Genomic DNA, 115,343 nt, shown 5'->3' with positions numbered 1-115,343 from the left:
CTGTGAAGTAATTACGGTAGATGTTTTTCTGGCAAAAAAGCCGTTCCCGACAAGTTCCGTGTGGGCACCGGTTACATAACTGTCACCGTCCTTTCCTGATCAGCATATATTGTTGATAAGAGAAGGAGGTGAGTCTCATGGTTGCCCAATTGCTGTGGATACTCGCGGTGTACGGGATCGCTGTTGCTCTGGTTCATATCGTGCATGCCCGTCATCTCCGAAGAGCTAGTGAAGGCACGGGGCGGCGCAGGCATTATGTGCTGATCACGTCCAACCATGAGCGGCAGGTGGAATGGTATTTGAGAGCCCTTTCCTGGTATGCCCTGCTGAGCGGGACGCGCGTGCGCGTCACCGTCCTTGATGACCAGTCGTATGATGATACGTTAAAGATTGTCAAGAGATTGACTCATTTGTCCGGAATTGAACTGGTATACGGGACTTGGAGATCCGGTGATCCGGCATCACAAGAAACGGATGTCGATCCGAATGAAGACGAAGTTATACGAGTCGATCTGAGAAACCCGATGGAGGCTGTTCAGATTCCATATGTACAGGGATAAACATCGGCAAGTTGTTTTGGTTCCCGGGATGATACTCATATTGTTGAAGGCGTGAAGCACACTCCGAGCGTATAGAGAGGGGTGTGCTTTTTGCGTTTATTGGCGTATTGGGGTGGAAGATGTAGAGATCAGATGCTAATAAATCGTAGCTGTGACAGTATTCGACAAAAGGCGTTGTGAAAGGGAGATGTTTTGGTTTGGGTGATCTGAGCATTGAGGTGAGAAACAAATAGGAAATGGAAGTCACTGCAGTTAGATCAGGACGATTGTGCATCTATATTGATTTGAAACTAACTCAAACTCTGGCTTGAGATTCTATCTTCTATTAGCAGGATCGGCTAAAGGGTTTGAGTTGTTGAAGATGAGGAAGATAGGTATTCGAGAAAGGAGCATAATTAATAGTTATTCACGGAGTTCTATTGAATCTTTCATTCAATGCTTCCCCGACTGGTATTAGATCCACCAAATTTTTTGAACAAGGATTTGAAAAGCAACTGAAGCATGTTGTGAACTACCAAGTTCCAGTACCCATACATGATCTTTTGAGCTGTTTATACGTCTCAATATTGGAGTTGATGTCATGCAGATTGCCATATATGCCATTCGAGAAGCAGAGAAATGGAATTGCTATCTCTCGCTGGATATGAGGGCGGATCTTCAATGGTGGTATGGAAGAATGAGAAAGGCAGATGAAAGGGCTGGTACACCGTTTTTGGTGCTGCTGTCCTCTCGAGCACCACTGGGATGGGCTGTTGAAATCCAAGCGAAATTTCAGCCGGTTCCAGACATGGATCGATGGGAGAGGCCGGATTGGCTGAGATATATGTATCGGGCATTAAGCCCGTTTTTACTGCAAGAGCCGGAGAGCAGCAGATCTAAATGGAGCGTTCTGCTGCAGGAAATCCAACTGTTGGATGGGACATATCTAAGTTCCCTGATCGAGAAGGGAGCCATACTAGTGGGCTGGGATGCACTAGTGCAGCAGGCGGAGCTGCTGATCGAGTGCATGGCCGGACGAGCCTTGCTTGCCGGCGAGGTCGAGGCATTGCTAGGGGAGGTCGCCGTGGGCACCGGCGACTGGCGCGCCGCGGCCCAGCTCGGCGTCCTGCTGGGCCGCCTGCGCTTGGAAGCGGGGCTGGCACAGCCCGCCCCGCGCAGAGGGCCCGGCTGGCTCCGCCGCCGGGCCATGGCCCTACGCTGCCGGCGTTGCGGCAGCGAGGCCAAGAGCCGCACGGCATGCGCCGCGTGCGGCTCGGCGGCTTGCGCCTATTGCGAGGCCTGCCTCGCGATGGGGCGCAGCCGCGCTTGTGCCCTGCTGCTGCATGGCACAGCAGGGTCGGCCGTGCGGGGCACGGCCGGGGGTTCCCCCACCGCGGCCTTGGGCCGGTGGGGGCTTAGCGCAGCGCAGAGCGCCGCCGCTGGCGCTGCGCTGCGGTTTTTGGCGGAGCCGCCCGCAGGGGGCTCCGCGAGGTCCGCCGCACGGTTTCTCATCTGGGCGGTGACCGGTGCCGGAAAGACCGAAATGATCTTTCCGCTGCTGCAGTCCATTCTGGATGCAGGCGGGCGCGTCTTGGTCGCCGCGCCAAGACGGGATGTGGTGCTGGAGTTGGCACCTCGGTTATCCAAGGCATTTCCCCAAGAGACGGTGGTCACGTTATATGGCGGAAGTCCGGAGCGTTGGAAGCGGGGGAGCATCACGCTGGCAACGACGCATCAGCTGCTGCGATTCAGGGGAGCTTTTGATCTGGTCGTGATCGACGAGATTGATGCCTTTCCCTATCATAACGATCCGGTGCTGGATTACGCGGCCAAGGGTGCTTGCAAACCAGGGGGGAAATATATCTATCTGTCAGCTACCCCGCCAACGCCTCTACAGCGCGAAGCAGCTGCTGGTCGGTTGCCACATGCGAAAGTTCCCGCACGCTTCCATGGCCATCCGTTACCCGTTCCTCAGAAACTGAAAATGTTTGCAGTGAGCCGCTGTCTTCAAGAAAAAAAGCTTTCCCCACTCCTGGTTCGCAGCCTGAGTGCCTCTCTGAGACGCGGAGCTCAAGTGTTCCTGTTCGTTTCCCGGATCAAGCATATTGATCCTATTCTGGAACTGCTCCGCAAGGCGATTGCCAATATGCCGATTGAAGGGACTTCATCCATCGACCCGGAGCGGGCGGGCAAAGTGATGGCCTTCCGAAACCGCGAGATTCGCTTGCTGGTGACAACGACCATTCTTGAACGTGGGGTAACGGTTGCCAAGAGTGATGTTTTCATTTTGGATGCAGATAGCGAGCTTTTTGATGAAGCAGCCTTGATTCAGATGGCCGGTCGTGCGGGCCGATCCAAGGATGATCCGGCAGGTAGGGTAGTGTTTGCTGCGCCGCAATGGACCAGGTGCCAAAGCTCGGCAGTTCGGCAAATCAAGGCGATGAACCGAATCGCTGGTAAAGGCGGGTATTTACGTACAGTTCAAGAGTTGACGGGTAAATAGGAGGGGTGACTGGGAGTAAGCGTGTGGGCGTTAATTATAGTTCTCGTCCTCCTGATGTTAATCTCATGGTACCTTATGGAATCTAATAGATTCACATAGATACTTTTAGATCCCATACACTCTCATCTCTCACAGATACTCGCAGTCTTCCATAGATTCTTATAGTCTATTGGATTTCTTAGATTCTCTTAGATCCCCAGTGTCTCTCATAGTTCTCAGATTCTTATAATTCCAGACCATCCTTACATAACGGGATAATATATGACCGAGATGACTGTTGTTGACATGGTAATGGATCGAGAGCTTCAACAGCTCCTGTGCATGGGGGATTTAGTAACTGCGGTTTCATCCGAATCGAGAGTTCGGTGGCCAAAGCGCAAGTGAATATTAATCCTGAAATTATTTAACACAACCAATATAAGCGAAGGAAAAATAACTGGCTACGTCAGTGGTTCGCAATGGCGATATGAACGCACTGTTCACTCTGTAGTCTTTTATCCGCAGAGCGGCATTCTTTTTTCAATCTAACCAAGAAAGGAAGGTTTGTATTTGATATCCAACGTCTTAAGCCAACTCTTCGGGCACATGCATCGTTTGCTAAAACCGATGGACGAGATCTGCCTCACTTGCGGAAAAATAGGCTCATGTAACCAGGAACTTCCGGGGATATGCCATGCCTGTTATCGGCAGATTCCATGGATTTTCAAACCCCGATGCTTGCGATGCGGGCGGGGAATCGGTTGTCCCGACTGTACTCGATTAGGCGTGAACAATCGGAGCTTTGTTTTGAATCGGAGTGCGGTAACCTATGACGCGCAGATGAGGGAGTGGTTGGCCCAGTATAAATATAGGGGGAATGAGCGGTACGCGCCTCTTTTGGTCGAGATGCTGCTGCGAGCCTATACGATGTTCCATCGAGAGACGAACGTGCGTATGTTTGATCCTCGTTTGCGGAACGCGCATAGTGTACCTTGGAGCATACATGCCGTCACTTCGGTCCCGGTTAGCCAGGAAAGGCTGCGGGAGAGGGGGTTCAATCAAGCGGAAGTGCTGGCTAAAGGGCTTGCGGCTAGCATTAAAACTCCTTACGTTCCGCTGCTGGAACGTAACCGTCACACGGATAAACAGAGTTTTAAGGGCCGGATGGACCGGCTAAAGGATATGGAGGGTGTTTTTGGCGCGTTACAGCAAGCACCCGAAGTGTTGTGGTCTATAAGTAAGCGGGGCGCAGCGAATACGGGTTCTTCAGAGGAGATCTTACCGAACACGGGGCCTCTTCGTATATTACTCGTCGATGATATCTATACCACCGGGAGTACGATTAACGCTTGCGCGCGGGTTTTGCGAGGATATGAATCCTTCTTTGAAATGCCCATCGAGATTTATAGTTTAACCTGGGCCCGTTCATAAACACCCGAAATAGGAAAAATATGTGGATTCTCCTTTCGAATGATAGACGTAAGCCCTCAGATAATGTAATCTAGGGGTATCAAAGGTTCTATGTGGCATGGAGGTTGTTGAGCATGAATTTGGGGAATTGCCCTCGGTGCGGCAAGTTATATACGGTGAATATTCGGGAAATGTGTCCTGAATGCATGAAAGTCATTGAGAAGGAATACGAGAAATGCGCAACCTTCCTGCGTGAGCAAAAAGGCGCAACCATCCATGAGGTATCTGAGGCTACGGAAGTATCCGTGCGGCAGATTACGAAGTTTATCAAGGAAGGCCGGATCTCGATTGCGAACGCGCCGAACCTGGCGTATCCTTGCGAAGTGTGCGGAACGTTGATTCGCGAGAGCAATATGTGCGAGTCCTGCCGGACCCGATTAACGAGGGAGCTAAGGCAGGCGGCTGCTGGCGACCAGGAACATCAGCCTGGGTCCCGCAAAGACAGAGAGACTTATAGTGCAGTCGATAAACTGCGCAAATACTAACTTTTGAACTATTAACAATGTTTCATATCCGGCCGATAAACTTAGTAAAGCTTATCGGTCTTTTATTTTAAGTGAGGTGAATAGGGCGTGAAGATTAACGAATCGGGACGTGTGAACGGCATCAATTCGTATCAACGGAATATTGAATCTCGGGAGATGCAGCATATCGATAAGAAGAAACGCCGCAAGGATGAAGTATCAATCTCCCCGGAGGCGATGGAACTGAGTGCACAGAGTAAAGTACAGGATCCGGAACGCGCGGAGAAAATTCAGCGTTTGAAGGAAGCTGTAACCAACGGCACATATGAAGTGCCGGTTGATCGTTTGGCAGACAAATTACTCCCGTATTTTCAATCCTACAATAAATCAGGTGAGTCCAAGTGAGTGTACAGAATGTCATTCTAGCAATGACGAAGTTAAATGATGTCCATCTTGAAATGATAGACGTCGGTAAAGAGAAACAACAGGCAATCATTGATAATGATTCGTCGAACTTGACTCGGCTGATGACGCTTGAAAATCGGTTGTTAAGACAGATGAACGAACTGGAACAGCAGCGCGTGGAGCAAGTGAATTTTTTCTTGCAGGAAAAGGGAATACGTTCCCAATTGAGTCTAAGCGTAACCGAGCTATCCCGGCTTGTATTTGATCCGAACGAAAAGCAAGAGCTTATGCAAATCCGTGATAGCTTGCTGAGTAACGCCATGATATTAAAAAGGCAGAATGAATTAACGACCCAGTTGCTTGAGCAGTCTCTGCATTTTATTGACTTCTCTTTAAATATAATCGTTGGTGTGGATGAGGAAATGATCTATAAGAAGCCTACGGACACTCCACCGGCTCTTTCGAATAAAAACAATTTTTTTGATGCCAAAGCGTAGCGTGGCACTTATTAAGGAGAGAATACATGGTATCTACATTTCACGGGATTGAAACCGCGAAGCGCAGCCTCTTTGCTCAGATGGCAGGTATGAACACGACCGGTCATAACATAGCAAATGCCAGCACTCCGGGGTACTCACGGCAAGTTGTAGGCTTGATCGCTTCACGTCCGCTGGCTATGCCAGGGATGTATAATCAGATATCTCCTGGCCAGCTGGGCACAGGTGTCGAAGTTAATTATATCAAACGTGTAAGAGATCAGTTTTTGGATCAACAATACTGGAACGCCAATCGCTCTCTTGGTGATTGGGAAGTACAAGCAGGAACGCTCTCTAAACTGGAAACGATTTTTAACGAACCTTCTGAGTCTGGGTTAACAACGGTTATTGATAACTTTTGGAAGGCTTGGTCTGAATTCAGTAAAGACCCTGAGAACGTAACTTCAAGAAAGATCGTCAGGGAAAATGCTTTGGCGATGGCAGAAGCTTTTAACGAAACAAGCAAGAAAATTACGGATATGCAGGCTGATCTAACCCAAGGGATTGCTGTAAATGCAGATCATATTAATACCCTGACCACTCAAGTGGCGCAGCTGAATTATGAGATTAACCGCATTGAAGGTTTTCGTGATAATGCCAATGATCTTAGGGATCAACGCGATCTCATCATTGATGAATTATCCCGTATGGCTAATGTAACTGTGGTGGAAGAAGAAACAGGATACCGAGTTACTGTGGGCGGGCTTGAGTTAGTCGCCGGAGACGTTGCTGTCCCTGTTACTCCTGCTCAACTAGAAACGGCCTATGCAAGCAACGGGCTAAATAGCGGGGAACTTTTCGGCATCATTAAATCCAGGGATGGTATCGTAAAAGATTACTTGGACCAATTGAACGAGTTGGCCAATACGATAGCTAACGGGGATGTAAGCATTACGATTCCAGCAGGTTCGGTACTTCCTGAAGGAACGGTATTAAATGGTGTAACCTATAGCGGGACTACAAGAACATTAACCGCGGATACGACAGTAACTGTCAAAGGCTTGAATGGACTTCATAAACTTGGGTATCTATTTACTTCACCCGCTCAGGCTGCCGGAGACTTCTTTAGCTCGAAGGATGGTGGGCCTATCACGGCTGCCTCGTTTAGCGTTATTAATGCCATTGTCCAGGATCCTAATAAAATTGCTTCCTCACTGCGAGTTGTAGCAGGCACTAATGGGGATGAAGTGGTGAAAGGAAATAATACGCTTGCTTTATTGATGTCTCAGCTTAGAGAACGGCCGTTTACTTTTAACGCCATAGCAAGTAACAATGGCATAACGACAGGTACCGTAGACGATTATTACCGGGCTGTTATGGGGCAGCTAGGCGTACAGAGCCGTGAAGCCTTAAGACAACAAGATAATAACCAGCTACTAGTAGATCAGGTTGATTCCAGAAGACAATCGGTAAGCGGAGTTTCTTTAGATGAAGAGATGTCGAATTTGATCAAGTTGCAGCACTCTTATGGAGCTGCTTCCCGTTTTATGACCACTGTGGATCAAAACCTGGATAAAATCATTAACAGCATGGGCGTTGTAGGTAGATAGAGGAGGCGATAGTTCATGGCTTTACGCGTTACACCAGGCATGATGAACCTGCAAATGATCCGGAATATTAATACGAATTTAGTGAGAATGGACGGCAATATGAATGTGCTTTCTACAGGCATGAAGCTAAATAAGCCGTCTGACGATCCTGTTGGAATTACATATTCATTAAGATATCGGAGCGAGCTATCGTTTAATGATCAATATCAGAAAAATGCGGACACGGCACTTTCATGGCTGGAATATACGGATACGGTGATAGGTCAAGTCAATGAAATTTCTCAGCGCGCCAATGAATTGATTGTTCAAGCAGTCAATGGTACTAATCCGCAAGAGGCATTAAATGCAGTAAATACGGAATTGAATCAGATTTACGAACAACTCGTATCTTTAGGTAACAGCAAATTTAATGATAAACATATTTTTAACGGACAGTTAACCGATCAGGCGCCTTATGATGCAGCTCTTGCTCCTACACAAGTGACGGATACACACGGGATCACTTATAAATTTACCGAGGGGGCTTCGCTTACCATTAACGTTACAGGCCAAGACGTTTTTGGCGAGCCTACGGATCCAGATAATCTATTTGCTGTTTTGAAGAGGGTCCAGACAGCGCTGGGGGCAAATGATAAAGCTGCAGCCCAAGCGGAACTTGGTAATTTTTCCAGTAGACTGGCTAAGCTGAATGAAGCAAGGTCGGAGATTGGAGCCAAAACCAATCGGGTGGAACTTATAAGCCAGCGTCTGGGTGATCTTGAAATGAACCTTACTTCCATGCAAGCAAAAGTCGAGGATGCGGACTACGCTGAGACTATTATGAAGTTAAAACAAGATGAAAGCGTGTATCAAGCCTCGTTGGCCACAAGCGCTAAAATTATGCAGATAAGTCTTTTGGATTACCTCAGATAGTTAGGAGGAACAATGAATCTACTGCGACTGTCTATCAGGCAAACCTACGCTAATATAGGGATGGAATCTCGGCAGGGACAGTTCCAAATGAAGTCCCCGCTAGGAGAGTTAAATGTTAAGACAACCCCTGCCGCGATGGAGGTACAAAGAGTACCTGCTGAATTGACTATTGATAGCTCAAAGGCATGGATGGCATTAGGCAAAGGGAATCATTTGGAGTGGTTGCAGATGGTTTACTCCCAAATGGATCAACAATTTCTGATGAATGTCTCTAGAATCGTGGACGAAGGTAACCGATTGGCTCAGTTTACTAAATCGGGAAATTCGATCGCAGATATTATGGCACAGAGAGTTCAGGAGAAACCGAGCATTGAATACAATGGTACGGCTTCCAATGATAATGTTAGAGTTCAATATACACCTGTTGATCTACAAATGAGTTGGTCTTTGCATCAAACCAATGTGAATTATTCACCACAACGTCCTGAGGTTGCCTATACTCCTGGTGGAGTAGACGTTTATATAAGAAATCAGAATAGCCTGAAAATTTGGGTTAGCGATTATGATCTATTTGGTTGATAATGAGACTATAGCTTCTGAAGCTGTAGTCTTTTTAGGAGGTTTTTAGAATGTTGGAGAAATTCCATAACATGCAAATTTCATTTCAAGGAAATATTCTTGGGTTTAATCATTTAAATAATTTTCGACTAGAGTCGATTGAGGGTACTCCTTTTGCTTACTTAAAGAGTGAGGAGGACGAGGATATTTCCTTTTTGACGGTAACTCCATTTCATTGGTATCCGAATTATTCCATACAGTTAAATGAATCCATGAAAATCACATTGCATTTGGTACAGGCAGAAGACGCTCTAATTCTGTGCATTGTAACAATGAAGGGGACATTAGAGGAGTCTACATTAAATCTTGTGGCACCACTAATAGTAAATGTTTTAAACGGTAAGGGAACTCAGTATGTTGTTCAGGAGAACACGGGTTATCGAACGAATGCCCCTTTGATTACGGATAAGTCAGATAGAATGGAGTTGAAATGATGCTTGTACTCACAAGAAAGCGGGGTCAATCCATTCTCATCCAGAATGACATTGAGATTTATATCTCTTCTATAGAAGGAGATAGTGTGAAGATCGGTATTCGAGCGCCAGAAGATGTTGTTATCTTAAGAAAGGAATTAGTGGAAGAAGTAAAAGCGAATAATATGGAAGCTACCAATGCCAAACTCGATCCTAATCTAATAAAAAAAATAAAAAAATAAAAAATACGAAATATAATATAAACTATTCTGACTTGATTCCGATATAAATAATGTAGGACAAAGAGCCTACTTCACAAGGATGTGAATTACAAACTCAAGGAGGAATAATCAATGATTATCAACCACAATCTTAACGCGATGAACTCTCACCGCAACCTGACTTTCAACAACGTTCAACAGGGTAAATCTTCCGAGAAGCTTTCTTCCGGTTACCGTGTAAACCGTGCTGCTGACGATGCTGCAGGTCTCTCGATTTCCGAGAAAATGCGCGCACAAATTAAGTCTATGAATCAAGGTATGCGTAATGCTCAAGATGGCGTATCCCTCGTGCAAACAGCTGAAGGTGCAATGAATGAAGTTTCCGACATGCTGACTCGTATGAAAGAATTGGCTACGCAAGCTTCTTCCAGTACCTACAATGGAAGCGACTTGGTTGCTATGAATGACGAGTACGGCGAGTTGATCAAAGCGATTGATGACATCGCTAAGAACGCTGATTTCAACGGAATCAAATTGCTTAATGGATCTGCTGGCGCGACATTTAACATTCAACTTGGCGGAACAGCAAATGAAAAAGTTGAAATTGATATGACAGCAGCGAAAATTGATAATCTTACGACTACCCTGGGTGGACTGGATACTCAAGCCAATGCTGTAACTGAGCTTGCAGCGCTTGACACAGCAATTGGTACTGTAAATGCTGCTCGTTCTACATTGGGGGCATTCCAAAACCGTCTTGAGCACATGTACAACAACGTAGGTACAACGGCAGAGAACCTGCAAGCTGCAGAATCCCGGATTCGTGATACTGACATGGCTAAAGAAATGATGAACTACACGAAATTCAATATCTTGCAACAAGCTTCTACTGCTATGTTGGCTCAAGCTAACCAAGCGCCTCAGGGCGTATTGCAATTGTTGCGTTAATTGGATTAGCTTCAAGTCCGGTAGGAGTCCACTGATTCAGTGGGCTCCTTTCTTATAGGAGTGAACCGAAACCATGAGAATATCTGTATGCATGATCGTCAAAAACGAAGAAGAAAACATCAGAGCTTGCTTGGAAAGTATTCCCGGCGAAGTGGAAGTTATCATTGTTGATACCGGTTCTACAGATCGAACTACTTATATTGCCGAGTCCTATGCAAACGTTCGTTTATTCCATTGTACTTGGGAGGGAGACTTCGCAAAGGCTAGAAATTACTCTCTTTCCATGGCAAGAGGCACACACATTTTTGTAATCGATGCGGATGAGCGCTTCCAGTCAGCTACTTACAGGAAAATTGTGGACTATGTTAAAAAAAAACCACAGATACCAGCAGCAATAATGATTCGGAATATTTCTAATGCGAATGAGCAGTGTCAGGTCCATCGTATGGTTCGTTTATTTCCTAATCAACAGAAATTCAGGTTCCATGGCTCGGTCCATGAAGTTTTATACTATGATCGTTCAATTGCTTCTTTTATTATGAGTGATATTATGATAAATCATTTTGGCTACAACCAATTGAGCTATCGTGAAAGAAAATACGGTCTTTACTACGATTTATATCATAAGCATCTTCGAAACAACCCGTATGATGGATATATGTGGTATCAGCTGGGGAAGCTTCATGCTTCGGTCGATGAGCTGGAAGAAGCTTGCGACGCGTTCATACATGCGTCAAATTGTATGAAGATTCCTTCTCTTTCTCATGCTGCCATGGTCATCGAATTTGCTAAGCTATTACGTAAAGCACAATTGGTTGATGACGCGATCGATTTACTTGAAAATAATCAAAAATATTATGAGGATTATCCTGATCTGTGGTTTCAGCTTGGTTTATTATATATTGATGATGGCAGGATCAAACAAATCCCAGTAGCCTTTAATCAAGCCCTTCAAATTGGGGAATCCAGAAAATATGCAACAACGGAAGGAGTAGGTTCATATCTTGCAGCTTATAACCTGGGTGTGTTCTACGAGGTAACCGGGGAGCTAAAGGAAGCGCTTGCTGCCTATAACCTAGCTAAACCATACGAACTTGCGATGGTTCGCACTGATACTCTTAATAGAGGGGTGATTGAATGACTATTCGAATTTCCGGTATGTCATCTGGAATGGATATCGATGCATTAGTTTCAGATTTGATGAAGGCGGAACGGATTCCGCTGACAAAGAAGACCCAAAAGAAGACAACGGTTCAATATCGAATGGATCTGTATAGGGATGTAAATTCCAAATTGATGACACTTCGAGACAATATCAATAAGATGCGCTTTAGTGCAGACTTTTCGGGGATTAAAGCTAGCTCATCTAATGAGAATGCGGTAAAGGTAAGTGGAAGTAACCCCGGCAAAGTGACTACAACGATCGAAGTCAGCAACTTGGCTGAACAAGCCAAGAAACAAAGCAACGGAAAAGTTACCAATGGCAGTGTGCTTGATTTGAGCAAAACTTTAGCAGGAAATGCAGGAGATTTTCAGACTTCTCCAACCTTAGATCCTGATCCATCTTCAGGTGCAACTAGTTTATCGATGACGATCAATGGAGTTGAAGTTTCATACAGCAAAGATGATACGCTTCAAAGCATCATCAACAAAATTAATCAATCGAACGCTGGGGTAGCATTGAGTTACGATTCTGCAGGGGACCAGTTTGTTTTCGTTTCCCGGGATACTGGTAAAGCTGCAAAAATCGATGCTCAGGACACAGAAGGCAATTTTCTCGCGGCAATCAAGATGGACACCGGAGTTGTAGAAACTGGAAAAGATGCCAAGGTCACTATAAATGGAATTGTATCTGAACGCTCAAGTAATTCGTTCACCCAGGATGGGGTTACGTATACACTGTTGCAGCCTACCGCATCAGCAGTAACTATTACGAATAATAGCGACACGGAAGCAATAGTTAGCAAAATTAAAGAATTTGTTGGTATTTATAATGAAACTATATCGTTAGTACACAAATTGACAGATGAGAAGCTAGCCCGTGGATACGATCCATTAACAAGTGAACAGAAAAAGGAAATGAGCGAAGAGGATGTTAAAAACTGGGACATTATGGCGAAAAGGGGATTGCTGAGAAATGATTCCTTGCTTGAACCGTTCGCACGGACAATGCGCTCTTTTCTCTCTCAGGCTATTCCTGTCAATGAAACTACGAAAATATCTCCAATGGATATAGGGCTCGGGACGACGGCGTATAATGGGAATGCTATCGACTTTTCCTCAGCAGGTGGCAAAATTGTTTTGAATGAAGATAAGTTGCGAAAAGCAATTGAAGCAAACCCTAATCAAGTAGAGGCTGTATTTACACGCGCATCGTCTATAGGTGCAGAAGAAGGTTTATTTCAAAAAATGTATAAGCAACTCAATACAACAATTGGGGATATTAACAAAAAATCAGGGAGAGTCGGGGGCTCTTACACCGACATCTCTACAGATTTGGGGAGACAGTCCAGTAAAATTGAATCAGATATTAAAGCACTAGAAGATAAGTTGAAAAGGAAAGAAAATTTCTATTATAAGCAATTTGCGGCTATGGAGAAAGCCATGGCGAATAGTAATAGTCAGCTTAATTTCTTGATGCAAAATATGGGTTGAGTTGAATCTAGTCGAGGAGGGTTTAAGGTGCAGGTTCCTAACTTACCTACTACTTCCTTGTCAAACACCAACGTAAAGGTTACAGAGTCAGTGGTCTCCCCTAGTTATGTGGGAACAAGTTATCACACTTTGCAAGACAAAAGTAGGACGGAGCCATTATCTGTCAGCGAGAAGGCAGTATTGGATGCAATTAATAAAGTGAACAGAACTCTGGAAGGTACTCCACAACGGTATGAATTTAAATTACATGAGTCTACCGGAAATTTAATCATCAAGATTTATAACAAAGAAACTAATGAGATAATACGTGAACTTCCACCGGAAAAAATGATTGAGTTGGTTGAAAAACTACAACAAATCGTAGTAGGAGCAATAATTGACGAAAAGAGGTAATCAGCCGTGCAGCAAGCAGTAAACCGATACTATGAGACTCAAATTAAAACTGCGACACCTGAAGAATTGACGTTGATGCTTTATAACGGTTGTATAAGGTTTTTAAAGCAAGCACTTATTGGTGTGGAGAATAAAGATTTCATGAGTAAAAATACAAACATTACAAAGGCCGTAGACATTATCGACGAGTTGCAAGCTACTCTTGATATGAATTATGACATTTCTACAAATCTGGCTTCTCTATACGAATACTTTAAACAGCGTTTAATCTTTGCAAGCATAAAGTTAGACTTGGATGCGTTACAGGAAGTCATAGGAATGGTAACAGACCTTCGTGATGCCTGGAATGAAGCCATGAAGACGGTGAAGCATAAATGATGGAGTCTCATAATTTGGTTGATACTGCTCAGGCACTCGTTGAACTTACTAAAAATTATTTGATGGAGATCCAGTCCAATGAAGATTGGTCAATGAAGTCAGGGGAATATATTTCAATGCAATCAAAACTGGTAGAAGAATTCCAAAGTGTCAATATAAATAGTCTTCATAAAGAGGATAAAGAACAGGTACAGGGGTTGTTACGGACTTGTTATCAGTTGGAGATGCAAATAAACAATGAAGTTTCCCGGCAGTATGATATCGTCTCAGATCAGATTAGCCAGTTTCGTAAGGGAAATAACTTCAGAAATAAATATGAAATGTCATCTTTAGGGTCAGGCCTTATGCTTGATACTTACAAATAATAAGGAGGGGCTGTATGCGCATTAAACAAAGCATTACTTTATTGCTGGTATTTATTTTAAGTATTACCGGCCTGGGGAACCTTACAGAACCAGTGTCGGCCGCGTCAGATTATATTCAGGTTTCACGACAGGTATCACCGGCTGAGATAACAACAGAAGGGGAGGCAACTGTTGAACTTACGATCCAAGGAACTCCGCCAGTATCGATTGTTAGACCAAATGACGTTATTCTGGTTATCGATAAATCTGGCAGTATGGCCGGGGATAAAATTGTAGCCGCTAGAGACTCGGCTAAAGGATTTATTGACCTGATGGATATGAGTGTCCATCGTGTAGGCGTTGTGGATTATAGTTCGCAAAATAATGTGAAGACCTTTCCGCTGACAACAGATGCAAACGCAGCCAAAACGTACGTTAATACGATTCAGGCGAATGGCGGAACTGGAACAGGGTATGCCATTGATGCTGCTATTAATGAGTTGACAAAGGCACCGCGCGAAGGAGCACAGCCAGTTATTGTATTAATGACGGATGGAGATGCTACCGAACCAAGCGGTAATGCCTACCAATATGCTCTGGATAGAGCGACAGCTGCCAAAGACCAGGGGATTGTATTCTATACCATTGCATTATTAAATACAAATGATAATCCTGATACGAGCGGTCCCAATCAGCTTCTGACCAAAATGGCAACCACTTCATCTCATCATCACTTCGTGTTAGGCTCTGTCGGTCTGAGTGATATTTATGCAGCTATTGTAAAAGAAATCGGAATAGCAAGTGCTTATAATGTAAAAGTAACCGACTATGTGAGCGACCAATTTGAAATTGTCCCTGACTCTTATCTACATAATATTCCGCAACCTACAGTATCAGGGAATGAAATCAGCTGGAGTTTCCTGGAACTTAAGAATAACACCTTGAAATTCTCTTACAAGGTTAGACCTAAGAATCAACAAGCAGGAAACTTCTATGTATCTACTTCATCTGCAAATGTAACATATAAAGATTATGCTGGCGCAAATCGTAACAAGCTTATACCCAATCAGTTGATCAAGGTAAAACTTCCGCCGCCAATCATTACTTCTATTATTGAACCGAGTGGACATCCAACAGGTGGAAATGAAGTTGTAATTAACGGAGATAAATTTGTAAATGGCGCACGAGTATTTTTTAATACAATTGAATCGAAGGGGGTTACGTTTGTTGACGCTAAAACACTCAAGGTGATTGTGCCTGCTGGAACTCAAGGGACTGCTAGTGTAAAAGTTCAAAATCCTGATAACCAATCTGTCACCAGTAGTTATCAGTATATAGCTAACCCTGAAGTGACATCCTATAGCCCTCAAGAAGGTCCTATTGAAGGGAATACTGTAGTAACAATGTACGGGAATTACTTTATGCCAGGAGTAAATGTTAAATTTGGCGATCAATCAGCAGTAATTACAACTCAACGTACCGGTTATCTATCTTTAAAAACTCCTGCAGCTGCACAAAGTGGATTGGTGGATATTACAATTTCAAATCCAGATGGATCGTCGTTAACAATTCCTTCAGGATTTAATTATAAAGAGCCTGAAAAGCCAAAACTTGAGATTGTGAACATAACCCCAAGTATTGGATTACCAACAGGCGGAGAAGTAGTATATATCAATGGAAAAAATATTGATCCTTTGGTTAAAGTATACTTTGGTGAAAATGAAGCTCAAATACGATCTATCTCTTCCATTGAAAGAATCCAAGTTACTGCTCCTGCTGGTCAAGAAGGCGCAGTGGATATAAAATTGGTTAACCCAGATGGTCAGGAAGCTGAATTACCACAAGGTTATACTTATGCTAAACCAGATTACCCTGCACCAGTAATAAACGTTATTAACCCGAAAGAAGGGGGAATGCAAGGAGGGAATACGGTTTATATCACGGGTTCCGGATTTATAGCAGATGTGACTGTACAAGTGAACGGTGTACCTGCAAAGGTTTCTTCGACTTCAGCTACACGTTTGGCTGTCGTGATACCTGCCTCGAATGTTGAAGGGACATTCGATGTAAAAGTGATTAATCCTGATGGCAAGGAAGCGATATTACCAGCGAGTTACACGTATAATGTACCTGCACCTTCCCCTGCACCAGTCTTAAGCGGAATAACACCTGATACAGGTCTGATGACGGGAAATACTACTGTGTTAGTGAACGGTCAGAATTTTATCCAAGGAGCAATTGTATTATTAGATGACGTTGAGATTCCAACCACCTTTGTAAAAAGCGGACAGTTAAGAATAGTTACCCCTGCAGCGAACGAAGCAAAGGTTGTTCAAGTTACCGTCAAAAACCCCGATGGTCAAATGACCAATGAAAATATCAATTATACGTACACGGAACCACAACCAGAGCCGGTTACTATTACCGTATTAAATCCTAATAGCGGGATTACTACTGGTGGAAACATTGTTTATATTACCGGAACAAACTTTCAAAGGGGGATCCGTGTATTTTTTGGAGATACTGAGGCCGAAGTAAAATCATATTCAAGCTCGACACGTATTAGTGTTGCTGCTCCATCTTCTTTGTCCTCTGGCCAAGTTGATGTTACTGTGTTAAATCCCGATTCAGGCAGGTTTACATTACATGATGGATACATTTACAGGTTGACACAACCTACTATCACAGGCTTGTCGGTAACAAGCGGCTTAAAGACAGGGGGGACGAATGTTTATATTAACGGTACTAATTTTGAGCCGACTATGGTTGTAACGATTAATGGGGTAAATGTTCCGATTGACAGTTTTGTGAGTAATACAAGAATTAAAATAACGACTCCTCCAAGTTCAATTACAGGGGAAGTTCCAATTGTAGTGACCTTGAATAATGGGGAGAGTGCAACATCCACCTTTATTTATGAGGAGCCGCCGGTAACTCCTGCACCGATTATTAGTACAACTAATGTAAAAACTGGACCAACGGCAGGTGGAAACACTATTTATCTAACTGGGCAAAATTATGTGAAAGGAGCCAAAGTGTTCTTTGGTGGGGTTGAGTCGCCAAGTGTCACATTTTCATCAATTACACGTTTAGGTGTTAAAGTACCACCGGGTTCAGGTGTTGTTCAAGTCAAGGTTGTAAATCCGGACGGTCAGGAAAGTAACACTATTGAGTACACATATCAATAAGTACTACTAAATCGCACGAAGACTGTCCCAAAAGTCTATAGACTTTTGGGACAGTCTTTATTTATCAGGACCAAAAATTTCGTTTGATCTTGATAGATGTTAAACATTTTCCGATAAAAGGTATATCAAAAAGTAAATACACTCCAAGTTACTGGTGAGGAGAAATTGAATGAAGAAGAATTTTGTGATATTGAAACCACAATATATGAATGAGTTTCAATGTATTGGCAGCGCTTGTTCAGACACCTGTTGTTCTGGCTGGAAAATAAACATAGATAAGAGCACCTACAAAAAATATAAAAAAATCAAAGAAAAGGATGTCGCAATAAAGATAACGGAAAACATCAAGAAAAATAAGGATTCATCGGCTGGTAATGCTGCTTACATTCAGACTAATGGAGGAGCATGTGCCTTTCTTCAAGATGGCTTATGCAGTATACAACTTAAATTTGGGGAAGGTTTTTTATCTGAAACATGTTTAACATATCCGCGAGTTTTTAATATTGTGGATCAGCAAGTGGAACTTTCTGCCAATATGTCTTGTCCCGAAACGGCTAGGTTAGCATTGTTGAACAAAAATTTAATGGAGTTTGATGTAGTAGAGGAAGTATTAGATACCAGATTTGTGACAAAAAAAAGTATTACCACAAAGCAAAGTGTATGGAATACTTGCTTATGGGAAATTAGAAGCCTTGTAATTGATATGCTTCAAAAACGAAGTTTCACTGTTCCGGATCGTATGATACTCCTCGGACTTTTTTGCGAAAAATTAGTTTCAGTGGCTCCTAGCGATGACCGGCTTCAAATTATTAATATTGTTGAAGAATTCAGAAGGAGATTAGATTCTCCTTCAACAGTAAATGAAATAAGTAAACTGCCAAGGGTTACGTCTATACAGTTGAAATTTTTAATAGAAGTCATGCAGATTAATACCACTATAACTCATGATAGGTTTCGAAACTATATAAGTGAATCAATACAGGCATTCGGGCTAGATTCGTCTGATGAAAGTGCCATTCAATCTAAATATATTCATGGTTGTACCGAGTATTATGAGCCATTTATAAATGAACACTCCTACATTCTTGAAAATTATCTGGTTAATCAGGTGTTCCAAAGACTGTTTTTATTCAGAGAGAATTCAAACATTCTCGAAGAGTATCTATTACTTTCCATATTATATAGTTTGATGAGATTCTGTCTTCAAGGAGTGGCTGTTTATAATAAGGGAATGACACCGGAGAAGGCAGTTGATGTTATTCAAGCATTCAGTAAATCCATCGAACATAGTTCGAAATATATGAACCTTCTTTCGAGTAAAGTCATGAATGGGAAATTAGATAACTGGGCATTTTTAATTACTCTGTTAAAGGAATAGAAGTTAGATCGGATCAATTACTGAAAGTCTAATGGATAATTCTGAATAGTAAATCAAAAGAAAATTAGTTTGCAGCCTGTTTCACCCCCTCCCTCCCTGGTTAAATAACCATAAACCTATTTTGTCCGCAAACTATTTTCCGCCTGCCAACTCAGCCGTGAAGCCAAGTCGACATTTTTCCCGGTTTTCTGCAAAAGAAAACCTTTTCCTTGGTAATTGACACTGGATAAGTCGGGTGCTATAGTCGGAAATGTGGACAATTAGTGTCACACTTTATTTGACAATGAAGGGAATGTTAGTGCATGCAAGGTAAAGTGAAATGGTTCAACGCAGAGAAAGGTTATGGCTTCATCGAGACTGAGGACGGCGGCGACGTATTCGTACATTTCTCCGCGATCCAATCCGAGGGCTTCAAGACTCTGGAAGAAGGACAATCCGTAGAATTCGAGATCGTTGAAGGCGCTCGTGGCCCGCAAGCAGCTAACGTAATCAAATTATAATCATCCCGGCATAGCCGACCTACATAAACGGTACGATGGTTAACAATTGGAGATTCGCTAGCCCAAGACTCCGGAACTTCCGGGGTCTTTTTTTGTATCCGACCTCCGAAAAATATTGTGCTAAAATTCACAATTCTGTCTTTTTACATAGGCTTAACAAAATGCTATAATGAAGGTGCAAAGGAGGAGTGCCCAATGCAATTCACTATCCGAGGTCAACAAATTGAAGTGACCGATGCTTTGAAGGACTATGTTGACAAGAAACTCAGCAGGCTAGATAAGTATTTTGATGCACCCCCCACCTCCGAAGGATACGTCACCCTGAGTGTCATTCGAGGATTGCACACGGTGGAAGTGACCATTCCGCTTACCGGTGTGGTACTTCGTGCGGAAGACCGAAGCGATGATATGTACGCTTCCATTGACGCCGTTGTGGACAAGTTGGAACGTCAGATTCGCAAGCACAAAACCAAGCTGAACCGCAAGATCAAGCAAGAGGGCGGACTGAAGACGCTCATTGCGGAGAACGGGGCAGCGGCCACCAGTCAGGTGGATGCAGAGCAAGTGGAGTATGACGAGGACGAATACGAAGTCGTCCGTACGAAACGTTTTACCATGAAACCGATGGACGTGGAAGAAGCGATCCTGCAGATGAACATGGTAGGCCATAATTTCTTTGTATTTTCCAACATTGACACACAAGAAGTAAATGTCGTCTACAAACGTGATGACGGCAAGTACGGATTGATCGAGCGGGACTGAGTTTTAAGCGGCAGCATTCCTAAGGGAGTGCGGAGGCAGCTGGCCCGGTTCGATTTTAAAATGAAATCGAAATGTAAGATGAGCCTTCATCCGTGCAAGCGGGTGGGGCTCTTTATTTGGATATACGGCTTCGAGACGCGTAAGGATCGCAAAAAGAATGGAATTTGATGGTAGGCCCATCGGAGTATGCCGAATAGTGCAACCTTTTTATCGATGGAATGGGTTCATAAGGAACTTCATGGGTCCTTCTTACAACAGCCTCAGATGACACAAAGCTAGGGCTTCCTATATAGCCGGATTGAAGCCCATTTAGCCGATAATTCAGCGATTGCTCCAGACGATGGCTTCAGGCCTCATCCTCAGCTTATTCCGTACAATGGACATCGATGTTCCTGTCCTCATTAGATGTAGAATTTGACTTCGGGGATGAAGATAATTCCATTGCTGCGCGCTAGGGAAATGCTCCACGCAACTTTTTTGGGCCTCTCCGCGTCTCATACAGTAAGGCTTCGCGTAACAGACAGCACTTGTTATAGCACATATTGTTGCGGCATCCCTTACAAACTGTTACAATTTATGCAAACCCTCATTTTATGGGACGGGCTTTTTAGCTTGCATGAAATGGGACCATCATAAGGAATCAATGAATCGATTTCATCATTTAACCCTTTGGCATTTAATGAAGTTGATTCTATCACTTGTTTTGCACGAAAGGGGTTAACCATGCTAGGACTTGTCAAAAAGATTTTCGGCGACACCAACGAGCGTGATGTCAAACGTCTCATGAAGACGGTCGATGTAATCAACAAAATGGAACCGGATTTTGAGAAGCTCTCCGATGAGCAGCTGCAAGCCAAAACCGAGGAGTTCCGTGCGCGGATCGAGAAAGGTGAGACGCTGGAGGAATTGCTTCCCGAAGCGTTTGCGACAGTCCGCGAGGCTTCCAGACGGACGCTTGGCAAACGTCACTATGACGTGCAGTTGGTCGGGGGGATGGCCCTCCACGAAGGCAAAATTGCAGAGATGAAGACCGGTGAAGGTAAGACCCTTGTAGGTACGCTGCCGGTTTACTTAAATGCCCTGCTTGGCAAAGGCGTTCACGTGGTTACCGTCAATGATTATTTGGCACAGCGTGACAGCCAAGAGATGGCGCAAATATATAACTTCCTGGGTCTATCCGTTGGGGTTAACCTAAGCGGCATGGAGCACCCGGATAAACAGCAGGCTTATGCTTGCGATATTACGTACGGGACGAACAATGAGTTCGGTTTTGACTATCTGCGTGACAACATGGTCCTCTACAAAGAGCAGATGGTACAGCGTCCGCTGTATTTCTGTATCATTGACGAAGTGGACTCCATCCTGGTTGACGAAGCGCGTACGCCGCTCATCATTTCGGGACAAGCTCAGAAATCGACCGAGCTGTATTTTGCAGCCGACCGGTTCGTGAAGCGTCTGACGGCCGAAGAGGATTATACGGTAGACATTAAAGTCAAATCCGTAGCCTTGACGGAAAAAGGCGTGGCGCTGGCTGAACGTTCCTTCGGAATCGAGAACCTGTATGACCACAACCACGTAACCTTGAATCACCACATTGTACAAGCGCTGAAAGCGAACGTGATCATGCGCCGCGATGTGGATTACGTGGTTACCGACGACGAAGTGGTCATCGTTGACGAATTTACGGGCCGTCTGATGGCTGGACGCCGCTACAGCGACGGTCTCCACCAGGCGATCGAAGCGAAGGAAGGCATTGAGGTTCAGAACGAGAGCATGACTCTTGCGACGATTACCTTCCAGAACTACTTCCGGATGTATCGCAAGCTGGCGGGTATGACGGGTACGGCGAAGACGGAGGAAGAAGAATTCAAGAAAATTTACGGTCTTGAAGTGCTTCAAATTCCGACGAACCGACCGAATCAGCGTGTCGACATGCCGGATGTGGTTTACAAGAGCGAAGATGGCAAGTTCAAGGCGGTAGTAGCCGAGATCGTGGAACGCCATAAGAAGAACCAGCCGATTCTGGTGGGTACGGTTTCCATCGAGAACTCCGAGCGTTTGTCTGAAATGCTGAAACGCAAAGGCGTCCAGCATAAAGTGCTGAATGCGAAATACCATGCGGAGGAAGCGGAAATCATCTCGCGCGCCGGACAGCCGGGATCGGTCACGATCGCGACGAACATGGCGGGGCGCGGTACGGATATTTTGCTTGGCGAAGGCGTACAGGATATTGGCGGACTTCACATTATCGGTACGGAGCGTCACGAATCGCGCCGGATCGATAACCAGCTGCGCGGCCGTGCCGGTCGTCAGGGTGACCCGGGGTCTACCCAGTTCTACCTGTCCCTCGGCGATGAGCTGATGAAGCGTTTTGGTACGGACAACGTGCTGAACATGATGGAACGCCTTGGCTTCGAAGAAGATCAGCCGATCGAGAGCAAAATGATTACCCGTGCGGTTGAATCCGCGCAGAAGCGGGTAGAAGGCAACAACTTCGACATGCGTAAAGTCGTTCTCCAATACGATGACGTCATGAACCAGCAGCGCGAGATTATCTACAAGCAGCGCCGCGAGATCTTGGAATCCCAAGACATCAAGCAAATCGTTGTCGAGATGATCAAGCCGGTCATTGACCGCGTCGTGCAGGCTCACTGCAGCGATGACATTCCGGAGAACTGGGAACTGCAGGAAGTGGCAGACTACGTGAACAGCAAGCTGCTGGACGAGGGTGCCGTTACCCGCGAGGATCTGTGGGGCAAAGAAGCCGAAGAGCTTACCGAGTATATCTTCGATCGCGTGATGAAGAAATACGAAGAGCGCGAGCAAGCCATCGGCGAGGAAATGGTACGCGAGTTCGAGAAGGTTATCGTGCTGCGCGCGGTAGACAGCAAGTGGATGGATCACATCGATGCGATGGACCAGCTGCGTCAAGGCATCCACCTCCGTGCATACGGCGGTACCGATCCGCTTCGCGAATACCAATTCGAAGGCTTCGAAATGTTTAATGCGATGATCGCTACGATCCAGGAAGAAGTGGCGACCTACATCATGAAGGCTCAAATCGCAACGAACCAGGAGCGTCAAGCGGTCGTGGACGAGAACAAAGTCTCCACGAACAGCAGCAGCGAACCTGCCGAGAAGCGACCGGTCCAGGTAGCTGAACAGATCGGCCGGAACGACCCGTGCCCATGCGGCAGCGGCAAGAAGTACAAGCATTGCCATGGACAGAACGCGTAAGCGATCCGTCTTAAAGGCAATGAATCGTATATAGAATAGCCCGTCCAGGTGATGGGCGCGGATTTTTCTGGCTCCCTTAAGAGCGGCAGATGAACCGGGTGATGGTGGTCTTTTCCACGGTGATCCGAATACCCCTGCCGCGCTTAAGGGAGTTTATCTGAATAAACGGCCAAATTCCTGGTACAGCAACGTAAATTTCTCTTGAAATGGAACGTTTTCCATGGAGGAGAGGGTATACTGAAATTATTACGTGTAGATAAGAAAGGACGAGGACTCATGATCGATCCAAGTGTGAAGCAGGACCTGCGTGAAATCAGCAAAAAACTAACCAATCTTAGGGGGTCTCTTTGACTTAGATCTCAAACAGGAAATGATTGAGAATTTTGAGGAGAAGATGGCGGCTCCGGATTTCTGGGACGATAATGAGAAGGCTCAGGCGCTAATCGCCGAGATGAATGCCGTGAAGTCATCCGTGGATCAATACCAGAAGCTGCAGGCGGATTACGATGATGCCGTCGTGATGATCGAGCTGGCGGATGAAGAGGGCGATGACTCCCTTGCGGGAGAGATCGGTGAGACGATCAAGGACCTGGTTGGGCGCGTGGAGGAATTTGAGCTTCAGCTGCTGCTGAACCAGCCTTACGATAAAATGAATGCGATTCTTGAGCTGCATCCCGGCGCCGGTGGTACCGAGTCTCAAGACTGGGGCCAAATGCTGCACCGCATGTACACGCGATGGGCCGAGAAGCGCGGCTTCAAGGTGGAGACGCTGGATTATCTCCCTGGCGATGAAGCGGGAATCAAAAGCGTAACCCTATTGATCAAAGGCTTTAATGCCTACGGATATTTGAAGGCTGAAAAAGGGGTCCATCGACTGGTTCGGATCTCTCCATTCGACTCTTCGGGCAGACGGCATACGTCCTTCGTGTCCTGTGACGTCGTACCGGAAATTACGGATGACGTGGAGATCGACATCCGTACCGAGGATCTGAAGATCGACACGTACCGGGCGAGCGGCGCCGGCGGACAGCATATCAATACGACGGACTCAGCCGTCCGGATTACGCACTTGCCAACCGGCGTGGTGGTGACGTGCCAGAATGAGCGCTCCCAGATCAAGAACCGCGAGCGGGCGATGACGATGCTTCGTTCCAAGCTCTACGAACGCAAAATCGAGGAGCAGCAGAAGGAATTGGCGGAGATCCGCGGCGAGCAGTCCGATATTGCTTGGGGCAGCCAGATCCGTTCGTATGTATTCCATCCGTACAGCATGGTTAAGGATCATCGGACACAAGTGGAGACCGGTAATGTCGGCGCCGTCATGGACGGAGATTTGGACGGATTTATCGACGGATATTTGCGCAGCCAGATCAAGCAGGAAGTCGAGTAGGACGTTGAGGAGAGATTTATAGAACTATGGCGCAATCCGCTGGCAATCCATCGATCAACAAACGAAAAAGAGAACCCTTGATTCCGATCAACGGTCCGCTCCGGCAGACGGTGGACGCAATCTTTATTATCGTCGGCTCCTTTATTATGGCGCTGTCGTTTAATCTGTTTTTCCTGCCCAATCATATCGCCTCGGGCGGCGTGTCGGGTTTGTCCGTTCTTGCGCAAGCGTGGCTCGGCATTGAACCGGCCTTTACGCAGTGGGCGCTGAACATTCCTTTGTTCGTGCTTGGCTTTTGGCTACTTGGGCGCGACTACGGCATCCGCTCCCTGCTGGGAAGCGTGATTTTGCCGCTGTTCGTCTTTTTGACCAAGGACTGGCCGATTCCAACCTCTAACCCGCTTCTGGCATCGATTTATGGCGGTATCGGCGTCGGTATCGGCATGGGGCTGGTCTATCGCGGCAGGGGGTCAACCGGCGGGTTGACCATCGTGGCGCAGCTCCTGCAAAAATACAGCGGCCTGAGCTTTTCCGTCTGCGTCGTACTGCTGGATGCGATCGTAATCTCGTCGGCAGCCCTCGTATTGTCGCTGGAGCAGGCGTTATACGCGCTGATTGGTCTGTACGTGACAGGCAAAGTGATTGATGCCATTGAGCTGGGCTTTAGCTTCACCAAGGTGGCCTACATTATATCCGATCATACGGAGCCGATTACCAAGGCCATTCTCGAGGACCTTGACCGCGGTTTAACCAAGCTTACCGCAGAGGGAGGCTATACGGGCGAACACCGGACGGTCCTGATGGTCGTCGTCGGACAGAGCGAAATTCCCCGTCTCAAAACGGTGGTCCAATCGGTGGATCCGAATGCCTTCGTCATCATTAGCGATGCCCATGAGGTATTGGGCGAAGGATTCCGCAATATTAAGGCGTAGCCTCTCGGCTCGTCAGCATACTCTCTATAAAAAAGAAGTAACCATTCGTCAGACAGCGTAGTCTGAGCAGGGGTTACTTCTTTTTTTATGTAATGGGATCGTTAACGACGGATCTGAACCAGCGTAATCTTTGACTTCGAGGTGTCCGCCATGAAGGAGATGCGGGTCTTGCCGAAAGTGTAGACCATCTCGTATGCCTCTTCCATGTCGTTATAATACATTTCGTAGGCGCTGCCTAAATGCTTTTTGACGTCCGCAAAGGTTTGGTTCGGCAAGCCTTCTTTACCTATCAACAAACACCACATGCCGTTTGAGCCTGTATAAGGGTTTTCGAAATTAAATCCGGCATACGAAATATTTTTGAATTTCCAAAACTCGCCGCCGTAGTGGTAGAATGAACTCACAGGTTTTCCCAATTTGGAGGCGATCTGATTCTGGGTCATGCCGAATTGGACGCCGCCAAAGCCCGGGATGACTCCTTTTTTCAAATAAGCCGCCGTGTTTTTGTTGAGGATTAACATTGGCGCAGGTTTGGTTTTTGCTTGGGTGGTTGAAGCGGCAGCGAAACTGGGATGAGGAGCTTGCGACGTTAGGCAGATCAGTAAGAGAAGACATAATAGGCCCGTCGTTCTTTTGAATATCATGGTTTTACCTCCAGGAATCTAAGTTGTAGGAACATATTTCCTAAAGAGGATTATATCAAAGCACTGTTTAGGTCGATAGACATATTTATTAGGCTAAAAGTAATAGGGAGCGTGAAGTCTTAGTTTATAGAACAAGTAAGGGGGACTTACGAATGGAAATCGAACAGATCTACGGCAGTTTGCCGGTGCTGGAAACCGACCGCCTGCGCCTTCGCAGAGTATCGATGCAGGATGCCGATCAGATGTATGCCTATGCCTCAGACGATGAGGTGGCGAAATACGTCACTTGGGAGACCCATCGCTCGATCGATGACAGCAAGCGGTTTATTCAATTCATACTGGCTCAGTATGCCAAGCATGATATTGCCCCGTGGGGGATCGAGCTGAAGGAGAGCGGGCGACTGGTCGGGACGGTTGATTTTGTATGGTGGAAACCCGAGCAGCAGGCCGCGGAGATCGGTTATGTACTGGCACGGGATTGTTGGGGGCAAGGCATCATGACCGAGGCGGCCTCCGCGCTGCTCAAGCTTGGTTTCGGCCGTATGGAGCTTGTACGCGTGCAGGCTCGATGTTTGGTGGAGAATATCGGCTCTCAGCGCGTAATGGAGAAGATCGGCATGTCCTATGAGGGGACGGTGAGGAAGGGGATCAAGGTTAAGGGCCAGCATTGGGACCTCAAGCTCTATTCCATTCTAAAGGAAGAGTTCGATCCATCTCGATAGACATTGCCTCGGAGCCCGTTAGCAGTTTGGACCAAATTTGAATAATCCATTGTATTTATATGAATACGGTCGTATAATAATACATATTTATGAGACGGATAAAGTCAATGAATACCTTGGAAGCACATATCGCTTTTGACGCAGGAAACGGAACGCTTCCGAAGAAGTTCATGACCAGCCTGACTGCTTCTTGAAGCAAAATGATACCAAGAATCATCAGCGGACACGCGTGGTTTTTGATACCCAACATAGGATTAAGAGGAATTTAGGCGGCGGCATGGATCGATCGGAAGAAGGAAACGGAAGAGCATGGGGTAGAGATGAAGGATGGATGAATGGGACCTTGCATAAGGTCCTTCAGCTGTTCCTTGGGGAGAGGGATGAGGATATGACGGACACAAATACAGTAAGAGTTGCTATTGTTGGATCTACCGGCTACGGTGGCGTGGAACTGATCCGCTTGCTGCAAGCGCACCCGCGCGTTGAGATTACATCGGTAATCTCTTCATCGACGGCAGGCGTACCGATATCGGACGGATTTCCGCATTTGACCAATATCATCACACGCAACCTGGATGGCGTTAACCCGGCGGAAATCGCCGAGGTGGCCGACTTGGTGTTTGCGGCTACGCCTTCGGGCGTCAGTGCCAAGCTGGTACCGGAGCTGCTGGATGCAGGCTTGAAGGTCATTGATCTCTCGGGCGATTTTCGCTTGAAAGATGGAGTCGTATATGAACAGTGGTATAAACACACGGCTCCGAGCGCGGAGCTGTTGGAAAAGGCCGTATACGGCCTGTGCGAAGTGTTTGGCGAAGAGGTCCGCGATGTGGATTTCATCTCCAATCCGGGCTGTTATCCGACCGCGACGCTGCTGGGCCTGATTCCGGCCATCAGCGCGGGCTGGATCGATGCTTCATCCCTTATTATCGACGCCAAATCCGGCGTGTCCGGTGCAGGACGGGGAACGAGCCTGATGACGCATTATGCTGAAATCAACGAGAATTTCAAAGCCTACAAGGTGAATAAGCATCAGCATATTCCCGAGGTCGAGCAGGTATTGACGCAGGTAGCGGGCGAACCGATCACGGTCACCTTTACGACGCATCTGGTACCGATGACGCGGGGGATCATGAGCACCATGTATGCCACGCTGAACGGTCCTTACACGGAAGAGGATTTCATTGAACTGTACCGCCAGTATTTCAAGGATCGTAAATTTGTGAGAATCCGCGACCTGGGCGTATGGCCTGCAACAAAAGAAGTCAGCGGGTCGAACTTCTGCGATATCGGCTTTGCGGTGGATGCGCGCACGAACAGGGTGACCATTATATCGGTCATTGATAATGTGGTGAAGGGTGCGGCCGGGCAGGCGATCCAGAACCTGAATTTGATGATGGGATGGGAGGAGAGCCTCGGACTTACGTTTACGCCGATTTATCCGTAAGCGGCTGGGGATACAGACATGGGAGAGAATACGTTTGCGATTATCGATGGGGGCAGCATCGTAACGCCGCAAGGCTTCAAGGCTGCCGGGCTCCACTGTGGACTTAAGAAGACCGACCGTAACGACCTGGGCGTCATTGTATGCGATGTGCCTGCCGTGGCGGCTGCCGTCTATACGACGAACCTGTTCCAAGCGGCACCGCTGAAGGTAACGCGTGAAAGCTTGGAGGACGGCAAGCTTCGCGCGATTGTCGTGAACAGCGGGAATGCCAATGCCTGCACGGGCAAGCAGGGCGAAGAGGATGCATACACGATGCGCGCCAGCACGGCTGCGCAATTCGGCCTGGACGTGAACGATGTGGCCGTTGCTTCGACGGGTGTCATCGGGGAGCTGCTGAAGATGGACCGAGTATCCTCCGGTATTGCAGGCTTGCCTGCACGGCTCAGCGGTGAAAGCGAAGGGGCTGAAAGCTTCAGCCAAGCGATTTTGACAACCGATCTGGTAAAAAAGGAAGCCTGCGTTACCGTACAGGTTAACGGCACGAAGGTGACCATCGCCGGCACGGCGAAGGGATCGGGGATGATTCATCCGAACATGGCGACCATGCTCGGATTCATGACGACGGATGCGGTCATTGGTCAGGAAGCGCTGCAGCTGCTGCTGCGCCAAACGACCAACCTGACCTTTAATATGATTACGGTGGACGGCGATACAAGCACCAACGATATGCTGGTTGCGATGGCCAGCGGCCTGGCGGGGCATGACGTGTTAACGCCGGAGCATCCGGATTGGGATGCATTCGCTGCCGGCTTCCACTATGTGTGCCAGCAGCTGGCGAAGGCGATCGCACGTGACGGAGAGGGAGCTTCCCGCTTGATCGAGGTTCGCGTGGACGGCGCCGAAAGCGACGATGACGCGCAAGCGATCGCCAAGACGATCATCGGCTCCAGCCTGGTCAAATCGGCGGTGTTCGGTGCGGATGCCAACTGGGGACGGATCATTGCGGCTGTGGGCCGCGCAGGCCGTCCGGTCAATCCGGAGACGGTGGATATTGCCATTGGTCCGATTTCGGTGCTGGAGCAGTCAAGGCCCGTCGCTTTTGACGAAGATGCGGCGCTGGCTTACCTTCAAGGCGACACCGTGGATATCGACGTGAAGCTGCATATCGGCAGCGGGTCGGCTACGGCTTGGGGCTGTGATTTAACCTATGACTATGTCCGCATTAATGCGGCTTATCGTACTTAGATAACTAAAAAATCAGGACGGAGGAGATGGATATGAAGAGCACGATCGATCAGGAGAATTCGCAGCCGGTTCAAACCTCAAGCGCGGATACGTTTGTGATGAAATGCGGCGGCAGCACGCTCGCGGCCCTTCCGGACAGCTTCTTCGAGGATTTGAAGAATCTGCAGGATAAAGGGGTTAACCCTGTTATCGTGCACGGCGGCGGTCCCGCAATTTCCGGCAACCTGGAGAAACTCGGCATCGAGACTGAGTTTGTGAACGGTCTGCGCAGGACGACGGAGGATGTGCTGGACGTCGTGGAGATGGTGCTTGCGGGCACCATCAATAAACAGATCGTACGACGGATTCAAAGCGTGGGCGGTTCTGCCATCGGCTTGTCCGGTTCGGACGGCGGGCTGATCGAGGCCAAACCGGTAACGAACCATGCGGAGGTTGGTTGGGTCGGCGACGTTACGCTGGTGAAGTCATCGATCCTGAGCGGCGTGCTGGAGATGGGGTACATGCCGGTGGTTGCGCCGATCGGCGTGGATCCATCCGGTCAGCGCTATAACATCAATGCCGATACCGCAGCTGGTGCCGTGGCTTCTCATCTGGGCGTTAACCGGATGATCGTTGTCACCGACGTGCCGGGGATCATGAAGGGATCGGGCGGCGAGAAGCGGGTGCTTCCGACCGTGACGGTGCAGGAGATCGAGGATATGATCGGAACGGGCGAAATCTATGGCGGCATGATACCGAAGGTAAGAGCAGCCATCAGCAGCATTCACGGCAAAGTGAGCGAGGTCGTCATCGTGGACGGAAGCGAGCCGAACGTGCTGAGCCGGGTGCTTGGAGGCGAAGTGCTGGGCACGCGCATCGTGCGGATGTAGATTTAGATTCGAGATTGTAGAATATAACGGCTTCAACGGAGAAGGTGGAATTGTTCTGGAGAAGCAGCGCGGTCGCCTTTGCCTCCGGAATTTATCCTTGATTACATGATTCCATGAAAATCTGTGGGCAACAGGGATCGGAGGAATGATCCGAATTCGCAGTGCTGGTTAAGCTTAATGGATGTTCATATCGTAGGACGGTTCAAACGTGAAACACGAAGCAATGCCAAATGCAAAGGAGTGTGTGAAGGCTATGGGAAAAGAAGCAGCAGGCGGTATCAAGGCAGCTAATGAAAGCTCGTTGTTCCAAACGTACGCCAGATACCCAATCGCCCTGGTCAAAGGGGAGGGCAGCTGGCTATGGGATGATCAAGGCAACAAGTATCTTGATTTTATGGCCGGTCTGGCGGTAACGAATCTCGGCCATGCCCCGGTAAAAGTGAAAGAGAAGCTGAAAGCCCAGCTGGATGAATTGTGGCATGTCTCGAACCTGTTCCACATTCCGGGCCAGGAAAAAGCAGCCGAGCTGCTGACAGCCAACACCTGCGCGGATGCGGTCTTCTTCTGCAACAGCGGGGCCGAAGCGAACGAAGCTGCCATTAAGCTGGCACGCCGCTACCATCAGAAGGTGAAGGGAACGGGACGCTACGAGGTCATTACGTTTACCCAGTCCTTCCATGGTCGGACGCTGGCTACGCTGACGGCCACCGGCCAGGATAAGGTGAAGGAAGGCTTCCTCCCGCTTCCGGCAGGCTTCAAAAGCGTTCCCCTGCATGACCTTCCGGCGCTGGAAGCAGCCATTAACGACAATACCGCAGCCATCATGATCGAGATGGTGCAGGCGGAGGGCGGCGTGCATCCGGTGGAACCGGAATTCCTTCAAGCCGTCACCGGGCTGTGCAAGAAGCACGGACTGCTGCTGATCGTGGACGAGGTGCAAACGGGCATGGGCCGGACCGGCAAGCTGTTTGCGCACGAGCATTACGGCATCGAGCCGGATATTTTCACCGTGGCCAAAGGGCTCGGCTCCGGGTTCCCGGTAGGCGCGATGCTGGGCAAGGCTTACTTGCGCGAAGCCTTCACGGCAGGAAGCCATGCCACGACGTTTGGCGGCACGCCGATTGCCAGCGCCGTCATCCAGGCCACCATCGAGACGATGCTGGAGGACGACGTGCCGCAGCGCGCGGCCGAAGCCGGAGAATATTTGATGATGAAGCTGAATGAGAGCCTGGGCAATCATCCTTTTGTGAAGGCGATCCGGGGGAAAGGCCTGCTGATCGGCATCGAATGCGTCGAACCGGTTGGCGAGCTGGTGCTGAAAGGACAGAGCCGCGGGCTGCTGTTCGTAACGGCAGGACCGAACGTGATCCGGCTGCTTCCGAATCTGTACGTCACGAAACAAGAGATCGACCAAGCGGTGTCGATCGTTACGGAACTTATACATGAACATACGGCGGTTAGCCAAGCATAGAAGAATCGTGCAGCAGCATTACGGACAATAACAGCATGGTTAAGGAGGACTGAAGAATATGGCCGCTAGCGGACAATTGAAGGAATTAAGCCTGAAAGGGCGGGATATGATCGAGCTGGACGAATACTCGACGGAAGAGATTCAGTTCTTGCTCGATTCGGCAATCGAGATCAAGCGCAAGCAGAAGAACGGCGAAGTCTATCAGCCGCTGAAAGGCAAGACGATCGGCTTGATTTTTGAGAAGTCGTCCACGCGGACGCGGGTGTCGTTCGAGGCTGGAATGTTCCAACTGGGCGGACATGCGCTCTTTTTGAGCAAAAACGATATTCAGCTCGGACGCGGCGAGCCGATCAGCGATACGGCACAGGTGATGTCCCGTTATCTGGACGGCCTGATGATCCGTACCTTCGGGCACGACAACGTGGTCAACCTTGCGAAATATGCTTCGATTCCGGTCATCAACGGCCTGAGCGACATGGCGCATCCATGTCAGGTACTGGCTGATTTGCAGACGGTGCTGGAGCACAAGGGCAAGCTGAAGGGCCTCAAAATGGCCTTTATCGGCGATGGCAACAACATGGCGCATTCGCTCCTGATCGGCGGTGCCAAAATGGGCATGCATGTGGCCGTGGCCAGTCCGAAGGGCTATGAGGCAGATGCCAGCATCGTGAAGCTGAGCGAGGAAATCGCGGCGCAAACGGGCGGCAAAATCACGATTACCCAAGACCCGCTCGAAGCTGCGAAGGATGCGGACGTGATCTACACGGATGTATGGGCAAGCATGGGCTTTGAAGAGGAGCAGGCACAGCGGGAAGCCGCTTTTGCGGACTACCAGGTAAACGAAGAGCTGGTGAAAGCAGCTAAGCCGGATTATTTGTTCCTGCACTGCCTTCCAGCCCACCGCGGCGAAGAGGTCAGCGAAGGCGTGATCGACGGTGCCAATTCCGTCATTTTCGATCAGGCCGAGAACCGTCTCCATGCCCAGAAGGCTTTGATGGTTGCTTTGATGGCATAAAGCCGCCGATGACCAGCGAACATTCTCTATGAAAATGCGTCAATGGACGTTATCTTTAGTATAATGAAGGACAGGGTTGTTAGTAACAAAGAGAGGGAGTTAAACCATGGCAAAACAAAAAATCGTACTGGCGTATTCCGGCGGTCTGGATACGTCCGTCATTCTGAAGTGGCTGAAAGAAACCTACGATGCGGAGATCATTGCCTTCACGGCCGATATCGGCCAGAAGGAAGAGCTGGACGGACTTGAGGAAAAAGCGCTGGCGACCGGCGCCTCCAAAGTGTACATCGACGATCTGCGCGACGAATTTGCGAATGATTTCATCTTCCCGATGTTCCAGGCGGGTGCCATGTACGAAGGGCAGTACCTGCTCGGCACCAGCATCGCGCGCCCGTTGATCGCGAAACGCATGGTGGATATCGCACGTGCCGAAGGCGCGACGGCAATTGCGCACGGCGCTACGGGCAAAGGGAACGACCAGGTTCGTTTTGAGCTGGGCGTAGCCGGTTTGGCACCGGATATTGAAGTGATCGCGCCTTGGCGCATCGAGGAGTTCCGAAACTCCTTCCCGGGACGCGCGGAGATGATCGCTTACGCGGAAGCGCACGGCATTCCGGTAACGGCATCCGCTGCGAAATCCTACTCCATGGACCGCAACCTGCTCCATATCAGTTACGAGAGCGGCGTGCTGGAGGACCCTTGGTTCGATGCAAGCGCGGAGGACAGCAAGGATATGTACCTTCTTAGCGTATCGCCTGAGGATGCGCCGGATGAGGCGGAATACCTCGAGCTTACGTTCGAGCAAGGGAATGTCGTTGCGCTGAACGGCGAGTCGATGAGCCCGCTGCAAGTGATGGAGAAGCTGAACGAGCTGGGCGGCAAGCACGGCATCGGTCGCGTGGATATGGTGGAGAACCGCTTCGTCGGCATGAAGAGCCGCGGCGTCTATGAGACTCCTGGCGGCACGATCCTGTTCACCGCTCATCGCAAGATGGAATCCATCACGATGGACCGCGAAGTGATGAACCTGCGCGACAGCCTGATTACCCGCTACAGCACCTTGGTTTATAACGGCTTCTGGTTTGCGCCGGAGCGTCTGGCATTGCAGGCACTGGTGACAGAGAGCCAGAAGAACGTTACGGGTACGGTGCGCGTGAAGCTCTACAAAGGCAATGTGATCGGCGCAGGCGTGAAGAGTCCGGTGAGCCTGTACAACCCGGACATCGCCACGATGGAAGCCGATCCGACGCAAGCTTACGATCAAGGCGACGCTACCGGCTTTATCCGCTTGAACGCATTGCGTTTGAAAGTGGCAACCGGCGTGAATCAGAATCAATAAAACAGTCTGAGGGCTCGTGTAACGGAACAAGCGCATCGGATAGAGCGCGGTAACGAACGCGGCCGAAGGATACACGATATGAAGTCTTATGTCTTATATCCGGTACGGTAATAGATCGAATTATAAGCGTAAGGATATGGACGTACTAGTAATGAACAGGCTGAAGGCCGTTTTCATGCTGGAGAGCTTCGTCGATTCTCGTGCAACGGGATGAACGGACCCTCTTAAGCGGGAAGCGGCCCTCTGCCTTAAATCAGAGAGGGGCAAGTGTTGTGAGCAAGTTATGGGGCGGACGCTTTACGAAGCAGACCAACGCATTGGTGGAGGAATATACGGCATCCATCGGTTTTGACAAGCAGCTGGCCGAGGAGGACATCCAGGGAAGCCTTGCGCATGTGTCCATGCTGGGCAAATGCGGCATCGTGCCGGCGGAAGACGTGGAGACGATCAAGGCAGGATTGGGCAAAGTGCTGGAGCGCATCCGTGAGGGCAGCATCGAGTTCTCCGTATCGGATGAGGATATCCATATGAACATCGAGAAGAATCTGATCGAGGAAATCGGACCTGTCGGCGGCAAGCTCCACACGGGACGCAGCCGCAACGACCAGGTGGCAACGGACATGCACTTGTATTTGCGCAACCGTGTCGTGGCGTTGACCGGCATGCTGCACGAGCTGCAGACCGCGTTGATCGGGCAGGCGAAGGATAACCTGGATACGATTATTCCGGGGTATACGCATCTGCAGCGTGCGCAGCCGATTCTGTTCGCGCATCATCTGATGGCTTACGTGTCCATGTTCCAGCGGGATATCGACCGTCTGATCGACAGCTATAAGCGCATTAACGTGCTGCCGCTCGGGGCAGGCGCGCTTGCGGGCACAACGTTCCCGATCGACCGCCATTTCGTGGCCGAGCAGCTCGGTTTCGACGGCGTTTACGAGAACAGCCTGGATGCGGTCAGCGATCGCGACTTCATTCTGGAATTCCTCTCGGATGCTTCCATCATCATGATGCACTTGTCCCGCCTGAGCGAGGAGCTGGTGCTTTGGAGCAGCACCGAGTTCAACTTCGTCGAGCTGGATGATGCGTTCTGCACGGGCAGCAGCATTATGCCGCAGAAGAAGAACCCGGACGTGCCCGAGCTTGTCCGCGGCAAAACCGGACGGGTATACGGCAACCTGATGGGTCTGCTTACCGTGCTGAAGTCGCTGCCGCTTGCTTATAACAAGGACATGCAGGAAGACAAAGAGGGCATGTTCGACACGGTGGCTACGCTGGAAGGCGCATTGCAGCTATTCGCGCCGATGATTGCCACGATGAAGGTCAACAAAGGCCGCATGCGCGAAGCAGTGAACACCGACTTCTCGAATGCAACGGATATTGCGGACTTCCTGGTCGGCAAAGGGCTTCCGTTCCGCCAGGCGCACGAAGTGATCGGCAAGACCGTATTGTACTGCATTCAGAACAACAAATACCTGCTGGACCTGACGCTGGACGAATTCAAGCAGTTCTCCGAGCTGTTCGACGACTCCATCTATGGCGTGCTTCAACCCGAGACGGTGGTCAATGCGCGTAACGTTTACGGCGGCACGGCAACCGAGCAGGTGAAAGCGGCGATCGACCGCAGCGTGCAGACCCTTCAGGTCACGGAAGAATGGCTGAGTCTCCGCCAGGGGAATGTAGAGTAAAGGATACAGAAAACTTGAAGTAGTAAAAATAAAGGTGGATCGGCAAAAGCTATATTTGCTGATCCACCTTTTGTTGTGTAACGATGAGATTCGTTGAACGAGGGATTGCCTAAAATCCTCTCATGAAGAGAAGTGCACCCAGTACACCCCATGGAACTGCGAATGAACCGCAAGCACGTTCATGGCGTTGGCGTGGATATTATGGGTTCATCAGGCTTTCAACGGAAGCCATTTCAGAACATCCTGGATATGGGTATCCCAATATCCCCAATCGTGGCCGCCCGGCCCTTCCTGATACGTGAGCTCCAGGGAAGTTGCTTCGCAGGCTTTGCGGAATGATTGATTGTCTTGGTAGAGGAAGTCTTCCGTTCCGCAGCATTGATACAGCAGCGGCTTCGGTCCCTCCGAGCGGTCCACTTCCTGAAGCAGCCACAACAGGTCATTGTCGGTGCCGGTAATGTCCCGATCTCCGTAGACTAAACGATGCTCAAACAAAGCCTCGTTCCTATTAATATGACCCGCCATGTCGAGCGCGCCCGACAGGCTGGCAGCAGCGGCGAAGGATTCGGGACAGCGAAGGGCAAGCTTGAACGCCCCGTAGCCGCCCATGGACAACCCGGCGACGAAGTTATCTTCCCTCGCGTGGGATAACGGGAAGAAGGAACGGGCGATGGCCGGCAGCTCCTGGCTGATAAAGGTCCAGTATTTGCCTCCGTATTCCATGTCCGTATAGAAGCTGCGATGCACTTGCGGCATAACGACGGCAATGCCCATCTCGGCCACATAGCGTTCGATGGAGGTTCTGCGCAGCCAGATGGAATCGTCGTCGGACAGGCCGTGGAGGAGGAAGAGCGTCGGATGCAGACCGCTTTTGGCATGATTCGTCATGCCGATTTGTGAAGAGGTTTGCTGAGGGAGAATGACGGTCATGGACGTGCTGAGACCGAGCACCTCCGAGTAAAAGTGACATTGCATAAGAGCCATGGATTATGTATCCCCTTTCATTTTTGAAAATGAGAGATCAAAGTGACGAGCCTATTAGGATCATATCACAATCGATCCCCCTTGCTCCAAGTAAATCTAAGTTTCGTCTGCGGCGGACGAGAACGCATTTAAAGTCTGCAGCGTTCGGAAGCTTCGCCATTCTCCAGGAGCATAAAGGCGGTCAGCGACCGAGTCGAAACGGATGGAATGAATCCGTGCATAAAACGCCTCGGTCTTCAGACCGAGGCGAGGTTCAGCCATCGGGCTGTTCTATGATGCGCTGCGTTGTGTTATCTTAGAGGGAGATTATGGCTCCATCTGGTGGAGGATTCAATAGCATAAATTTAGAAGTTCAGCGAGTGTCCAATTAAGATATAGCATGATGATCCTATTTGTGAATCTGGAGGAGTATGCTCATGATACCACATGACGATAAACTGTCCGATCTGAAGATTACGGGAACCGGCAGCTCAAGCGGCGGCCAATACGGCAAGGTGCGAATCGATGGTGCCGGGCAGGTGAATGGAGATTTGGATTGCCGGGAATTAACAGGCAACGGAACGATGAGTTTGAACGGCGACGTAGCTGCCGACAAGATTCGCGTGAACGGTTCGGGAACCGTTAAGGGGACGGTGGACGCGGAGGAGCTGCATGTAGCCGGCAGCCTGAGCGTGAAGAGAGGCGTGCGCAGCCGATCCATTTTTATCGGGGGGCATTGCAGCATTCACGGTGATTCCGAATCGAAGAGGCTTGATGTAACCGGAAACCTGAGAAGCCATGGTGACGTGCGGAGTGAGACGGCCACGTTTCATGGGGGCTTCAAGATCGATGGCCGCCTGCATGTAGGAACAGCGGATATTCGGCTGTTGGGCCGCTGCCTTGCGCAGGAAATCGTCGGAGACCGGATCACGATCCGCAAAAAAGGAAAGCGTCTCTGGGAGATGCTGTCCCTGCCATTACGGGGAACGCGGCTGGAGGCACGCATTATTGAGGGCGATGTCCTGGATCTAGAGTATGTCGAAGCCGATATCGTCCGCGGCAACCGGGTGATTCTCGGCCCAGGGTGCGAGATTCGGCAAGTGGAATACCGGGATGAATTGACGCAGCATCCGGAAGCCCAGGTCAGAGCATCCCGGCGGTTTTAAGTTTTAAGGGCGACATTGGGCCAAACATCCGGGCATAGGCCGAATAGATGGCAAGGAGGCAGCGATATGGTGCATAACGGAACAGCCGTAGATAGACCCGGTGTTTCCATAACGGGTGACGGTGTCGTTGGCGGCGGTATTGTCGGCAAGCTTCGGATAAACGGTGAAGGCGTCATTCATGGCGACACGGATTGCCATCTGCTAAGCTGCAACGGGAGCGCGGTCATAAACGGAAGCCTGCTCGGAAGGCAGGCTAGAGTGAACGGCCATGTGAAGGTGTCCCATCATGTCCAGATGGAGCACGTCCGGGTGAATGGAAGCTTGGATGCCGGCGGAAGCGTTAGGATCAGCCGCATCGGAATCAATGGCGGCTTGAGCACGGGAGCCGATCTGTTTGCGGTCAAAGGCGTCGTGAACGGTACCCTGGATGTTGGCGGCAACCTGGAAGCCGAAGAGATGACGGTCCGCGGCATACTACGCGTGAGCGGGTCCGTGATAGCTCGGGAATTGACGCTGAGGCTCGTTGCGCAAGCCTCGCGCGTCAACGAACTCCGAAGCCGCACGGTCTTCGTAGCTCCAACGGTGCTGGCCAAATGGTTCCGTTCCTCACGGATCGGATATCTGAATGCCGAGCTGGTTGAAGGCGAGGATATTCGTCTGGAGAATACGAGCGCGGCCATTGTCAGGGGCAGTAGAGTCCATATCGGAAAGGGTTGCTCCATCGGCCGGGTGGAATATACCGAGACGTTCAGCGCAGATGCCCAGGCGGAAATCGGAAGCTATTATAAAATCGATGCACGACATTAAAATAACGGCAAGGAAAACAGCCCGTATTCGCGATTCGATTCGCGAATGCGGGCTGTTTCGTGCCAGCTTCGATTTACGGGGCGCTGATACCGTCCTCAACGACTTCCTCTTTGGGCGTTTCGTTCGCATCCGGCAGCGGGACCTCGTTGGTCGGATTGATGGCAACGATGCTGTTCTGGGGACGGTAGGTATCCTTGGATATTTTCACGTTCTCCACGACTTTCCCGTTCACTTTCTTGGTTCGGTAGGTTTCTACCACATAGCCTGGTTTCCCGTTCTGAACCACCTGCTTCAATCCCGGCGGCAGCGAGTTGTTGTGGATGACCTTTTCCGGCGAAGGCAGGGTTTCAATCGTGGTGGATACCAGCTCGTATTCCGTATTTTCCGGGAACGTGCCGAACATCTTCAGCGTTAAATTGCCGTGCGATACCTCGGACAGGATAAGCAGGTGCTTGCCTGTATTGTTCCGGAAGCGAAAGTTGATCGCCCCTTCGGCAAAGGTGGCGTCCTGTCCCTTGGGCAAGTAGCTGACCGGAAGGGAATGATTCCGCCTTTCGGTGATCTCCAGCCCGATCAGCAGGGCGGCATGATACACCGTGCTGGATACCTGGCAGATCCCGCCCCCGATACCGGGCACCAGCTTGCCGTTCACGATGACGGGAGCTTCCTCAAATCCATACTCCTTCTTCGCAACATCTATGATATGAGCATAATTGAACTCATCGCCGGGCTTCAGAATCATGCCGTCCACGGCTTTGGCGGCAGCGGTTACGTTATGTACGCGTCCGGGCCCGCTGGATCCAAGACCGGTGGAGAATTCAACGATTTTTCGCTCAATGCCCTCGTCCTGCAGCGACTTTACGGTAACGGGGGGCTTTTGACGGATAAGAGGCAGCTGCACCGCAATGGCTTCTTCCGGATACGGTTCCGTGAAGTGGGACTCGTTCGGAAGCGCTGCGCTGAACCCTTCATAGAACGCAGGCCAATCGATGCGGTACGCGGTTTTCTCCGGGGTATGCCGGACCACATCGTCATCGGAAATGCTCCGCACTGCGTTGACAGGCTCTCCAAAGCGTTCTTTTTGCCAGTCTTCGTTTAACCGCCCTTTCAATACGTCGCGATTCCAGTCGGTGGATATATGCCATTCCAGCTGAAACTGCCGCCGGTAAAGAACCTGTTCCCATAGCGATCCTTCGGACAGCTTGGCAATGGCTTCTTTGAAATCGGCTGCGCTGAACCGAACGCCGGCTTCTTGGAGACTGAAGCTTTCCGTGCGCCCTTTGAGGGCCTCCGACTCCAGCGTCACCTTGATGCTTGTCATGGCGTGGAGCCGCTGTTCCAGCTCGGACAATACCTCGTCGGCGGGTTGCCCCCCTACCTGCCAGCCGGAGAGAACGACTCCCTTCGGCAGCTCCTTTTGGTTCGCGTACATCGTCAATAGACCGAAACCGACGGAGAGGAGAAGAGCGATACTGATGACAAAGATGAGACCGAGATGAATTTTTTTCATTTGAAACCACCTTCTTAACTTCGTATTGGCCGCAGTACATGCACTTGTTCATGTATATGTCACGGTGGGCTCAAACTTTCGGGTACTCAAAAGGTAACAAATTTGTTACAATAGACGATGTCGTGAGGATTTTTCTTGGATTTTAAAGGAATTCGATGGAAACTGTCGAAAGTATAATGGCTAATTATGGATTGGGAAGTGATGAAGTGATCGAAATGCAGGACGTATGGAAGACTTATCCAAGCGGCGCCCATGCGCTTCAAGGAGTTTCCGTTACCATTAACCGCAATGAATTCGTCTATGTTGTCGGACCGTCGGGTGCCGGCAAATCGACATTCATGAAACTTATCTATAGAGAAGAAGTGCCGACCAAAGGCCAAATTTCCGTTAACGGATTTAATATCGGGAAGCTGAAGCAGCGCAAAATCCCCTATGTTCGCCGAAATATCGGGGTTATTTTTCAGGACTATCGTCTGCTGCCCAAGCTGACTGCTTACGAAAATGTAGCTTTTGCCATGGAGGTTATCGAAGCGCCGCAGCGTCTCATCAAGAGACGGGTTATGGAGGTGCTGGATCTGGTGGGCCTGAAAGCCAAGGCGAACCGCGAGCCTTCCCAGCTCTCCGGCGGGGAGCAGCAGCGGATCGCAATCGCCAGGGCGATCGTGAACAACCCGTCCGTCATTATTGCGGACGAGCCTACGGGCAACCTGGACCCGGAAACCTCCTGGGGCATCATGCAGCTGCTGGACGAAATCAATTTCAGGGGAACCACCATCGTGATGGCTACCCACAACAGGGATATCGTGAACACGATGCGTAAGCGCGTACTTGCGATTGAGCACGGACAGATCGTCCGCGACCAGCAGAGAGGAGAGTACGGGTATGAATTTTAGAACCTTCTTGCGGCACTTGCGGGAAGGGGCGAAGAGCGTTTTCCGGAATGGGTGGATGTCGGTCGCATCGATTACGTCCATCGTGGTGTCATTATTTATACTGGGCGTTTTCATGCTGTTAGTCATGAATGTGAACGCATTAGCCGATAAAGCAGATAGCAACGTGCAAATCAATACGTACTTGAATCTCAATGTGGACGAGAAGCTGCGCGAAACCATCAAAGGCGAGATCGAGGCCATGCCGGAAGTCAACGCCATCAAATTCGTGTCCAAGGAAGAGGGCATGAAGGAGCTTGAGGAAAGCCTCGGCTCCGAATGGGTGGAAGGCTTCAGCGAAGAGGACCAGAATCCGCTTCCGGACGCATTCGAGGTTTCCGTTATCGAACCGACCACGGTCGGGTTCGTTGCCGACAAGATTACCGCTCTGAACGAGAAGTATGCGGAAGAGCCGATCCTGCGGGTCAAATACGGGGAGGGCACGGTAGAAACCTTGTTCAAGATTACGAAAACGGTGCGGAATATCGGCTTTATTTTCGTAGCGGGACTCGGCTTGATGTCCATGTTTCTGATTTCGAACACCATTCGGGTAACGATTTTGGCCCGTCGCCGCGAGATCGGCATCATGAAGCTTGTTGGCGCGACCAACAACTTCATCCGCTGGCCGTTCTTCGTGGAAGGAGCCATGATCGGCCTCCTGGGCTCGATCATTACGGTTACGCTGCTGTTTATAGGCTACAATCGCCTGTACGCCGCGTCGCAGACGGATTTGACGCTGGCGCAGAGCCTGATTCCATTGGGAGATCTGTGGCTGCTGCTCGGGACCATCATCGTGGCCCTTGGCATCGTCATTGGCATTTGGGGAAGCACCATGTCGATACGTAAATTTTTGAAAGTATAAAACAAGGTAAAGGATGGGGAGCGAAACTTGAAGAAAATCGCCGCAGGAGTAGCAGCCTTATTACTGGCCACTGTTATGATCCAACCGACCGTCGGACAAGCCGAGAAGAAGACTTCAGCCGATGTAGACAAAGAGCTGAGGGTGCTTCAGGAGCAGGTCAAGAAAGCGCGGGCGCAGAAAAGCAAGGCTGCGGATGATAAACAAGAAGCCCAGCATTATAAGAATAAAACGACGAAGAACCTGAAATACGTAATGGAGCAAATCAGCATCGTCAGCAATGAATTGACGAAGATTTCCGTCAAGATCGAGGAGACGGAGGATTTGCTGAGAACAACGACCAAGGAGCTTGAAGCGGCGGAGGAGCGCATCGCCTCCCGCGAGAAGCTGCTGGAATCCCGGATTCGCCTCATCTATATGGATGGGCAAGTATCGTATCTGGATGTGCTGCTCTCCGCAACCAGCTTCAGCGATTTTATTGAGCGTGCCGATTCCTTGAAGACCATCGTCGATCAGGACCAGGATTTGCTGGTGCAGCATAAGCAGGACAAGCTGCTGGTTATCGACAAGAAGAAAGAACTAGAAGGGCAGTACGCAACCGCCAAGGATCTGTACGGCCAGATGGAGGACCGCAAGAGCATCCTGAACGAGAAGGAACAGGAGAAGCGCGTTCTGCTGGCCCAGTACGATCAGGATATCGAGGATGCGGACATCTTGACCGAAGAACAGGATAAAATGCTGGTTGCCCTGGCAAGCAAGCGTTCGGACCTGCAGAAGGAAAAGAATAAGCTTGCCGCCGAAGAAGCGGCTCGTAAAGCGGCGGCTGCCAAAGCGGCTGCGGCGAAGAGAGCGAAGGCGACAACCCTTGGCGGCAGCAAAGGCGGCGGCGGGTATACCGGCAACGGCGGACCGTTTGCGATACCGGTCTCCGGAGCCAGACTCTCCTCCGGTTACGGACCGCGCGTCCATCCGGTAACGGGCGAGGTTGGCAAGATGCACACGGGTCAGGACTTCGCGGTTCCGCAAGGGACCGAGATCCGGGCAGCCGAGAGCGGCACCGTCATCTTGGCCGAGTGGTGGAGCGGTTACGGAAACTGTGTTATTGTTGATCATGGGGGCGGCGTATGGACCTTGTATGGGCATATCCGCAACGGCGGCATTAAAGTCAGCGAAGGCGACAAGGTGTCCAGAGGGCAGAAGATTGCCGAAGTAGGCTCCACGGGTCAGAGCACGGGACCGCATCTTCATTTTGAGGTTCGGGTCAACGGATCGCCGGTGAATCCTTCGCCTTATCTGTAACAGAAATGATGACGCAAACCATATAACCTTCAATACCGCTGTATAAATATTCCCGGCAAGCCAATCATATACTAGGTGGACGGGATTCCCCTGTGTGTAGCAGTTGAAACGTACAAAGGCGGTGAAGTACTTGCTGAAAAAACGAACGGCTGTCTTTCTGGTCATCGCTGCCATGCTGTGCGGCGGACTGTTAACGATGGCTTTGACCCAGCTGCCTGCTCCAAGTCAGACCGGAGACGGCGGCGAGGGATTGCTGGCCAGCATCGCGAACAGGAATGGACTGGAGCAGTCTGAAGCGAAGAAACTGGGGACAGCGATTGACCTCATCGAAAGCAATTATTACAAGGATATCGATCGGTCGAAGCTGATCGACGGCGCGATCAACGGGATGATGGAAGCGCTGGAAGATCCGTATTCCAACTATATGGGCAAAGAAACGGCGGCCCAGTTTGAAGAAAGCATTGAGGGCTCCTTCACGGGGATTGGCGCGGAAGTGTCCTCCGTAGAGGGCAGCGTCGTCGTTGTATCCCCGATCAAGGGATCGCCTGCGGATAAAGCCGGCATTCGGGCCAAGGATACCATCCTATCCGTCAATGGCGAATCCTTGCAGGGCCTTGAGCTGAATGCGGCCGTTAACAAGATTCGCGGTCCGAAGGGCTCCAAGGCCGTCCTTCAGATCAAGCGGGCAGGATCCGAGCAGCCGATCGAGTATGTTATCGTTCGGGATGACGTCGATCTGGAAACCGTGTCGGCACGGATGGAGAAGGGCGGAATCGGCGTGATCGAGATTTCCCAATTCTCGCTGAATACGGGCGAACGCTTTAAGGAAGAGCTCAAGAAGCTGGAAAGCCAAGGCATGAAGGGACTGCTGATCGACGTCCGGAACAATCCCGGCGGCGTGCTGTCCGTTGTCATTGACATCGCAGAGCAGTTCGTGCCTAAAGGCGAGCTGATCGTTCAGGTCGAAGACAAGGATAAGAAGCGGGAGAAGCATCCTTCCAATGGCGTGGCGAAATCGTACCCGATTACGGTGCTGATGAACAAGGGCAGCGCCAGCGCTTCCGAGATTTTGGCAGGCGCATTGCAGCAGTCCGCCGGAGCTACCCTGATGGGCGAGCACTCCTTCGGAAAAGGGACCGTGCAAACGAGCTTTGACAAGCAGTTTGGCGACGGAAGCCTGCTCAAGGTAACCATTGCCAAATGGCTGACGCCAAACGGTACCTGGATCCATGAGAAGGGAATCGAGCCGGATATTAAGGTGTCGCAGCCTGAATACTTTACCGTTGCGCCGATCGATAAGAAGAAAACTTATGCGTACGACACGAACAGCACGGATGTGAAGAACGCGCAGATTATGCTTGAAGCGGTTGGTTACGCGGCAGGACGCACGGATGGTTACTTCGACCGGAATACGGAGAAGGCGGTCAAGAGCTTCCAGAGCAAGCACAAGCTGAAAGCGGACGGCATCATTAACAGCGCTACAGCCGAGGCATTGGAAGCGGCATTGATCGAGAAGATTCAGGATCCGAAAGAGGATAATCAAATGAATCGCGGAATTGCCGAGGTTCGGAAGGAAATCGCCGCTAAGGCGTCGAACAAGTAAGAAGGCTGAACGTTAGCCTTCTTTTTTCTTTGGAGATATCAGAAAGCGTAAACTTCGAAGCATCTTGGAACCGAAAGGAGCGTGGCAAGCCGTTGGAGACATTGAAACAACTGCTGATGTATGGGATAGATGCAGGCATACAACTGCTGACGCAGCCCTTTTATTATATTTCGATTTTGTTTGTCATGCTGTTTTACCGAAGGCAGGTGTTGGTGGAGCGCAAGCTGTTCCATGTGAAGCTGCATTCCTGGGGATTGCAGACCTGGCGTACGTTTCTAGGGGGACTGGCGGCAGGCATCGGCGTGTCCATCGTGGTGGCCTTCTTGGGGATATCATTAAGTCTGGAAGCCATTATATGCATATGGGTGACTTCGCTGATCCTGATGCTGTTTCATATCCGGTACTTATGCTTTGCCTATTCCATCGGTCTGCTCGGGATCATTCAGTTTGTGTTGGGCTGGTTTCCGAATTGGCAGCCGGAAGGCTGGATTCAGCAGGTAACGGCAACGATCCTTGGTTTGGACATTCCGGCCTTGCTGGCGTTGTCCGCCGTCCTGCATTTTGCGGAAGCTTTGCTGGTAAGGATACAAGGGGCGGGATTTGCCACCCCGCTGTTTCTGGAGGGCAAGCGCGGCAAGCTTGTCGGCGGCTATCATATGCAGAGCTTCTGGCCCCTGCCGTTGTTCCTGCTCGTTCCGGCGGTTGGCGGGGGCAGCATGCTGCCGTGGACACCGTTCTTTGGCGGCGATGCTTGGAGTACGGGCTTTACCATGATGGCCCTTCCGGTCGTGATCGGCTTCGGAGAGATGACGCAGAGCATGCTCCCGCAGGAGAAGGCAGGGATCACGTCGAAGCGTCTCATATTCTATGGAGCGATTGTGCTGGCGTTGAGCCTGCTGGCCGAGTGGTGGTCGCCGCTTACCATCGCGGCTGCATTAGCGGCGCTGCTGCTGCATGAAGGCTTGGTATGGTACAGCAGATACGAAGAACAGCAGCGCAGCCCGATGTTTGTACATCCGGTACGCGGATTACGCGTTCTCGCCGTGCTGCCGGACAGTCCGGCGAGCGAGCTCGGCATTTTGGCAGGGGAGACGATCCTCAAGGTGAACGGTAAGCTGATTCACAGCAAGGAGCAGCTGCACAGCGCCTTGCGCCAGAATCCGGCCTTCTGCAAGCTGGAGGTTCAGAACCATCAAGGGGAGAGCAAATTTCTGCAGCGTGCGATTTACGCGGGGGATCATCATCAGCTGGGTGCTATCGTAGCGCCCGACCCTAGGGATGGCATCGCGGTCGGGTTGAAGCCGGTAAGCTTGATCACGCTGCTGGCGAATAAACTTCATATTCGCAGCAAGCGGGGGGCTTCGACTTCCGGCAGCAAAACGTCCGGCGGTTCCGAAGAAGCCGGATTTCCTTCATCGTGATACGGCAAACGGGCCTTTGTCCAATATGGACAAGGGCCCGTTTTTTAGCTTCACACTGTATGTAATGAATAGGCGGGACTAGCCCTGCACCTTTTTTAAATAAAAGATAGCGATTTGCGTCCGGTCCCGAAGATTCAGCTTGCCCAGAATATCGGTGACGTAGTTTTTGACGGTGCCTTCGCTTAGGTAAAGCTGCCCGGCAATTTCCTTGTTGGACAGGCCCTCCGCGATCAGGGCGACGACCTTTTTCTCGGCAGGGGTGAGCCCGAACTGTTCCAGCTCAGCGGATCTCGGGACTGGCTGCGAGGTTGGACGAAGCATGCCGGTCAGCTTGCGGGCGATATCGGGATGTATCAGCATGTTACCGTCATGCACCGTTTTGATCCCCTGGATGATGCGATCGGGCGGAATGTTCTTCAGCAGATAACCGCTGGCCCCGTTCCGCAGCGCCTCCACGATGTAATCATCGTCATCGAAGGTAGTCAGCATCAGCACCCGTACATCAGGGTATCGCTCGCGAATGCGCCGGGTTCCTTCCACGCCGTCGCATACCGGCATCCGAATGTCCATGAGCACGACGTCTGCATGAAGTCCGTCCATCAATAACGATAGAGCCTCCTCCCCGTGTTCCGCGACAGCCGATACTTCGATATCCGGATCCATTCCCACCAACAGTTTCAAGCTTTCCCGAATGAACGGGTCATCGTCTGCAATCAATACGGATATCATGGATAGCCACGATCCTTTCTATAAATTAGGGAGCTGCCGTCATGTCAGTTACATAATCTCGCGCTTCCGGTAGACAGGCAGCCGGGTGATGACGGTAAAAGGCACGGATTTTCTTACCTCCAGCGTTCCGCCCACCACCTTGGTTCGTTCGAGCATGCCGCTTATCCCGATGCCATGACGGTCTGCCGCAGCGATCGGGTTCGCCTCCTCTTGGACCGTGCCATCGTTGGAGACCTCCATTCGAACTTCCTCGTCTCCGTACTGGAGAAAAATTTGGACCTGCTTGGCCTCGCCGTGGCGTATGGCGTTGGTGATGGCTTCGCGGGCATTTTTATATAATACCACCTGTTGGCTTGGATAAAGCGGATAAGGAATCCCCTGCAGCACAAGCTCGGTCTCGATTCCGGTCTCCCTGCCGGTCTCCTCCAGCAGCCGATCCAGGGAATAATCGTCCGTGATCCGCCTTGACGGATTCATCTGTTTCACGGCGGTCCGCATCTGCTCCATGCTCTCCCCCAGCTGGTCGCGGATTTGATGGAGCATATCCATGCCCCGGGCGGCATCCTGCGGCACGATATGAAGAGCGGCTTCCATCATCATTTTGACGCGAATCAGCCGATGGCCGATATCGTCATGCAGCTGGCGGGAGATGCGGTTACGCTCCTCGGCCTGGGCCGCGCTTTCCACCTGATGGGCGAACTGCAGCAGCTGCCTGCCTGCCTCGTCCTGCTGGAAATGCAGTCTTTTCAGCTCGTCGTATAAATGTATGTGATCCAATTCCTTCTGGTTCATCTCATGGATGCGGTGGAATGTGACCGCCAAGAACAGAAACAGCAGATTGGCTGTCGTATGCAGCAGCGCATCGTAATCGGTAATCGCGATGTTGAGCAGCGCAAGGTGACCGAATGCCAGCCACAGCCTGCCTGGCCGCTCGAACAAGGGCAAATAGACGCATAGGGAGGATATGGACAGGAACACCATCATGAAGCCGTATTGGTGGCATAGCCATAGGGACAACGGGATTTCCAGCAGTATGGCCGCTTTCCGGTAAGCAGGCGAAGGCAGGAAGCGGCTCAGCACCGCAATCGCCAGAAAAAGCAGGATATACACCATATACTCCCCGTAATCGTCGAGCTGCTGCAAAAAGATGTCCGCTGCGGCGGGCAGGAGAATGAGGCCGTACCTGAGATAGGCAAGTGGAGATGTCACGTGCGATCCAACCCTTTTCCATTGTGAAGTCAAACCGTTCAAACGATTGGCTACATTATAGCACATGGATGTTTTCGGCAAGGAGATGACTTTCGTCACCCTATAAGGTGACTTCCTCTACCTTCAAAATCCGGCGATTCCAGATAGAATGTAATCAACAGATGGATATGAGGGAAATGGAGATGATGATTATGACGGTCTTTCTGGAGATGAAAGATGTCGTAAAACGATATGGTAGCAAGCTGTCGGTGGATCATATGAACCTGGAAGTGCACGAAGGCGAGATTTTTGGATTATTGGGACCGAACGGAGCGGGCAAGAGCACGTCCATCAATATGATCTGCGGCCTTCTGGCGAAGGATCAGGGCATCATCAAAGTAGACGGTATCTCCATCGAGGAGCAGCCGCTGGAAGTGAAACGGAGAATTGGGCTGGTGCCCCAGGATCTGGCCCTGTACGAAGAGATGACGGCTTGGGATAATGTCGCTTTTTTCGCCAAATTGTACGGCCTGCGCGGCCAGCTGCTGAAGGAACGGGTGGAGGAGGCGCTGGCGTTTGTCGGGCTGCAGGATCGGGCAAAAGAAAGACCGTCCACCTTCTCCGGGGGGATGAAACGAAGACTGAATATTGCATGCTCGATTACGCATCGTCCGAAGCTGATTATCATGGATGAGCCGACGGTGGGGATTGATCCGCAGTCCCGGAATCATATCCTGGAATCGGTGAAGACGTTGAACCGCATGGGTTCTACCGTTATTTATACAAGTCATTACATGGAGGAAGTTGCCGCGATCAGCGACCGGGTGGCCATCATGGATCAAGGTCATGTTATCGCCTGCGGGACGCAGCAGGAGCTTCGGGCACGCGTGGCGCATGAGGAAAAAATCATTCTTACTGCCGATGGGATCACACCGGATCTGGTGGAGGAGCTGACCATTCACCCGCGCGTTAGGCGCGTGGCGCAGAATGATAACGAGGTCGAAGTCTATGTACCGTCAGCTCAGGATGAGCTGCAGGATATTTTATTCATTTGCAGTAAACACCATACGACGCTTCGCTCCCTGCAGTGCGAGGAGCCGGGGCTTGAAACGCTGTTTCTCAGCCTGACCGGGCGAACGCTTCGCGATTGATCATAACGGATACGAGCAGAGGAATCCATGAAGGAGGAATACCGAAGATGAATACGATGATTATCGCTTGGTTCGAGCTGAAGCGGATGGCCACCAGCCGATCGGTGCTGATCAACCAATTTTTGCTGCCGCTGATCCTTATTTTCATATTGGGAAACGCGCTTTCGGGCTGGTTTGGCAATGATCAGGAATTTAAACAGCCGTCGGTCCGAGTGGGATTGGTGTTGGATGCCGAGGCTGGAGGACAGCTGCCGGGGAGCATGCAGACGCTGACCGGCTTGCCGGAGATTCAGGACCTACTGGAACCTGAGGTGGTATCCAGCCGCGAAGAAGCCGAAGAAAAGCTGCGCCGGGGCGAGGTCGATTACGCGGTGGTGATTCCTGCTTCCTTTGATGAACGAATGAGCCAGGGAGCGGACGTGAAGCTTGAGCTGCTACCTGGAAGAGACCGTGATCTAAACCTCGTGGCAGACACTGTCTTCAAGACCTTTATCGCAGATGCGAATCACAAACAGGCGGAGGTAGTCGTTATGGGCGGAGACCAAGTTCTTGCGGCTCAAGCGGCAGCGCCTGTCGATGCGTCGGACGGACCCAACGTTACGATCGGGCAGCTGAGCGAGAAAGGAGCAACGTACTCCGCAGCCCAATATTACGCTGCCTCCATGCTGATCATGTTCCTGCTGTATTCCGGTCTGATGGCCAGCAGCAGCCTGCTGGGCGAGCGGGAAAGCCGGACCTTATATCGCTTGCAAAGCGCGCCCGTTAACCCCGGAACCGTGTTTGCCGGAAAAATTATCGGATCCAGCCTGATTACGCTGGTACAGGCAGCCGCCATCGTCCTTGGATCCATGTGGCTGTACGGCGTTAAATGGGGACCGCACCCCTTGCTGCTCATCGTGGTCTGCGTATTAATCACGTTATCGTCCATGACCATCGCCACGTTCATAACCCTGGTCTCCTCCACGGCGGCTGGAGCCAGAGGGCTGATGCAGGCGATCATTATCGCCATGACGTTTGTCAGCGGAGGGTTTATGCCGCTGCCCGTGGAGTTCTTCCAGAAGCTCGGCGCCTTCACCGTCAACCATTGGGCGATGCAGAGCATGCTGCGGATGATGCTGAACAGCGACGTGCATTTGATTGTCACATGCGTTGGCATGCTGGCGGCCATTACCGCGGCCCTGTCGGCTGCAGCCATGATTACGTACAGGAAGGTGGGATACCATGCATAGCTTAACCATTGCCTGGCATATGGTGAGACGGACGCTCGGGCGAAAGAGAGGCTGGATCGTTTACCTGCTGGTTCCTTGCGTAGTGGTCACCTTGACGGTGTTTCTCATGGGGCAGACCACGGCCGCGAGCATTCTGGTCACTTACGTGAACGAGGATGAGGGACCTGCAGGGCGGTACTTGATGAATGAACTGGAGCGAAGCGGCCAATACGTGCTCAAGGAGTCCGGGTCCGAGAATATGCTGAGGGAAGACCTGGTGGAGAATAAAAGCACGGTGGGCGTTTATATTCCGCAGGGGTTCAGCGACGGATTAATAGAAGGCCAACGGCCGGCGGTTAAAATATACGAAGTCTCCACCTCGGAGGCCTCGGTAATGATCCGAATGACGGCGGACTCCGCGGTTACGCGCCTGAGCGGTACGGCCGCCTTGATCCGGGAAACCTCGGAGCCGGACGCGGATCGTATGCTGGCGCTGCAAGAGGTGCTCAAGCAATCCGCGCTGAATCGGGTGGATACCGAGGTCACGGATCTGAATCTATATGCGAAGCCGGGACTCTCGAACGTAACGGGATTTACCCTGATGTTCATGATGACCCTTATCTCCAGCGTGGTGTCGATGATGATTGATGACCGCAGGCAGCGAACGCTGTCCCGCATGTATACGGCGCCGGTACGCGCCTATCAGATCGCTTTAGGTAATTTTCTGGGCAGCCTGGTGGTCGGCTCGCTGCAGGTGGTCATCGTGCTCGTGCTCAGCCGGTATGTCCTTCGTTACGATTACGGAGTTCCGTTCGTGCTGCATTTCCTTATTCTGATGGCCTTTATGCTCGTATCGTTAGGCGTGGCAAGCACGGTCGCGGGGCTGATCCGGAACGGGCAAAATGCGGCCATGATCAATTCCATGATCGTCACGCCGACCTGCATGCTGGGCGGGTGCTTCTGGCCGCTTGCCATCATGCCGGAATTCATGCAGAAGACCGCCAATTTCATCCCGCAAAAATGGGCCATTGAGGCGGTGGAGACCGCTGCTACGGGCGGCACGTTATCCGACATCGCACTGCCGCTTGCCGTGCTGGGCCTGATGGCGGTCATTCTGCTGGCCGTCGGTTCCGCTGTCCTGCGGCCGAGCGAGAGCGGGGTTGGGCACGGCGCTTAAATTATTCGCTCCAGGAGTTCCTCCGTAATAAAGCTCTTGAAGCTTCGACCGGAGGTTGCATATCCTGGTGCCGTATCGTGAGGCCCAGGTTTGTTATTAGTGATCCAACCATTGTTTATATATGCAAAAGCGCCCGGTCAGATCTGAATCCATGCCGATTCAGTCTGCCGGGCGCTTATTCGGTTTATGCGGATGTGTTACGATTTCCTTCAACGCAAAGCATGGAAGTACATGGGCCGGTCATAGCGGCAATTGCCTACTCCTTCAGCTGCCGTAACACCGTGATTTCAACCCGGCGGTTCTTCTGCTTGCCTTCGGCGGTCGCGTTGTCCGCGGCCGGCCTCGTATCGGCATAGCCTGCATACTGGAAGCCTCCCGGGTCCAGCTTGCTGTGCTCCAGGAAGAATCGCAGCACCGACATCGCTCGGGCGCCGGAGAGCTCCCAGTTGTCCTTATAGCTGGAGTAGCGGCCGATCGGCACGTTGTCCGTATGCCCCTCGATGCTCACCGTGGTGTTTAAATCGCCGAACAGGCTGGCTAATTTGCCCAGAACCGGAGCGGCGCCAGGTTTAAGCTCGGCCTTGCCGACATCGAACAGGAAGCGGTCGCTTAACGTAATGGCAATCCCCTGCGGCTCATCCGAGATGAAGATGTCCTCTTCGAGCTGGTTATCCTTCACGTATTGCTGAATGAGCCCCATAAAGTTCGCCAGCTCTTCCTCCTGGGCACGGAAAGCAAGCTCGCGCTCGGTCAGCGGTTCCTGCCCGTTATCCTTGTCCTCGCCTTCCTCGTCGGCAGCAGGCTTCGGCGGAGGATTTTTATGGTTCTCGGTATCGGCAGTTCCGGTAATCCCCGAGCCCATCTCCAGAATGCTGTCCCCGCTCTGGAAGGTGGCCTGCAGGGATTGGGTGACGAGCTTGTATTTTTCCGAGTCGAGCCGGCTCATGGCATACATCACTACAAAAAAGATCAGAAGCAGCGTAATCAGGTCGGCATAAGTGATCATCCAGCGGTCGCGCTGTTCGCCTTCGGCCTGTTTGCGCTGACGCCGCCGTCTATTCGGCTGTCTCATGCGCGATCCCCCTTGAGGACGGAATGTCCGTGGTGCCTGCGGAAGCGAAGGAGGCTAGCTTTTTGCGAACCAACAGCGGGTGCTCTCCGTTCTGAACGGCCATGATTCCTTCGAGCAGCAGCTCCATTTTTACAATTTCTTCTTCGGAACGTGCTTTAATCTTGGACGCAATGGGCAAAAAGATAATATTGGCACTTGCGACGCCGTATAAAGTGGCGGTAAACGCGACAGCGATGGACGGGCCGAGACCGGTCGGGTCCTGCAGGCTGCCCAGCACGTGGATCAATCCCATGACGGTACCGATGATCCCCATGGTAGGGGCATAGCCTCCGGCGGACTCGAAAATTTTGGCATAGCCTTCGTGCTTCTGCTCGGCGGCATTGATATCGAGCTCCAGGATTTGACGCACCATTTCCGGGTCGTTGCCGTCCACGACCATCTGCATGCCTTCCCGCAGGAACGGATCCTCGTGTTCGGCCGAGATGCGCTCGAGCGCCAGCACCCCGTCTCTTCTGGCCGTTACCGACATATCGACGATGGCATCAATCAGCTCGTCCGTCGAACGGTTGCTGCGGCCGAAGGCCAGCTTGAGCGCAGCGGGGATCGTACGGAGCCGGGTGGCCGGGAAACTGACGATGACGGCGGCGATGGTCCCGCCGAATACGATAAGCGCAGCCGCGCCTTGCAGCAGGCCGCTCAGATGCCCGCCTTCCCATAAAAACCCTCCGATCAACGCGGCCAGACCGGCGAGAATGCCAAGAATAATCGTAATATCCATAACGCTGTATCATCTCCTTAAGGAAGTTAATTAAGATCATCGGTTCGTATGCCACAAGTTCGACATGAACACTGAAGGCTCCCTAAGTCGTGGAAGCCGGGGACTTAAAGATTTGCCCTGGAACTTATTGAAATTTTCACTAAACTGTTTGCATCAAAAAAACGTAAAGGGTATAATGAGACGGGAACAAATATTCTTATTCCTTACGCAGACACCACTAATTTCCCATAGTATATCATCGGGAAGTTTCGACATATCTTTTAGCATGAATTTCATTTTAGAGTATGAGGGTGATGAAGGGCAATGAGCGATTTAGTTGTCAGTACCAAATCCTTTGAGATCCAGTCTGAATTCCAGCCGCAGGGCGATCAGCCCACGGCTATTGATGCGTTGGTCGAAGGACTCCGCCAAGGGAAAAAACATCAGACGCTGCTAGGTGCAACAGGAACGGGTAAGACGTTTACGATCGCGCAGACAATCGCCAAGGTAAACCGTCCCACACTCGTCATTGCGCATAACAAGACGCTGGCTGCGCAGCTGGCCAGCGAGTTTAAGGAATTCTTCCCGAACAACTCGGTGGATTATTTCGTGAGTTATTACGATTACTATCAACCGGAAGCCTACATTCCTTCCTCCGATACGTATATCGAGAAGGATTCCAGCATTAATGAAGAGATCGATAAGCTTCGCCACTCCGCCACGAGCTCGCTGTTCGAACGGCGCGACGTCATCATCGTGGCGAGCGTATCCTGCATATACGGTTTGGGTTCGCCGCACGAGTACGGAGAAATGCTGCTTTCGCTCCGGGTGGGTATGGAGAAGCCTCGCAACGAGATTCTGTCGCGGCTGGTCGATATCCAATACCAGCGGAACGATATCAACTTCGTGCGCGGCACGTTCCGCGTGCGCGGGGATGTCGTCGAGATCTTCCCGGCCTCGAAGGGAGAGCATGCCGTCCGCGTCGAGCTGTTCGGCGACGAGATCGAACGGATCACGGAGATCGACGTCTTGACGGGCGAGCTGGTTGGGGAACGCGAGCATATCGCCATCTTCCCGGCGTCTCACTTCGTCACCCGCGAAGAGACGATGCGGGTAGCGCTCGTGAATATCGAACGCGAACTGGAAGAGCGCCTTGAACTGCTGCGCTCGGAAGGCAAGCTGCTGGAGGCTCAGCGGCTGGAGCAACGCACCCGTTACGACATCGAGATGATGAAGGAAGTCGGATTCTGCTCGGGGATCGAGAACTATTCGGGTCCCCTGACCTTCAGGGAGCCTGGGGCTACGCCATATACGCTTCTCGATTACTTCCCGGACGACATGCTGTTCGTTATTGACGAGTCGCACGTTACGCTGCCGCAAATCCGCGCGATGTACAACGGTGACCGGGCACGTAAAACGGTGCTGGTCGATCATGGCTTCCGCTTGCCGTCCGCGCTCGATAACCGGCCGCTGAAGTTCGAGGAATTCGAGGAGAAGGTGAACCAGATCATCTATGTATCGGCCACGCCGGGACCATATGAGATGGAGCACTGCGATACGATGGTCGAACAGATCATCCGGCCGACAGGCCTGCTCGATCCGATCATCGACGTGCGCCCGACCGAAGGGCAGATCGATGACTTGATCGGCGAGATCCATGACCGCGTGGACCGGGACGAGCGCGTGCTCGTGACCACGCTCACGAAGAAAATGGCCGAGGATCTGACCGATTACCTGAAGGAAATCGGAATCAAGGTCCGTTACATGCACTCCGATATCAAAACGCTGGAGCGGATGCAGATCCTGCGAGATCTGCGGCTTGGTACATTCCACGTGCTGGTGGGTATTAACCTTCTACGGGAGGGTCTTGACCTGCCGGAGGTTTCCCTCGTAGCGATTCTGGATGCGGACAAGGAAGGTTTCCTGCGTTCCGACCGCTCGCTCATCCAGACGATCGGACGGGCGGCCCGGAACTCGGAAGGCAAGGTTATCATGTACGGCGACAAGATCACCGATTCGATGGATCGGGCGATCAAGGAAACCGAGCGCCGTCGCAGCATCCAGGTTGCTTACAACGAGGAGCACGGCATCACGCCGCAGACGATCCGCAAGAAGGTGCGCGATGTCATCGAAGCGACGAAGGTCGCCGAGGGCAAGGCGGATTACCTGGTGGGCGAAGGACAGAAGATGTCGAAGAAAGAGCGTCAGAAGCTGATCCAACGCCTCGAGGCCGAGATGAAGGAAGCGGCGAAGAATTTGCAATTCGAGCGTGCGGCCGAGCTTCGTGACGCGCTGCTGGAACTGCAAGCCGAGTAATAAGGAGAGACGAATGACAAGGGGGACGGCCTATGCGGTCGTTCTCTTTGTGAAATATAAGCACCACATGCATGCCATATGGAGTAGGAGATGATATCGTTTGGCCAGTGAAAAAATTGTGATCAAAGGCGCCCGCGCACACAATCTGAAAAATATCGACGTCACGATACCGCGTGACAAGTTTGTCGTTCTGACGGGGCTTAGCGGCTCGGGCAAATCCTCCCTCGCATTCGATACGATTTATGCCGAGGGTCAGCGCCGTTACGTGGAATCCTTATCCGCTTATGCGCGCCAGTTCCTCGGACAGATGGAGAAGCCGGATGTCGATTCCATTGAAGGCCTGTCGCCGGCGATATCGATTGACCAGAAAACCACGAGCCGCAATCCGCGCTCGACGGTAGGCACCGTGACGGAAATTTACGATTATTTGCGTCTGCTGTTCGCCCGGGTCGGACACCCGCACTGTCCGGACCATGGGGTGGAAATTACCTCCCAGACGGTCGAGCAGATGGTAGACCGCATCATGCAGTATCCCGAGAAGACGAGACTGCAAATTCTCGCGCCGGTCATTTCCGGCCGCAAGGGCGAGCACAAAAATCTGTTTGCCGACATTGCGAAGCAGGGCTTCGTTCGGGTGCGCGTCGATGGGGAGCTTCGCGATCTGTCGGAGAACATCGAGCTTGAGAAGAATAAAAAGCATACGATCGAGGTGGTAGTGGACCGGATCGTGGTGAAGGAAGATATCGAGGCCCGCCTCGCCGATTCGATCGAGACGGCACTGAACCTGTCAGGCGGTCAGCTCCTGGTCGATATCATGGGTCAGGAGGAGCTGCGGTTCAGCTCCAACTTTGCCTGTCCGATCTGCGGCTTCAGCATGGAAGAGCTGACGCCGAGAATGTTCTCCTTCAATACGCCATTCGGTGCTTGCCCGGATTGCGACGGCTTGGGCGTGGAGATGATCGTGGATCCAGAGCTGCTTGTGCCGGATATGAGCAAAAGCGTCGAGGAAGGCGCCTTTGCCGCATGGAGCGGGGGCACATCCACGTATTATCCGCAGTTTTTGAAATCGGTCTGCGCGCATTTCGGCATTCCGCTGGACAAGCCGGTCAGTACCTTTAGCCAGGAACAGATGAATAAACTGTTGTACGGCACGGGCAAAGAGAAGGTTCACTTCCGTTATGAGAATGACTTCGGTCAGCGGAAGGAAGCGCACGTCACCTTCGAGGGCATCATTCCGAATCTGGAACGCCGCTACCGCGATACGAACTCCGAGGGTATCCGCGAATACATCGAAGGCTATATGAGCAGCAAGCCGTGCGATGTATGCAAAGGCCATCGTCTCCGTAAGGAAAGCTTGGCCGTTACGATCAATGATCGCAACATGGCCTATGTTACCAGCTTGTCGATCGGAGAGTCCCTGAAATTCTTCGATCATCTGGAGCTTAGCGAGAAAGAAAAACAGATTGCCAATCTCATCTTGAAAGAGATTCACAGCCGCTTGGGCTTCCTGGTTAATGTCGGGCTGGATTACCTGACCCTCAGCCGTTCGGCGGGAACGCTGTCCGGCGGAGAAGCGCAGCGGATCCGGTTAGCCACGCAGATCGGATCGAGCCTCATGGGCGTGCTGTACATTCTGGACGAGCCGAGCATCGGGCTGCATCAGCGGGATAACGACCGACTGATCTCCACGCTGGAGCATATGCGGAATTTGGGCAATACGCTGATTGTGGTCGAGCATGACGAAGACACGATGATGGCCGCGGACTATATCATCGACATCGGCCCGGGCGCAGGTATTCATGGCGGCCAAGTCATTGCGGAAGGAACGCCGAAGGAGATTATGAACGACCCCAACTCGCTGACGGGCCAATACCTGAGCGGGCGTAAGTTCATTCCGGTCAGCAGCAAGCGCCGCAAGACCGATGGACGCTGGCTGGAGATTAAGGGCGCGAAAGAGAACAATCTGAAAAATATTAACGTGAAGATTCCGATTGGCGTGTTTACGGCGGTAACGGGCGTATCCGGATCCGGTAAGTCGACGCTGGTCAACGAGATCCTGTACAAGACGCTCGCTCGGGATTTGAACAGGGCGAAGGTACGTCCGGGGCAATACCGTGAAATGAAAGGTCTGGAGCACATCGAGAAGGTCATCGACATCGACCAATCTCCGATCGGCCGTACGCCGCGTTCCAACCCGGCAACCTATACAGGCGTCTTCGACGATATCCGGGATATCTATTCCCAGACGAATGAAGCGAAGATTCGCGGATACAAGAAGGGCCGCTTCAGCTTTAACGTGAAGGGCGGACGCTGCGAGGCCTGCCGCGGAGACGGCATTATCAAGATTGAGATGCACTTCCTGCCGGATATCTACGTGCCTTGCGAAGTTTGCAAGGGCAAGCGTTACAACCGCGAAACGCTGGAAGTCAAATATAAAGGCAAGAACATCGCCGAAGTCCTGGAGATGACGGTGGAGAATGCAACGGATTTCTTCCAGAACATTCCGAAAATTCACCGTAAGATGCAAACGCTGATGGATGTGGGCCTGGGCTACATTACGCTGGGTCAGCCTGCCACCACGCTGTCCGGCGGCGAGGCGCAGCGCGTGAAGCTGGCTTCCGAGCTGTACCGCCGCAGCACAGGCAAAACGATGTATATCCTGGATGAGCCGACCACCGGCCTGCACGTGGACGATATCGATCGTCTGCTCGTCGTGCTTCACCGCCTGGTGGAATCCGGGGAGTCCGTCCTCGTCATCGAGCATAATCTCGATGTCATTAAGACCGCGGACTATCTGATCGACCTGGGTCCGGAGGGCGGCAGCGGCGGCGGTACCATTATCGCTACGGGAACGCCTGAGGATCTGGTCAAGGTGCCTGAGTCTTACACAGGCAAGTATCTGAAGCCGATTCTGGAACGCGATACGAAGCGAACCGAGGAATTGAACAAGGTGGAAGCAGCCCGCTAATAAACGTTAGCGGACGTAAAGTTGTTCTTTGTCGGCATGGGAATTGCCTAGCAATGGGAATGGCACATTGCCATTCTCAATGCCGGCATCGATAAGAAAATGAGAGGAGTCCCTGGTGGAATTGCCAGGGGCTCTTTTTTTGTGATGGTCGACAGCCATCCGAGCATGCCCCGGACCACGAACCGTGCGAGCAGGGAGCGGCGAGCAAGTCATTTAGAGAAAACTTCAAGGAATGCACTTATGTCCGGCGTTATTTTCATGCTATCCTCCAATATCTTCGTATTCCAAGATATGGTATGATCTTGGTGATTTCGTTAAAACGGAGGGATTGTATGAAGAGGATCACCTGTTCCATTCTGATCGTTTTGGCAGCAAGTGCTTTATACATAAACTCAACCGACGGCGTACAGGCAGAGGTAGGGGGACCCGTTACGGATCGCGTGCAGGCAGAGATGGGGGTATCCGTTTCGGGTGTGAAACACTTCGATGCACAGGAAGCCCTTACCCGATTAAATAAAGGGTTCCTTCCCCTAGACGGGCAGGGGGAGTCTAGCTCGACAGAGGCTATAAGCCGGCAGGATTTTGTCATATTCATCGTCCATACGTTAAACCTGGATGCAGATAGTCCTCCGGAAGTCATTACCTTTAAGGATGTGCCTAAGGATCATTATGCCTTCACCGCGATCGAAGCTGCGGTTCAGGAAGGGCTGGTCAAAGGGGTCGGCAACGGGAGATTCGGGCTTGGATTGCCGCTGACGCGTCAGGATATGGCTATGCTGTATCAAAGAGCTCTGCGAGGGATATCCGATAAGATCGGATCCGGCGCGGAACCTTCACAGCAGAATTTAGAGGAGGGATCCTCCAGCAATGATGCCGAGGAAGCTGTGGCACTGGCCTTGGAATTAGGACTGTTTCGGGTATCCGGCATTGACGGTTTGAACCCCAGGGGTACCGTCACTCGGAAAGAAGCTGTCTGGGCTACAGCCAAATGGCTGGAATCCGTGGAGTCAATCGATTTGAACGCTGCCGTGAGCGAAACGGAAACACCGCCGCCGAATAGCCCTCTTCCTGTCATTCATGGCGTCGTTGCTACTTCATCGGGATCAACCTCGGCAACTCCTGTTCATTCCGGACCAACGCAAGCTCCGACAGAGACGGGACCTTCAGCTACCGTATCGGAGGCTTTGCCGACAACGGCACCATCAGCTCCGAATGATCTGAGGTTCCACCATTTGAAGGGGCAGGCTCAATTAACCTGGACGCATCAGCAGGGCGTGACCTACAATATCTATTCCAGCGGACAATCGGGAGCGGGGTATGCCTTATTGGCTGAGGGATCGAATGTGGACGCAGGTTCTTATGCCATTACGGATGTACGTTTTCAAGGGCCCTCTTACTACGTGATCGAGGCTGTGAACAGCTTCGGCAAGAGCGGTTACTCTAACGAAGTTTCGAGCCGCCCGAATAAAGTGTCGGGCCTTCAGGCCATCCTAAATGAGGAAGATGAATCCATTGCTTTAACCTGGTCAGATGCACAGGAAGGCGTAACCTATCATGTATACTACACAGGACCTGACGGAACGGGGGCACGTTTGAACGATGAACCGTTAGAGAGCCCGGCCTATCTCATTCCGAATCTCCATATGCTGGCAGGTCTGCCCGGCCGGTATACGATCCATGTGGTCGCCGTGAACGAATGGCATATCCGCAGCGAACCGTCCAACGAGGTAACTTTGGATGTCAGAAAGGACCCCGTGGATCGGATCACGATCATGGATCCTTCCGTGGCTTTGCCAAGCGAGGATTTGGCGGAGGAGACGGTAACCGAGCAGGAGTCGGCTCCAGAGGAACAAAAGGATCAGGAGGATCAGGAGGATCAGGAGGAGTATGAGGATCCCATTCTCGATCCCACCCGGGTACCTCTTGGATAACGGAACAACCTGTGTTAGGCTCCATTTCGTTAGCTTGATCTAGTCCCTGCCATGATGAAAGTCATGCTAATGTCTGACAATTTGGTTAAAAATGAGAAATTTCTATGACTTTTTTTCATTTTTCGGGGCGGAGGGCTTGCATCTGGACGGGCACATGGATAACATAGAAGAAGATATGTAAATTTGCCCGAGAAGAAACCCACGAGGAGGTACGTTCATGATCCTTGCAGCAGCATCGGATGCGACCGCGACATTTAAGACATTTGATATTTTCATGATTTTGTTTACGATTCTGATCTTTGTTGGCGTGGTTCGCCTGTTGATGGCCCGTCAAAAAAATAAATTCGCAATCGCTTTCGGTCTCGTCAGCTTATTTGTGTTCTTGTATTCTGACTATGCCATGATTACAGGATGGTTTAACAATTAGGTTGGCGTGATGCACGCTATTAAAGCGGCTTCATGACGAATGGAATGAAATACATACAAACAAGACGCCCTTCTGCTACCCTGCAGCGTGAAGGCGTCTTTTTGTTTCTTCGAGGGCAAGTTACACGATCCGCAGGAAAAACGTAAAAGAAATAGGTCTATCAGCAATGGTTACAAATGGAAAAACATGATAAATTGAGGAGTACAAGTTGGGTAGAGGATGGAACCGGGGGAGGAACATACCAATTGAAAAACGTACAATGGCAAAAAAGATCCGCGGCCATGCTGCTGGGGACCGTCATTTTGGCAGGAAGCAGCGGCATGCTCACACAGGCAGAGGTTGCGGATGCAGCAAGCGCGAAGCCTAAGAATACATATGAGCAAAACGAGGTGCCTCAAGTCATCAGCCGGATGTCGCCGTCGGTGGTCGGCATTATCGGGAAGGCCGCTCAAGGAAGCGGCGAAGTGGACGACAGATACAACCTGGCGCATGGCACAGGAGTCATCTGGAAGTCGGACGGCTGGATCGTGACGAACGCCCATGTGGTGGACGGGCTTACCGGAATCACGGTCGTGACCGCAGACGGCAAATCCTATAAAGCCAAGGGCGTATACAGCGATCCCAAGAGCGATATTGCATTGGTCAAAATCAATGCCAAGTCCCTGAAGCCGGCCAAATTTGCGGCAACAGCGCAGCATGCGCTAGTCGGGGAAACGGTTGTTGCCATTGGCACGCCGATCTCGTTCTCGCTGCGAAACTCGGCCTCGGTGGGCGTGGTTAGCGGGCTAAACCGGAGCGTAGACGGCTCTTATCGCCTGATTCAAACCGACACCGCCATTAACCCGGGCAACAGCGGGGGCCCGCTCGTCAACTTGAAGGGCGAGGTCATCGGGATCAACAGCAAGAAGTTCGCCGCCGTCGGCATTGAAAACATGGGCTTCTCCATACCTGCGGAAACGGTCCGCTACGTTGTGGGGCATTTATTGGAATACGGCGAGGTGATTAGAGCCGGACTCGGATTGGAGCTGGAAGAGAGCTGGTCCGCCATCGTGGGTCTCCCTTCGGACGATCCGTTGACCGTTACGAAGGTGTTGTCCGAGCAGGCCAAGCAGGCCGGCATTCAAGAAAATGACGTATTATATGCGATTAACGGCAAGCGTATTTATTCCGTTGTTGATATCAACGAACGGTTAAAGCCCTATATTCCCGGTCAGCAGGTTCAGCTGCTGATGCAGCGGGATGGGGATATCGTGAACGTAAAACTGACGCTCAGCCAGGACGGTAACGGAGCTGCTTCGTCAAGCGTTGGGGAGGCCGAGTAATGGACAAGAGAGAAAGAACGAAAACTAGCCGTCGCCTGCGGCAGGTGACAGCCGGAACCTTATCGGCGCTGATGTTATTTACGACGTTGTCTCTTCCCGCATGGGGAGATGAAGCGGTTGTGCCGGAGAAGCGTATACTGACCGTGCAAAACGGCAGCAGCACAGCTTCGGTCAATGGCACTTCCTACACGATTGCCAAGCCGCAGCTGAAGCATGGCGTATTGATGGTACCGCTGGGCGTATTCAAGAAAGCGTTTGGCAGCGAGATCAGGCTGGAGGGCGAGAACCGGATACGGCTGCTGCAAGGGCCGCATACGGTCGTGCTCGTCATGGACAACAAGACGGCATGGATCGACGGGAAAAAGGTGCAGCTGCCGGTGGAACCGACCATGGTGTCCGGTACGCTGATGGTGCCGCTGCGCCCGGTTGCGGCGGGAATCGGCGCCAAGGTAAGCTCCTCCCAGGGCAAGCTGGCCATCAGCCTCATGGTCACGGATAAGGAAGAGAAGCAGGACGAGGGCGAAATCAACAACACGACCGGGAAGACCAGAATCGGGAACAGCTATTATGAATGGAGTTTGAATTATCCCTCCTGGATGATGGTTGGAAGAGGCACGGACGATGAGAGCGGTTCGGCTTTCAATGATGCTACGGGCCGCTATTACCTGGAGGTGCACGCATCCTCCCACAAGGTGAAGCTGAGTCCCGATGATCTGCTGGAACGGCTCCTGAAGGAAGTGGGCGACTCCGGAGACGTTGTGCTGCACCAAGAGACGGTCACAAGCGCAGCGGTTCCGTATGCCAGAGTGGTCTCCCGCGATGTCGACGGCGTCTTGTGGGAAGGTCGGCAGTACTATGCCAACGACCGCGTTTATGAACTGTATTTTGCCGATGCCGAAGCGGTTCACTATAAAGATATGGACCAACACGCAGGCTTGCTGGGCTCTTTCCGAACGGCCTATCGGGCAGGAGACAAATCGGTAAAAGACGTATCCTCCATCGTGGATGGGTTCCGCGAAGCAGGAAACGAAGAATACGGTATATGGTTCGGCATTCCGGCAGGCTGGGAAATCAACAACAAGGATATGTTATACGGCAGCGAAGGAGAGGGCTATCTGTCCGTCTCGGTGACATCCGCTCCGACGGGGGCCGATGGTACCCTCGCCGCTTGGGGGCAGCGCCTTAAAGACTGGCTGGCCGAATCCTTTGTCGAGGAATCGTACGAATACGTCGGACTTACGCCTGTGGAGATTTCCGGCGTCAAAGGGCAGATTCAAGAGGTTCGGTACAACTTCGGGAATAAATGGATAACGGAATATGAGGTGATGGTCCAGAAGAACGGCTACCGCTATTATCTGGAGTATGCGATACCGGATGGGCAGGAACGGACGGCTTCCAACTGGAAAAAGGTTCTCGAATCAATCGAGATCGATTACGATGTGGTACCGGCAAATTTCGGCCGCATCGGCGAAGAGGGCTACCTGACCGATAAAACCAAGATGAGAAGCAAAAGCTCCGAGACGTACCGCTATCATATCGATATTCCGAGGTACTGGGAGCCGCTGAACGATCAGTTCGAGCAGGGAATCGTGGAGTATGGCTTTGCCGGGGGCGGCTTTGAAATTACCGCCCAAAAGGATACAACAGCTGAAGTCATCGTCAGCAATCTGAAACGGTATTATAACGAAGCCAGCGCGGCTTCGTCGGTGAAATTGCTGGGCGTCGATAAGATCACGTTTGCCGGCGTGCCTGCCGTGTCGTTCAAGGTGCATCAGGTGAAGAACGGCGTTGGTTATACGACCGAGGAAATCGTCTTTGAAAGCGGGGATATCGCGTACACGATCATGACAACGCTGAATGATGCCAATGCAACGGAAGTGCAGCAAGCGGCGCTGGCGCGTACGCTCGCCTCGTTTGAGCTCGTGAAATAACCCGCAGAATGGAATTATGAACTCACATCATATGGAATAAAGCGAATGTTTGATAACACCGATAGCTGTCCTGCTGCACTCATGGTGCGGATGGGCAGCTATTTTGGTTTAGGCAGCGGAATGACGGGCCCTCATCCGAATAATGTAGAACATATGTGCCGATCAGGGAGCCTGATATGTTAAAATTAAAAAGTGAGAGCAAATGGATCATTCATGAAACCGGCTTGCAGAAGAGGGATAAGCGGATGAAAAAAACGATAGGCATGTTCGCCCACGTGGATGCGGGCAAGACCACGCTGGCGGAGCAGTTGTTATATACGACCCATACGATTCAGGAGCGCGGCCGGGTGGATCACCAGAGCGCATATCTTGATCGTCATGACATTGAAAAAGAACGGGGCATTACCGTATTTGCCGATCAGGCCACCATGCATTTTAACGGTTCCACGTATTATTTAATCGATACGCCGGGTCACGTCGACTTCTCGCCGGAAATGGAGCGGGCCATACAAGTCATGGATGCCGCCGTTGTCGTCATCAGCGCCGTGGAAGGTGTCGAGGGGCATACGGAGACGGTATGGCAGTTACTGCGGAAGCATGACGTGCCGACGTTCCTGTTTATCAATAAAATCGACCGGGTAGGCGCAGACGTGCCGCGCGTGCTGGCGGAGATTCGCAGCGAGCTTGCCGAAGACGTTTGTTTGGTCACCGAGGAGGATGTGCTGCAGGAAGGCCTGATGCAGTCTTCGCTCATTGAGTTTATTGCGGAGCGGGACGAGAAGCTGCTGGAGCTCTATATGGAAGAGGGATATGAGGATTCGCGTTGGCTGGATGCAATGATAGCAATGGTACGGAAGGGGGAGCTGTTTCCGTGCTTCAGCGGATCCGCCCTGCAGAACGTGGGCGTAACCCATTTCATGCATCAGTTGGATCTGCTGACGGTAACGGATTACGATCCCGAGGCGGCATTTGCCGGGAGGGCTTATAAGATTCGCCATGATGAACAGGGCGCCCGGCTGACCTATATCAAAGCCACTGGCGGCACGCTGCAGGTGCGGGATGAAATCACGTATGTCTCCGGAACGGAGACGATCACGGAGAAGGTGACGCATATCCGCTTGATCAATGGGGGGCGGGCAACCCCTGTCGACCGTGTGCATGCGGGCGACCTGTTTGCGGTTACCGGCATTTCCGCTGCTGCGGCAGGAGTCGGGATGGGGGCTCTTAGTGGCCGGACGGTGTACGAGCTGGTGCCGACGCTGAAGTCCAAGGTGCAATTCGAGTCCTCGATTCATCCCAAGGATATGCTGCGCTGCTTCCGGCTGCTGGATGCGGAGGATCCTTCCCTGTCCGTGCAGTGGGACGAGCCGGCACAGGCGATTCATATTCATGTGATGGGCATCATTCAGCTTGAAGTGCTGGAACGAATCGTGTTTGAGCGGTTCGGTTACCGCATTGCGTTTGGCGAGCCGGAGATTTTATATAAAGAGACCATAACGGAGGCTGTTGTGGGAAGCGGCCATTTTGAACCGCTGAAGCATTACGCGGAGGTGCACCTCCGGCTGGAGCCGGGAGAGCGGAACAGCGGCATCGTGTTTGCCAATGCGTGCCATCCGGATCTGCTGCCGGTTAATTATCAGCATCTGGTTGCCCAGCATGTTGGCGAGAGGGATCATCACGGGCTGCTTACAGGTTCGCCGGTCACTGATATGAAAATTACCCTGCTGAAGGGACGGGCGCACAACAAGCATACGCATGGCGGCGATTTCAGGGAAGCCACGTATCGCGCTTTGCGACAGGGGCTGGAGAAAACAACCAGTCTGCTGTTGGAGCCATACTATCATTTCAAGGTAAAGGTGGATGCCGAGTTTATCGGACGGTTAATGTCGGATTTGACCCAGGCCAAAGCAAGCTTCGATCCTCCGGAAACGGTGGGAGACAAGGTGACGGTGACGGGATCGGCACCCGTATCCACCATGATGAAATATGGAATGGAATTAGCGGCGTACACCAAAGGAAGAGGAACGATATCGCTGGTATACGGCGGATATGACCGGTGCCATAACGAGGCAGAGGTCATTGAACGCAAAGGATACGACAAGAACGCAGACCCGGAATACAGCTCCTCTTCGATATTCTGCGCCAAGGGCAGCGGTTATGCGGTGCCTTGGGATGAAGCGGATCGTCTCATGCATGTGTGAAGCGGTGGAAGAGACTAAGTGGTTAGGCAAGAGGTTCGCGGTTGTAAGGGAGACGAGGGATTCAATAAAGTGTGATTGAAGATAGCTGTGGGATTCGTGTATGTACATGCTGGTTCATGAAAAAGAGCTTCTCGGAAAGAACGTGGGAGAGGGTTTATTGATATCCGTAATGAGTTGCGCACGCGTCATCAAACTTAACGCGTGCGCATACGGAAGGTATTTATGAAGAGAGGGAGCCTTTTTCTACAGGCTGCCCGCGCGACGGCCGCATCGTCCAATACGTAATGGCGGTCGTAATCAGCATTAAGACGCCTGTCATTAAGAATACCGAGTGAATGTTAAAGATGCCGCTGATCATGCCGCCCGCGAGCGGCCCGGCCATTCCGCCGATTTGGTTGGCGGTTTGGTTGAGGCTGAACGCGCGCCCGCGGAATTCGCTAGGCGTATGTTTGACCACAAGGCCGTTGAGTGCCGGGAACACGGCACAAAAGAACGCGCCGTAAGCAAAGCGGATGGCCGAGAATGCCCAAATGTTGCTGAACAGGATCTGGGCGAGCGATCCGATTCCGCTGGCGAGCAGGCCGATCAGCAGCACCTTTTGGAACCCGATTTTATCGGCCAGGCGTCCCCAGCGGGCCGCAAACAGGATGCTGGCGATCCCGACGATGGAGAACACAAAGCCGGCAATCATCGAGGTATGCGATGAAGAGCCGCCGATCTGAGCGATATACAGCGGCAGTACGGGCTCGATCGTCATGACGGAGAACTGCGTCAGTACCGTAAGCATGAGCACGGTCATCAGCGCCTTGTTGTGTCCGGCGACCTTAAACGTGTTCATGACGGAGACGCGCTCTTTGCTGGGTACGAATTTCTCTTCTTTGACCCAGAATATGACGAGCAGCGTGGCTGCGAAGCACAGCATCCCTGCCAATCCGAATGCCATCCGGTTGCTGAACAGGGAAGCCAGGGTGCCTCCGATCATCGGGCCCATGATGCCGCCGGTTGCGGTGGCCGTGGACATCATGGAGAGGGCGTAGCCGACTTTTTTCTCGGGGGTATTGGTGCCTACGATCGCGATCGCGCCCGGAATAAAGCCGGAGAGCAGGCCTTGCAGCAGGCGGAGAATCAGCACTTGATACTCGTTCGTGACGAATGCCATCAGTACATAGATGACAAAGAGCACTAAGCCCGCGCGGATAATCATCGGTTTGCGTCCATATTTATCGCCGACGGCTCCCCAGAAGGGAGAGGACAAGGCGCCCGCAAAAAAAGCGGAACTGAACAGCAGTCCCGACCACAATTCCGTATGCTTGGTAACGCCGAGCTCAATCAGAAAAAGCGGGAGAAATGGTATGACCATCGAGAAGCTTGATGAAACGATAAATGAGCCGAACCATAGTATCCATAAATTCTTTTTCCAACTTTCCATGTCTTCTTCATCTCCTGATGTGCGATTTGTTGTACTCCTTCGAGCTTCGCCTCCTGTCTTTTTAAATAAGTAATGGTGTATGTATTACATGTATCAGAAATAAGAAAGTGTAAGCTTCATGGGCTTACCAGCCTTATTTTTACATGTGGATCTTTCATTGGAGTAAGTACGTCGATAAACGTACGACTTTGCGGTCTCGATTGGTGTTCTGTCCATCCATGCATCGGTAGAGGTCCCAACAGGGCAATCCGGATGCGGATAAAGCAAAACGCCCCCCCAATTTGGTAAACTGGAATCAACCAGACTACCGCACTAAAGCGAAAGGCGTGCAACTTCATCCTACACCACATGTTTTGGATTGGGAAGAGGCGGGGAATGGGGTTAGAGCGGTCGGCGGCTCATATGGGGATGAGGCGGAACCGCCGGTTTATCGCATGAATAAAGGGCTTTCAGGATTCCATGAGACGTGGATGCAAGATCGTAAAAATTATTTTTTGGGGAGATCTGATATGAGAGAAACACTGAAGGATCTATATTCGAATACGTTGTTCCAGCAAGTGACCGACCGGCTGAAGGAGGCTTATCCGGCATTCGATGCGGACCGGTTCATGAGGCTGATTCATAATGAAGCCTGGGAGCAGGAGGAGTTCAAGCAGCGCATCCGGCATATTACGCTGGCCTTAACGGACACGCTGCCTGCTTCTTACCCGGAAGCCGTCGGGATCCTGAAGCAGGTGGCTCCGCATTTCAGAGGCGTGGAATACGTGTTTTTTCCCGATTATGTCGAGTTGAACGGCATGGATGATCTGGAGACGTCGATGGAAGCTTTGGCGGTATTCACGCATTCTTCCACGGCGGAGTTTGCCGTCCGGCCTTTTATCATCCGGGACCAGGATGGGATGCTGGCCCAGATGATGGCATGGGCGCAGTCCGATGACGAGCATCTGCGCCGATTGGCGAGCGAAGGCTGCAGGCCGCGCCTGCCTTGGGCGCCGCAGCTGCCGGCCCTGATCAAGGATCCGCGTCCGGCGCTGCCGATTCTGGAGCAGCTGAAAGAGGACTCCTCCTTGTATGTTAGAAAAAGCGTCGCCAATCACTTGAACGATATCTCCAAGGATCACCCGGAGCTTGTGCTGGAGATCGCCGCCAAATGGTATGGCAAGCATCCGCTAACCGATTGGATCGTACGTCATGCGCTGCGTTCGCTGCTTCGAAAAGGGGATATCCGGGCACTGGCTATTTTCGGATACGAGGAGCTTGAGAAGCTGGAAGGACTGGAGGTGCGAGAGCTGCGCATCAAACGTTCCGTGATTACGATGGGGGACGATTTGGAGTTCGCTTTTCAGTTAGTCAACGAAACCGGCTATCCGATGGCGCTCCGCATCGATTACGAGATCGATTATATGAAGGCAAGCGGCAAGCTTGCGCCGAAACGCTATAAATGCTCGGACAAGATTTATGCGCCGGGATGCTGGAAGGTCGAGAAGAAGCAATCGTTTAAACCGATCTCCACCCGCCGCTTCTACTCCGGCGATCACCGCCTTCACATCGTCGTGAACGGCAAACGGTTGGCGAGCATGGATTTTGTGCTGGAGGGCGCGGAGTAAGAGTAGGGGCGTGGTGCAGGACGATGTACTGTACTGGCCAACCTGGGGGGCAGGTCGTGCACAGACAAACCTGTGGTGAAGAATTCCACCAGTGAGTACGGGACGATTCCGATCTAAAGTTTTGTACATCGTGTGCACTGCTCCCTGTGCGCACGGTGCGTGGTCGTTGGGGCATTCTTGGATGGCTGTCGACCGCTGAGATGTTAAGGAGAGGTTCTGACTACAGGATTTTGAAATCCCCATACGGTATCCCTGGCATAAAGGCAAGGGAAAGTAATCTACTTAGGCAGAGAAAAGAGAGTTAAGAGCAATAGTCCCGCACGGTGATCATGCGCCAGTAACAGCCACAGAGGATCATGTGAGGCAAGCTTTCCGATGGGAGGGCTTGTTTTTGTTTTGCACAAAACCGAGTGCCATGCGGATTATGGCAACACTATCAAATGTGTGGAAATCAAGTTAGCAGGTAGAAGAGAAGCCGGACTTTTGGTACACTAGATAAGTTGAAAAGCTTTCAAATGGTTTACAAACAATTGATATAGATGTCGGATGCCCTGTTCTATGAACATAGAGTATGGCAAGCAGGTTTCAATGGAAGAATAGTAGTACACAGCACGCCGGCTTAGACCGGTCTGGGAGGATATAGATGGACACGAAAGCACTACGAAGAGAAGACGTGGAGCTGCTGGCGCCGGCAGGGGATTGGGATTGCATGCGGGCCGCGGTGGCGAACGGGGCGGACGCGATCTTTTTTGGGGTCGAAAAATTTAATGCGCGCGCACGGGCGAACAATTTCCGGATGGACGAGCTGTCCGAAATTATGGCCTTTTTGCACAGTTACGGGGTTAAGGGGTTCTTGACCTTCAATATCCTGGTGTTCGAGAACGAGCTGGAGGATGCCAAGGAGCTGATCGATGCGTGCGTGGATGCCGGCGTGGACGCGGTGATCGTGCAGGATCTGGGTCTTGTGAAAATGATTCGCGAGATTTCCCCGGATTTTCCGATCCACGGCTCAACGCAGATGACGATTACGTCGCCGGAGGCCGTTGAGTTTACGAAGCCGTTTAACATGGAACGCGTCGTGCTCGGGCGCGAGAACAATCTGAAGCAAATCCAGAAGATCGGGGAGCAGGCGAAGCTGCCGATGGAAGTATTCGTGCATGGTGCGCTATGCGTATCCTACTCGGGCCAATGCCTGACTTCCGAAATGTGGGGCGGCCGGTCCGCCAACCGCGGAGAGTGCGCGCAGGCCTGCCGTCTGCCGTACGATCTGATCGTGGATGGCGAGCAGAAGCCGATGGGCGACGTTGCCTACCTGCTCTCGCCAAAAGATCTGGCCGCGATCGATCTGATGCCGGAGCTGATTGAAGCGGGCGTGACCTCGTTCAAGATCGAGGGCCGTTTGAAGAGCCCGGAATACGTGGCCAACGTCGTGAGCAAGTACCGGAAGGCGATCGACCGGTATTTTGACGGCGAGGATGCGAGACCGAGCAAGGAAGAGGTGCGCGAGCTGCAGCAGAGCTTCTCCCGCGGCTTCACCCATGGTTTCCTGGATGGAACGAATAATAAAAAGCTGGTCGAGGGCACGTTCCCGAAAAGCCGCGGCGTGTACCTCGGCCGGGTGGAGCAGATTCTGCGCGACGGGGTCGTCTGCAAGCTGGATGCGCCGCTGAAGCGCGGGGACGGTATCGTGTTTGATGCCGGCGACCCAACGAAAAAAGAAGAAGGCGGACGCGTCTACGACGTGCGCCGCAAAGGCGTCAAGCTGGAGGGCGAGGCGCAGGAAGGCTGGATCGTCGATATCGTTCCCGGCCGGAGCGACGTGGATCTGCGCAAGCTGCATGTCGGCGACCGGATCTGGAAGACCAACGATCCGGCGCTGGATAAGCGCCTCCGTCAGACGTACGAGACGGAGAAGCCGTACCGGGTATTCCCGGTACATGTGCGCGTCAGCGGCCGTCCTGGGCAGCCGCTGTCGACCTGGTGGACCGATGTGCAGAAGGGCACGACGGTCCAAGTGGATTCGGAGCTGGAACTGGAGATCGCCCAGAAGCGGCCGCTCAGCCAGGAGATCCTGGAGGAGCAGCTTGGCCGCCTGGGCGGAACGGTGTTCCAGCTTGAGGCACTTGACGTCGACCTGTACGGCGACGTCATCGTGCCGATTCGCGAGCTCAACAGCATCCGCCGCCGTGCGGTGGAGCTGCTCGCCGGCGAGCGGCCGAAGCCGCCCGTGTACGTGAAACGGGCGGTGTCGGTGTATGGCGATGCGGCTGCGCCCGCAGCGCCCGTGGCCCGCGGTGAGGCGAAGCTCACCGCGCTGTGCCGCAGCCTCCCGCAGGTTGAGGCTGCGCTTGAGGCCGGCGTCGAGATGATCTACGCCGACTTCGAGTTCATCAAGCAGTTCCCGGCAGCGGTGGAAGCCGTGCGTGCAGCCGGCAAACAGATTGCGCTGGCAACGCCGCGCATTCACATGCCGGGCGAGAACGGCTACCATAACAACATCCTGCGCCTCCAGCCGGACGCCGTGCTGGTGCGCAACACCGGTGCGCTGTATTTCTACCTGCGCCACCGGATGGAGAACCCGGGGGCCAAGCATCCCCGGTTGATCGGCGACTTCTCCCTGAACATTGCCAACCACAAGGCGGTTGACCTGTTCGTCGAAGCCGGATGCGACGCCGTCACGCCTTCCTATGACCTGAACATCCAGCAGATGGTGGATCTTCTCGGGAAGGCCGACACGTCCAAGATGGAGATCGTCATCCATCAGCATCTGCCGATGTTCCATACGGAGCATTGCGTGTACTGTACGTTCCTCAGCGAAGGGACGGACTTCACGAACTGTGGACGTCCTTGCGAAGAGAGCCGCGTATCCCTGCAGGACCGGATCGGCATGTCCCACCCGGTTCGAGTGGACGAAGGCTGCCGGAACACGGTGTACAATGCCATCGAGCAATCCGGCGCCGAGTACTTGGCCAACTTCATGGAGCTGGGCGTATCCAGCTACCGCGTAGAGTTCCTCGAGGAAACGCCGGAGCAAGTCCACGAGGTCATCGATCTCTACAACCGCGCCTTGCGCGGTGAGATCAGCGGAACCCAGGTGTGGAAGAAGCTGAAGGCGACCAACCAGCTTGGCGTTACGCGGGGGCAGCTGGTGAAGTAAGGAAGTAGCACGCGGATTGCGTATATATCGAGATAATATGAGGGAGTGGTGCCAAGTTAGGCATCACTCCTTTTTGCGTCGGCACGCTTCGTTTCTGCGCGTTCATGGCGGTGCTTGGATCGATAATGGAATAGAAACCCGACGTTCGGCTCGACGATCCAACCGAAGCCGCGTTTGATCCAGGACGAGGATAGCAGCCAGGTTATGAGGGCGCCGAGCAGAATCAGCAGCAGCTTGCCTCCCGTGGACCGGAACGCTTCGAACCAGCTAAGATGCTGCATCGTTTTGACGATGAACCCGTGAAACAAAAAGACGTACATGGTATTCACCCCGCGGTCCGTGAAAGGCGTATCCGACCTCGGAATGAGGGAGAGGACGCATAGTCCCATGATGACGGTGAAGGCGTAGGTGATCATACGGTAGAAGCCTGCATACCACGAGTCCAAGCCAAACTCCAGGTAAGGCATCGCCCCGTAGAACCAGTTAGTTGGCAGGATCGGCGATATGACGTACAGCAGGACAAATCCGGCGGAGAGCAGGATGATCGATAGCAGTTGAAATGGCCGGGCCTTGATGGCATCCAGCCATTCCCTTTTGAAAACATATCCGATGAGAAAAAAGGGCAGGAAGTACAGCGTGCGCGAAATGCTCGCGTAATAGTCGACATCGATCGAATACCCGAGCATGATGGACATCGCGAAACAGACGACAAGCGGGTATTTGAGCATCAGCAGGTACGGCAGAAGCATTTTCCACAGCATCATGCTGAACAGGAACCACAGGATCCAATTGGGGTAAAAGTACGTGAAGTCGAGCCGATCCAAGCCTTGCATGTAATAGTCGAACAGGGTATAGAGCGTCTCGAATATGAAATACGGCACGACCAGTCCCGACAGCAGGCCGACGTATTGTTTGGGGGATTGAATGCACTTGGCGAAATAACCGCCCGCAAAAATAAACAGCGGCATATGAAACGAGTAAATGAACTGATAGATCGCTCCCATCGCTGCTTCGCCGTTAAACGGCTCGATGAGATGCCCCACGACCACCAACAGGATCAGTATGAATTTGAGGTTATCGAAATAGGCGTCTCTCTCTTTCATCAGCAACCAGCTCCTTTGGCTTTTTGGTCCATCGAAGTTTCGTACTAGTATATCGGAGGGGTCTTGGTCATTTCCATGGATAAAACTGGATTGGGCTATCTGGAGTTATCGGATTTAGCTTGTGAAAATTGTGCCGGCAGCCGAAAAAAGACCGAAGGAGTCATTCTGAGTTGCTCGAAATACGACTTGAGATGGAAGAGGAATTTCGGAGGAATCAAGCGGCTGATGTCCGGCGGACCGCTGATTACCAAGGAGGATATGGCCGATGCTAATTCTAGATTCTTAATAGCACCTTCTTCGCAGACGTTTAGCAGCATGTCCTGTTCCAATAACCAATTTACCGACTGTAGTAACGTCAAACTGGGCAACGCGGCCAAAGCGGCAAAGTCACGAATCATAAGTCGTCTGATTTTGACAAAAACCGATTTTAATCGAAGGTTGGTTGGACTCATGGTACAATGGCATCAATATATTGGGAGATATACGGGAATGGAGCAGATAGGATGAACATTCGTAAAGCGATCATACCGGCTGCAGGGCTTGGCACGCGGTTCCTGCCAGCTACGAAAGCGATGCCTAAAGAAATGCTACCCATTGTGGACAAGCCGACCATACAATACATTATCGAAGAAGCGGTCGCTTCCGGTATAGAGGACATTATCATTGTAACGGGTAAGGGGAAGCGGGCGATTGAGGACCATTTTGATTCCTCCTTTGAGCTGGAACATAATTTAGCGGAGAAGGGCAAGTGGGGACTTCTCGAAGAAGTGCGTAGACCCTCCAACATGGCGGATATCCACTATATTCGGCAAAAAGAGCCCAAGGGGCTGGGCCATGCCATTTGGTGTGCACGCAAATTCATCGGGGACGAGCCGTTTGCGGTGCTCCTCGGCGACGACATCGTGGAGTCGGAAGTACCTTGCCTAAAACAGATGATGAAGGTCTACGACACCTACCAATCTGCCATTGTGGGCGTTCAGCCCGTCGATTGGAATGAAGTCGATCGTTACGGGATCGTAGATGGACTTCAGAAATCAGACCGAATCTATGAAACATCGAGACTGGTAGAGAAGCCATCCCGTGCCGAGGCGCCTTCCAACCTGGCCATCATGGGCCGCTATATTTTGCCGCCGAATATCTTCGATTTACTGGAGAATCAGGAGGTTGGAAAGAACGGAGAGATCCAGCTGACCGATGCGCTCTCCTCCTTAGCTCATCGGAGCCCCATCTACGCGTATCACTTTGAAGGGATGCGCCATGATGTCGGCGAGAAGTTAGGCTTTATCGAAACCAGCATTCATTATGCATTGCAGCGAGAAGAATTGAGAGATGATTTAATTGCTTATTTGAGTGGGGTTTTGGAGAAGGTCCAGTAAAGTAATCTAATAAGACATAACATATGAAAAAAGGACAGTTGGGTAGAGGATTTCTACCACGAACTGTCCCTTTTTAATTAGAATTGAAGATCAGCAAGCTGTTGAACATTTTGCTTTGCATTCGGATCAACTTGAGTTAATTTCCCCATAAGGGCATCATCGCTTAAGTTTTGTTTTTGCAATGCTGCCAGATACCAACGAACAATTTCCTGTTGGGTTGTTTGCGAGAGATCTTCTTGTATGCCAAGCTTAAGTGCTTCAGCTGCTTGCTCCGGCTGATTCATCATGAAGTACATTTTGCCTGCATGGAGAATCATGTCGGGCGTGTTTTTAAAAGGTTTCCCCTGACGCTGCTCTTCAGGTAATGTGGTTAAATGTTGTATACCTTCCTGAACTTCGGTGAAAACTGCAGTTGCTTGTTTGAAGTAGTTTTCCTTTGCAGCTGTATCACCAGTACCTAATGCCTTCATTCCCAGATCGTATCCCTTAGTAATGATTTGCTCGTGCCACTCGATATCCCATTTGAATTTATAGGAATTATCGATAAGTATCTTATATGCTTGCTCTGGTTGTTGATTCAACTCATAACCTTGTATCAAACGTCCCATGAGATTTTTATTGAAGGGCTCATTTTTTAATGCATTGTTTAATAAATTCACTGACACTCGATAGAAATCCTCATTCTGCGTTTGTTGATAAGCAGTCAGATATAATGAATCCAACATAAGCACTGACTCGGGACGACTTGGCCGTATACTTAAATCTTTATCAAGAGGTGTTTTGATTTCTTCGAATGACCGGCTTGATTGCGCAGTGACAAGAGCCTTTTGAGCATAACCCGCTGCTTGAACATAGCGAACAGAAGTAATAAGTATGATGACCGTACAAAGCCCAATGGCAACACTATATACACTCTTAGCGGTGGAATCCTTAATACTCCATTTAATCAAAGGTTTGCTGTCCATCACAGCGGCCATACCACCAAGGCCCAGAAATACAAGAACGCCCATAAATACATAACTCATATTGAAATCCAGAATACTGTGCATCAGAATGGAAAGCACGATAATGAGATAGAAAAAATGATTATTCCGGCCTTCTTCATTGTCTTTGATATAACCTAGGACATATTTGTAAAAAATAAATAATATAAAGGACATGAATATGAGGAACCCTAATATACCAACCTCAATCAGATATTGTAAGAAAAAGGTATGTGCTTGAAGACTGGTGTAGGGGTTATTCTGATACTGCTGGTAAAGTGATGCCCATGCACCGCCACCTGCCCCTATAAAGGGATAGTCTGCAAGAACCTTCATAGAATCTTTATAAAAAGTTATGCGTTCCAGAACACTGTGCTGATTGAAATTAATATTCTCTAGTCTAATACTAACGTTCTCAGGGAGCAACTTTTTAAGGTTAGTTCCAATCAATAACAGAATCGCTAGTCCTCCGAGAACGATGGAGCCAAGTGGAATCCATAAGTTAGAACCTTTTCTTGCGGACAGACTATTAGAAACTCCTTCTAGTTTAGGAACAATGATACGTTGAATTATTAACACTAGTAAACCAACTACAACGGAAGTTCCAATCAGTATCACCCAACCTCTAATGGCATCACTACCGCTAAAAGTTTTATTTAAATCAAGTCCTAGCTCAGTAACGGATTTGGAAATGAGAAGGGACGCTAAGCCTGATATTCCGCAGTATAGAATCCATAGCAGTTGTTTGACTGGTTTTAAGAATAGAAGCAACAGAATAAACACGACAGGGAGCATAACAAGTCCGCCCCTGGATAAAGTTAGAAGTAATGATACAATGATGGGAACTAGCATAAAACCGTGGAAAAACTGTCCGTACCATTTTCGTGAAATCGTGACGAAAAATACTGCAGCGAACAAAAAAGCCATTAGAAAAGCAGCATAGGTATTAGCATACTGAAATACAGAAGTCAGTCGTAGACCGTTGGAATCTGTCATGACGGCATTTGTGTATATACCGTTATAAACGGTATTAGAAAACCACTTCGCTACAGCACCCGCAGCTTTTCCTTGTCCAAACCAATGAAGCAAACCAAATCCAACAATTGAATAAGCGACTGCCATAAATGTGATTTGAATGATACGGTTACCCAAATCATCACGAATTAAATATAAGCCGATGATGAACATGATAGCATAAATACAATTAATAATTACCATATTCATGGCTAAATGTAATGAGGCTGCACTAATAAGTGAGATTATGTACGTTAAGGGGAGTAGAATAACGCCAACAGCAAGCCAGTCTCTCTGATCTCTTAGTTGGATGCTTTTATAGAATTGTGCTATCCAAACCAACATGAGAAGACATGCTAATAAAGCAGTCCAAAAGATCGGTTTTTCAAATTGCAGTTGTTGCCCATTAAATAGTGCAGTCTGAAAAGGTGTCCAGACTAAAAACAGAATGATTCCAGTGATTAACAACCAATATAAAGCCGGTTTTGTCGTGGCTTTACCAGATTCGGCTTTACTTTTCCCGTAGACGAATTTCGACAACTTGGTAATCTCCTTTTCTAGTAGATACGACATTTATTTTAGCATAGGGATTTATAGGTTACTAGTTACAGCCAAGCTTACGTAGAGAATTTGATTAGGTTTTGCAGACAAGTAGTATTAAATAAAGTAGAATTAATAGTAAATAACGTAGTTTATTTCATCAACTAAAAAGGAAGATGTTAAATGAGAACTGTTAACGTATCCCAAACGGTGTCACTTTCAAACCATAATAACTTTGCTTTATTTGGCGGTCCTTGTGTAATTGAGTCAGAATATGTCGTAATGCATTTAGCTGAAAAAATTAAAGATATTACAACAGAGTTACGGATACCATACGTTTTTAAAGCATCATTCGACAAAGCTAATCGCTCCTCTGGAGGTTCTTTCCGTGGACAGAGCATGGAAGAAGGTCTAAAGATCCTTCGAAAAGTAAAGGAAACCTTTGAACTCCCGGTTGTTACGGATATTCATGAGTCGTATCAAGCAGAACCTGTGGCAGAAGTTGCCGATGTACTACAGATTCCTGCATATTTGTGTCGTCAAACAGATCTATTAGTTTCTGCTGCAAAAACGGGTAGAACGATTAACGTGAAAAAGGGACAGTTTTTAGCACCCTGGGATATGACAAATATCGTAAAGAAAGTAGAGGAAGCTGGTAATTATAATATTTGTTTAACTGAACGCGGTACTAGTTTCGGATATAACAACCTAGTAGTGGATTATCGTGGATTGGAAATTATGAAAGGCATGGATTATCCTGTTATCTTTGACGCTACGCACAGTGTTCAGATCCCAGGTGGGAACGGAACATCATCTGGAGGACAACGTGAGTATGTACCTACATTATCTAAAGCAGCCATTAGTGTTGGTGTCGCCGCTCTGTTTATGGAGATCCATCACGATCCTGATAATGCTCTTAGTGATGGGCCGAACATGGTACCACTTCATGAGTTGAAAAACTTACTAGAGCGTCTTCAACAGTATGACAAGATAACGAAAGGGTCGTTTTAATATGTCGTCTTCAATAAAATTAATCTGTTTAGATGTTGATGGTACTATGACAGATGGTTCTATTTACATTGGAACGGATGGAGAAATATTCAAAGGATTTAATGTTAAAGATGGTATGGGCATTCAACTTGCGCTGCAGGCAGGTATCCAATTTGCAATTATAACGGGTCGTGAATCCGATATTGTATTAAAGCGTGCAAAAGAATTGGGGATTACTTCTGTATATCAAAAATGTGGTAATAAGGATGAAGTTATCCGGACATTGAAAAGACAACACCAATTAGTTAAAGAAGAGATTGCTTATATTGGTGATGATGTAAACGATGTTGTGGTACGAGATGAAGTTGGTTTATTCGTAGTAGTCGGGGATGCTCATCCGAAAGCTAAGCAAGCAGCAGATATCATTTTGAACTCTAGTGGCGGTAAAGGAGCAATCCGCGAATTCATTGACGAAGTGATATTAAATGATTAAAAGATGGGACTGTTGTATATGAATACTAGTTCTATAGAAGGAACAGATATGATATTTAAGAAGGCGCAGGATCTTTTAGAAGAAGAGATTGAAGCTATTCATCAAACCAAAGAACTGCTTGACGAGAATTTTATCAGAGCAATTTCATTGATGAATGAATGCACGGGCAAATTGATTGTTACGGGTATTGGTAAATCCGGACATGCCGCACGAAAAATGGCCGCTACCATGGTTAGTCTAGGAATTACGGCTGTATATCTCAATCCGGCTGAAGCCGTTCACGGCGATTTAGGTATTGTTCAGGAAAATGATATTGTGATCGGAATCAGCAAGAGCGGCGAATCTAAAGAATTGATTGCAATCTATCCTGCTATTAAAAACTTGAAAGCCAGTATAATCACAATAACTGCTAATCCTTATTCCAAAATGGCTCAGTATTCTGATGTTGTTCTTAGAATTGGAATAAAGAAAGAGGCGGGACATTTAAATTTAGCTCCGACATCCAGTGTTATTGCTAGTCTGGCATTAGGGGATGCGTTAGCAACGATTGTTGCAGAAATGAAGGGATTTAGTGAAGAACAGTTTGCTGTTTATCATCCAGGAGGATCATTAGGATCTATTTTAACTTTGAGCGTAGAAGACCTTTTGTCAGAGAAAAGTTATTCCGCAGTAAATGAAATGGATTCATTCAAGCAAGTTCTAATTGAACTTACTACAAAGAGAATAGGTGCTACAGTGGTCATGGACGATAATTCTGTTGTAGGGATCATCACTGATGGTGATTTGAAACGACTTCTAGATAAATATCAAGAGAAATGCTTTAATTTGCTAGCTGGTGAGATTAAGGTGCCTTATCCAATAGTAATTCAAAAAGGTACTAAAGTTGTAGATGCCATTAAGATGATGGAACAAGGTGAACGTTCGATTTCGGTCGTACCTATTATGGATGGAAGTAAGTATCTAGGGATTTTAAGAGTTCATGATGTTTTGAAAGGCATTAATAAATAACAAAGGAATGGATTTGGAGATATGATACTTGTGACGGGTGGTGCAGGATTTATCGGTTCTCAAACGGTTAGGGTGCTGCAAACCAAAGGTTATAGGGTACGCATACTTGATAATTTTAGTACTGGAAAAGTTGAGAATCTATTAGGGTTACAAGATGTCGATATAATTAATGGAGATATTAGAAACTATGAGACTGTTCTTCGGGCATTAAAAAATGTTACAGGTGTGATTCATTTAGCAGCACAAGTCTCTGTACAGTTTTCCATTATGAGGCCAGATATTTCTTACGAGATAAATAATAGCGGATTCTTGAATGTTCTAAATGGAATCAGAATGGTAAACACAGGTATTCGATTGGTGTTCGCTTCTAGTGCAGCTGTGTACGGGAATCAGAGTGTGATGATATGCAGAGAAGACAGTAGTCCAAAACCGATATCACCATATGCATTGGAGAAACATGTAAATGAGCAGTATGCCGAGTTGTTTAGAAAAGTGTATGGAATCAATTCCATTGGTTTAAGGTACTTTAATGTTTATGGAGAAGGGCAAGACCCCAATTCACAGTATTCAGGGGTAATCACTAAATTTCTTAGTGCTATTCAGAGAAAGGAATGCTTATTTATTTATGGAGACGGTACTCAACGAAGGGATTTCATTCATGTAAAGGATATAGCAGCAGCAAATACAAAAGCTCTTGAATCGAATTACACAGGAGTAGTAAATGTCGGTACTGGTAATAGTACTAGTTTAAAGGAACTACTCGACGTGATTAAAGAAAATCTCGATGATGATGTATATGTTAAGTACAAACAACCAAGACCTGGTGATATTAAAGATTCATTTTGTGATATAACGTTAGCAAAAGATGTTATTGGATTTGCGCCTAAAATTGATTTCAGGGATGGAATTAAAGATATAATTAAACAATTATCAAGTAATTGTTTGTAATAAAGGAGTGGCTAAGTGGATTACAGAATATCAGTCATAGTTCCTGTATACAATGTAGAGAACTATCTAATTGAGTGTTTAGATTCGTTAGTCTCACAAACAATGCAGGATATAGAAGTAATAATGATAAATGATGGTTCTACTGATAGTAGTGGAAGTATCATAGATAGATACGCTGAGATGTATCACAATTTCAAAGCGATACATAAAAAAAATCAAGGATTGGGAAATACACGGAATTATGGTGTGATGGTAGCAAAAGGCGAATATGTTGCTTTTCTTGATTCGGATGATTACGTACCAATAAATACTTATGAGATAATGTACCAATTGGCTCAATATTACAATAATGCCGATGTTGTGTTAGCGAAAGCTATTAGGTTTAATACAAGAGAGAGTCACGATTATGATCCTGTTGAAGGTGTTTATGAAGGTATTGACTATATAACTAATATAAAAAATACACCTCAACTTCTTCATAATGGAATTGTTGCAAATAAATTGCATAGAAGACAGTTTTTATTAGAAAATGAGTTGTTATTTCCTGAGAACATTCTTTATGAGGATACTTATTTTTCATTAAAAGAATACCTATTAGCAAGTAAAATAGTGGTTTCACCCAGAGTATGCTATTACTGGAGAATCAGGGAGGATCGTGATAATTTATCAATATCTCAAACGAATAATAATTTGAACAACTTGATAGACAGGTTAAACATAAACAAAATGTGTGATGAGTTAATCGCAGAAATCAATCCTGGAAGAATTATAGAAAATCAGTGGAATTTATTTAAATGCCGAAACTTATTGGCTTCATACAGTCTGATGGTGAACAATGTTTCAATGCTTGATAAACCAGCATACATTCATTTACTTAAAACAGAATTAATGCGATATGATAATGATATTTTAGCCTTATTAAATGATGATTATAAGTTGCGTTTCCATTCATTGATATATGATTATACGGATAGATTTTTTGAGGTCAAAGACTTTATTTTTCGAAAAAAAAACCAAACAAATCTTCCTATTGAACTTGTGAATATTGACAATAATTATATCCAATTGATTCCTTGTGACAGTAAACCAATTGAAGTTGTAAATCATTTGTTTGATATTACAAGTTCTATATCAATTATAAAAGGGATTGATAACATAGAAGTTGATTCAGACACCATTCAATTGTATGGTTATGCCTTTAAACAGTATTTTAATTATCCGCAAGGTGAATTCTTATATCAAGCATTTTTTAAAGTGGATAATAAAGAATATAAGGTTGAAACAGAATCAATGAAACGAGAAGATTTGACGTATGTTTTCGATGGTGAATATGATTATACTGGTTATAAGATTGTAATTAATGTAAATGAAGTGCAGAAGATAATGAATGAAAATAGATTAAATCAATTAAAGATGGGGCTTTATATAAGATTTACAAATCAAAAAAAGGAGTTTGAAACGAGGATCGGTTCTCCTAAGTTCTCATTAGGGAAGCTTACTCATAAATTCAAGAAAAATGAAGTTATTCTATCTACTTCTGTAAATAAAAATAATAACCTTAACTTTAATTTCACTAGATATAAAATTATAGATCTAAATGGGTTTTCCTCTAGAGTTAGAACGAATATCAAAAAAATCATTCATAGAATGGGTAGATATATAAAATGAATATTTTTTTTACTGGTTTTGGGAAAATGGAATTTAGTAATCAAATAGTAGGGATGCCTGTGATGCTAAAAAAGCTAACAGACGAGCTATCATTACGAAATTTTAAATGTTTTTATCTATATCAAAAAAGTAATGTGGGAATAGAAAAAAGCGGAAAAGTATTCGATTCATTAGGCATACAGGCAAGTAGGCTTCCTTTGATTGTTAATACCTCTCCACCTTATACAGAATTTAAAAAGTATGATACTGATGAACTAGAAGATCTCACTTATTTTCTAAATGAATATTACAAATTAGTTTATGATAAAGACGAATCAATTAACAATAGAAGTAAAGTTGTGAAAGTTTTAGAGTCGTTGAAATACTATGACAAGGAAATTGGTGTTGATTTTTTTGTTGTTTGGGGAACTGCCCTGATCCCTAGAATCATCCATAAATATGCAATGAAAAACAAGAAGAAAGTAATAATTTTCGAAAATGGCTATTTTAGACCTTTTACATTAACCGTTGATAATTTTGGGGTGAACTCTGAGAATTCTTTGCCGAGAAATCCAGAATTCTATGAAGATATTAATGTATCGTATGATAGATATAACAAATATTTGCTGAGACCTGAGATAGCAAAAATTGATGCTGGATTGACTGATAAATTTCTGGATAAACTTAAGATTGAGAAACCAATAAAGAATAACAGTTTCTCTGATAATTCAAAAAAGATGAACCTTGATGATGGTGATTTTATTTTTGTTCCGTTTCAATTACAATCAGATGCTCAAATAATTAGGAACTCACCTAATATCTCTTATATGAAGAAATTAGTTGAAATAACCTTAAAAGCAGTACTTAATTATAATAATAGGAATGAAAAACAAAAACATCTCAAGATTATTTATAAACCGCATCCATTACAAGAATCAGATGGAAAATCTTATGATATAAAAGAAATAATGCAATTAGTTGGAAAAAGCAAAGTTGCTGAAATAGCCGAGGATATTAGCACAGATTATCTCATAAAAAACTCCAAAGCTGTAATTACTATTAATTCTACAGTTGGAATAGAGGCTTTAGTAAATGAAAAACCAGTAATTACTTTAGGGAATACATTTTATAATATTGATGGTTTAGTTTGTAATGTACATCCTGATAATTTAGATAGAGATTTTGATGATATTATCGAGTTTAAACCACGTAAGGAATTACTGCATAAGTATCTATATTTCTTGCGATTTAATTATTTTGTAGAATGTTTCTATCCAGATGCAGACGATAAGTCTATTAAACGGGTAGTTGATAGGATGTTAATGTTAAACGAAAGTAGAGATCAAAGAATTTATGAAACCAAAGATAACAGTAATTATCCCAGTTTATAATGTCGAGGAATATATTTCTGATTGTCTTAATTCTGTTATTAATCAGATGTTAGAGGGGCTAGAAGTAATAATAATAAATGATGGATCCACTGATAATAGCTTTACGATTTGCGAGGAATTTGCATCAAAATACACTAATTTACATATCTACAGCCAAGAAAATAGAGGCCTGGGTTTTACTAGAAATAGGGGCGTTGAACTATCAAATGGAGAGTACATAGCGTTTTTAGATGCAGACGATTATGTACCAGTAAATATTTACCAAGAACTTTATAGTATTGCAAAAAAAACGAATAGCGATATTATTTTAGGTCAGGCTTGGAGATTCAATTCTAATTCAGGAAAACTATATAAACCTTATGGATCAGATATATTATTTAGTAAAGATGTTGAAAATAAAAAAGTGCGTGATATCCCCTATGTTGTTCATAACGGTATTGTCGCAAATAAATTATACAAAAGCGCTCTAATTAAAGATAAAAAAATCCGATTTGTTGAAGGGGTTCACTATGAAGATACTCTCTTTTCACTAGCTGCTTATAATTATGCAGATAGTGTGACTGTATTTCCAAATATAGTTTATTTTTGGAGAGTTAGAGAAAGGATGGATAATCCCTCTATCTCTCAACAAGTTCATACTTTGAAGAATTTAAAAGATAGAATTACTGTTAATAATCTTTGTGATAGAATGTTAGATTTACCGAAGGAATTAGAAGAAGAGTGGAATTTCTTCAAATACAATAACATATTGAATTCGTTTTTAAGCGACGTTTCAAAAATTAATCCCCTTGAAGAGAAATGCTATAAAGGGCTTATTAACGAATATTTAAGGACTATGCCAGAAATGTTTTTAAATAGACTATCAGATCAAAATAGAATACGTTATGTTTGTACATTAGAGAATAAATATGATTTTATAAATCCATTAGATGTTAAAAAGTTTTTAGCTAAGTACAAGAATGGTAAGTTTTATTTGGATAATTTGAATATTAGCTCATACTACCAAGATTATTTAGATATATCTAATAATTTTATTGTTAGTTGTTATCTTGATTACGTAAGAGTATCTTCCAAAAAGATACGGATAGGATTCTCACTAATACTAAGAACTGACTGGATCGAGAACAATGACATTGAGATAAGGTTGTATTTGAATAACTATCAGAAAGGAACACATAATGAAATTTTAATTAGCAAATACGTCGTAAATGAAACGTCACATTACTCATCAGATCTACTTTTAACTAAAGAAATGAGCTTTCAAGATGCTAGTTTGGAAAAGTGGTATTTTTCAGTTCGTATTAACTACCGTGAGTTCAGTAAAAAAATAAAACTGAATAAATTTTTGAGTAGTGAAAAAATCAATATTATTAATCGAAGCTTCCTTGGTTCCGTATTATTTCGATCTAATTCAAATGGAAACTTCTATCTTATTTTTAACAATAAGAGAAGTTTATTAAGAAAGATAATGAGTAAAGTGATAAACACTATTAAAATAAAGAATAGATAGTTATTTATATTGTAATAGTTTCCTTAATAAAAGAATGAGGATTTTGAAAATGATAATTAGGGCAATAAATGATGTATCAAAATATAAAGATTATTTATCTTATAATATTCGTGTGAATCTAAGGTTGAAAGTTTCAAACACCTTACTAGGGTATTTTTGGTGGTTGCTTGATCCATTACTTCAGATGTTGGTGTATACCATTATTGTGGCATTCATTTTTGATAAGGGTGAGGCCAACTTCCCAGTCTTTGTATTCTGTGCATTGTTAAGCTGGAAATGGTTCAGTTCTACTGTGATGTACAGTGCTAATTGCATCAAAGCCAATAGTGGTGTGTTAAATCAAGTGTACGTTCCTAAATTTCTTTTACCGTTTCAGGAAACGGTTGTTAATTTAATTAAATTTCTGTTTGGATTTATAATATTGTTAGCCATGCTTGTTTTCTTCAAAATTGTTCCTACACTTCACTTCTTTGAAATTATCATAATTATCGCATCTAATTTTCTCTTTATTTTTGCGGTGTCATTGGTCATGACTCACTTTGGTGTGTTTATTAGCGATATGCGTAATTTTTTATCGCATGTTAATAGAATATGGTGGTATTTATCTCCGGGAATGTACAGCTTAGATATTGTTCCCGAGCAGTATTCATGGCTGTTTTGGTTAAATCCTAACACTACTTTTTTTGAGAGTTACCGTAATGTGATTATGTACGGTCAATCTCCACACTATATAGCACTATTTATCTGGACTTCGATTAGTTGTTTACTGATATTTTATGGGTTACGCAAGCTATATGCGTTTGATCGAAGTTATTCGAAAATTGTTTGAAATGGGAGATTCTGAAAAATGAATCAAATTATCGAAGTTGAGAACTTATCATTGCAATATCGCTTCATCAAAAGCCTGAGCTTCAAAGAATGGGTTACATATACTTTCAAAGCTTCGAAACAGGATTCCAAAATGAAGGTTTTTGAGGCTCTGCATGATATAACCTTCAAGATTGAAAAGGGAAAGACAGTAGGGATCATAGGTGAGAATGGAGCGGGCAAATCAACATTGTTAAAAGTATTGGCAAACGTTTATGCTCCTGATTCGGGTAATGTAAAAATCCATACAGATTCTTCCTCACTTCTTACACTGGCTACCGGATTTAAATCTGATTTATCAGGTTACGAAAATATTTATATTAATGGCCTGTTACTAGGATTAACTAAGAAAGAGCTTGATGAGAAAATGAATGAGATCATAGCCTTTTCTGAACTAGGCGATTTTCTAGCTAATCCAGTCAGGACGTATTCGTCAGGCATGAAATCTAAACTTGCCTTCTCTATTGCCTGCCATATTGATCCCGAACTGCTATTTATAGACGAAGTATTTAGCGTCGGCGATGCAAGGTTTCGTAAGAAAAGTAGTGCGAAAATTAAAGACTTAATTAAATCGGATAGGACTGTTGTCATGGTGTCCCACAGTGATGATCTAATTAAGGAAATGTGTGACGAGGTTATCTGGCTAGATAAAGGTAAGCTTATTGCACAGGGAGGAACGAAGGAGATATTGAAAGATTATATAGCATATTCTAATAGATGACTGAGCTGGTCTTAGGGGATGGTAAACATTAATGTCTTTATCTCAAGTATGGGAAATATAGAATTTGGTATCCCTGTTTTATTAAAGCGCTTGACAGAGGAGTTGAATCATCGCCAATGTCGGTGCTTTTATTTTTCCATTCCGAATGGAAAAGGTATAGACGGGGATGAAGAGTTATATCGTGCATTAAACATAAATGCGGAGCGAGTTAACATTATTAGTAACGATTATATCGAGTTTAGTGAATACCGTAATTATTCCAGCAGTGAGCTTGAAGATATGATAAAGTCAAACGTTGGTTCTTCAGCTAATAAAGAAATATCTCTAAACCAAGCCAAAGAATATCTTGAGCGAATTCATAGAGCCGATGCTGAGTATGGGATAGATATGTTTATTGTTTGGGGAATCAGAATTAGGGAAAGAACCATATACCACTATGCTAGGAAGCATGATATTCCGATTTTTATATTTGAACATGGCTATTTTAGGCCCTTTACTCTGACTGTCGATTCTAAAGGGATCAATTATGAAAATTCACTGCCAAGAACACGAGAATTCTATATGAATATCGACTTTGATCAACATAGATTTAATGAATTTATTGAGTCACCGGAAGTTGCATGGAAAGATGAAGAGATTACAAAGGAATTTAGACTTATTTGTGATGCAACGGCTCAAAAAGAAGAAAAGACTAATAAAAAAAGAATCATTAATCGAATTAATCATACGGTTAGACATAAGAGAGTGAAGCAAGCGTTAATGAAGCGTGCTATCATATTAAAAGCACATGTTAGGAAACTTAGAGCTCAAACAAAAATGGATAACTACAATGATATAACGAAAAAAATGATAGAGTCAGGGGAACGTTTCATATTTGTACCCTTTCAATTAGAATCAGATACCCAGACGATGTTGTTTTCACCAAACATAAAAACTATGCTGAAACTTGTTAGGGTGCTGTCCGAATCACTAAACAGTTATAATACTGAGTATAAAGATAATCTTAAGATTATCTTTAAAACGCATCCTATGTATAAGCTCAAGGAACCAAATTTAGATTTGTTTAATATTTTGAGAGTCTGTAGCCAGAATAACAATCTAGCAATTACGTCATCAATTGCAACAAATGAACTGATTGCCAAAAGTGAATGTGTGATAACTATTAATTCAACTGTTGGGATTGAGGCTTTATCTGCAAATAAAAAAGTTATAACACTTGGAAATGCTTTTTACAATATTGAGGGGATCGCACATCATGTCAACAATATAAAAGACTTAGTGAAGGATTTGAATACTGTTTTAAATTCAACTTTTGAGAAGGATCTAGTACAACGGTTTTTATATTACATTCGCTTTAATTATTTTTCTGAGATATATTATTTAAACCCAGATCAGGATTCAGTTAAACGATTGGTTGATCGTATTCTTAACGGGAACAAAGGGGAGTAGAGCTTTGATTGGCATATATTCAAAAGGAATCGCAGCGATTCCCTTTTTGGAATCATTCCTACAAGACGAGGTTATACTCAATCCGACTAATATGGAAAACATAACCAAAATAGCCGGTTGGGGTAAAAAGCCAAGCGCAATGCGGGCGATTAAAAAGGCTGAAAAATATGATGTGCCCTATCTCTCACTTGAAGATGGTTTTATTCGTTCGATACAATTAGGCGTAAAAAATCGCCAAACATTATCACTTATAGCTGATCCGATAGGTATATATTATGATGCGACGACCCCTTCGCAGTTAGAGGATTTGTTAAATCAAGGGAATTTTACTGGAAGTGTTATAAGTGAAGCTAGAGAATGCTTAGAATACATTCAACATAATAAGATTAGTAAGTATAATCATACATTGGATAGTTTTAAAGTTAAAAGAAATAGTAAAGAAAATATACTACTAGTGGATCAAACCTTGCATGATATGTCTGTGTCTTTAGGTTTAGCTAATGAATCTACTTTTCAGGAGATGTTTCGTTATGCATTAGAGACGTATCCTGATGCGAACATTTATATAAAATATCATCCGGATGTTATCGCAGGTAAAAAGAAAGGCTACCTCAGTGAATTATCTATTGTGAATGATAGAGTAACGATTATAAATGTAGATACTAACCCGATCGAATTGATAGAACAAATGGACCGGGTCTTGGTAGTAACTTCTCAGCTCGGTTTTGAAGCGTTAATGTTGAATAAAAATGTATCATGTTTCGGATTGCCCTTCTACGCTTCATGGGGGTTAACAACAGACAGTATAATGTCTGAGCGTAGAGTTCAGAAAAGGACTGTAGAGGAACTTTTTGCAGCCTCTTACCTGTTATACCCTAGTTATATTCGACCACAAACGGGGATACCAGGAAGCTTGATGGATGTTCTTACGTATATAAACAAAGAAAAGAATCAAGTACAAGCAAAAACTAAATATTATTTTCTTGAATTTCCAAAATGGAAGAGGAACTTCGTAAGACCATTTTTTCCGGAAAGCACTATAGATACATGTTTTCTTCCTAAGAACATATCAGTAACAGATGTCGATCATACCAGTAATCATAATTATGTAGTGTGGAGCTATGGCGGGGAGAAATCTTATAAGATCCCTGACAATTCCCTAATACGCATAGAGGATGGTTTTTATCGATCAGTAGGTTTGGGATCAAATTTCCACGAGCCTTGGTCACTTGTTATTGATGAAATAGGAATATACTTTAATTCGCAGCAGCCTAGCAAGCTCGAATATATATTAAATAATAAAGAATTTGACGAGTATGATATTAAAGAAGCTAAGCTTATACAGCAATTCATATTAGATCATTCTTTGACAAAATATAATGTCGATTATAATTCGAGTTTTAAGCTAGAGAATCGCGATCGTAAAAAAATTATTTTTGTTCCAGGTCAAGTTGAAGATGATGCCTCTATAAGATATGGATGCAATGGTGATTTTAGGACAATCGAGCAGTTGTTGGAATATCTTAGGATCAAATATCCAGAAGATTATATTCTATATAAACCACATCCCGACGTTTATATGAAGAATCGCAAAGGAATAGAACACACTAAATTTTGTGATCATATTGAGACTAGGGCAAGTGTTTTACAGTGTATCCAGGTTGCAGATGAGGTGCATACCCTTACATCACAAGTTGGATTTGATAGTTTACTGCAAGGAAAGAAAGTTTTCACCTACGGTGGACCATTTTACGCTGGTTGGGGGTTAACTAACGACGCTCAAAGATTTAATCGACGTAATCGGGTTTTATCAATAGAAGAGCTAATAGCAGGTACCTTGATTTATTATGCGAAATATTATAATCGTGACTTAAAACATTTAACGGACTGTAGATCAGTATTAAGAAAGTTAGCTTCCCAGAAACGCAACCTTTCATATAAAAAAACATTCTTTGATACTAATAAACGTAGATGGATACGAAGATGCTTGCTGCAAGTCAATGAAATGTTAAGGCGTGATAGCAAATGAATATCGATACGGTTTGTTTTTTTCCTATTGTACGGTATCAAGCTAAGCTCTTCTATTCTATGGCAGAAGCATGGTTGAGCACAGGTTATATTAAGAAAGCCGTTTTTGTTTGTCCTTCTATTAGTAGCTATGAGTATCTCAAAAAAAAAAGAATAGTTACGGCAATATTCTTACCAGATCTTTTTGTTGAAATCTCAATGAGTGATGATATGCGCAGGGACACTAATACCGAAATGGATGTCGTTCATTTCGAGATGAAAAAAAACGAGATTTTGGGCAGGTGGAGCCATAAGCATTTTGTTCAACCAGATCAATTGTTTTTTCAGTCCAAAGTATATAAACAGTTATGGGAAAGATTCCTCGCTTCATGTCGTATTGATATATTTATGGTTTGGAACGGGTACATTTTACCTCAAAGTGCGCTCCTTCAATTCGAAGAAATAAAAAGAAGTACCAAGGTCTTTTATTTTGAAAATAGCTATGAGCCTAATTCTTTTGTAATGGATAGCATAGGGATAAATGCTAAGAGTAGTTTTGAAAACAGTGAAAAAACCTGTAGAAGAAATTCTCTTGAATATAGCGAAGCCCATGAAAAAGAGGGCATCATTCCAGCAGTAACCAAACTTACAGAATATATTAATAGAAGGTTGCGTTTTGTACTAAAACGATCTCGTAGTAGATACAGATATATATTGAGGTATGAGCATTCACAACCAATAATAAGAAAAATCAAAAATATTTGCGATACTATCTTCTATAAGAACCCTGAGCTCCCTCAAGAGTTTATTTTCTTTCCATTGCAAGTTATAACCGACTCACAGTTAATTGATAATTTCAATATGGAGCAAGAGGTTGTTATTGCTAGGTGCCTGGAGATTATTCAATCAGTAAATGAGGGAAGAAGTAAACCAATTAATCTAATTATTAAGGAGCATCCGAGACAGGAGATAAACGGATATCTAGAATTCTTAAAAGAAAAGTATAGGTCCCCATATATAATATTCGTTAAAACTGGAGATACCTCGTCTTTACTAGAACGAGCTATAGCAGTGATAACTATTAATTCAAGTGTCGGTTATCAGGCGTTGAAGATGAGGAAGAATGTGTTTGTCCTAGGTGAAAGCCTCTATACAGGGGAAGGGTTAGCTAAAAAGGTAAGAGATTGGGAGCATTTAGAGCGGTTAATTCGTATGTTACTAGACGGACATACGTTTGTTGATTTTGATAAAATCGAGCAATTTATTCATAATTACAAGGAGTATTCTTATTCTTTAAATGTTACAAGTGATGCTTTTGATGAAATATGGAATGATATAATCTGTGGAGGTCACAAAATATGAAGGTTGTTGCAGTTATTCCAGCAAGGTATGGATCGACACGTTTTCCAGGTAAGCCGCTAGCCAACATTAAAGGAAAGGCCATGATTGAGCATGTATACTTAAATGTTCTACAGGCTAAATCCATCAGTGAGGTTTTGGTGGCGACAGACGACCAGCGCATTATTGATAAAGTAGAGGCGTTTGGTGGTAAGTGTATACTTACAAGCGGTAATCACCAGACCGGTACTGATAGGATAGCAGAATGTTTAAGCGTAATTAATGCTGATATTATCATTAATGTCCAAGGGGATGAGCCTCTTATTGATGGAAAGATGTTAGATGAGTTGATTCAATCATTTAAAGAGCATCCAGAACTTCAAATGGCTACTTTTAAATCGAAAATTAAACATTTAAGTGATGTTGATGATCCTAATGTAGTTAAGGTAATTACTAATAGTGACGGTAAAGCTATCTATTTCTCAAGATCTCCAATCCCGTATAACAGAGATATGCGTGACGATGTTGATTATTATAAACACATTGGTGTTTATGCTTATAAAAAGTCATTCTTAAGTCAATTTGTTAAATTACAGCAGTCCCCACTAGAACTAGCTGAATCGCTAGAACAATTAAGAGCGTTGGAAAATGGTATTTCAATAAAAGTTGTAGATACGGATCATATTCTGATTAGTGTGGATACTCCTGAAGATTTGAAGCGAGTGGAAGATTATTTAGATGAAAACTCGGGTGTAGAATAATGGAGCGAGTAGAGAAATGTTTAATTTGTGAGAAACATCGTCTAGTTGATCAAGACTCATTTTTATATAAAAGCAACCACTGGTTTCTATATGCGGGTCCATTTGGTTCACAAGTTTTGGGTTATATCTATTTAGAGCCTATAAGACATGTGGAAGAATGGCAAAGTTTTAGTGCTGACGAACTTGAAGAAATGACAATAATTCTACCAATGTTAGAGAAAGTACTAAGGAATATTTCGAAGTTAGAAAGACTCTATACTGTGACAATTAGTGAGGCGGTAAGGCATCTTCATATCCATTTAATACCGAGATATCAAAATCAGGAAAAGAAGGGTTTAGCGCTTATAGAACAGGCAACACAGCAGAAGACTGATGCTATTGAATTTGATCGTTCAAGCTATTATGAGTTTGTCAATCATTTAAAGAGAGAAATAGCAGTAGAGTATTCTTTAGTAGAAGGGAAAAGCTCATGAAAGCCATAATCCTAGCCGGCGGAACAGGCTCACGCCTCTATCCCTTAACCAAAGTCACCAATAAACACCTTCTGCCAGTCGGAGCCTATCCGATGATCTTCCACCCGGTATATAAACTCCGCCAAGCAGGCCTTACAGACATACTCATTGTGACGGGGAAGGACCACATGGGGGATGTAGTAAACCTATTAGGTAGCGGTAGCGAAATGGGGGTCTCCTTTACATATAAAGTGCAGGATGAAGCAGGAGGCATTGCTCAAGCATTGAACCTTGCAGAGCAATTTGCAGGTGGCGAATCAGTGGCGGTGATCCTCGGCGATAACGTGTTTGAGGATGACATCTCCACGTATGTGGCTAACTTCCAGAGCCAAATGTCTGGTGCCAAGATACTAATTAAAGAAGTGATTGATCCTAACCGTTTTGGTGTTCCGGAAATTCAAAGCAGCCAAATCATTTCCATAGAAGAAAAACCTGAGCAGCCTAAGTCCAATTATGCTGTCACGGGAATATATATGTACGATCATATGGTTTTTGATATTATTAAGACATTGAAACCGTCAGCTCGTGGCGAATTGGAAATCACAGACGTCAACAATGCATATATTGAACGAGGAGAGCTTACCTTCGATGTGCTTCAAGGCTGGTGGACAGATGCGGGAACGCATGCGTCGCTCGCACGGGCCAATGAGTTGGCTAGAGATGTTCGATTCGGTGATGATTTCGGAAAACTGAAACTGTAGTTAGGGAGGAATTGAACGATGAACGTAACTCCTTTAAAACTCACAGACGCTTTTGTACTTGAACCGGTGGTCCACGGCGATCATCGGGGTTTTTTTATGGAGAGTTACAATGATTCACTTTTTAAGCAGCACGGCATTGCCTATAACTTCATCCAAGACAACCAATCTTTATCCGCTGAAGCTGGGGTTCTGCGTGGTCTTCATTATCAGCTCAACCCTAAGGCTCAAACCAAACTCATACGTGTCCTAACAGGTGCTATTTACGATGTGATCGTAGATATTAGAAAAAGCTCCCCTACCTTTGGTCAGTGGGTCGGTGTCATTTTGAGCGAGCATAACCATCGTCAGCTACTTGTTCCTAAGGGCTTCGCACATGGTTTTTGTACGCTTGTACCCAATACCCAGGTCCTCTATAAAGTGGACGAATATTATTCCCCCGAGAATGACCGCGGCATATTATGGAATGATCCGGCTTTGGGGATCGATTGGCCAACGTCGAATCCGACATTGTCGGATAAAGACCAGCGGCACCCGCTGCTGAAAGACGCAGAGATGAATTTTGACTAGGGGGCAGTGAGGATGAAACTTCTCGTTACCGGCGGCGCCGGTTTTATCGGCAGTAACTTTATTTTATATATGATTCAGCAGCATCCGAATTACCAGATCATCAACATGGATGCACTTACGTATGCAGGCAACCTTGAAAACTTAAAATCCGTTCAAGACCACCCTAACTATTTTTTCGTGCAAGCAGATATAGCTGACAAACCAGCGGTGGACGCGATTTTCCAACAGGGTATCGATGTAGTTGTTAATTTCGCGGCAGAATCACACGTAGATCGCAGTATTCTGGAACCGGAAATTTTCGTAAACACCAATGTCATGGGTACACAGGTTCTTCTGGATGCAGCCAAAAAATATGGCGTGACTAAGTTTGTCCAAGTATCCACGGATGAAGTATATGGGTCCTTGGGCGAAACCGGTTTGTTCTCTGAAACGACGCCACTTGCACCGAATAGCCCGTATTCTGCCAGCAAAGCAGGCGGGGATCTGCTCGTAAGAGCTTACCATGAGACCTTTGGTCTCCCGGTTAACATTACCCGCTGCTCGAACAATTACGGTCCATACCAATTCCCTGAGAAGCTGATCCCCCTGATTATTTCTCGTGCCCTAAATGATGAATCCCTGCCGGTTTACGGCGATGGCCTCAATATTCGTGATTGGCTGTATGTCGAGGATCATTGCAGTGCGATCGATCTGGTTATTCACCAGGGGAAACTAGGTGAGGTTTATAATATTGGGGGCAACAACGAACGTACCAATGTTCATATCGTCAAAACCATTTTGAACGAGCTTGGTAAGCCGGAGTCACTGATTACTTACGTGACAGACCGTCCAGGCCACGACCGACGTTATGGCATTGATCCTACAAAAATCATGAACGAGCTGGGCTGGAAGCCAAAGCACAACTTCGAGACAGGCATTAAGGAAACGATTCAGTGGTATTTGAGCAACAAAGAGTGGTGGACGAGAATTCAATCCGGCGCATATCGTGATTATATGACCCAGCAGTATGGCAGCCGTTTGGGTGGGAACGGATGAAGGTATTAATCACAGGAGCACATGGTCAGCTAGGGCAGGATATTGGGCGGATATTTAACCTAGCTGGTCATGAAGTTTTTAGCTGCGGTAGAGAAGAACTAAACATAACGGACTTAGATCAATGCTTCCAAGTAAGTTCAACCCGCCGACCGGACTGGATCATTCATTGTGCGGCATATGCCGCGGTTGATGCTGCAGAGACGGATGTGGACGGTGCTTATCTCGTGAATGCAGTAGGTACTAGAAACATGGCTCTCGCTGCTGAAAAAATCGATGCCAAGATCGTATTTATTAGCACGGACTACGTTTTTAGTGGTACGAGTGAAAGGCCATATAACGAGTATGATTCTCCCGACCCGCAAAGTGTTTATGGAAAGTCCAAGCTTGCAGGGGAACAGATGGTTCAACATTTTTGCTCTCGTTGGTTTATTGTGCGAACTTCATGGTTGTTCGGCCTGCATGGCGACAACTTTGTAAAAACGATGCTTCGTCTAGGACAAGAAAAACCGCTGTTAAAGGTGGTTAACGACCAAAAAGGTTCGCCCACCTACACGGTAGATCTGGCGCAGTTCTTGATAAACTTAATTTCCACTGAAGAATACGGTATATATCATGCCTCCAACAATGGTTCTTGTACTTGGTATGAGTTTACTAGCGCCATTTTTGAAGAGGCTCGTGAACAATTGGGACTTACCATAACCGCTGAATTGCAGCCTTGTACTACTGAAGAGTTTCCAAGACCCGCTCCACGTCCGGCCAATTCGGTCATGGATCATTTAGCTATCCGACTAAACCAATTTGAGGATTTGCCACATTGGCGTGAAGGGCTGAAGCAGTTTATGCTGGATATGAAGCAGCACCCTGAACTATACTTAAAATGAATACAGCGACTCGAAGGGCCTGATCTGTATGATCTGGCCTTTTTTAGCTAGCTTCTTTCTCTATAGACCTCTCAGCTGTATTGGGTCTATGAGATTATTGATTTCAAGTGTTTTTTCGGAGGTTCCCGTATGAAAAAAGTGCAAGTGTTGTTATCCGCCTACAACGGCGAACAATATATATCCGAGCAAATCCAGAGTATTCTCAATCAGACGCATGCTGCTGTCTCCATCCTGATAAGAGACGATGGATCGACTGATAAAACGATACAGCTTCTCGACCAATGGGTGACAACACACCCCGATAAGATCAAGCTCATAAAAGGAACGAATGTTGGCGTTGTGTCCAGTTTCTTTGAACTGCTGCGTGCTGCAGACGTTGAGGCTGATTACTACTGTTTTTGCGATCAGGATGACGTGTGGCTTGATCATAAGGTAGAGCATGCTATAGCCCGCCTAGACTCCTCTATATATACGGAAGTGCCGGCAATGGTATTTACATCGACCTACCTTACGGATGACGAGTTAAACCGGAAAGGTGCATGGCCAAAGCCTCCTGCTCAGGAGCCCTCTTTCTTCAATGCGTTGTACGAAAATATTGCCATTGGCGCGACCATCACGATGAATCGATCGGCGAGAAACCTGTTTATCAATAGTCAATCGGTGGACAGTCAAAAGGTTCTTATGCACGATTGGTGGTTCTACCTGCTCGTATCCGCATTTGGAACCGCAATCTACGATAACAAGCCATCGATGTTATACCGTCAGCACAATAATAATGTGGTAGGGGGCAGCAATTCCATCGTGGGTAAGTTGAAGAGCAAATGGGCCAGTTTTAAGAGGCATACAGGCAAAGATTTGCTGCATAAACAAGCGAGCGAGTTTGATCGAATCTATGGATCGCGATTGACTGGAGAACAGAAAGAGCAGCTGGATTTATTTCTTGCAACTCGAACAAGATTCATGGACAGATTACATTATGCACGCAAGAGCAAATTGTACAGACAATCCAAGGCAGAGAGTTTGTTATTCAAGTTCTTTATTTTGATCGGCTTTATATGAGAGTTGAATGGAAGAGGACAGAGCAAACTTATTCCTTGATATTCCTTATTTCCCTACGAACTATGCTATAATGTCGATAGATTACTATATTTGTCAGGAGACGTTATGCAATGGATTTAAGCATTTTAATCGTGAACTACAATACCTGTCAGCTGACGGTGGACTGTTTGCGATCCGTGTTTGCATCGGAGACGGAATATACATATGAAGTGATTCTGATAGATAACAACTCGAAGGACGAGTCCGTTCATACCATCCGAGAGTTATTTCCGCAGGTTAAGCTGATCGAGAACACGGAAAATACCGGCTTTGCCAAAGCCAACAATCAAGGGATGGAAGTGGCGGAAGGCCGCTATACGCTGCTGCTAAATTCCGACACGATTATACAGCAGAATACGATCCAGACGATGGTCGCTTTTATGGACTATAATCCGATCATAGGCGCTTCCGGCTGCAAAATCGTCCTCCCGGACGGCTCGCTGGATAAGGCCTGCAAAAGAGGGTTCCCAACGCCTTCGGCGTCCTTCTATTATGCTTTTGGGCTCAGCAAGCTGTTCCCGAACAAGCCGGAGTTTAACCAGTATCAGCTGGGGTATTTGAATCCGGATGTAGAGTATCCGGTGGATTGTTTGGTCGGTGCGTTCATGCTGGTACGCCGCGAGACGATTGAGCAGGTGGGCGGGCTGGACGAGACCTTTTTTATGTACGGGGAGGATATCGACTGGTGCTATCGCATCAAGCAGGCGGGATGGGGAATTCACTATTATCCTCGTACGACGATTATCCATTATAAAGGAGGCAGCGCTCGGCGTCGGCCGTTCAAGATCATTTATGAGTTCCATCGGGCGATGATTCTTTTCCATCGGAAGCATTACCGGCAGAAGTACAACATATTCGTTAATGGAGCCGTGTATGCGGGCGTTGGTCTGAAATTACTCTTATCCCTGCTTACGAACCGGCTTAAGCCCATTCGTCCAGCAACGATAGCGCAATCTCCAGGTGGAGTGGAGGTGAAATCATGATACGTAAAAATCAGGGTTTCCTGACTAAATTATATATGATCACTGATTTTGCCTTTATTCAATTAGCATTCTTAATTGCGTGGTGGATTAAATTCGAGAGTGGATGGCTCTTGTTCCATAACCCGCTTCCAATTGGTATATATGCAATATGGAGTATTGTTTATGGTGCGATAGCATTGGTAGTTGGTACCATGATTTCGATGTATTCACCGAAACGGAAAAAACGCTTCGCAGATGAGTTTATGAAAATATTCCAAACACACTTTATTGGGATGTTTATATTGTTAAGTTTGATGTTCTATGTGAAGGAGATTAATATTTCACGGGGATATCTCGCCATCTACATGATTCTCAACGTAGCTTTCATCATCCTATACCGTTATTTCCTCAAGAAATCGCTCAAGCATTTTCGGGAAAAAGGCTACAACCGCCAATTTGTGCTCATCGTGGGTGCAGGGTCGCTAGGCAAGCGCTTCTTCAAAAATCTGAAGCAGTATCCGGAGCTGGGGTATGAAGTCATCGGCTTCCTGGATGATTACCAGAAGTGGGACGACATCGAGGCGAGACGGCTTAAACCTATCTTGGGCTCGGTCGGCGATCTACATAAGGTGCTAAACGAAAAGCTCGTCGATGAGGTCGTACTGGCACTTCCATTGGATGCGCACCACAAGTATCCGGAGATCATTGCTGCTTGTGAAAAAGCCGGTGTCCGAACGCTAATTATCCCGGACTTTTTCGATTATCTCCCGGCACGGCCGGTGTTTGATAACTTTGCGGGTATGCCGATGATCAACGTGCGCGATATTCCGCTGGATCTAGCGGCAAACCGACTGTTCAAGCGGGCGTTTGATATCGTATTCTCATTAGTGGCGATTATCCTAACCCTGCCGGTGATGATCGGGATTTACCTCGGTGTCCGATTGACCTCCCGGGGCCCTGTCATTTTCAAGCAGGAGCGGGTCGGGCTGAACCGCAGGAACTTTTATATGTATAAATTCCGTTCGATGAAGCCGCTGCCGGAAGGGGCGCAGGATACGGGCTGGACGGTGGAGAATGATCCGCGCCGCACCAAGTTCGGCTCATTTCTCCGGAAGACGAGTCTGGATGAGCTGCCGCAGTTCTTTAATGTCCTGTTTGGTCATATGAGCGTTGTGGGCCCAAGACCGGAACGACCTTATTACGTTGAACAGTTCAAAGAGGAGATTCCGAAGTACATGGTGAAACACCACGTACGCCCGGGCATCACGGGGTGGGCGCAGAGCAACGGCCTGCGCGGGGACACTTCGATAGAGGAGCGGATCAAGCACGATATTTTCTACATCGAGAATTGGTCCATTCTGTTTGATATCAAAATCATTCTGCGCACGATCCGTAACGGATTCAAAAACGCATATTGATAGTAATTCATGATGACGTCATCTGGCATGAGCCGGATGGCGTCTTTTATTTACCTGTCCTAGAAGCATATTTCGACTAAAGCTGCTTACCAAGTCCCGTTGTAAAGATACCGAATGCTGTCGCTTCCTGTAAGTTTGTGACATAGCCGGGAAAAACTTCGGACATTCGATCCACTCCGCTCACTTCAACATGCATGTACAACACAGCGGACAATAGTAGTCTGGAATGATTTACAAAATATAACTATAATACTATTATAATGAAATACTAGACTTGTCGTTGCTTTGCTAGAGTTTGTTCATTAGCAGAGTCGCAGGTTGGTTATGATTGTCCACCAGTGTTATGAAGACTTCTAATGTTATCGAAATAACCGTGTTTTTATCTTGCCGCTTCATTTGCCTAACGGAAGGATCACATCCAATACGCATTATGGGAGGAATCGATATGGAAAACGCCAAGGTCCAGGATTTCATCGAAAGCAGCCAAGAGCAATGGGACGAAGAGTACAGATCCCGCATGTGGGATTATTTATCGGACATCACGGAATATGCCAGATACTCGGTCGTGTACGGTTACATCCGAAAGTATCTTGGGGAAGAGGGCATTCTGGATATGGGATGCGGGGCCGGCCTGTTGTATGACATGCTCTTAGACGATGAAAAATCGAATTATACCGGTGTAGACCTGTCCGAGGAAGCGATCAGAATCGCATCCGGCAAAACGTCAAAGAACTTATTTCAGCGCGCGGACATCAATCATTATGTTCCTCATAAAAGCTACGACATCATCGTTTTTAATGAATCGCTGCAGTACGTGCCCAATACCGCTAGCAAGCTGTTGGAATATGCCCGTTACCTGACCCCGGATGGCGTCATCATCTCTTCCCTATATTCACATAAGAACACCCAGGATCCTGATTATCTCATGGTAGAGCATAAGATCGGCGAAATCGAAAGCTGTGATGGGTTTGACGTCGTAGATAAAGTCAGCGTGTTTAACCACAACGCGGGATTGAAATGGTATATTCACCTTTTGAAGGCCAAGAGCTAGTGATCCCTAAGCATCATAAAAATCGTTCCGTCATTTGGCAGCCGCCAAGTGGCGTTTTTTTGTTTGGCCCCTCCATTAACCGGGTATTTACCTAGCAACGGCAATGAACGAAACAAAGGGTGGGGATACCATGAAACGGATCGCAGCTGTCCTTCTATTACTTTCCGCCATTATGATACTGCTTCTGACCCATCTGGAGATGGAGGAGGAAGCGCCGCAAGGATTCGCGGCCTATCGCCTGATTGCCCATGCCATGGGAAGCATCGGCGAACAGCCCTATACGAACGCTTATGAAGCCATGGTTGTTAACTATGAGAAAGGCACCAGGGTGTTCGAGATTGATTTGATGCTGACGGAGGATCGCAAAGTCGTAGCCAGGCATGAGTGGACGGAGAGCATGACGCAGCAGCTGGGTCAGAAGGAGAAGCTCCCGGACGATAAGCAGGCCGCCCGCCTGAGCCATGAGGAGTTTATTAACACGCCGATTTTGGAACAATACCAGCCGATGGATATTGAGGGGGTTATGGATATGATGGAGCGTCATCCCGATATCTACATCGTGACGGATACGAAGGAGCAGAAGGACCGGGATATACAGTACCTGTTCGCGGAGATCGTAAACGCTGCTAAAGAACGGGATCCGAAGCTTCTGGATCGGGTTGTCGTCCAAATTTACAATGAGCCGATGCTTGATATGGTTCAGGACATCTACCCGTTTCAATCGATTATATATACGCTGTATGCCACGCAGGACTCACCCGCTAAGATCACAGCCTTCGTCCGGGATAACCACATTGACGCGGTTACCATGCCGGAGTACAAGGTCAGCCCGAATTTCGTAGCCAAGCTAAGGCAAGCGGGAGCCGTGACCTATGTCCACACCATCAATGACACGAACACCGTGAACAATTATGAAAAATGGGGCGTGTACGGCGTCTACTCGGATCTGCTGACCGAGCCGGAGCTGGAGCGGAACAGCTTGAGATATACGATGACAAAGCGACTGGAGTAGATGTACCTTACAAGGCACGCCTCATATCGCGTCCGTCTGTGGAAAAGTTTGAGTTTGCATCCATAATAATGCTGAGCATGGAAGTCCGTGATCTCCATAAGAGATTGCGGGCTTTTTCGTGCTATCAGAAATATAAACTTCGAAGCTTGGCCTACTTGATATCACTGAAAGCCACCATTTATATGTCTGGGATTGTGCGTCATGCGGTCTGGGATTGTACGTCGGTAGACGTTTTTCTTAACCAGGTATCCGCCCAAATCTCTTTCCAGCGACGAGGTTCGTATATCGGCTGAACCGATAAACCGCAATTACCAAAAAAATGTTCGTATTTTATACGAACATAAATTGACTTGCTTACCGTGCTAGCATAGACTTATTTTAGTATGATAGTAACCCGTGAACGTGGAGGAATGACGCTTGAAAGAGATGATACAATCCTGGAGGCATGTGTTTAAGCTGGACCCCGACAAGGAGATCGATGACGAGACCCTTGATGCGGTATGCTTGTCAGGAACCGATGCCATTATGGTCGGAGGCTCAACCGGAGTCACCTATGAAAATACCGTGGATCTGCTGTCCCGAGTTCGGCGTTACGAGCTGCCGTGCGTGCAGGAAGTATCCGATCTGGAAGCCGTTGTACCCGGATTTGATCTATATATGGTCCCGATGGTTATGAATACGCAGGATCCGACCTGGATCATGGGCCGTCATCGCGAGGGAATCGAACGCTACGGGTACATGATCCCGTGGGATCTGGTCGTGACCGAGGGGTATATCGTGTTGAACGAGAACGCTGCAGTGGCGAAATTGACCGGTGCAGAGACTTCGATTGAAGCGAGCGCGGCTGCCGCTTATGCCCAGATTGCGGACAAGCTGATGAATCTGCCGATCGTGTATCTGGAATACAGCGGCGCGTTCGGAGACATGGAAACGGTCCGCACGGTTCGAAGATCGCTGGATAACGCCCGTTTGTTCTACGGCGGTGGAATAACCAATGCCGAGCAGGCGCTGGAGGCTGCTGCTATCTCGGATACGATCGTTGTGGGCAACGTGGTGTACGAGCATCTGGAGCAGGCGCTCGAGACGGTCAAGGCCGTGAAGGGCTGAGGGGTCCTATTAACTGATTTGCTAAAAAATATAGAGGCGCGTTTAGCCAGCCAGCTCAGGCTCTATAATCGTATTTTCAGTTCCTCTGCCGGTAAGCATGTATTTATTCATTGAATATCCATGCAGAACGCACCGTGCCTTAGATAGGCAGCATTCAGTACGATTCATCATCTTTAATCAAATCGATCCGATAGACTATATCCCAATTTTTTGGATATTTATTGTTACTCAAGTTTTCCCCTTCAAATTCTATACCTATTTAGGAGGCAATGTTTATGCATTCCATTGACATACACGACGCCGTCAGACGTCTCAATCCGCAGCAGCGCCAGGCCGTTGAAGCAACCGACGGACCGCTGCTCATTATGGCCGGAGCCGGTTCCGGCAAGACGCGGGTGCTGACGCACCGGATCGCGTACCTGATCGCCACGCGCAAAGCCGCACCATGGAGCATCCTGGCGATTACGTTTACGAATAAGGCAGCCCGCGAGATGCAGGAGCGGGTATCCAAGCTGGTCGGCCGGGAAGGCCAGGACATTTGGGTATCGACGTTCCACTCCATGTGCGTACGGATTTTGCGCAAAGACATTGAGCGGATCGGCTTTACTTCGAATTTTAGTATTTTGGATTCGACAGACCAGCTGTCCGTAATTCGGAACGTGATGAAGCAACACAACATCGATCCGAAGAAATTCGAGCCGAAGGCGATCCAAGCGGCCATGAGCGCGGCCAAGAATGAGCTGATCTCCCCGCAGCAGTATGAACAGAAAGCCGGGGACTATTTTGAAACCCTCGTTGCCAAGGTCTACACCGAATACCAGAAACGCTTGAAGAGCAACAATTCGCTCGATTTCGACGATCTGATCATGACCACGATCCAGCTGTTTAAGGAAGTGCCGGAGGTTCTAGACTTCTATCAGCGCAAATTTCAGTACATCCACGTGGATGAATACCAGGATACCAACCGGGCGCAGTACATGCTCTGCCGCATGCTGGCGGACAGCCATCACCGCATCTGCGTTGTCGGGGACAGCGACCAGTCGATCTACCGCTGGCGCGGCGCGGATATCACGAACATCCTGAATTTTGAGCAGGATTACCCGGAGGCGCGCACGATTCTGCTGGAGCAGAATTACCGTTCGACAGCGAACATTTTGAACGCTGCCAACAATGTTATTGGCCTGAACACGGGCCGCAAGCCGAAGAATCTGTGGACCGAGCAGGGCGAAGGGCCGAAGATCAAAGTGTTCCGTGGGGATACGGAGCATGATGAGGGGTATTTTGTCACCTCGGAAATTAGCAAGAACATCAAGGACGGCAAGAGCTATCAGGACCACGCGATTCTGTATCGGACCAACGCGCAGTCCCGGGTGATCGAGGAAATTCTGATCAAGTCGGATATTCCGTACCAGATCGTCGGCGGCATCAAGTTCTACGATCGCAAAGAGATCAAGGACATGCTTGCTTATCTGCGCCTGATTTCCAACCCGGACGACGATATCAGCTTGACGCGGATCATTAACGTGCCCAAAAGAAGCATCGGCGACACAACCGTCGCGAAGCTGGCTGCAGCAGCCGGAGAACGGGGCATCTCGATCTTCCGCGTGCTGGAAATCGTGGACGACCTCGGTTTTGCCGGACGGACGCGCAATGCGCTGGTGGGCTTCTACGACATGATTGCCGCGCTCAGCCGAATGGTCGAGTTTCTGTCGGTGACAGAGCTTACGGAAAAAATTCTCGAGATGTCCGAGTACCGCCTCGAGCTGCAAAACGAGAATACGATCGAATCCAGATCCCGCCTCGAGAACATCGACGAGTTCCTGTCGGTTACGCAAGAGTTCGAGAAGAACAACGAGGATAAGTCGCTCGTCTCTTTCCTCACGGATCTTGCGCTGATCGCGGACATTGACTCGATGAACGATGACGAGGAAGACCGCGACGATGCTGTCGTGCTCATGACCATGCACAGCGCCAAAGGCCTGGAGTTCCCGGTGGTATTCATCATCGGCATGGAGGAAGGAGTATTCCCGCACAGCCGTGCCTTTATGGATAACGAGGAGCTGGAAGAAGAACGCCGACTTGCTTATGTAGGCATCACGCGGGCCGAGAAACAGTTGTTCTTATCCTGTGCGCGCATGCGTACCTTATTTGGCCGCACGACGGCGAACATGCCATCGCGATTCCTGGAGGAGATCCCGGAAGAACTGAAGGAAGACACCCAGATGGCGCATGACCGCTACCGCCGAGGCGGCGGAAGCAATGTGGGCGGATCCTATGCGGGACGCGGCTTCGGCGGCGGTGGCGGCAGCAACTTTGGCGGCGGCCGCAGCGTAGACCTCTCCCTCAGCGGATCGACGGCTTCCGCGCAAGCCGCGCCGAAGAGCCGGGTGACGATGACAACCGGTGGGTCATCCCGTCCAGCGGCTGCCTCGGGCAGCGGCGATTTTAAGGCCGGCGACAAAGTCGCCCATGGCAAATGGGGGACCGGTACGATCGTAGCGGTGAAGGGCAGCGGCAATGACATGGAATTGCAGATTGCATTCCCGGCGCCTGTGGGCGTGAAACGCCTGCTTGCCGGCTTTGCGCCGATTACGAAGGTGGAATAAGGGATAGAACTAGGTAAATATGATCTAAAGCAACGTAACCCATGATGGCCTTATTATATTGAAGGAGGATTGCCCCTGCATGGATTTCAAGGAAAAGATGGAGAAGCTCATTGCGGAGCTGAACAATTACAATTACCATTACTACACGCTGGATCAGCCGCTTGTAAGCGACAAGGAGTATGACGCCCTGTACGACCAGCTGGTAGCGTTGGAGGCAGAGACCGGAGTGACGCTCCCGGATTCTCCGACCCAGCGGGTGGGCGGGGAGATTCTGAAAGGTTTTGCCCCGCACCGCCATTTGGCTCCGTTATGGAGTCTCGATAAAGCCCAGAACATCGAGCAGCTCCGTACCTGGCATGATCGCGTGGTCAGGCTGGTCAATGACTATAATACGAAGAATCCCGGCAATCCTCTGCCGAAGCCTTGTTATGCATTGGAGCTGAAGTTTGACGGGCTGACGCTGAATCTGACCTATCAGGACGGCAAGCTGGTTCAAGCATCGACTCGGGGGAACGGAACGGTAGGCGAAGGCATTTTGGCTCAGGTGAAGACCATCAAGTCGGTGCCAATGACGATCCCGTACGCGGAAGGCACGATCGAAGTGCAGGGCGAGGGCATCATGAACCTGTCCGTGCTGGAACAATACAATCAAACCGCGGCCGAGCCGCTCAAGAACGCGCGCAATGCTGCCGCAGGAGCGCTTCGCAATCTGAATCCGAAGGTGACGGCCGAGCGTAAGCTGAACGCGTACTTCTACAATGTCGGCTACTCGGATGGAATCACCTTTGCCGACCACAAGGAAATGATGGATTTCCTGCGCGAGAATCGGCTCAAGGTCAACCCGTACATCTTCTATTTCGAGCAGTTTGATGATGTGATGGAGCAGCTGGCCGATATCGAAAAACGCCGCTCCGAGCTCGATTACCTCATTGACGGGGCGGTTGTGAAGGTGACCGATTTCCGCATCCGCGATGTGCTCGGATATACCGACAAGTTCCCGCGCTGGGCGGTCGCTTACAAATTCGAAGCGGAAGAAACCACGACCGTGCTGCAGTCGGTTACCTGGAATGTGGGACGGACCGGAAAAATCACGCCACTAGCCCGTGTAGAGCCTGTTGAGCTTGCCGGAGTTACGGTGCAAAATTGTACGCTGAATAATATCGGGGATATTGAGCGCAAAAATCTCAAGTTCGCGCTCGGCTCGCGGGTCTTCATTCGCCGTTCGAATGACGTCATTCCCGAGATCCTCGGCAAAGTAACGGAGGAGCAGGATGGCGAAGAGATCCTGTATCCGGAACAGTGTCCATCCTGCGGATTTCCGCTGGAACAGCGCGGCGCCCACCTCTTCTGCAACAACAAGACGGGATGCAAGCCGCAAATCGTAGCCCGGATCACGCATTTTGCCTCCAGGGACGCCATGGACATTGAGACGTTCAGCGATAAAACCGCGATCCAGTTATATGATGAACTGGGTGTAAGAGAACCGGCTGATCTTTATACGCTGTCGTTTGACAGTTTGCTGAAGCTGGAGCGCTTCGGCGAGAAAAAAGCCCAGAATCTGCTGGATGCCATCGAGAAGAGCAAGGAGCGGGATCTTGCATCGTTCCTCTTTGCGCTGGGTATACCGAATACCGGCAAATCCACTACCAAAATGCTGGCCGATCACTACCGTGATCTGAATCGCGTGATGGCGGCGACCGCGGAAGAATTGGTGGAGCTGCCGGACGTGGGCGGCATCGTGGCCGAAAGCATTGCGGGATACTTCGCCGACCCGTTTGCCCAAGCGAGCATCCAGAAGATGCTCTCGCTGGGCGTCCAAGCGAAAGCGCCGGAAGCGCCGAAGCCGGTCAGCACGGATTCCTACTTCAGCGGCAAAACGGTTGTGCTGACGGGCACCCTCCATCTGCTGACCCGCGAAGAGGCAACCGAACGCTTGGAAGCGCTCGGCGCCAAAGTCACCGGCAGCGTGTCCAAGAAAACCGACCTCCTCATTGCAGGCGAAAAAGCCGGCAGCAAGCTGGCCAAAGCCCAGCAGCTCGGCATCGACATCCTGGAGGATGAGGAAGAGTTCGTGCGGTTGTTGAACGAATAACAGCATACCCTGGATATATTTTGCAATATCAGTTGCAACTCCCTAAGAACCGAGGCTATCGATAGCCTCGGTTTTTTCTTTTTCCCGAATTCTTTTCTCCTCCCTTACTTGCGATGTAAGCCATATTTTCCTTGAAACTATGACGTTTTCGATCATTCGTCAAAAGCTCCTAAACTTTCGACTCAATTTAACAAAAACATACAGAAAAGGATGAAGGAATCTAATTTTGGATTCTAGAATAATTTACCACGGGTCAGTCTTTTTCACGGAAAGAGGTGGTATAGACGTCGTTTGCTGCTAGTTATAAGACCCTGTTTTATTAGCAGAAAATTCATCCGTAGGGAGGAGCAAAGTCCTTGAGTAAACGAGTGTTGTCCATATTTTTGAGCTTGGTATTGGCGCTATCTCTAGTAGTACCTGCAGCGGGGGCTCCTATATCGGGTGAACCGCTGGAAAGCGGCAAATTCACTTCCGAGCAAGCCGAGCTCCTGAAACAAACGATAGAACGTAGAGCCGAAATGTTTTCCAACCCTGTCTTGGATCAGAGCCTATTACAATCTAACGGCCCCGTAAGGGTGATTGTCGAACTCTCGGAAGAGCCGGTTGCACTGTCCCAAGGGATCTCTTCCTTGCAAGGGAAGTCCTTTTCAAGTAGTGAAGAGCAGAAAATAAGGGATGCCGTTCAACTGGAGCAGCGGACCTTTATCCGCAATCTAGATCGCAATCAAATTAATTATACGATTTCGAACGAGTACCATCATGCACTGAACGGGATGACGCTGGAGGTGAATAGTGATCAGCTCGAAGAACTAGCCTCACAACCAGGTGTGCTGGGTGTTTACCCGGATCTGGAAGTAGCGATTGATCCTGTAGATGAAGTCAGACCTTATATGAAGGATACAGGACCGTTTATAGGCGCCCCGGACGTATGGGATCTGGGCTATACAGGTAAAGGCATCAAAGTCGGGGTTATCGATACTGGGATTGACTACCTCCATCCAAATTTGAAAGATGCCTATAAAGGCGGATATGACTTTGTCAACAATGATGAAGATCCATACGAAACATCGCCTCAGGATCACCAGAATGACCCGACAAATCCGAAACCTGTCGACGATGACGGCAGGACTTATTGGACCGACCATGGAACCCATGTTGCAGGCACGGTTGCTGCTAGAGAAGGCGGGGAATATGGCGTAAAGGGAATCGCTCCTGAAGCCGATTTGTACGCATACAAGGTGCTTGGACCATATGGAAGCGGGAAATCCAGTTGGGTGCTGGGCGGAATCGACCGTGCCGTACAAGAAGGTATGGATGTCATTAATCTCTCGCTTGGCAACTCGTTAAACGATCCGGAATATATTACGTCAATCGCTCTAAACAACGCCATGCTGGCAGGTGTTACAGCTGTGGTTGCCAGCGGAAACAGCGGACCTCAGCGCTGGACCGTAGGCTCTCCAGGGGCAGCTGCACTCCCGATTACCGTTGGCAACTCGACGGGGCCACAGGAGGAAATTCGGGTTACTAGCACATTTTTTACCGATCCGATTCAGCCTGTAACACTATCCACTCCTTTAAATGAAGGAGGTGCTGAGCTGGATACCCCGGCGACCGTTACGACCGCCACGTATCCTCCATCGGTTACATCGGATACGTATGAAACGGAACTTATGGCTTGGAATTTGGCTGTAGCTCCGGAGGATGTCCTGGATAGTTATTTTGGACTTGTTTATGTAGGTCTCGGATATCCAGAAGATTTCGAGGGTAAAGATCTGAAAGGCAAAATCGCTCTGATTAAACGTGGTGAGCTGCCGTTTGTGGACAAGATGGCGAATGCCCAGAAAGCCGGCGCAACCGCAGCTATCATTTACAATAATGTGGATGATTCAATCAACCCAATTCCATATCTCGGAGATAGTTTCAGCTTCCTGCCCACTTTAAAGATGAGCCTTGAAGAAGGAGAATATATCAGACAACGGCTCGAAGCAGAGGCTGATTTGAAAGTCAATTTCTCCGATTTCAAGAGAGATCGAACCGAGGGAGATGAGATCAACAGCTCGAGCTCTCGCGGCCCTGCCCAGAAGACGCTGGATATCAAACCGGACGTAGTGGCACCAGGCACGAGCATTTTGTCATCGATACCGGCCTATGGAAAAGACGATCCGACTGCGGACTATTCAAAAGCATACGACCGATTAACGGGCACAAGCATGGCAGCTCCTCATGTCGCCGGACTTGCTGCTTTAATCCTGGAGAAAAATCCGGACTGGACGCCGTTCGATGTCAAAGTGGCATTAATGAACAACGCGAAAGTGCTGGATACTGACAATTATGATGTTAACGACCAAGGTGCCGGTCGGGTGCAAGCATTAAAAACCATTCAGGCCACGGAACTGGTGAAGGTTTTGGATAAGACCTCATATACGGATCGGGGTGTCCGGTATGAGCAGGATAATATTACTGGCAGTATCAATTTTGGTAATTTCACGGGTACAACCGAGGAAACCACCATCACAAAGAAAATCCGAATCGAGAGCCTGAATGGATTGGTTGACAATTTCAGAGTCGAAGTGGAACCGATGGCATCTAGAGTAACGCCGGGTGTAACGGTTACGGTTGACCAGTCTACCTTCACGCTGGATGGGCAGGTTGAGCTTGAGGTAAGTCTGAACGTACCTAAAGGAATTTCCAGTACTTCGGAACACCAAGGGCATATTGTCATTATTAGTGACGTTAATAAGTATTATGTACCGTATGCCGTATATTTTAATATTCAAAAGGTTGGTATCAACTATATCGATACCTTTACGGAAGACGAGGAGGATCTCCCTCACTTTAAGCTTAATGATCAAGGCGAAGTGGAGAGTATGTATGTTGCATTTGAGCTGTTTAATCCGATGAGTCTTGTCATCTTAGACCTGTATGATGCATTGAACACCGAAGCTGGCGAGGACGGTGACGGAGTTATTGGTCAAATCTATGGTGCTAGGAGAACGCACCCAGCTCAACCTTATTACATGGAGTGGGATGGAAGCTATTACGACTATGGAACAGGTGAGGAGCTAACCATTAAAGATGGATTATATTCCATTGATCTTACGACTCAGGATAGCAGTTTGCGGATTTTCACTGACTATGTAAGAGATCCGTTTTTTGTGAAGAGTACAGCTCCAAAGATTGAGATTGACACCAAAACTACCATTCACAAGCAAGAGGATGCAGTATTGAAGGGAACCGTGGATGACTTGTACGTGACTGCGGCGCCTGTCATAAAAGAGGACTGGTTTATCGACTTCAATGTGAGCGAATGGCTGGATGCCACTTATGTTATTAAAAGAGCCAATAAAACGGTAGCCAAGGAAGGAAGCTTTGATGTCGAGCAGGATGGGGCATTTACCATTCCGCTTGATGGACTGTCTTCGGGCAAATATACCGTCGAGCTTTCCGTCAAGGATCGCCAAGGTCTTGAAGGTAAAGCGACGGTTAACCTGCAATTGACAGGCGCACCTGGACCGGGCAACCCGGACCCGGGTAATGGCGGCGGATCCGGCGGCGGCTCTTCGTCTGGTGGGGGATCCACGGGAACCCCGTCCACACCGGCTCCTGGTGTATCGGGGGATGCCAAAGTAACGACGAAGAAAAATGCGGATGGCACCGAGTCCGCAACGGCGGCTCTGTCTGAAGCAGTGGTTACGGCAGGAATTGCTAGTGACAGCAAGGAAATAAAACTGGACGTATCGAAACTGGATTTCAGCAAATACAGCGACGTAGCTCTTACCCTTGGCAAGGCAGCTGTCGATAAACTGAAAGCATCAGGCAAATCGCTTGTTATTACGGGTAACGGTTTTACCTTGACGGTGCCTGCCGATGCCCTGGATGATTTCACGACGAACAGCGGATTCAGTTTGACGGTTTCCGTAGCTGCAAGCAAAGCGGGATCCGGAAATACCTTGAACGTTGTATCTCCAATCGTTTCGGTCAAACACGGGGATAAGTTCAAACATCCGCTTTTACTGACATTGAACTACGACCCGGCCAAAGTGAAGGATGCCCGCAAGGTGGGTGCCTACGTTCAGTCGGAAAAAGGTGACCTGCAATCCGCAGGATTGCTGCAATTGGCTGAGCGCGGATCGATCACGTTCCGTATCAACGGACCGGGTTCTTATGCAGCCGCCGAGAATAACGTGACCTTTAACGACATCGTCAGCCACTGGGCTAAGGTTGAGATTGAAGTTGCTGCCTCGCAGCATATCACGAACGGTACCGGTGCAGGACGGTTCTCGCCGAACAATGCGGTAACCCGTGCCGAATTTGCGACGCTGCTTGATCGCATTTTCGAGACAGGCATCGATTGGGAAACACGCAGCAAAGAAGCGGGGGCGAAGCATCCGCTGACCCGCGAGGACATGGTAGTCATGATTGCGGAAGCGTTGAAGATGGATTCCGAAACGGCATCCTTGTCATTTAGCGATACGAATCTGATTTCTGAGGATGCACGTGCGGCCGTAGCCTTTGCCGTAAACGAAGGTCTGGTGAAGGGAGTGAGCGGCAACCGCTTTGCACCGGGCGAGACTTCCACTCGGGCACAGGTATCCGTGATTGTGTACCGTTTGCTGGATTATCTGAACAAAATTTAATGAAGGCTAAGCTTCTTCAATACAATTTTGGTTGAGCTAAAGAGGAGCTGCTCCATGTCACCGACGTGACGGGGCATCTCCTCTTTTTAATGCGCTCGGTGCTTGTTACATTCAACAAATAGGTTGATTCGATATTCCAGAGCATGTAATATTTTGGTACGCTGGGGAATCAGGTTGAGGGATCAGATGCCGGAGCTATTCAGTTGAGCTTCGAGTGGGTGACTAAATACGTGCTCCCATGGATATTCCTATACTGGTTCATAAAACTCGTCAAAAAAATGAAATAAAAAGACACTCACCAACGCACCATTGTGCTGCCCGATGAGTGTCTTTTCCATAGTACCAACTATTCCCTTGACCACTGATCCAGCTTGTCATCACCCGGAAGAAGCAGAGCAAGCAGACCTAGCAGCGGCAAGAAGCCGACGGCGATCATCACATTGCCGATTCCCCAAGCATCCCCGAGATTACCGAGCACAAGCGAGCCGATCCCGCCCATGCCAAAAGCAAACCCGGTGATCAGCCCGGATACCGTACCGATATTGCCAGGATGCAGCATTTGGGCATACACAACGGTGACCGAGAAACTGGACAATAGAACAAACCCGCCGATCAGCAGCAACACGGCCGCCCAGAACGGGGAGGCGAACGGGAGAATCAACGCAATGGGCGCCGTGCCGATCATGGAGAGCATGATCATGTTGCGACGGCCAAAGCGGTCGGCCAGCGGACCGCCAAAGAAGGTGCCCACAGCTCCCGATGCAAGAAACAGAAAAATATAGATCTGAGCATTATCAATCGTGATTTTGTATGCATCCATGAGGTAGAAGGCATAATAGCTGCTAATGGCTGCGCCGTACCAGGAGCGGATAAACACGAGAATGACGAGAACCAGCGTGGCATTGCGTACGCTTTTGCGGCGAGCGGGATCAAGCATGCGTCCGGCAGCTTTCTTTTTAAACGTGTAACCGGCTTTCAGCATACCGTGATACCAATGGGCAACATAGGATTGCACGATGATACCAGCCGCCGCAACGAAGGTGAAGCCAATTGCGCCGAACTGCCCGAACGGTACGAAAATGTATCGTGTCAGAAGCGGAGCAAGAGACTGCCCGGCATTGCCCCCTACTTGAAAGATCGATTGGGACAACCCTTTTCGCATGCCTGCAGCCATATGAGCGACCCGCATTCCCTCCGGATGAAAGGTAGCGGAGCCTAATCCGATCAGAACGACAGCGAACAGAACCAGGATATATGTATGTGCATATGCAAGAATGAATACGCCTGCAAAGGTGAAACACATCCCGATCGGAAGCAAAATCGGCGTCGGCCTTCGATCCGCGGCGTACCCGATGACCGGCTGAATGATGGATGAAGTAAAATTAATGGCAAAGGAGATCCAACCGATCTGCGTAAAGGTAAGCAGCAGATTATCTTTTAATATGGGAAAGATAGCGGGGATCACGGACTGAATCGAATCATTAAACAAATGAACAAAACTGATGGCGATTAGAATTTTATATACTGTAGCCTGATTTGCCTCTCCATGCGCAGGACTTGGAGTATCTTTGGGCTTTTGGAGAGCGATGCTTTTGTCTGCCATGCGGCGAGCTCCTTTCTTATTAGATGTAGTCGGTCTGTGAAAAAGCGATGAACTAACCTTAAAACCTTTTGTTTAGGAAATCAATTACATTTCGAGATTATACTTAAATCAAAATGAGCTCCATGATTATGCAAATTTATACGGGAGAGGTAGACAGACTCGAATGAATATTGATCTCCAACAGGCATTAATCATGTCATCAACGATGTTATGCGAAACTTTACATATTTTCTTTTAAAAATGCTTGCTATATCTTTTGGGACGTGGTATATTACTAACTGTCGCTTTTGACGAAAGCTTTTGAAGCTTGTCGAACGGTGTCGAAAAAAAGTGTTGACATCAAGTTAAATACTTGATAAGATATAAACCTGCGCTGCTGATTGAGATTTGATCGGCAAAGCAGCCAACAAGTTCCTTGAAAACTGAACAAATGGATCACGTCAATGTAATACAAGCAAACGTTAATACGTTAGCTTTGAAATGAGCAAGTCAAACTTTATTGGAGAGTTTGATCCTGGCTCAGGACGAACGCTGGCGGCGTGCCTAATACATGCAAGTCGAGCGGACTTGATGGAGTGCTTGCACTTCTGAAGGTTAGCGGCGGACGGGTGAGTAACACGTAGGCAACCTGCCCT

At 48.4% G+C, this 115,343-nt stretch carries 91 protein-coding genes and 1 rRNA gene; 81 read left to right on the top strand and 11 right to left on the bottom strand.

The features are described from left to right. The first annotated feature begins 137 nt into the window (after positions 1-137). The 24 genes from RB297_RS22190 to RB297_RS22075 all read left to right on the top strand — a co-directional run bounded on the left by RB297_RS22190 (position 138) and on the right by RB297_RS22075 (position 25,715). Positions 138-560 (top strand): hypothetical protein, encoded by a 423-nt coding sequence (locus RB297_RS22190; protein ID WP_015737728.1) that lies wholly within the window; start codon positions 138-140, stop codon positions 558-560. Between the two features lie 580 nt (positions 561-1,140). Beyond that, positions 1,141-3,042, top strand: a complete 1,902-nt coding sequence (locus RB297_RS22185; protein WP_375121476.1) for a helicase-related protein — start codon at positions 1,141-1,143, stop codon at positions 3,040-3,042. 786 nt (positions 3,043-3,828) lie between these two features. Then, positions 3,829-4,452: a ComF family protein gene (locus RB297_RS22180; protein ID WP_375121475.1), complete on the top strand. Its 624-nt coding sequence runs from the start codon at positions 3,829-3,831 to the stop codon at positions 4,450-4,452. 113 nt (positions 4,453-4,565) lie between these two features. Then, positions 4,566-4,976: a TIGR03826 family flagellar region protein gene (locus tag RB297_RS22175; protein WP_009594229.1), complete on the top strand. Its 411-nt coding sequence runs from the start codon at positions 4,566-4,568 to the stop codon at positions 4,974-4,976. A gap of 87 nt (positions 4,977-5,063) precedes the next feature. Further along, positions 5,064-5,360 carry a flagellar biosynthesis anti-sigma factor FlgM gene (gene flgM / locus RB297_RS22170; protein WP_015737724.1) on the top strand — a complete coding sequence of 99 codons (297 nt, stop codon included), beginning with the start codon at positions 5,064-5,066 and terminating at the stop codon, positions 5,358-5,360. Beyond that, positions 5,357-5,857, top strand: coding sequence for a flagellar protein FlgN (locus RB297_RS22165; RefSeq protein ID WP_375121474.1), 501 nt, complete (start codon positions 5,357-5,359; stop codon positions 5,855-5,857). Before flgM ends, RB297_RS22165 begins: the two co-directional genes overlap by 4 nt. Positions 5,858-5,883: 26 nt before the next feature. Continuing rightward, the gene (gene flgK / locus RB297_RS22160; protein WP_375121473.1) at positions 5,884-7,446 is read left to right on the top strand and encodes a flagellar hook-associated protein FlgK; all 1,563 of its coding nucleotides are present in this window, start codon (positions 5,884-5,886) and stop codon (positions 7,444-7,446) included. A gap of 15 nt (positions 7,447-7,461) precedes the next feature. Beyond that, positions 7,462-8,358 (top strand): flagellar hook-associated protein FlgL, encoded by an 897-nt coding sequence (flgL, locus tag RB297_RS22155; protein ID WP_375121472.1) that lies wholly within the window; start codon positions 7,462-7,464, stop codon positions 8,356-8,358. A 12-nt stretch (positions 8,359-8,370) separates the two neighbouring features. Continuing rightward, the gene (locus RB297_RS22150; RefSeq protein ID WP_375121471.1) at positions 8,371-8,937 is read left to right on the top strand and encodes a DUF6470 family protein; all 567 of its coding nucleotides are present in this window, start codon (positions 8,371-8,373) and stop codon (positions 8,935-8,937) included. A gap of 50 nt (positions 8,938-8,987) precedes the next feature. Beyond that, positions 8,988-9,410: a flagellar assembly protein FliW gene (locus RB297_RS22145; protein ID WP_375121470.1), complete on the top strand. Its 423-nt coding sequence runs from the start codon at positions 8,988-8,990 to the stop codon at positions 9,408-9,410. Then, the gene (locus RB297_RS22140; protein WP_375121469.1) at positions 9,407-9,631 is read left to right on the top strand and encodes a carbon storage regulator; all 225 of its coding nucleotides are present in this window, start codon (positions 9,407-9,409) and stop codon (positions 9,629-9,631) included. Before RB297_RS22145 ends, RB297_RS22140 begins: the two co-directional genes overlap by 4 nt. Positions 9,632-9,742: 111 nt before the next feature. Continuing rightward, positions 9,743-10,558, top strand: coding sequence for a flagellin N-terminal helical domain-containing protein (locus RB297_RS22135; protein ID WP_375121468.1), 816 nt, complete (start codon positions 9,743-9,745; stop codon positions 10,556-10,558). A gap of 73 nt (positions 10,559-10,631) precedes the next feature. Further along, positions 10,632-11,699 (top strand): glycosyltransferase family 2 protein, encoded by a 1,068-nt coding sequence (locus RB297_RS22130; RefSeq protein WP_375121467.1) that lies wholly within the window; start codon positions 10,632-10,634, stop codon positions 11,697-11,699. Next, entirely contained in the window at positions 11,696-13,213 is a 1,518-nt protein-coding gene (fliD, locus tag RB297_RS22125; protein ID WP_375121466.1) for a flagellar filament capping protein FliD, read from the top strand. The genes RB297_RS22130 and fliD overlap by 4 nt, the downstream gene beginning before the upstream one ends. A gap of 27 nt (positions 13,214-13,240) precedes the next feature. Next, a complete protein-coding gene (locus tag RB297_RS22120; protein WP_375121465.1) occupies positions 13,241-13,606 on the top strand; it encodes a flagellar protein FlaG in 366 nt (121 codons plus the stop codon). Positions 13,607-13,612: 6 nt separating this feature from the next. Beyond that, on the top strand, positions 13,613-13,984 hold the full coding sequence (gene fliS, locus RB297_RS22115; protein ID WP_375121464.1) for a flagellar export chaperone FliS: 372 nt from the start codon (positions 13,613-13,615) through the stop codon (positions 13,982-13,984). Positions 13,985-13,998: 14 nt separating this feature from the next. Then, positions 13,999-14,349, top strand: a complete 351-nt coding sequence (locus tag RB297_RS22110) for a hypothetical protein (protein ID WP_375121463.1) — start codon at positions 13,999-14,001, stop codon at positions 14,347-14,349. A 14-nt stretch (positions 14,350-14,363) separates the two neighbouring features. After that, positions 14,364-17,516: an IPT/TIG domain-containing protein gene (locus RB297_RS22105; RefSeq protein ID WP_375121462.1), complete on the top strand. Its 3,153-nt coding sequence runs from the start codon at positions 14,364-14,366 to the stop codon at positions 17,514-17,516. Positions 17,517-17,685: 169 nt separating this feature from the next. Further along, positions 17,686-18,894 (top strand): flagellin lysine-N-methylase, encoded by a 1,209-nt coding sequence (fliB, locus tag RB297_RS22100; RefSeq protein ID WP_375121461.1) that lies wholly within the window; start codon positions 17,686-17,688, stop codon positions 18,892-18,894. A gap of 302 nt (positions 18,895-19,196) precedes the next feature. Then, positions 19,197-19,394, top strand: a complete 198-nt coding sequence (locus RB297_RS22095; protein WP_009594275.1) for a cold shock domain-containing protein — start codon at positions 19,197-19,199, stop codon at positions 19,392-19,394. Between the two features lie 195 nt (positions 19,395-19,589). Next, on the top strand, positions 19,590-20,156 hold the full coding sequence (gene hpf / locus RB297_RS22090; protein ID WP_009594286.1) for a ribosome hibernation-promoting factor, HPF/YfiA family: 567 nt from the start codon (positions 19,590-19,592) through the stop codon (positions 20,154-20,156). A gap of 723 nt (positions 20,157-20,879) precedes the next feature. Beyond that, a complete protein-coding gene (gene secA / locus RB297_RS22085; RefSeq protein WP_375121460.1) occupies positions 20,880-23,393 on the top strand; it encodes a preprotein translocase subunit SecA in 2,514 nt (837 codons plus the stop codon). Positions 23,394-23,669: 276 nt separating this feature from the next. Continuing rightward, positions 23,670-24,783, top strand: a protein-coding gene (prfB, locus tag RB297_RS22080) for a peptide chain release factor 2 (RefSeq protein ID WP_096775885.1) whose coding sequence is annotated in 2 segments (ribosomal slippage) — positions 23,670-23,741 and positions 23,743-24,783 — 1,113 coding nt in all. Because the reading frame shifts where the segments join, the coding sequence is not laid out codon by codon here. 26 nt (positions 24,784-24,809) lie between these two features. Beyond that, the gene (locus RB297_RS22075) at positions 24,810-25,715 is read left to right on the top strand and encodes a YitT family protein (protein WP_375121459.1); all 906 of its coding nucleotides are present in this window, start codon (positions 24,810-24,812) and stop codon (positions 25,713-25,715) included. Between the two features lie 101 nt (positions 25,716-25,816). On the opposite strand, the gene RB297_RS22070 is transcribed toward RB297_RS22075, so the two are convergent. Continuing rightward, positions 25,817-26,359, bottom strand: a complete 543-nt coding sequence (locus tag RB297_RS22070) for a hypothetical protein (RefSeq protein WP_375121458.1) — start codon at positions 26,357-26,359, stop codon at positions 25,817-25,819. A gap of 152 nt (positions 26,360-26,511) precedes the next feature. Here RB297_RS22070 and RB297_RS22065 point away from each other — a divergent pair, with 152 nt between their 5' ends. The 8 genes from RB297_RS22065 to argH all read left to right on the top strand — a co-directional run bounded on the left by RB297_RS22065 (position 26,512) and on the right by argH (position 36,152). Further along, on the top strand, positions 26,512-27,081 hold the full coding sequence (locus RB297_RS22065) for a GNAT family N-acetyltransferase (RefSeq protein ID WP_009594244.1): 570 nt from the start codon (positions 26,512-26,514) through the stop codon (positions 27,079-27,081). A 388-nt stretch (positions 27,082-27,469) separates the two neighbouring features. Beyond that, a complete protein-coding gene (gene argC, locus RB297_RS22060; protein ID WP_375121457.1) occupies positions 27,470-28,525 on the top strand; it encodes an N-acetyl-gamma-glutamyl-phosphate reductase in 1,056 nt (351 codons plus the stop codon). Positions 28,526-28,543: 18 nt separating this feature from the next. Further along, the gene (gene argJ, locus RB297_RS22055; protein WP_375121456.1) at positions 28,544-29,770 is read left to right on the top strand and encodes a bifunctional glutamate N-acetyltransferase/amino-acid acetyltransferase ArgJ; all 1,227 of its coding nucleotides are present in this window, start codon (positions 28,544-28,546) and stop codon (positions 29,768-29,770) included. Between the two features lie 32 nt (positions 29,771-29,802). Beyond that, positions 29,803-30,639 carry an acetylglutamate kinase gene (gene argB / locus RB297_RS22050; protein WP_375121455.1) on the top strand — a complete coding sequence of 279 codons (837 nt, stop codon included), beginning with the start codon at positions 29,803-29,805 and terminating at the stop codon, positions 30,637-30,639. 253 nt (positions 30,640-30,892) lie between these two features. After that, positions 30,893-32,110 carry an acetylornithine transaminase gene (locus RB297_RS22045; protein ID WP_375121454.1) on the top strand — a complete coding sequence of 406 codons (1,218 nt, stop codon included), beginning with the start codon at positions 30,893-30,895 and terminating at the stop codon, positions 32,108-32,110. A gap of 58 nt (positions 32,111-32,168) precedes the next feature. Next, a complete protein-coding gene (gene argF, locus RB297_RS22040) occupies positions 32,169-33,125 on the top strand; it encodes an ornithine carbamoyltransferase (RefSeq protein WP_009594235.1) in 957 nt (318 codons plus the stop codon). 106 nt (positions 33,126-33,231) lie between these two features. After that, complete coding sequence (locus tag RB297_RS22035; RefSeq protein ID WP_015737700.1) at positions 33,232-34,464, top strand: argininosuccinate synthase; 1,233 nt, start codon at positions 33,232-33,234, stop codon at positions 34,462-34,464. Positions 34,465-34,736: 272 nt separating this feature from the next. Further along, the gene (gene argH, locus RB297_RS22030) at positions 34,737-36,152 is read left to right on the top strand and encodes an argininosuccinate lyase (protein ID WP_090909935.1); all 1,416 of its coding nucleotides are present in this window, start codon (positions 34,737-34,739) and stop codon (positions 36,150-36,152) included. Positions 36,153-36,362: 210 nt separating this feature from the next. On the opposite strand, the gene RB297_RS22025 is transcribed toward argH, so the two are convergent. Beyond that, entirely contained in the window at positions 36,363-37,136 is a 774-nt protein-coding gene (locus RB297_RS22025) for an alpha/beta hydrolase (RefSeq protein ID WP_375121453.1), read from the bottom strand. A gap of 416 nt (positions 37,137-37,552) precedes the next feature. Here RB297_RS22025 and RB297_RS22020 point away from each other — a divergent pair, with 416 nt between their 5' ends. Together RB297_RS22020 and RB297_RS22015 are read left to right on the top strand one after the other, a co-directional pair. Then, the gene (locus RB297_RS22020) at positions 37,553-38,281 is read left to right on the top strand and encodes a polymer-forming cytoskeletal protein (RefSeq protein WP_375121452.1); all 729 of its coding nucleotides are present in this window, start codon (positions 37,553-37,555) and stop codon (positions 38,279-38,281) included. A gap of 66 nt (positions 38,282-38,347) precedes the next feature. Further along, positions 38,348-39,088, top strand: coding sequence for a hypothetical protein (locus RB297_RS22015; protein WP_375121451.1), 741 nt, complete (start codon positions 38,348-38,350; stop codon positions 39,086-39,088). Positions 39,089-39,161: 73 nt separating this feature from the next. On the opposite strand, the gene RB297_RS22010 is transcribed toward RB297_RS22015, so the two are convergent. After that, positions 39,162-40,598 (bottom strand): VanW family protein, encoded by a 1,437-nt coding sequence (locus RB297_RS22010; protein WP_375121450.1) that lies wholly within the window; start codon positions 40,596-40,598, stop codon positions 39,162-39,164. A gap of 206 nt (positions 40,599-40,804) precedes the next feature. Between RB297_RS22010 and ftsE the strand changes: the two genes are divergently transcribed. The 5 genes from ftsE (at position 40,805) to RB297_RS21985 (ending at position 46,709) form a co-directional block, all read left to right on the top strand. After that, entirely contained in the window at positions 40,805-41,491 is a 687-nt protein-coding gene (gene ftsE / locus RB297_RS22005; protein ID WP_015737694.1) for a cell division ATP-binding protein FtsE, read from the top strand. Then, positions 41,481-42,389, top strand: coding sequence for a permease-like cell division protein FtsX (gene ftsX, locus RB297_RS22000; protein WP_375121449.1), 909 nt, complete (start codon positions 41,481-41,483; stop codon positions 42,387-42,389). The genes ftsE and ftsX overlap by 11 nt, the downstream gene beginning before the upstream one ends. A 27-nt stretch (positions 42,390-42,416) precedes the next feature. Continuing rightward, complete coding sequence (locus RB297_RS21995) at positions 42,417-43,685, top strand: murein hydrolase activator EnvC family protein (protein ID WP_192570432.1); 1,269 nt, start codon at positions 42,417-42,419, stop codon at positions 43,683-43,685. A gap of 130 nt (positions 43,686-43,815) precedes the next feature. Further along, positions 43,816-45,288: a S41 family peptidase gene (locus RB297_RS21990; RefSeq protein ID WP_375121448.1), complete on the top strand. Its 1,473-nt coding sequence runs from the start codon at positions 43,816-43,818 to the stop codon at positions 45,286-45,288. 92 nt (positions 45,289-45,380) lie between these two features. After that, the gene (locus tag RB297_RS21985; RefSeq protein ID WP_375121447.1) at positions 45,381-46,709 is read left to right on the top strand and encodes a PDZ domain-containing protein; all 1,329 of its coding nucleotides are present in this window, start codon (positions 45,381-45,383) and stop codon (positions 46,707-46,709) included. A 78-nt stretch (positions 46,710-46,787) separates the two neighbouring features. Here the strand turns inward: RB297_RS21985 and RB297_RS21980 are convergent, their stop codons facing one another. Both RB297_RS21980 and RB297_RS21975 read right to left on the bottom strand, forming a co-directional pair. After that, positions 46,788-47,438, bottom strand: a complete 651-nt coding sequence (locus RB297_RS21980) for a response regulator (RefSeq protein WP_375121446.1) — start codon at positions 47,436-47,438, stop codon at positions 46,788-46,790. A gap of 48 nt (positions 47,439-47,486) precedes the next feature. Next, positions 47,487-48,647: a sensor histidine kinase gene (locus RB297_RS21975; RefSeq protein ID WP_375121445.1), complete on the bottom strand. Its 1,161-nt coding sequence runs from the start codon at positions 48,645-48,647 to the stop codon at positions 47,487-47,489. Between the two features lie 182 nt (positions 48,648-48,829). On the opposite strand from RB297_RS21975, the gene RB297_RS21970 reads away from it, so the two are divergent. The 3 genes from RB297_RS21970 to RB297_RS21960 are packed head-to-tail and all read left to right on the top strand — an operon-like array spanning position 48,830 to position 52,162. Next, positions 48,830-49,777, top strand: coding sequence for an ABC transporter ATP-binding protein (locus RB297_RS21970; RefSeq protein WP_192570436.1), 948 nt, complete (start codon positions 48,830-48,832; stop codon positions 49,775-49,777). Between the two features lie 47 nt (positions 49,778-49,824). Further along, positions 49,825-51,006, top strand: a complete 1,182-nt coding sequence (locus RB297_RS21965) for an ABC transporter permease (protein WP_375121444.1) — start codon at positions 49,825-49,827, stop codon at positions 51,004-51,006. Then, positions 50,999-52,162 (top strand): ABC transporter permease, encoded by a 1,164-nt coding sequence (locus RB297_RS21960; RefSeq protein ID WP_375121443.1) that lies wholly within the window; start codon positions 50,999-51,001, stop codon positions 52,160-52,162. The genes RB297_RS21965 and RB297_RS21960 overlap by 8 nt, the downstream gene beginning before the upstream one ends. 256 nt (positions 52,163-52,418) lie before the next feature. On the opposite strand, the gene RB297_RS21955 is transcribed toward RB297_RS21960, so the two are convergent. Both RB297_RS21955 and RB297_RS21950 read right to left on the bottom strand, forming a co-directional pair. Continuing rightward, entirely contained in the window at positions 52,419-53,234 is an 816-nt protein-coding gene (locus RB297_RS21955; RefSeq protein ID WP_375121442.1) for a flagellar motor protein MotB, read from the bottom strand. Beyond that, complete coding sequence (locus RB297_RS21950; protein WP_090909949.1) at positions 53,218-54,012, bottom strand: flagellar motor protein; 795 nt, start codon at positions 54,010-54,012, stop codon at positions 53,218-53,220. Before RB297_RS21950 ends, RB297_RS21955 begins: the two co-directional genes overlap by 17 nt. Positions 54,013-54,315: 303 nt before the next feature. Here RB297_RS21950 and uvrB point away from each other — a divergent pair, with 303 nt between their 5' ends. The 7 genes from uvrB to RB297_RS21915 all read left to right on the top strand — a co-directional run bounded on the left by uvrB (position 54,316) and on the right by RB297_RS21915 (position 67,087). Next, the gene (gene uvrB / locus RB297_RS21945) at positions 54,316-56,307 is read left to right on the top strand and encodes an excinuclease ABC subunit UvrB (protein WP_009594250.1); all 1,992 of its coding nucleotides are present in this window, start codon (positions 54,316-54,318) and stop codon (positions 56,305-56,307) included. Between the two features lie 100 nt (positions 56,308-56,407). Continuing rightward, positions 56,408-59,275, top strand: coding sequence for an excinuclease ABC subunit UvrA (uvrA, locus tag RB297_RS21940; RefSeq protein WP_192570440.1), 2,868 nt, complete (start codon positions 56,408-56,410; stop codon positions 59,273-59,275). 332 nt (positions 59,276-59,607) lie between these two features. After that, positions 59,608-61,206 (top strand): S-layer homology domain-containing protein, encoded by a 1,599-nt coding sequence (locus RB297_RS21935; protein ID WP_375121441.1) that lies wholly within the window; start codon positions 59,608-59,610, stop codon positions 61,204-61,206. Between the two features lie 217 nt (positions 61,207-61,423). Beyond that, entirely contained in the window at positions 61,424-61,633 is a 210-nt protein-coding gene (locus RB297_RS21930; protein ID WP_009594213.1) for a hypothetical protein, read from the top strand. A 245-nt stretch (positions 61,634-61,878) separates the two neighbouring features. Continuing rightward, complete coding sequence (locus tag RB297_RS21925) at positions 61,879-62,955, top strand: S1C family serine protease (RefSeq protein WP_145039214.1); 1,077 nt, start codon at positions 61,879-61,881, stop codon at positions 62,953-62,955. Next, the gene (locus RB297_RS21920) at positions 62,955-64,886 is read left to right on the top strand and encodes a stalk domain-containing protein (protein ID WP_375121440.1); all 1,932 of its coding nucleotides are present in this window, start codon (positions 62,955-62,957) and stop codon (positions 64,884-64,886) included. The genes RB297_RS21925 and RB297_RS21920 overlap by 1 nt, the downstream gene beginning before the upstream one ends. A gap of 245 nt (positions 64,887-65,131) precedes the next feature. Beyond that, a complete protein-coding gene (locus tag RB297_RS21915; RefSeq protein ID WP_375121612.1) occupies positions 65,132-67,087 on the top strand; it encodes a GTP-binding protein in 1,956 nt (651 codons plus the stop codon). A gap of 220 nt (positions 67,088-67,307) precedes the next feature. On the opposite strand, the gene RB297_RS21910 is transcribed toward RB297_RS21915, so the two are convergent. Next, positions 67,308-68,516 (bottom strand): MFS transporter, encoded by a 1,209-nt coding sequence (locus tag RB297_RS21910; protein ID WP_090909955.1) that lies wholly within the window; start codon positions 68,514-68,516, stop codon positions 67,308-67,310. A gap of 509 nt (positions 68,517-69,025) precedes the next feature. Here RB297_RS21910 and RB297_RS21905 point away from each other — a divergent pair. Both RB297_RS21905 and RB297_RS21900 read left to right on the top strand, forming a co-directional pair. Next, positions 69,026-70,123, top strand: a complete 1,098-nt coding sequence (locus RB297_RS21905; protein WP_375121439.1) for a DNA alkylation repair protein — start codon at positions 69,026-69,028, stop codon at positions 70,121-70,123. A 643-nt stretch (positions 70,124-70,766) separates the two neighbouring features. After that, the gene (locus tag RB297_RS21900; RefSeq protein ID WP_090909957.1) at positions 70,767-73,280 is read left to right on the top strand and encodes a U32 family peptidase; all 2,514 of its coding nucleotides are present in this window, start codon (positions 70,767-70,769) and stop codon (positions 73,278-73,280) included. Positions 73,281-73,336: 56 nt separating this feature from the next. Here RB297_RS21900 and RB297_RS21895 read toward each other — a convergent pair whose 3' ends face one another. Beyond that, positions 73,337-74,383 carry an acyltransferase family protein gene (locus RB297_RS21895; RefSeq protein ID WP_375121438.1) on the bottom strand — a complete coding sequence of 349 codons (1,047 nt, stop codon included), beginning with the start codon at positions 74,381-74,383 and terminating at the stop codon, positions 73,337-73,339. A gap of 75 nt (positions 74,384-74,458) precedes the next feature. On the opposite strand from RB297_RS21895, the gene RB297_RS21890 reads away from it, so the two are divergent. Next, on the top strand, positions 74,459-74,890 hold the full coding sequence (locus RB297_RS21890; protein ID WP_375121437.1) for a hypothetical protein: 432 nt from the start codon (positions 74,459-74,461) through the stop codon (positions 74,888-74,890). Next, on the top strand, positions 74,887-75,759 hold the full coding sequence (galU, locus tag RB297_RS21885; RefSeq protein ID WP_375121436.1) for a UTP--glucose-1-phosphate uridylyltransferase GalU: 873 nt from the start codon (positions 74,887-74,889) through the stop codon (positions 75,757-75,759). The genes RB297_RS21890 and galU overlap by 4 nt, the downstream gene beginning before the upstream one ends. A 77-nt stretch (positions 75,760-75,836) precedes the next feature. Here the strand turns inward: galU and RB297_RS21880 are convergent, their stop codons facing one another. Continuing rightward, entirely contained in the window at positions 75,837-78,296 is a 2,460-nt protein-coding gene (locus RB297_RS21880; RefSeq protein WP_375121435.1) for an O-antigen ligase family protein, read from the bottom strand. A gap of 183 nt (positions 78,297-78,479) precedes the next feature. Between RB297_RS21880 and kdsA the strand changes: the two genes are divergently transcribed. The 27 genes from kdsA (at position 78,480) to RB297_RS21745 (ending at position 113,105) form a co-directional block, all read left to right on the top strand. Beyond that, the gene (gene kdsA / locus RB297_RS21875; protein ID WP_375121434.1) at positions 78,480-79,307 is read left to right on the top strand and encodes a 3-deoxy-8-phosphooctulonate synthase; all 828 of its coding nucleotides are present in this window, start codon (positions 78,480-78,482) and stop codon (positions 79,305-79,307) included. Position 79,308: 1 nt separating this feature from the next. Then, complete coding sequence (locus tag RB297_RS21870; protein WP_375121433.1) at positions 79,309-79,779, top strand: KdsC family phosphatase; 471 nt, start codon at positions 79,309-79,311, stop codon at positions 79,777-79,779. 48 nt (positions 79,780-79,827) lie between these two features. Next, entirely contained in the window at positions 79,828-80,787 is a 960-nt protein-coding gene (locus tag RB297_RS21865; protein ID WP_375121432.1) for a KpsF/GutQ family sugar-phosphate isomerase, read from the top strand. Positions 80,788-80,817: 30 nt separating this feature from the next. Continuing rightward, positions 80,818-81,735, top strand: coding sequence for an NAD-dependent epimerase/dehydratase family protein (locus RB297_RS21860; protein WP_375121431.1), 918 nt, complete (start codon positions 80,818-80,820; stop codon positions 81,733-81,735). 15 nt (positions 81,736-81,750) lie between these two features. Further along, positions 81,751-83,403, top strand: a complete 1,653-nt coding sequence (locus tag RB297_RS21855; RefSeq protein ID WP_375121430.1) for a glycosyltransferase family 2 protein — start codon at positions 81,751-81,753, stop codon at positions 83,401-83,403. After that, entirely contained in the window at positions 83,400-84,773 is a 1,374-nt protein-coding gene (locus RB297_RS21850) for a capsular polysaccharide export protein, LipB/KpsS family (protein WP_375121429.1), read from the top strand. The genes RB297_RS21855 and RB297_RS21850 overlap by 4 nt, the downstream gene beginning before the upstream one ends. After that, complete coding sequence (locus tag RB297_RS21845; RefSeq protein ID WP_375121428.1) at positions 84,736-86,283, top strand: glycosyltransferase family 2 protein; 1,548 nt, start codon at positions 84,736-84,738, stop codon at positions 86,281-86,283. The genes RB297_RS21850 and RB297_RS21845 overlap by 38 nt, the downstream gene beginning before the upstream one ends. Positions 86,284-86,332: 49 nt before the next feature. Beyond that, the gene (locus RB297_RS21840) at positions 86,333-87,112 is read left to right on the top strand and encodes an ABC transporter permease (RefSeq protein WP_375121427.1); all 780 of its coding nucleotides are present in this window, start codon (positions 86,333-86,335) and stop codon (positions 87,110-87,112) included. 18 nt (positions 87,113-87,130) lie between these two features. Further along, the gene (locus RB297_RS21835) at positions 87,131-87,871 is read left to right on the top strand and encodes an ABC transporter ATP-binding protein (protein ID WP_375121426.1); all 741 of its coding nucleotides are present in this window, start codon (positions 87,131-87,133) and stop codon (positions 87,869-87,871) included. 18 nt (positions 87,872-87,889) lie between these two features. Then, on the top strand, positions 87,890-89,320 hold the full coding sequence (locus RB297_RS21830) for a capsular polysaccharide export protein, LipB/KpsS family (RefSeq protein ID WP_375121425.1): 1,431 nt from the start codon (positions 87,890-87,892) through the stop codon (positions 89,318-89,320). 4 nt (positions 89,321-89,324) lie between these two features. Then, positions 89,325-91,349 carry a capsular polysaccharide biosynthesis protein gene (locus tag RB297_RS21825; protein ID WP_375121424.1) on the top strand — a complete coding sequence of 675 codons (2,025 nt, stop codon included), beginning with the start codon at positions 89,325-89,327 and terminating at the stop codon, positions 91,347-91,349. Continuing rightward, positions 91,346-92,689, top strand: coding sequence for a capsular polysaccharide export protein, LipB/KpsS family (locus tag RB297_RS21820; protein WP_375121423.1), 1,344 nt, complete (start codon positions 91,346-91,348; stop codon positions 92,687-92,689). Before RB297_RS21825 ends, RB297_RS21820 begins: the two co-directional genes overlap by 4 nt. Further along, positions 92,686-93,426: a 3-deoxy-manno-octulosonate cytidylyltransferase gene (gene kdsB, locus RB297_RS21815; RefSeq protein ID WP_375121422.1), complete on the top strand. Its 741-nt coding sequence runs from the start codon at positions 92,686-92,688 to the stop codon at positions 93,424-93,426. Before RB297_RS21820 ends, kdsB begins: the two co-directional genes overlap by 4 nt. Further along, positions 93,426-93,899: an HIT family protein gene (locus tag RB297_RS21810; RefSeq protein ID WP_375121421.1), complete on the top strand. Its 474-nt coding sequence runs from the start codon at positions 93,426-93,428 to the stop codon at positions 93,897-93,899. The genes kdsB and RB297_RS21810 overlap by 1 nt, the downstream gene beginning before the upstream one ends. Continuing rightward, a complete protein-coding gene (locus RB297_RS21805) occupies positions 93,896-94,639 on the top strand; it encodes a sugar phosphate nucleotidyltransferase (protein WP_375121420.1) in 744 nt (247 codons plus the stop codon). Before RB297_RS21810 ends, RB297_RS21805 begins: the two co-directional genes overlap by 4 nt. A gap of 18 nt (positions 94,640-94,657) precedes the next feature. Then, complete coding sequence (gene rfbC / locus RB297_RS21800) at positions 94,658-95,206, top strand: dTDP-4-dehydrorhamnose 3,5-epimerase (protein WP_220683738.1); 549 nt, start codon at positions 94,658-94,660, stop codon at positions 95,204-95,206. Between the two features lie 12 nt (positions 95,207-95,218). After that, entirely contained in the window at positions 95,219-96,241 is a 1,023-nt protein-coding gene (gene rfbB / locus RB297_RS21795; RefSeq protein WP_375121419.1) for a dTDP-glucose 4,6-dehydratase, read from the top strand. Continuing rightward, complete coding sequence (rfbD, locus tag RB297_RS21790; RefSeq protein ID WP_375121418.1) at positions 96,238-97,122, top strand: dTDP-4-dehydrorhamnose reductase; 885 nt, start codon at positions 96,238-96,240, stop codon at positions 97,120-97,122. The genes rfbB and rfbD overlap by 4 nt, the downstream gene beginning before the upstream one ends. A gap of 129 nt (positions 97,123-97,251) precedes the next feature. Continuing rightward, positions 97,252-98,181 (top strand): glycosyltransferase family 2 protein, encoded by a 930-nt coding sequence (locus tag RB297_RS21785; RefSeq protein ID WP_375121417.1) that lies wholly within the window; start codon positions 97,252-97,254, stop codon positions 98,179-98,181. A 110-nt stretch (positions 98,182-98,291) separates the two neighbouring features. Beyond that, positions 98,292-99,203 (top strand): glycosyltransferase family 2 protein, encoded by a 912-nt coding sequence (locus RB297_RS21780; RefSeq protein ID WP_375121416.1) that lies wholly within the window; start codon positions 98,292-98,294, stop codon positions 99,201-99,203. After that, positions 99,200-100,600: an undecaprenyl-phosphate glucose phosphotransferase gene (locus tag RB297_RS21775; protein ID WP_375121415.1), complete on the top strand. Its 1,401-nt coding sequence runs from the start codon at positions 99,200-99,202 to the stop codon at positions 100,598-100,600. The genes RB297_RS21780 and RB297_RS21775 overlap by 4 nt, the downstream gene beginning before the upstream one ends. Before the next feature lie 445 nt (positions 100,601-101,045). Continuing rightward, positions 101,046-101,651 carry a class I SAM-dependent methyltransferase gene (locus tag RB297_RS21770; protein WP_375121414.1) on the top strand — a complete coding sequence of 202 codons (606 nt, stop codon included), beginning with the start codon at positions 101,046-101,048 and terminating at the stop codon, positions 101,649-101,651. A 130-nt stretch (positions 101,652-101,781) separates the two neighbouring features. Beyond that, a complete protein-coding gene (locus RB297_RS21765; protein WP_375121413.1) occupies positions 101,782-102,663 on the top strand; it encodes a phosphatidylinositol-specific phospholipase C/glycerophosphodiester phosphodiesterase family protein in 882 nt (293 codons plus the stop codon). Between the two features lie 417 nt (positions 102,664-103,080). Continuing rightward, entirely contained in the window at positions 103,081-103,770 is a 690-nt protein-coding gene (gene pcrB, locus RB297_RS21760) for a heptaprenylglyceryl phosphate synthase (RefSeq protein WP_375121412.1), read from the top strand. Positions 103,771-104,045: 275 nt separating this feature from the next. Continuing rightward, complete coding sequence (gene pcrA / locus RB297_RS21755; RefSeq protein ID WP_375121411.1) at positions 104,046-106,376, top strand: DNA helicase PcrA; 2,331 nt, start codon at positions 104,046-104,048, stop codon at positions 106,374-106,376. A gap of 79 nt (positions 106,377-106,455) precedes the next feature. Continuing rightward, positions 106,456-108,468, top strand: a complete 2,013-nt coding sequence (gene ligA / locus RB297_RS21750) for an NAD-dependent DNA ligase LigA (protein WP_192570465.1) — start codon at positions 106,456-106,458, stop codon at positions 108,466-108,468. 356 nt (positions 108,469-108,824) lie between these two features. Next, the gene (locus tag RB297_RS21745) at positions 108,825-113,105 is read left to right on the top strand and encodes a S8 family serine peptidase (protein WP_375121410.1); all 4,281 of its coding nucleotides are present in this window, start codon (positions 108,825-108,827) and stop codon (positions 113,103-113,105) included. Positions 113,106-113,451: 346 nt separating this feature from the next. Here the strand turns inward: RB297_RS21745 and RB297_RS21740 are convergent, their stop codons facing one another. Then, on the bottom strand, positions 113,452-114,708 hold the full coding sequence (locus tag RB297_RS21740; RefSeq protein ID WP_375121409.1) for an MFS transporter: 1,257 nt from the start codon (positions 114,706-114,708) through the stop codon (positions 113,452-113,454). Between the two features lie 496 nt (positions 114,709-115,204). Here RB297_RS21740 and RB297_RS21735 point away from each other — a divergent pair. After that, positions 115,205-115,343: ribosomal RNA gene (locus RB297_RS21735) — 16S ribosomal RNA — on the top strand; the annotation flags it as partial.

This window comes from Paenibacillus sp. CR_12 (assembly GCF_041953985.1).
GTDB classification, from domain to species: Bacteria; Bacillota; Bacilli; order Paenibacillales; family Paenibacillaceae; genus Paenibacillus_AQ; species Paenibacillus_AQ lautus_A.
Note: the sequence above shows the minus strand (reverse complement) of the source record. Positions and strands in the feature narration are given on the sequence as shown.

Coding starts and splice junctions, on each gene's coding strand:
- secA (WP_375121460.1), top strand. CDS start 20,880: ATGCTAGGACTTGTCAAAAAGATTTTCGGCGACACCAACGAGCGTGAT.
- RB297_RS22150 (WP_375121471.1), top strand. CDS start 8,371: ATGAATCTACTGCGACTGTCTATCAGGCAAACCTACGCTAATATAGGG.
- flgL (WP_375121472.1), top strand. CDS start 7,462: ATGGCTTTACGCGTTACACCAGGCATGATGAACCTGCAAATGATCCGG.
- argB (WP_375121455.1), top strand. CDS start 29,803: ATGAAGAGCACGATCGATCAGGAGAATTCGCAGCCGGTTCAAACCTCA.
- RB297_RS22190 (WP_015737728.1), top strand. CDS start 138: ATGGTTGCCCAATTGCTGTGGATACTCGCGGTGTACGGGATCGCTGTT.
- RB297_RS21955 (WP_375121442.1), bottom strand. CDS start 53,234: ATGAGACAGCCGAATAGACGGCGGCGTCAGCGCAAACAGGCCGAAGGC.
- RB297_RS21765 (WP_375121413.1), top strand. CDS start 101,782: ATGAAACGGATCGCAGCTGTCCTTCTATTACTTTCCGCCATTATGATA.
- RB297_RS22095 (WP_009594275.1), top strand. CDS start 19,197: ATGCAAGGTAAAGTGAAATGGTTCAACGCAGAGAAAGGTTATGGCTTC.
- RB297_RS21905 (WP_375121439.1), top strand. CDS start 69,026: ATGAGAGAAACACTGAAGGATCTATATTCGAATACGTTGTTCCAGCAA.
- RB297_RS21840 (WP_375121427.1), top strand. CDS start 86,333: ATGATAATTAGGGCAATAAATGATGTATCAAAATATAAAGATTATTTA.
- rfbB (WP_375121419.1), top strand. CDS start 95,219: ATGAAACTTCTCGTTACCGGCGGCGCCGGTTTTATCGGCAGTAACTTT.
- RB297_RS21935 (WP_375121441.1), top strand. CDS start 59,608: ATGAAGAGGATCACCTGTTCCATTCTGATCGTTTTGGCAGCAAGTGCT.
- RB297_RS22145 (WP_375121470.1), top strand. CDS start 8,988: ATGTTGGAGAAATTCCATAACATGCAAATTTCATTTCAAGGAAATATT.
- RB297_RS22140 (WP_375121469.1), top strand. CDS start 9,407: ATGATGCTTGTACTCACAAGAAAGCGGGGTCAATCCATTCTCATCCAG.
- RB297_RS21865 (WP_375121432.1), top strand. CDS start 79,828: ATGATATTTAAGAAGGCGCAGGATCTTTTAGAAGAAGAGATTGAAGCT.
- RB297_RS22175 (WP_009594229.1), top strand. CDS start 4,566: ATGAATTTGGGGAATTGCCCTCGGTGCGGCAAGTTATATACGGTGAAT.
- hpf (WP_009594286.1), top strand. CDS start 19,590: ATGCAATTCACTATCCGAGGTCAACAAATTGAAGTGACCGATGCTTTG.
- argJ (WP_375121456.1), top strand. CDS start 28,544: ATGGGAGAGAATACGTTTGCGATTATCGATGGGGGCAGCATCGTAACG.
- RB297_RS22045 (WP_375121454.1), top strand. CDS start 30,893: ATGGGAAAAGAAGCAGCAGGCGGTATCAAGGCAGCTAATGAAAGCTCG.
- RB297_RS21820 (WP_375121423.1), top strand. CDS start 91,346: ATGAATATCGATACGGTTTGTTTTTTTCCTATTGTACGGTATCAAGCT.
- argF (WP_009594235.1), top strand. CDS start 32,169: ATGGCCGCTAGCGGACAATTGAAGGAATTAAGCCTGAAAGGGCGGGAT.
- pcrA (WP_375121411.1), top strand. CDS start 104,046: ATGCATTCCATTGACATACACGACGCCGTCAGACGTCTCAATCCGCAG.
- RB297_RS21740 (WP_375121409.1), bottom strand. CDS start 114,708: ATGGCAGACAAAAGCATCGCTCTCCAAAAGCCCAAAGATACTCCAAGT.
- RB297_RS21950 (WP_090909949.1), bottom strand. CDS start 54,012: ATGGATATTACGATTATTCTTGGCATTCTCGCCGGTCTGGCCGCGTTG.
- RB297_RS21830 (WP_375121425.1), top strand. CDS start 87,890: ATGGTAAACATTAATGTCTTTATCTCAAGTATGGGAAATATAGAATTT.
- RB297_RS22015 (WP_375121451.1), top strand. CDS start 38,348: ATGGTGCATAACGGAACAGCCGTAGATAGACCCGGTGTTTCCATAACG.
- RB297_RS21770 (WP_375121414.1), top strand. CDS start 101,046: ATGGAAAACGCCAAGGTCCAGGATTTCATCGAAAGCAGCCAAGAGCAA.
- RB297_RS21850 (WP_375121429.1), top strand. CDS start 83,400: ATGAATATTTTTTTTACTGGTTTTGGGAAAATGGAATTTAGTAATCAA.
- ligA (WP_192570465.1), top strand. CDS start 106,456: ATGGATTTCAAGGAAAAGATGGAGAAGCTCATTGCGGAGCTGAACAAT.
- flgK (WP_375121473.1), top strand. CDS start 5,884: ATGGTATCTACATTTCACGGGATTGAAACCGCGAAGCGCAGCCTCTTT.
- RB297_RS22135 (WP_375121468.1), top strand. CDS start 9,743: ATGATTATCAACCACAATCTTAACGCGATGAACTCTCACCGCAACCTG.
- RB297_RS21920 (WP_375121440.1), top strand. CDS start 62,955: ATGGACAAGAGAGAAAGAACGAAAACTAGCCGTCGCCTGCGGCAGGTG.
- RB297_RS21805 (WP_375121420.1), top strand. CDS start 93,896: ATGAAAGCCATAATCCTAGCCGGCGGAACAGGCTCACGCCTCTATCCC.
- RB297_RS22075 (WP_375121459.1), top strand. CDS start 24,810: ATGGCGCAATCCGCTGGCAATCCATCGATCAACAAACGAAAAAGAGAA.
- RB297_RS21780 (WP_375121416.1), top strand. CDS start 98,292: ATGGATTTAAGCATTTTAATCGTGAACTACAATACCTGTCAGCTGACG.
- RB297_RS21775 (WP_375121415.1), top strand. CDS start 99,200: ATGATACGTAAAAATCAGGGTTTCCTGACTAAATTATATATGATCACT.
- RB297_RS21785 (WP_375121417.1), top strand. CDS start 97,252: ATGAAAAAAGTGCAAGTGTTGTTATCCGCCTACAACGGCGAACAATAT.
- ftsX (WP_375121449.1), top strand. CDS start 41,481: ATGAATTTTAGAACCTTCTTGCGGCACTTGCGGGAAGGGGCGAAGAGC.
- argC (WP_375121457.1), top strand. CDS start 27,470: ATGACGGACACAAATACAGTAAGAGTTGCTATTGTTGGATCTACCGGC.
- galU (WP_375121436.1), top strand. CDS start 74,887: ATGAACATTCGTAAAGCGATCATACCGGCTGCAGGGCTTGGCACGCGG.
- RB297_RS21835 (WP_375121426.1), top strand. CDS start 87,131: ATGAATCAAATTATCGAAGTTGAGAACTTATCATTGCAATATCGCTTC.
- RB297_RS21910 (WP_090909955.1), bottom strand. CDS start 68,516: ATGGAAAGTTGGAAAAAGAATTTATGGATACTATGGTTCGGCTCATTT.
- RB297_RS22035 (WP_015737700.1), top strand. CDS start 33,232: ATGGCAAAACAAAAAATCGTACTGGCGTATTCCGGCGGTCTGGATACG.
- RB297_RS22065 (WP_009594244.1), top strand. CDS start 26,512: ATGGAAATCGAACAGATCTACGGCAGTTTGCCGGTGCTGGAAACCGAC.
- RB297_RS21900 (WP_090909957.1), top strand. CDS start 70,767: ATGGACACGAAAGCACTACGAAGAGAAGACGTGGAGCTGCTGGCGCCG.
- RB297_RS22025 (WP_375121453.1), bottom strand. CDS start 37,136: ATGGCTCTTATGCAATGTCACTTTTACTCGGAGGTGCTCGGTCTCAGC.
- rfbC (WP_220683738.1), top strand. CDS start 94,658: ATGAACGTAACTCCTTTAAAACTCACAGACGCTTTTGTACTTGAACCG.
- RB297_RS21915 (WP_375121612.1), top strand. CDS start 65,132: ATGAAAAAAACGATAGGCATGTTCGCCCACGTGGATGCGGGCAAGACC.
- fliB (WP_375121461.1), top strand. CDS start 17,686: ATGAAGAAGAATTTTGTGATATTGAAACCACAATATATGAATGAGTTT.
- fliD (WP_375121466.1), top strand. CDS start 11,696: ATGACTATTCGAATTTCCGGTATGTCATCTGGAATGGATATCGATGCA.
- RB297_RS22010 (WP_375121450.1), bottom strand. CDS start 40,598: ATGAAAAAAATTCATCTCGGTCTCATCTTTGTCATCAGTATCGCTCTT.
- RB297_RS21980 (WP_375121446.1), bottom strand. CDS start 47,438: ATGATATCCGTATTGATTGCAGACGATGACCCGTTCATTCGGGAAAGC.
- kdsB (WP_375121422.1), top strand. CDS start 92,686: ATGAAGGTTGTTGCAGTTATTCCAGCAAGGTATGGATCGACACGTTTT.
- RB297_RS21890 (WP_375121437.1), top strand. CDS start 74,459: ATGGATAAAACTGGATTGGGCTATCTGGAGTTATCGGATTTAGCTTGT.
- RB297_RS21930 (WP_009594213.1), top strand. CDS start 61,424: ATGATCCTTGCAGCAGCATCGGATGCGACCGCGACATTTAAGACATTT.
- RB297_RS21895 (WP_375121438.1), bottom strand. CDS start 74,383: ATGAAAGAGAGAGACGCCTATTTCGATAACCTCAAATTCATACTGATC.
- RB297_RS22070 (WP_375121458.1), bottom strand. CDS start 26,359: ATGATATTCAAAAGAACGACGGGCCTATTATGTCTTCTCTTACTGATC.
- RB297_RS22105 (WP_375121462.1), top strand. CDS start 14,364: ATGCGCATTAAACAAAGCATTACTTTATTGCTGGTATTTATTTTAAGT.
- RB297_RS21960 (WP_375121443.1), top strand. CDS start 50,999: ATGCATAGCTTAACCATTGCCTGGCATATGGTGAGACGGACGCTCGGG.
- kdsA (WP_375121434.1), top strand. CDS start 78,480: ATGAGAACTGTTAACGTATCCCAAACGGTGTCACTTTCAAACCATAAT.
- rfbD (WP_375121418.1), top strand. CDS start 96,238: ATGAAGGTATTAATCACAGGAGCACATGGTCAGCTAGGGCAGGATATT.
- RB297_RS22130 (WP_375121467.1), top strand. CDS start 10,632: ATGAGAATATCTGTATGCATGATCGTCAAAAACGAAGAAGAAAACATC.
- RB297_RS21845 (WP_375121428.1), top strand. CDS start 84,736: ATGAAACCAAAGATAACAGTAATTATCCCAGTTTATAATGTCGAGGAA.
- RB297_RS21870 (WP_375121433.1), top strand. CDS start 79,309: ATGTCGTCTTCAATAAAATTAATCTGTTTAGATGTTGATGGTACTATG.
- RB297_RS21810 (WP_375121421.1), top strand. CDS start 93,426: ATGGAGCGAGTAGAGAAATGTTTAATTTGTGAGAAACATCGTCTAGTT.
- RB297_RS21965 (WP_375121444.1), top strand. CDS start 49,825: ATGAATACGATGATTATCGCTTGGTTCGAGCTGAAGCGGATGGCCACC.
- RB297_RS22020 (WP_375121452.1), top strand. CDS start 37,553: ATGATACCACATGACGATAAACTGTCCGATCTGAAGATTACGGGAACC.
- RB297_RS21970 (WP_192570436.1), top strand. CDS start 48,830: ATGATGATTATGACGGTCTTTCTGGAGATGAAAGATGTCGTAAAACGA.
- RB297_RS22185 (WP_375121476.1), top strand. CDS start 1,141: ATGCAGATTGCCATATATGCCATTCGAGAAGCAGAGAAATGGAATTGC.
- uvrB (WP_009594250.1), top strand. CDS start 54,316: ATGAGCGATTTAGTTGTCAGTACCAAATCCTTTGAGATCCAGTCTGAA.